Source organism: Streptomyces sp. NPDC052225 (assembly GCF_040679615.1).
Taxonomy (GTDB): Bacteria; Actinomycetota; Actinomycetes; order Streptomycetales; family Streptomycetaceae; genus Streptomyces.
Map to the genome: position 1 here is coordinate 1 of NZ_JBFAVD010000025.1, position 113,256 is coordinate 113,256.

A 113,256-nucleotide genomic window follows, 5' to 3' on the forward strand; every position below is an offset into this window, starting at 1 on the left:
GGGCCGCCCAGCGGCACCAGGACCGCGGTGCGCCGGAACTCGCCCATCAGGGCGGCGAACTCCCGCCTGCGCGCCGCCACTTCAGGATCCTCGGCGCCGGGGGAGGGGGCGGCGGTCTCCGGTGCCACCGGTGACTCGGCGGGCGGAGCCGGACGGTCGGCGGACGGCGCTGGTGGCTCGGCGGGTGGAGCGCCACGGTCGGCGGGCGACTCCTGTGCCCCGCTCATCTCCGCGTACTCCGCGAGACGCGACCTCGGTATCTGCTGCGGCTCTCGCGCCGCACCCCCGTGCTCAGCCATGCCCCCCATCATCACCAAGGGGCATTGCGAACTGCAACGCCCCTACGTCACACCCCTGTCACAGGTCACGGCAGGTGCGCGGGTCAGTCGCCGAGGCTTTCGGCCCGCTGGGCGAGGGCCTTGTTCATCGCCCGGAACTGCGGCAGCGTCTCGGACTTCAGGTAGCCCTGGGCGAACGGGACGGCGACGCCGGTGAAGGACTCGCTCTGGGTGAGGCGGACGCGGTCGGGGCCGACGCGTTCGACGACGAAGCGGTGCCGGCCGTCCGCGATCCAGCCCGGGCCCATCTTCCCCAGCCAGCGCAACTCCTTGCCGGGGGTCGCCTCCTGGACCCGGGGGGTGAACGGGGAGCCGCCCTCGTCGTCGTGCAGGACGACGTGCAGCCGCGCGCCCTCGACGAGGCGGCCGTCCGACGACGTCACGCGGGCCGAGGTCATGAACGGGTTCCACTCGTCGTAGGCGGCGAAGTCCGTCAGGACCCGCCAGACCTCGTCGGGGGTGGCGCGGATCTCGACCGAGGCGGTGAGCCGGGTCTCGTGCTGGTTGGACCAGGCCGTGTATCCGGCGAGGAGAAGGGCCGTCGCGGCCAGTGCCGCGCGCAGGCGGGGGCGTCGGCGGCGCCGGGCCGGGGCGGCCTGCGCTGTCGTGTCGGCGGCCGGCTGGGTGTGCGTCTCGGTGTGTGTCATCGGGCCCTTCTTCCGCTTCGTGGGGGGCGAACGTTCGGCGGGACACGTGCCGGTGGTCAGGAGGCGACGCCGTCCAGGGCGCCGGTGACGAGCCGCTCGACATAGGCCGCGTCCAGGGGGTGGCCGGTGACGAGCAGGCGGTAGTAGAGCGCGCCCGCGAGCTGGTCGAACAGCACCTCCGGGTCGGCTTCGGCCCGCAACTCGCCGCTCTCGCGGGCCTGTTGGAGGAGGGCGAGGACCAGGGCGTTGCGGCGCGCGAACATGGCGTGGACGGCGGCGGCGACGTCCGCGTGGCGCGCGGCGGCCGCGACGACCTCCGCGACGAGGCCCGCGGACGTCTCGCCCGCCGACGTGGGGCGGCCGACTCGCCGCATCCGGTCGAGCCCGCCGGCGATGGCGTTCAGGTAGCCGATGAGGTCCGCGCGGACGTCGCCGCTGTACGTGACCGGCACGGCGTCCTGGATGCGTGCGACCACCGCGACGATCAGGTGGTCCTTGGTGGGCCACCGCCGGTACAGCGTGGTCTTCGCGACGCCCGCCCGGGTGGCGACCTCGTCGACGGAGAACCGGTCGTACCCGCGCTCCAGGAGCAATTCGCCGGCGGCGTCCAGGATGCGTGCGTCCGCGCTCTCGCTGCGCGGGCGGCCGCGCCGGGTCGAAGTGTCCATCTCGCGCTCCCTGCCGTCGAGCTCCTCGACCGGCTCGGCCGGCTCGGTCCGCTCGATCTGTTTTCGATACGGGTGTTTCGTAAATCGAGCATAGACGGCATCCTCGATTTACGCAACGGTCGTATCGAAAAGGCGGGAAGGGGCCCGGCACGCGTCGCCCGCGCCCGGTGACCACCCCTCAGGTCCGGGCGGCCCGCGCCTCCAGGACCTGTAGCGCCAGCTTGCCCCAGCGGACGTTCTCCCGCTCGAACTCCATGCCGCGGAGCAGGGTGAGGTAGGGGCCCACGGACTCCGTCTCCGCCAGATACGTCTCCTGCGTACGGCCGTCCAGGAGCTTGGCCCGCAGCCGCTCGTACCGCGCCAGCTTGGCCCCGGCCTGCTCGATACGGACCCCGATCGCCTCGCGGACGGCGTCGAGGTCACCGGCGTCCACGCTCTGCACCTTGACGAGGAGCTCGTCACGGATCGCCGTAGGCCGGCCGGGCGGCTCGGCGGTGTAGGCGCGCACCGCCGCGCGGCCCGTCTCGGTGAGGCGGAACAGGCGCTTGTCCGGGCGGCGTTCCTGGCGCACGACCCGGGCGCTGACGAGGCCGTCGGCCGCCATCCGGTCCAGCTCGCGGTAGAGCTGCTGGGGCGTGGCCGTCCAGAAGTTGGCGACCGAGGCGTCGAAGCTCTTCGCCAGGTCGTACCCGGACGCCTCGCCCTCCAGGAGCGCGGCCATCACCGCGTGCCGCAACGCCATCAGCCGGTCTCCGTCACTTCGCGCCCGCCTCGCCCGCCTCGCGCGCGATCCGGTCGAACTGGGCGCCCATCGCCTCGGAGAGCGCCTGCGCCGCGGAGAGCGGACGGACCATGACGGTGAACTCGTCGATCTTCCCCTCGTCGTCCACGTGGAGGAAGTCGCAGCCCTGGATGCGCTTGCCGGAGACCGTCGCGTTGAAGACGAGGGCGTGGTCGCGGCCGTCAGGGTTCGCGATCTCGCGCTCGTACGTGAAGTCCTCGAAGACCCGCATCACGCCGCGCAGGACGGCGGCGGTGATCGCCTTGCCCGGATACGGCTTGAACGCGATCGGGCTGGTGAAGACGACGTTCTCGGCGAGCAGCGCCTCTATGGCGGCCTCGTCGCGTGCCTCGACGGCCTTGCGGAACGCGTGCATGGGAGCCCCTCTCTGCGACCGGTACTCAACTTTTTGAATAGGTGCGTCGGAGAGTACCGCGCGCCCCGCGTCACAACCAGCCGTTGCGCTGGGCCTGCAACGCCAGCTGGAAACGGTTCGCGGCGCCGAGTCGCGTCATCAGGATCTGCAGGCGGCGGAAGAGCGTGCGGCGGCTGATGCCCAGTTCGCGGGCGATCGCGTCGTCACCGGCGCCGCCCGCGAGCAGCCACAGCAGACGACGGTCGGTGGGCGCCAGCGGGCCCGGCAGGGTCGTGCTGCCGTGGAACGGCAGGGCGCTGCGCCACGACAGCTCGAACAGCGCGATGAGCGCGGAGAGCAGACCGCTCGGCTGCACGACCAGCGTGGTGTGGTGCACATCGGCCTCCTCGATCGCGAGCGACACGAGCGCGTACGCATCGTCGATGATCATGAGCTTGACCGGCACGGACGGCAGGACCCGGGCCTGTTCACCGGCGTTGATGACCGGCTCGATGGCCTCCTTCAGGCGGCCCGGATGTTCCAGCGACTCGCGCGAGTACACGACGCGCTGCGTCACCCCGCGGGCGAGCGTGGCCAGCGCGTCGTCCGTGGCCTCGGGCAGCGGCAGATACGGCGGTGACTCCAGCTGCCGGATCTGCTCCCGGGCGCTCGCCCACGCCTGGCGCGCCCGCGGGCCGAGTGCGTCGCCGGTGATCACCTCCACCGGGTGCCCGTCGAGCGCGTCGAGCCGCCTGCGCCGGAACGACTCGAAGGCGCCGCCCACCGCGAGCCGCGACGCCTCGACCTCCGCCGCCCGCTGCCGCACGAGCAGGTCGAGGGCCGCGGTCGGCGGAACCGGGGCGACCGGCGCGCCGTCCTGCCCCGCGGGCCCGACGAGCCCCGCGTCGACGAGCGCGTCATAGGCCGCGGTCAGCTCCGTGCCGGTGAGACCGGATGCCGCCGCGATCTCGCCGAGCGGGGCGGGAGCCAGCTCCAGGAGCGTGCGGTAGACCTGGGCTGCCGCGTCGTCGAGGCCGAGAAGCCGCAGCGCGGAGCCGATTTTCGCGTTCGTCATGAGGCCCATTGTCGACCGCTTCGCGCACCGTCGCGTGGCCGATCTGTGCCACTGGCGCTGATGGGCGTTCGGCGTGCCGGGTGCGGGATAACTTCCCGGCTACGTCGAAGGACCAGCGTCCAGAAGGATCAGCGTCCAGAAGAACCAGCGTCCAGAAGAACCAGAGAAAGGTGTACGCCGTGGCGGAAGGCCGGAAGAACGGGCTCTACTCGGGGATCTCCGAGGAGCTGTCCACCCTGATGCGCTCGGGCTGGGCCGACACCGAGCGGCACGACCTCGCCCCGAGCGAGCAGGCCCCGTACGCCGCCGCGCGCCGCGCCGCCCTCTCCGCGCGCTTCCCTGGCGAGCGCCTCGTCATCCCCTCCGGGAACCTCAAGGTCCGCTCGAACGACGACACGTACCCCTTCCGCGCCTACTCCGGCTACGTCCACATGTCCGGCGACCAGGCCCGCGACGGCGCCGTCGTCCTCGAACCCCGCGCGGACGGCGGCCACGACGCGTACTGCTACCAGCTGCCCCGCGACAGCCGCGACGACAACGAGTTCTGGACCGGCCCGACGGCCGAACTGTGGATGGGCCGGCGCCGCTCCCTCGCCGAGTCGGAGCGGGTGCTCGGACTGCCCTGCCGCGACGTGCGCACCGCCGCCGAGGACCTGGCCGCGTCCAGCGTTCCGACCCGTGTCGTGCGCGGCGTCGACCCTGCCCTGGAGGCCGCCGTCACCACCGACGCCGAGCGGGACGCCGAACTCGAGGAGGCGCTCAGCGATCTGCGCGCCGTGAAGGACGCCTGGGAGATCGGCGAGCTGCGCAAGGCCGTCGATGCCACGGTGCGCGGATTCACCGATGTCGTGGGGGAGCTGTCGAAGGCGGTCGCCTCGTCCGAGCGGTGGATCGAGGGAACCTTCTTCCGCCGCGCGCGCCTGGAGGGCAACGCCGTCGGCTACGGCACCATCTGCGCCGCCGGCGACCACGCCACGATCATGCACTGGACGGACAACGACGGCCCCGTCCGCCCCGGCGACCTGCTCCTGCTCGACGCCGGTGTCGAGGCGCGCTCCCTCTACACCGCCGACGTCACCCGCACCCTGCCGATCGACGGCACGTTCACGCCCGTGCAGCGCACCGTCTACGACGCCGTGTACGCGGCCCAGGAGGCGGGCTTCGCCGCCGTCAAGCCGGGCGCCGCGTACCGCGACTTCCACGAGGCGTGCCAGCGCCACCTCGCGGCCCAGCTGGTCGAGTGGGGCTTCATCGAGGGCCCGGCCGAGCGCGCGTACGAGCTCGGACTCCAGCGCCGCTTCACGATGGCGGGCACCGGGCACATGCTCGGCCTCGACGTGCACGACTGCGCCCAGGCCCGCACCGAGGAGTACGTCGACGCCGTCCTGGAGCCGGGCATGGTGCTCACCGTCGAGCCCGGCCTGTACTTCCAGCGCGACGACCTGACGGTCCCCGAGGAGTGGCGCGGCATCGGCGTGCGCATCGAGGACGACCTGCTCGTCACCGCCGACGGGCACGAGAACCTCTCCGGCGGCCTGCCCCGATCGGCGGACGAGGTCGAGGCCTGGATGGGCCGGCACGCGGGCTGACCCCGCGCCGGCTCGCCCGGCCGGCCGCCTCTGGCGTCAGCCGCCGTGCAGCGTGTGGCGGGGCGGGCGTCCGTACGCCTCGCGGTAGAGCGTCGCGAAGCGGCCGGGCTGGTAGAAGCCCCACCGGGCCGCGACCGTCGTGACCGTGTCCCCGGCCGACGGGTCGGCGGCCAGCAGGTCGCGGTGCGCGTGGGACAGCCGGACACGGCGCAGATGGGCCAGCGGCGTCGTGTCCAGGTGGCGGCGGAACGCGTACTGCACGGCGCGGACGGTGACATGGGCCGCCGCCGCGATGTCCGCGACGGTGAGCGGCTCGCGGGCATGGTCGTCGATGTACGCGAGCGCGCGCCGCAGCGTCGCCGAGTGCGCGTCGTTCCTGTCGGTCGCGGTGGGCGACATCAGCGCGGTGTTCGGGAACGCGGCCAGCACGCTCGCCGCGAGGTGCTGCGCCGCAGTCGCCGTCACCAACGGCTGCCCGGCCAGCTCGGGTTCGGCCAGCACGTGGTCGCGTACGTGCGTGATGGTGTGCCGCAGCTGCCGGGCCGCGGCGGCCGACGTGGGTCGGTGTCCGGTGAGCCGGACCGGACCGCCCTTCGCGTCCGGAGCGGTGGCGGCGACCCGGGTGAGCAGGTCGGGGTCGAGCATCGTGATGTTGTACCGGGCGGCGCAGATCCGTCCCTGGTAAGGGAGTTCGGGCGGCGCGAAGGACACCACGTCCCCGGGGCCGAAGGCGTCCTCCACGTCACCGAAGCCGTGGTCCTCGATCGTGCCCTCGTACACGACGCACAGGCAGATCCTGCCCAGCGGTGTGACGTCGTAGCGCATGTCGAAGTCGAGGTCGAGTTCGTCGACGCTGACCCCCGGCATCGTGGTGCGGTCGATCCGCGCCCGGCTGGTACCCGGCGTCCCGTTCCCGATGCGCATGGCCGCGTAGGCCCTGCTGAGGAAGTCCTCCGTGACGGCCAGGTCACTGCTGTCGAAGTGCAGGTTCTCCACGTTCTGTACGGATCCCATGGTCGGCACCCCCATTTCGTATTCCGTACAGCGCCTACCCGATCTCTTCGTTCTCAGTGTCGTGTCCGCCGTTCCCGCCGGGTGAGATGGGGCGCGAACGGCAAGCGGAAGGGGCGGCCTGGATGGTGGACGGCGGCGGGCCGCACGGACGGATCGGCGTGTTGCAGGACGAGGTGCGGCAACTGCATCGCGCCATCGCCTCGCACGCCATCGTCGACCAGGCGATCGGTGTGGTGCTCGTGCTCGGCGGCCTCGCCCCCGAGCAGGGCTGGGACGTCCTGAAAGAGGTGTCGCAGCACACCAACACGAAGCTGCGGGAGATCGCCGGGCAAGTGGTGGCGTGGACCTCCGGCGGGCAGCTCGACAGCGAGGTACGGCACGCCCTGGACGTCGCGCTGGCCCGGGCCAGGACGACCACGCACGCCTGACCGCGGCGGCACGTCAGTCCAACGGGAGCCGCATCAGCGTCAGATCGAGCCACCGCCCGAACTTCGTGCCGACCTCGCGCACCGTGCCCGCGTGCTCGAAGCCGTGCCGCTCGTGCAGCCGGATCGATGCCGTGTTCCCCGCCTCGATCCCGGCGATCATCACGTGCAGACCGGCCGCCCGAGCGGAGTCGATCAGCGTGGTGAGCAGGGCGGAGCCGATGCCCGCGCCGTGGTGGCCCTCGGTGACGTACACCGAGTTCTCGACCGTGTGCCGAAAGCCCGAGTACGCCTTCCACGGGCCGTACACGCCGAACCCCACGACCGCGCCGTCGCGCTCGGCCACGAACGCGGAGCCCCGCGACAGATGCGCGCCGAGCCAGGCCGCGCCCTCGTCGCGGGTCTGCGGGGAGTCGGTCCACAGCGCCGTGCCGTGCTCGATCGCGTGGTTGCGGATGCCGAGGACGGCGTCCAGGTCGCTGGACAGCGCCGGGCGGACGGTCACCGCCCGCACCCCGGTCTCGTATATTGGATTCATGTCCAACATCATAGATCCCCTGGTGGAGCGGATCGGGGCGCGTATCCGCGCCGAGCGCGACCTGCGCCGCTGGACGCTGGCCGAGCTGGCCGAGGCGTCGGGGGTCTCCAGGGCGATGATCCACCGGATCGAGCGGGGCGAGAGCAATCCGACCGCGGTCGTGCTCGGCAAGCTGTCCGCCGCGTTCCGGCTGAGCGTGGCGACGCTGCTCGACCCGGAGGCCGAGGCGCCCGTGGAGCGGGTGCGGCGCGCGGACGCGGCGCCGCTGTGGCGCGACCCGGGGACGGGGTACGCGCGGCGGCAGGTGTCGGGGCCGGGATTCCCCGCCGAGGTCGCCGAGATCCGGCTGCCGCCCGGCGCCGAAGTCCCGTACCCCGCCGCCGCGTTCGCCTTCCACCGGCAGCTCGTCTGGGTCATCGAGGGGCATCTCACCTTCCGCGAGGGCGAGGTGCCGCACGAACTCGACGCGGGTGACACGGTGGAGTTGGGGCCGCCCGTGCCCTGCGTCTTCATCAACGCCACGGACCGGGAATGCCGTTACGCCGTCGTCCTCGTGCGCGGCGAAGCGCCGTGAGCCTGCCGCGCGGTGGCGTCGCCCTGCTCGCCTGCACCGCCGGGATCGCGCTCGCCAACAACTACGCGATCCAGCCCGCCCTCGCCGACGTCGCCCGCGACACCGGGACGCGGGCGGCCGCGATCGGGCTGGTCACGACGGCCGCGCTGGCCGGCTGCATCGCCGGGTTCGCGCTGCTGCTTCCGCTCGCCGACCGGGCCGCACCGCGCCGCCTCGTGACCGGGCAGCTCGCCCTGCTCGCAAGTGGCCTGATCCTGGCGGCAGTTGCTCCCGGCCTCGGGGTGCTGCTCGTCGCGTACGTCGTCATCGGAGCAGGCGCGAGCGTCAGCGCGATGGCCTCGACGATCGCCGGGCGCGGTGTGCCGGGGGAGCGGCGGGGGGCGGCCGTCGCGCTCGTCGCCGCCGGGATGTCCGCCGGGATCCTGCTCAGCCGCCTCGTCGGCGGCGCCCTCGCGCAGGCGCTCGGCTGGCGCGAGATGCTGCTCGTCTTCGCCGGGCTCGTCCTGGCGTGCGCCGCGGGGGCGTGGCTGCGGCTGCCCCGGGAGCGGCCCGCGCCCACGGGCGGCTACCTCGCCACCCTCGCGGCGGCGCCCGGCCTGCTGCGCCGCCACCGCGCCCTGCGCCGCGCCGTCGTCCACGGCAGCCTCTGGTACTTCGCGTTCAGCCTCGTCTGGGTCGCCCTCACCGTCCGCCTCGCCCAGCCGCCGTACGGGCTCGACGCCGCCGCGATCGGGCTCTACAGCCTCGCCGGGGCGCTGGGATTCGCCGCGTTGCCGGTGGCGGGGCGGCTCGGGGACCGGTTCGGGACGCGCGCCGTGATCGGCGGGAGCATGGGCGCCGCCGCCGTCGGGGCCGCGCTGCTGTGCACGGGCCTGGACCTGCCGGTCGTGACCGCCGCCGGGCTCGCCCTCGTCGACGCGGGCTGCTTCACCGCGCAGGCCGCCAACCAGGCCCGCATCCTCGCCGTCGACCCGGCCCGCGGCGGCAGCCTCAGCGGCGTCTACCTGCTCCTGTACTTCCTCGCGGGCGTCGTGGGCTCCGCCCTCGCGGCCCCGCTGCTCACCCTGGGCGACTGGGCCGCCGCGTCCTGGACGGTGTGCGGGGCGCTGGTCCTCGCGGGGGTCCTCGCGGTGCGGCGGGACGCGGCCGCTACCGGAGCCGCCGCGCGACCGGCGCCCAGGTCCGTCTGACAGGTGCCCGTCCGACCGTCTCCGTCCGACCGTCTCCGTCCGACCGTCGCCGTCCGACAGTCTCCGCCTGAGGGTGTCCGGCTGACAGTGTCCGTCTTACGGGTCCCGGGAACGACCGAGCGGCCGGGGCAGGGCCCCGGCCGCTCGGTCCGCCTTCCGGCTGCGATCAGTCCCGCTCGGACCCACGCGCCTTGCGCTCCGCCTCCTCGGCGTGCTTCTTCTTGATCCGGACGTTCTCCTTGCGGACGTCCGCCTGCGTGGCCCGCTCCTTCTGCAGCCACTCCGGGTTCTCGTCCCTGAGCTCTTCGATCTGCTGCGTGGTGAGCGCCTCGGTGACCCCGCCACGGGCCAGGCCCGCGATCGAGATGCCGAGCCGCGCCGCGACGACGGGCCGCGGGTGCGGGCCGTTGGCGCGCAGGTCGGCGAGCCACTGCGGCGGCTCCGCCTCCAGTGCGGCCAGCTCGGCGCGCGAGACGACGCCCTCCCGGAACTCGGCGGGGGTGGCCTCGAGGTACACACCCAGCTTCTTCGCCGCGGTGGCGGGCTTCATGGTCTGGGTGTTCGCTTGCGACTTCATAACCCCCAGGGTATCCAGCGCGGCGACGCCCGCTGACCACGGCGGGTAGCCTTGCCGCGTGACAGGCACGGAAGAAACCCCCGCTCAGGGCTCTGGTCCCACGTTTCGGCTCGCGTACGTTCCCGGGGCGACGCCCGCCAAGTGGGTGCGGATCTGGAACGAGCGCCTGCGCGACGTCCCGCTGGCCCTCGTCCCGGTGGCCGCCTCCGAGGTCGCCGACGTCCTGCGCGCCGGGGACGCGGACGCCGGTCTGGTGCGCCTGCCCGTCGACCGTACGTACTTCAGCGCGATCCCCCTCTACACCGAGACGACCGTCGTGGTCGTCCCCAAGGACCACGTCGTGGCCGCGGTCGAGGAGGTCGCCCTCGCGGACCTCGCCGACGAGATCGTGCAGCATCCGCTGGACGACGTACTGGAGTGGGACGGCGCGTTGCCCGGACAGCCGGCCTTCGAGCGGCCCGCCACCACCGCCGACGCGATCGAGCTGGTCGCCGCGGGCGTGGGTGTGCTGATCGTGCCGCAGTCCCTGGCCCGGCTGCACCACCGCCGCGACCTCACGTACCGGACGGTCACGGACGCGCCGGGGTCGGACGTCGCCCTCGCCTGGCCCGAGGAGCGCACCACCGACCAGGTCGAGGACTTCATCGGCATCGTGCGCGGCCGCACCGTGAACAGCTCGCGCGGCCGTACCACGACCCCGCCGAAGCAGGAGAAGAAGCCCGCCAAGAAGCCCGCGGCCCGCAAGCCCGCCGCCAAGGGCACGGGCCGCCCCAAGCCGGGCGCCCGGGGGCAGGGCGGCAAGCCCCAGCCCGGCGGCAAGCGCGGAAAGCCGCGCAAGCGGTCCTAGGAGCCGGCCCCGGCCCGCAGCCCGTCCATCACCAGGTCGAGCAGGCGGCCCGAGCGGGACTGCCAGTCGCTGTGCGGGTCGATCAGCCACAGGCCCGCGATGGCCAGCATGAAGTCGTCGGGCGTGACGCCGGGGCGGATCGTGCCCGCCTTCTCGTTGGCCGTCAGCAGGAGCGTGACCGCCTCGGTGAGCGGGCCGTGGGCGAGGCTCTTCATCGTGCCGCGTGCCGTCGTCGCCTCGCGCAGCGCGTCCGCGAGGCCCGCCTTCGCCATCGCGTACTGGGCGAGACGGTCCATCCAGTCGCGCAGGGCCACCTCGGGCGGGCGCGTGCACAGCAACTGCTGCGCGGTGTCGGCGACTTGCTGTACCTCGTACCGGTACACCTCCAGGACAAGCGCCTCCCGGCTCGGGAAGTTGCGGTAGAACGTGCCTTGTCCGACACACGCCTTCCGGGCGATCAGGCTCAGCGGCGCGTCCGCGGAGCGGGTCAGCTCGGCGAGGGCCACCTCGAGGATGCGCTCGCGGTTGCGCTGTGCGTCCGAGCGCAGTGCGGCCTGCTTCTTCTGGTGCGACACGCGTCCTCCTCCGGCCGTGGCGCGTAAACGTCCTTGCTGAGCGGACAGTTGTCCGTTACGTTCGGGAGCCTGGACCGGACAGTTGTCCATTTGGGGTGCGCCCCCACTTTAGCGGCGTGCCCGCTCCCTCCTACGTACAGCGCTGATTCTCCACGCACCAGATACGTGAAAGAAGGCTGCTCATGGCCCCAGCGGGGATCCCGACCTCCAGCGCCATCACCCTGCACATCAACGGAGAGAAGTACACGCTGCCCGTCGACCACCGCACCACGCTGCTCGACGCCCTGCGCGAGCGGCTCGATCTGACCGGCACGAAGAAGGGGTGCGACCAGGGGCAGTGCGGCGCCTGCACCGTGCTCATCGACGGGCGCCGGGCCGTGTCCTGTCTCCAGCTCGCGGTCGCCGCCGAGGGCCGTGAGGTCACCACCATCGAGGGCGTCGCCCGGGACGGGCAGCTGCACCCGGTGCAGGAGGCCTTCGTGGAGCTCGACGGGTTCCAGTGCGGCTACTGCACACCGGGGCAGATCTGCTCCGCGCTCGCCGTCATCGAGGAGCACGCGGCGGGCTGGCCGAGCGCCGCCACCGAGGACGTCAGTCCGGAGGCGGGGCCGCCCCCGCTGACCCCGGAGGAGATCAGGGAACGGATGAGCGGCAACCTGTGCCGCTGCGGTGCCTACACGTCGATCGTGCGGGCCGTCGCCCAGGCCGCGGCCCAGGCGGGCCAGGACGTGAAGGAGCCGGTGGCGTGAGGGAGTTCGGATACGAGCGGGCGGCCGACGTGAGCGGCGCCGTGGCGGTGCTCGGCGCCGACCCCGAGGCCCGGTTCCTCGGCGGCGGCACCAATCTCGTCGACCTGATGAAGTCCGGCATCGAGCGCCCCGCGCTCCTCGTCGACGTACGCGAACTGCCCCTCGACCGCGTCGAGTCGACCGAGGACGGCGGGCTGCGGATCGGGGCCACCGTCACCAACAGCGACCTGGCGGCCCACCCCGAGGTGCGGCGCCGCTACCCGGCGCTGACCCAGGCCGTCCTCGCCGGCGCCTCCGGGCAGCTGCGCAACATGGCCACCGTCGGCGGAAATCTGCTCCAGCGCACTCGCTGCGGCTACTTCACCGACGTGAGCAAGCCGTGCAACAAGCGGGAGCCGGGCTCCGGCTGCCCCGCCGTCACCGGTGAGCACCGCAACGCCGCGATCCTCGGCGCGAGCGAGCACTGTGTGGCCGTGCACCCCTCCGACATGGGTGTCGCGCTCGCCGCGTTCGACGCGGTCGTCCAGTACGAGACCGTCGACGGCCCCGGGGAGCTGGCCCTCGCGGACTTCTACCGTCCCGTCGGTGACACGCCGCACCTGGAGACCGCGCTGCCGGCCGGTGCGCTGATCACGTCCGTGACGCTGCCGCCCGCGCCGGTCGCCGCCCGCTCCCGCTACCGCAAGGTCCGCGAGCGTGCCTCGTACGCCTTCGCGATCGGCTCCGTGGCCGCCGCCCTCGACGTCGAGGACGGTGTCGTACGGGATGTGCGGCTCGCCTTCGGGGCCGTCGCGTCCCACCCGTGGCGGGCCCGCGCGGCCGAAGCGGCGCTGCTCGGCAAGCCCGCCGACGGTGAGGCGTTCGCGGCCGCCGCCGACGCCGAACTCGCGGCCGCCGCACCGCTCACCCAGAACGCGTACAAGGTGCCGCTGCTGCGCAATCTCGTCGTGGCGATGCTCACCGAACTCAGTGAGGAGGCCGGGCGATGACCACCACCACGGCGAAGGCGGACGCGGTCGGCGTCGCGCACACCCGGATCGAGGGCCGCGAGAAGGTCACCGGCGCCGCCCGCTACGCGAGCGAGATCCCCTTCACGGGCCTCGCGCACGGCTGGCTCGTCCTGTCGACCGTGGCGCGCGGCCGGATCCGCGAGATCGACGACGAGGCCGTCCTCGCCCTGCCGGGCGTGCTCGCCGTCCTGCACCACCAGAACGCGCCACGGGTCACCATCGACTTCTTCGGCGCGCTCGGCCAGCCCGACCCGATCGTCGCGGTCTTCCAGGACGACCGGGTGCCGCACGCGGGCTGGCCCGTCGCGCTCGTCGTCGCCGAGACGCCCGAGCAGGCCCGCGAGGCCGCCGAGGCGCTCGTCGTCACGTACGAGCGCGAACCGCACGACATCGCCTTCCGCGCGGACCACCCCGGCACCTACACGCCGCAGGAGTCCGCCGCCGAGAAGGGTGACCTGGAGGCCGAACTCGCCGCGTCCGCCGTCGTGCTGGACGCTTCCTACACGACGCCCGAGCAGCATCACAGCGCCATGGAACCCCACGCGGTGACCGTGCGCTGGGACAGCGGGCGCCTGGAGCTCTTCGACTCCAACCAGGGCAGCAAGTGGATCGCCGACGACCTCGCGCGGATGTTCTCGCTCGACGAGAGCGCGGTGCACGTACGCTCCGAGCACGTCGGCGGCGCGTTCGGCTCCAAGGGGCTGCGCTCGCACCACGTGGCCGCCGTGATGGCCGCGACCCAGCTCCAGCGGCCCGTACGCGTCGCGCTGACCCGACGTCAGGTCTTCGCGATCACCGGCTACCGCAGCCCCACCGCCCAGCGCGTGCGGCTCGGCGCCGACCCCGACGGGCGGCTGCGCGCCCTTTCGCACGAGAACCAGTCCCTCACGTCGAACCTGCGCGAGTTCGTCGAGGGCAGCGCCGGGTACGCCCGCTCGATGTACGACGCCGTCGCGCACCACACCGTGAACCGGGTCGTGCCCGTCGACGTCGGCACTCCGACGTGGATGCGCGCGCCCGGCGAGGCGCCCGGCTCGTACGCCGTGGAGTCGGCGCTCGACGAGATCGCCGAGAAGCTCGGCATGGACCCGATCGCGCTGCGCCTGCGCAACGAACCGGCCGTCGGACCGGTGTCCGGGCTGCCGTTCGCCAGCCGCAACCTGATCGGCTGCCTGGAGGACGGCGCCCGCCGCTTCGGCTGGGCCGAGCGCGACCCGCGCCCGCGCGTGCGCCGCGACGGCCGCTGGCTGCTCGGCACCGGGGTCGCCGCCGCCACCTTCCCCTCCGGCGTCGCGCCCACCACGGCGTCCGCCACCGCCGAACCCGACGGCACGTTCACCGTCAAGGTCACCGCCGCCGACGTCGGCACCGGCGCCCGCACGGCGCTCACCCTCGTCGCCGCCGACGCCCTCGACGTGGCGCCCGACCGGGTCCATGTCCGCATCGCCGACAGCGACTTCGGGCCCGCCTGGGTCGCCGGCGGCTCCATGGGCACCCGCTCCTGGGGCTGGGCCGTCATGTCCGCCGCGCGCGAACTGCGGGAGCAACTGGCGCTGCTCGGCGGGGAGATCCCGGCCGAAGGCGTCACCGCGCGCACGGACACCACCGCGCTCATGGCGACGCTCGCGCAGAAGGAGCGGTACGCGTACGGAGCCCAGTTCGCCGAGGTCGCCGTCGACGTGGCCACCGGCGAGGTACGCGTGCGGCGCATGCTCGGCGTCTTCGCGGCCGGCCGCATCGTCAACCCGCTCACCGCGCGCAGCCAGTTGATCGGCGGCATGACGTGGGGCATCTCCATGGCCCTGCACGAGGAGGCCGTGCGCGACGAGGCGTCCGGCGGGCACGTCGGCGCGGACTTCGCCGGCTACCACGTCGCCGCGCACGCCGACGTCCCCGCCGTCGAGGCGCACTGGGTCGACGACCCCGACCCGGACGACCCCGTCGGCATCAAGGGCGTCGGCGAGATCGGCATCGTCGGCACGGCCGCCGCCATCGGCAACGCGGTGTGGCACGCGACCGGCGTCCGCCACCGCGACCTGCCGATCAGGCCCGACCGGGTGCTGCTCGCGGAGGCCCGGCGCGCCGAGCGGACCGAGCGGGATGCTTGACCTCGCCGCCGAACTGGGTGAATGGGCCGCGCAGGGCCGGGAGTTCGCCGTCGCCACCGTCGTCTCGGTGAGCGGCAGCGCACCCCGCCCGCCCGGCGCGGCCCTCGCCGTCGACACCGAGGGGACGGTCATCGGCTCCGTCTCCGGTGGCTGTGTCGAGGGCGCCGTCTACGACCTGTGCGTCGAGTCGCTGGGTGACGGGCGGGTGCGCAGGGAGCGGTTCGGGTACAGCGACGACGACGCGTTCGCCGTGGGCCTGACCTGCGGCGGCGTCGTCGAGGTGCACGTCGTGCCGGTGCGCGTCGGCTCCGCCGTCCGTACGGTGGTGGAGGCGGCGCTCGCTGTCGCGGCGCGCGGCGAACCGGTCGCCCTCGCCCGCGTCCTCGACGGGCCCGGTCAACTCGCCGACGGCGGAGGCTTGTTGCTGGTCCGCCCCGACGGTGCGCACGAGGGCGCTCTCGGCTCGGCCGACGACGCCGGGCTCGCCGCGCAGGCCCGCGCCCTGCTCGACCTCGGGCGGACCGGGGTGTGCGCGGTGCCGGAGAGTTCGGCGCGGTGCGGCGGCGACGTCGAGCTGTTCGTCGAGTCGAGCGTGCCGCCCGCGCGGATGATCGTGTTCGGCGCGGTCGACTTCGCGGGCGCGCTCGTCCGGGTCGGCAAACTCCTCGGGTTCCACGTGACGTTGTGCGACGCGCGGGGTGTCTTCGCGACGCGCGAACGGTTCCCCGAGGCGGACGAGGTGGTCGTCGAGTGGCCCGACCGCTATCTGCGCGAGACGGCGACGGACGAGCGGACGGTGCTGTGCGTTCTGACGCATGACGCCAAGTTCGACGTGCCGCTGTTGGAGGTGGCGCTGCGGTTGCCCGTCGCGTATGTGGGGGCGATGGGGTCGCGGCGCACGCACGACGACCGGTTGCTCAAGCTGCGCCAAGCGGGGCTGGGGGAGCGGGAGTTGGCTCGGCTGAGGTCTCCCATCGGCCTCGACCTGGGTGGCCGCACCCCGGAGGAGACGGCGATTTCCATCGGGGCGGAGATCGTGGCGGCCCGGCGAGGCGGCACCGGCACCCCACTGCAGGGCTCTTCGGGGCCGATCCATCGGTCCCTTTAAGCCCCTGCGGTGCGTGAGCAGGGGCCTGGGCACATCAAGCCCCTGCGGCGATTGAGCAGCGGGGTCTGGGGCAGAGCCCCAGGCCTCGGCGCCGTTGCCGGTTGCGATTCGGATCGCGGGTGCCGCGCCGTCGTGGCTGGTCGCGCAGTTCCCCGCGCCCCCAAGGGAGCTGTAGCTAAAGCCCGTCACGGGGTACCGACTCGTTCCAGGTCCGCGAGAACACCCGGCGATCGGACTCGTACGCGTCCAGCGTCGCGTTCACGTAGAACATCGACGCGTCACACGTCAGCTCCGTCCGCGTACGCACCCGCACATCCCACCCCTCCCGACTGAACCCCATCGTCCACGTCGAGACCCCCGACGCCGACGTGAAGTCGTCCGCCGTCGACTCGTACCGCTCATGCGCCCGGCAGCTGACATCCACGTCCGCGGCGTCGAAGTGGATCGTGCCGCGGTCCTTGACGATGTCGAGGGCTGCGCCGTAGTCGACCAGGTCGCGGGTGACCTGCCAGCGCTGCTCGGGCGGGGTCACCTGCCGGGTGGTGAGCGGCGCCGTGCCCTCCGGCGCGGCGAACGGCGCCGGGTCGTCGGGTTCCGTCGCCGGACGCACCGGCAGCACCAGCCGGCACCCCTCCTCGTGGGCGGTGAGCAGTGTCGGGTGCGGCGGGGGCCAGGCCAACGGCCAGTACGACGTGGAGAGGGACAGCCGCACCCGGTGGCCGGGCGGGAACGCCTGCGCGACCCCGTTGAGGTGGAGCACCGCGCGGTAGCGGCGGCCCGGTTCCAGGAGCGCGGGCTCACCCGTGCCGTCGCGCCGGGTCAGGTTCAGGACGCCGTACGTGACCCGCGTGGCACTGCCGTCGGGCGCCACGTCGGACAGGCGCGCGGCGACCGTCGCCACCGGCTGGTCGGCGCTGACCTCCAGCTCGACGCGGGGCGCGCCCAGGATCTCCAGGCGCTCGGGCAGCGGCTGCGTCTCGTAGACCAGGGAGCCGCCGTCCTCCTCGCGCTGGTCGTAGGGCAGGTCGGGCGGCGCGTTGTACGACGCCCACTTGCCGCCGAACTGGCCGACGGACAAAGGGGATCGCAGCGTCGGAGCGGACGTCTCCCGCTCCGTGTCGCCCGGCGCGGTGAGGTGGCGGTCGCCGAGCCGGTAAGGCACCTCCTCGACGTGCGGCGACGGCCACGACGGCTCACCGACCCAGCGGCCCGGGCGCTCCTCGTACGACGTGGACGGCGGGACGCTCTCCTGCACCCAGGCGCGCAGCATCGGCCCGTCCATCGCCCCGTTGTCGGCGCCCTTGAGCCAGTGGTCCCACCAGCGCACCACCTCCTGGAGGTAGCCGATGGCGGGGCCGGGCTCGCCCAGGTGCGGGTACTTGTGCGACCACGGGCCGATCAGGCCCTTGCGCGGACCGTCGAGGTGCGCGAGGAGGCGGGTCACCGCGTTCGAGTAGCCGTCGGCCCAGCCGCTGGACGCGAGGACCGGGCACCGTACGGACGTGTAGTCCTCGCAGACCGACGCGTGCCGCCAGTACCCGTCACGGCGCTGGTGGCGCAGCCAGTTGAGGACCCACGGCTCGGCCGCGTCGAGCCGCTCCTGCCACATGTCGCGCCAGCGGCCGCCCACCACGGCCGGGTCCGGCGGGCAGGTGGCGTACGCGAACATCGTGCCGGCCTCGGCGAGGCTGTCGGAGAGCAGCGCGCCGCCCATGTAGTGCATGTCGTCCGCGTAACGGTCGTCCGTGAACGAGGAGATGACGATCGCGCGCAGGCTCGGCGGCTGCCGGGCCGCGACCTGGAGCGCGGCGAACGCGCCCCACGAGATACCCATCATCCCGGTCGTCCCGTCGCACCAGGGCTGCGCGGCCAGCCATGCGAGGACCTCCTCGGCGTCGGCCTGTTCGCGCTCCAGGTACTCGTCGGTGAGGACGCCCTCGGAGTCGCCGGTGCCGCGCAGGTCGACGCGGACGCACGCGTAACCGTGCCCGGCGATGTACGGGTGGTGGATCGAGTCCCGCACCGAGCTCAAGTCCCTTTTGCGGTACGGGATGTACTCCAGGATCGCGGGGACGGGGGCGTCGTCCGAGGAGACCGGGCGCCAGATCCGGGCGGACAGCCGGACGCCGTCCGACATCGGGATCCGTACGTGGTCCTCTTCCTTGGTGGCGTGGGGGAGATGGTCGACGTAGTGCATGAGCGCTCTCAAGAAGGGTTGTTCGGTTCGTCCGGGGTGTCGAAGCCGAGGCGCAGCGCGGCGACGCAGCGGTCGTACTTCTCGCGCAGCTCCTCCTCGCTGTCGCCGCCGGTGAAGATGTGCGCCACCTCGTAGCTGTAGCTGTCCTGTTGGCCGATGTCGGACAGCCGCTGCGCCTCGTGCGGGACGACGTCGATGCGCACGCCGGGGATCTCCCGCTCGATCCGGGCGATCTCGTGCGGCGGCGGCACCTCGTGCACGACGCCGTCGGTGAACCAGCGGTAGTACCACTTGGCGGCGAGCGCGTACTTGCCCTGCCGGTGCGGCAGTGTCGGGTCGTCGCCGAGGGCGAGGGCGAGCATGCAGTGGTGGTTGGGCACGCCGTCGACGTACTCGAACAGCTCGGCGTGCGACTGGGAGTGGCGCGGGTTGATCTCCAGGATCGCGGTGGTGTCGGTGGCCGGGTCGTGGAAGAACTCGATGCTGAACGTCGCCTCCGACCAGCCCAGGTGCGTCATCACCCGCCCGGCCACGTCCCGCAGCCGCTGCTGCACCTGCTCGGGCAGTGCCGAGGGGTACTGGTGGCGCAGAAAGCTGGTGGAATCCGGGTAGTTGATCGAGTCGAGGACGCCGTACACCGTCGCCTCGCCGTCGTGGACGTATCCCTCGACGGCGACCTGTACGCCGTTGAGCGTCTCCTCCGCGAGGCACACCTGGCCGCCGACGCCGTCCATCTCCGGGGGCAGGTCGAGCTGTTCGAGGATGTACTCGAAGGGGCGGCCGACCCGGTGGATGCCCTTGCCGATCTCCTCGACGGCCGTCCGGAACTCCGCCATGTCCTCGACTCCGTAGGCGAGTTCGGAGGAGTACGACAGGGCGGGCTTGAGCCACATCGGGAAGCGCAGGCCCTCCGGCGGGCGCGGGTCGTCGGCGTCCAGATCGACGCGGCCGAACCGCGGATGCTCGGTGACGACCTCTTCCTGGACAAGCCGACTCCAGTACTTGTGCTCGCACTTGACGACCGACTCCAGGCTCGTGGCCGGCGTGCCGTACTCCTTCGCGAGGATCGCCACCATCGTGCTCACCGGGAAGTCCCAGTATCCGACGATCGCGTCCACGGGCTCCTCGAAGGCGTCGAGCACGGCGCGCGCCCGGTCGAGCAGTTCGGGCACGCGCACCTCGCCCTCCTGCAACTCCTCGATCGTGAGGAGCTGGTGGAAGACCAGGTCGCGGGCGCCGGCCGCTGCGCGCAGCGTCGGCAGGTTGGCCTCGTCGAGGCCGAGCACGAAGACGTTCTGGGGGCGATTGCTCACGGACGGCTCCAGAGGGGGAGGGGTCGGTGGTCGGTCGCGGCTGGGTACCCAGCCGCGACCTGGGCACACGTGGCGGCCGGCTACTCGCCGGGTTCGGCCAGGCCCTGACGGCGGCGCAGGCCCGGCGGCCACTTGCGGGTGTCGCGGGGTTCCACGTAGGGCTCCTCGCCCTCGGGGAGACCACCGCTGATGGCGCGCTGGCGGGCCAGCTCGGCGTCGAACTCCAGGCCCAGCAGGATCGCGAGGTTCGACAGCCACAGCCAGATCAGGAAGATGATGACGCCCGCGAGTGCGCCGTACGTCTTGTTGTACGAGGCGAAGTTGGCGACGTAGAGCGCGAAACCGCCCGACGCGACCAGCCAGAGCAGGACCGCGAGCAGACTGCCGGGGCTCAGCCAACGGAAGCCGGGGCCACGGACGTTGGGGGCGCGCCAGAACAGCAGCGCCACCATCAGGACGACCAGGATGAGGAGCACCGGCCACTTCGCGATGTTCCACGTCGTGACCGCCGCGTCGCCCACCCCGATCGCGTCACCGGCCCGCTCCGCCAGCGGCCCGGTGAACACGACGATCGTCGCGCTCACCGCGAGCAGCACCATCAGCGTGACGGTCAACGCGAGCCGCAGCGGCGTCAGTTTCCACACCGGCCGCCCCTCCGGGGTGTCGTACACGGCGTTCGCGGTGCGGATGAACGCGGCGACGTACCCCGACGCCGACCACACGGCCGCCACCAGGCTCACCGCCGCGACGACCCCGCTGGTGCCGCCGCTGTCCTGCAACTGCCGCACCGAGTCGTCGAGCAGGTCACGGACCGGGCCCGGCGTGAGCTGCCTGAGGTTGTCCAGGACCTTGTGCGTCGCCGTCTCCCCGGCGACGCCGAGCAGCGAGACCAGGACGAGCAGCGCCGGGAACAGCGACAGGACGCCGTAGTAGGTGAGGGCCGCGGCGCGGTCGGGCAGGTCGTCGTCGAGGAACTCCTTGCCGGTGCGGCGCAGCACCGCGAGCCAGGAGCGCGCGGGCAGATCGGTCGGGTCGTCGGGCTCGGCGGAGGTGTCCGGCTCGGCGGCGGTGCCCGGTGCGGTGGTGTTGTCCGGCGCGTCGGGGCGCCCGGGATCGTCCGTGTCACTCGCCATGGGCCTGCTCCTGCGCCTCCTCGTTGGGCGTGACGGCGTCGCCGCTCTCCCCGCGCCGGCGGTCCTTCTCCGCACGGTGGCGCGGGTCCGTCTGGGACTCCTCGAACTCCTCCAGGACGCTCTCCGTCGCTGTCCGGGCCGAGTCCGCCCCGGCGCCTGTGCCTGAGCCCGTGCCGGTTGCGCTGTCGTGCTGACGCTTCTCGTGAGTCATGACGCTCCCTCAAGTACGGGTTGCGGGTGGGGGGTTGAGCGTGGTTCAGATGTCGCGCTGCTGGAGCGGGCGGACGGCGGGACCCTCGATGACCCGGCCGTCCGGGTCGAACCGGGAGCCGTGGCACGGGCACTCCCAGGCCCGCTCCGCCGCGTTGAACGCGACCAGGCAGCCCAGGTGGGTGCAGCGCGCGGACACGGCGTGCAGCTTGCCGTCGCCGTCGCGGTACACGGCGGTGCGCCCCTCCGGCGTGCGCAGCACCGCCCCGGTGTCCGGGGGCAGCCGGTCGGCGGAGTCGACGTCCGGGGACCGCAGCCGGTCGCCGACGAAGTGGGCGGCGACATCGGCCTGTTGCTTGAGCAGGCTCGGCGCCTCGCGCAGCAGCGGCCGCACCCGGCGCGGGTCGTACAGCTCCGCCCAGGCGGGCTTCTCGCGGCCCGTGATGAGCGCGGTGAGCAGCGAGCCCGCCACGATGCCGCCGCTCAGACCCCAGCCGCCGAACCCGGTGGCGACGTACGTGTGCCGGGCTCCCGGGTGCAGGGGTCCGACGAGCGGCACCGTGTCGGAGGGGAACGCGTCCTGCGTCGCCCAGCGGTAGCGCGGCTCGGCGCCGGGGAAGTGCTTCTCGACCCAGCCGGTGAGCCGCTCGAAGCGGCGCTGCGTGTCACCGGTGCCGGGCGTGAACTTCTCCCCGGTGGCGATGAGCAGCCGCTGCCCGTCCTTGTACGGGGCGGTGCGCACCGACCGTGTGCGGTCCTCGGGCGTGAGGTACATGCCGTGCGGATCGCGGTCCGCGTCGATCGGCGCCGCCACCACCAGCTCACGGCGGGGTGCGAGCCGCGCGAACAGCAGGGCCCGGTCGAAGACGGGGTAGTGCGTGGCGACGACCACGTCTCGGGCGCTCACCACGGCCCCGTCCTCGGTCGTCACCCGGCACGCGCCGTCCTCCTCATCGAGGTCCGTGACCCTGGTCTCTTCGTGCAGCAGGGCGCCGCGCGCGTGCAGGTCGTCGGCGAGCCCGAGCAGGTACTTGCGCGGATGGAACTGCGCCTGCCCGGTGACCCGCACCGCCCCCGAGACCTCGAAGGGCAGGCCGGTCGAGGTGACGAACGACGCCGCGAGCCCGGCGTCGCGCGCCGCCTCGGCCTCGGCCCGCACGGCGGACAGGTAGCGGTCGCCGGTCGCGTACGTATAGGCGTCGGCGCGCTCCAACTCGCAGTCCACGCCGAGGAGTTCGGAGATCTCCCAGGCGTGCTCGACCGCCTCGGTCTGCGAGCGGGCGTACAGGCGGGCGGCCTCCGCGCCCCGGGTGCGCCGCAGTGTGTCGTAGACGAGCGTGTGCAGCACGGACAGCTTGGCCGACGTGTGGCCGGTGACGCCCTCGGCGATCCGTCCCGCTTCCAGGACCGCCACGCTCAGCCCCGCGCGGGTCAGCTCCCACGCGGTGCTCAGCCCGGCGATGCCCGCGCCGATGACGGCGACGTCGACGCTCACGTCCCGCTCCAGCGGCGGGTGGCGGCGGCCGGGCGCGGACTCGATCCAGTACGAGTCGGTGGCGTATACGTTCTCGCTCATGTCCGCCGGGTCCCCCCGAACGTGCTGCTCACGCGTCTTTTACGGGGATGCGCCCGATGCCTCGTACAAGGATCCGGAACCGGCCGCGGCGTGATCCGTGGCCGTCGCCAGGTCGTCGAGCAGGCGGGTGGTCGCCGCCGTCAGCTCGCCGAGCGCGGCCGAGGGACCGTGATCGGGGTCGCTGAGCAGTGCCGCGAGCGTGCGGGCCGCCTCGCGGGCCTCGTCGAGCGCCTGCACCGCCTGCTCGGTGGCCCCGGGGTCCTCGGCGTCCCGCGCGCCGCCGCCGCTGCGGTCCGCGTCGGCCGCGCAGGCCCGTCCGGCCGACCGCAGCAGCGAGGCCAGGGCCGCGAGCGACCGGTCCGTCGGAGCCGCGAAGGGGGAGCGCTCCGAAGCGCTCTCGGCGAGCGAGCGCAGCGCCGTCGCCAGATGGTCGGCGACCCGCGCCCAGGCGAGGTCGCCCGGCGGCGGGGCAGGCGGCCGGCGGCGCAGGCGGCGGCCCGGGTTGAACCGCAGCCCTTCCTCGGCGCGCCGCCGGGCCGCGCGCAACTCGGCCACCGTCGAGCCGAGCCGCAGCGCCCGCGCGTGCCACTCCTCCGCGTCCGCCGCCCCGTACCCGGCGTCGATCCCGTCCGCGACGTCCCGCAACAGCTCCGCGCAGTCGGCGGGCGCCCGCGCGCGCAGCCGGGACACGTCGGCGGTGTGCACCGGGGGCAGCACGAACGCGTTCACGAGGACGCCGACGACCGCGCCGAGCAGCGTCTCCAGGAGCCGGTGCAGGATCTCCACGGGCGCGTAACTGCCGTAGGCGAGGACGAACAGGGCGGCCGTCGGCGCGTACCAGCCCTGGTCGCCGAAGCGCCCGTACGAGCCGAGCAGCACCGTGACCGGCAGCGCGATGGCGAGGGCTCCCATCAGGTTCCCGGTCAGCGCCGCCGACGCCGCCGCGACCAGGGTGGCGGCCGCGACGACCACGAACTGCTGCACCGCCGACCGTACCGAGCGGTACACCGTGGTCTGCACGAGCACCACCGCGGTCCACGGCGCGAGCAGCGCCATGGGCGCCTCCCACCACCAGCCGGCCAGCGCCCACGCGAGGAGAGCCGCGCCCGCCGCCTTGAGGGCCTGTACGGCCGTGGCCCGTTCCGGCCCGGCTCGCGTGACGGCGCGGCGCGCGGAACGGGCGATGTCCCGTATCTCCTGGACCGGGGCCGCGAGCCCCCGGATACGCGGCATGATGCGGGCCTCCCGGGTCGACGGGGCTGATGGCTTACAGGGTCCTGGGTTCATGGGTCCACGACCGGCGATGATCGTGACCGAGCCGGGTTCCCCGACCGCCCGCGGTTGAAACAGTGCAGGTCGGGAGTGGTGCGGGCGGAGCCGGGTACTCGGCGGCCATGCGTATCGACCAGGCCGCGGCCGCGGCCACGAAGGAGCGGGAACCGGCCCTGCCGACCGCGCGGGGGCCGATCTCCGCGGCCGTCGTCGCCGCACTGCGGGACGCGGCCCACCCCCTGCCCGAGCCGGCCACGATCTCCTGCGCCGACCCCTTCGGCGACGACGTCCAGCTCGCTCTGTACGTCTGCTACGAACTCCACTACCGCGGCTTCGCCGACGTCCCCGCCGAACGCGAATGGGACCCGGAGATCCTCCGCGTACGAGGCGAGCTGGAGTGGCCGTTCCTGCGAGAGCTGCGCACCCGCGCCACCCGCCACGCCCACGCCCGCGACGCCCTCGACGAGCTGCTGGCGGAACCGGCGGACGGCGACGGCATCAGCCACTTCCTGCGCGATCGCGGGGAGCTGTGGCAGCTGCGCGAGTACGCCGCCCACCGCTCGCTCTACCACCTCAAGGAAGCCGACCCGCACGCCTGGGTGCTGCCGCGACTGCGCGGCCGGGCCAAGGCGGGGATGGCCGCCATCGAGTTCGACGAGTTCGGCGGCGGACGCGCCGACCGGGTGCACGCCCGCCTCTTCGCCGACCTCATGGCCGACCTGGACCTCGACACCACCTATGGCCACTACCTGGACGCCGGCTCGGCCGAGGCGCTCGCCCTGGTCAACCTGATGTCCCTGTTCGGCCTGCACCGCTCGCTGCGCGGCGCGCTCGTCGGGCACTTCGCCGCCGTCGAGATCACCTCGTCCCCGGGTTCGCGGCGGCTTGCGCAGGCGCTGCGCCGCGTGGGGGCGGGTGAGCGGGCCGTCTTCTTCTACGACGAACACGTGGAGGCCGACGCCGTGCACGAACAGGTCGTGCGGCACGAGGTCGTCGACGGCCTCCTCGACCAGGAACCCGCCCTCGACGGCGACGTCGCGTTCGGCGCCGACGCCACGGGCTGGCTGGAGGACCGGTTCGCAGAGCGGCTGCGGGCGGCCTGGGACGCGGGGGAGTCGTCCCTGCGGACGGGGGACCTCACGGGAGACGCGACATGACCACTCCGCTGCTCACCCTGCCCGGCGTCTACGCCCCGCAGCACGACACGCACCTGCTCGCCGCCGAACTGGACCGCGAACCGTCGCTGGCCGGCGCCGACGTGCTCGACATCGGGACCGGGTCCGGCGCGGTCGCACTCGCCGCCGCCGAACGGGGCGCGCGCGTCACCGCCGTCGACATCTCCTGGCGGGCCGTGCTCACCGCCCGCCTGAACGCCCGCCTGTCCCGGCTGCCGCTGCGCGTCCTGCGCGGCGACCTGTTCACCCCCGTCGCGGGCCGCACCTTCGACCTCGTCCTCGCCAACCCGCCCTACGTGCCCGCCCCCTCGGCCCGCCTCCCGCACCGCGGACCGGCCCGCGCCTGGGACGCGGGCCGCGACGGACGTCTCGTCCTCGACCGGATCTGCCACGGCGCCCCGGACCTGCTGCGCCCCGGCGGCACGCTGCTCCTCGTGCACTCGGCGCTGAGCGCCCCCGACCGCACCCTCGACCTGCTCCGGGGGCACGGCCTGCACGCCTCGCTGGTGCGGCGCCGCTGGGTCCCGTTCGGGCCCGTGCTCACCGGACGCCACGCATGGCTCCTGGAACAGCAGCTGCTCGCCCCGGAGCAGACGAGGGAAGGGCTGGTGGTCATCCGTGCCGAACGAACCGACTGAGCCGGACGCACCGGCGGCCCCGGAGCGACCTGACCGCGGCGCCACACGCATCACGGCCCGACGCGACAACGGGCCCCTCCTCGTGGAGGGCCCCGTGGAGATCACCCTCGACGACGGCACCACCGTGACCTCCGACCGCTTCCTCGTCGCCGTCTGCACCTGCCGCCGCAGCCGCCGCTACCCGTGGTGCGACGCCAGCCACCGCCGGGTACGGCGCACGGAGTGACGACGGACCGCCCGTGACGCCCACGGGACAGGGGGCATGAACAGGCCCGACGCCGGTACTCGCCCGGCATGGATCACACCGCCGCCCCCGTTCTCGAAGCCCTGGACTCCTACCGCTCGCACGGCCGCCTCGCCTTCACGCCGCCCGGCCACAAACAGGCCAGGGGCGCCGACGAACAGGCCAGAAGGGTGCTGGGGGACGCCGTCTTCCACTCCGACGTCCTCGCCTCCGGCGGCCTCGACGACCGCCGCACCCGCGGGCACATCCTGGAGCGCGCCGAGGAGCTGATGGCCGACGCGGTCCACGCCGACCACACGTTCTTCACCACGTGCGGCAGCTCGCTGTCCGTGAAGGCCGCGATGCTGGCCGTCGCCGGACCTCATCAGCAGCTCCTCATCGGCCGCGACGCCCACAAGTCCGTCGTCAGCGGTCTGATCCTGTGCGGCATCGACCCCGTCTGGGTCGACCCGCAGTGGGACGCCGAGCGCGGCCTCGCGCACCCGCCGTCCGCGGAGGCGTACGAGGAGGCCTTCGAGCGGCATCCCCGGGCGCGCGGCGCGCTGGTCACCAGCCCGACGCCGTACGGCACCGCCGCCGATCTCGCCGCCCTCGCCGACGTCTGCCACGCGCGCGGCCTCCCGCTCATCGTCGACGAGGCGTGGGGCGCCCACCTGCCGTTCCACCCCGACCTGCCGGCCTGGGCGATGGACGCGGGCGCCGACGTCTGCGTGACCAGCATCCACAAGATGGGCAGCGGCCTGGAACAGGGCTCGGTGTTCCATCTGCGCGGCGACCTCATCGACCCGGCGACCCTCACCTCCCGCGCCGACCTGCTCGGCACCACCAGCCCGTCCGTCCTCATCTACGCCGGACTCGACGGCTGGCGCCGCCAGATGAAGCTCAACGGTCACCAACTCCTCGACGACGCCCTGCGGTTGGCGTACGACACCCGCAAGGCGATCGAGAAGATCCCCGGCCTGAGCGTGTACGGCACCGAGGAACTCACCGGCCCCGGGCGGGCCGCGGCCCTCGACCCGCTGCCGATCACCATCGACGTCAGCGACCTCGGCACCACCGGCTACCGCGTCGCCGACTGGCTCCGTGCACGCCGCTCCCTCGACGTGCACATCGCCGACCACCGCAGGGTCGCCGCCCAGCTCACCTACGCCGACTCCGCGGCGACGGCGGCCGCCCTCGTCGACGGCCTGCGGGACGTCGCCGCCCACCGCGACGAACTGCGCGACGCCCCCACGGTGGCCGTCCCCAAGCCCTCCGAACTCCGCCTGGAACAAGCCCTGTTGCCCCGCGACGCCTACTTCGGCCCCGTGGCGCAGATCCCCCTCGAACAGGCGCCGGGCCGGATCGCGGCGGAGATGGCCACCCCGTACCCGCCGGGCATCCCGGCGGTCCTCCCGGGAGAACGGATCAACGAACCCGTGGTGGAGTACCTGCGCACCGGGATCGCGGCGGGCATGAACATCCCGGACACGGCGGACACGTCACTGCGGACGATCCGGGTCGTGGCCGAGGACCACGGAGACTGACCCGGACCAAGGGGCCCGCCTAGCGGGCGAAGTTGGCCGCGATCCGCTGCCGGATGTACTCGGCCGCCGTGATCGGCGGATAGCGGCGTTGCGGCCCCTCGATCACCGCGTCACGGTCGGCCTGGGCGAAGAAGGCGATGCTGTAGCGGGCCGAGCGGTCGTCCTGCGGGCCCGGCGACTTCACCCGGTGGAAGTTCGACGGCAGCCGGTCGTCGCTCCACCGCGTCAGCATGTCCCCGATGTTGCAGGTGATGACGGCATCGGCCGGCTCCACCGGCGTCCACTCCTGCGCCTCGGCCTCCTTGCCCGGGCACACCTGCAACCCGCCCTGCCCGTCGCGCTGGAACAGCAGCGTCAGACAGTCGAAGTCGGTGTGCGCGCCGGCCCGCCAGACGTCCGCGGGGATCACCGCGTCGTCCGGCACCGCGAAGTAGTGCAGCATCCGCAGCGTCGACTGGTACTCGGGGCGCGCCGGGTCGTGGGCGGCCGCGAAGAACCCCTGCTCCATGCCCAGCTTCGTTGCGAAGCAGTCCAGTACGCGCATCGCGAGGTCCCGGCAGCGCGCCTCGAAGGCGAGGGTGCGCTCACGGAAGCCGGGCAGCACGTCGTCCGGCCACAGGCCGCCCATGTGCGGCCGGGTGACCTGGTACGACTCCTTCTGGTCCGGCGTGCCGACCGAGGGGCGGACCTGGGTCATGGACTCCCAGCCCGAGTTGAGGCCCTTCTTGAGGGCGTGCCGCGCCTTGGTCTCCTCCGGCAGCGCGAAGAAGCGGGCCGCGTCCGCGAACGCCCCGTCCACGAAGGGGAGTTCGATGCCGTGGTTCACCAGCTGGAAGAAGCCGATGTCGGTCGCGGCCGCCCACAGCTCCTCGGTGATCTCGGCGGTTCGGTGCTCGAAGTCGGTGAGGTCGATCCGGCGGATCTCCCGGGCGGAGGTCTCCGTCCCGGCCCCGCCCATGCGGGTCTCCTTGTCCAGCTCGGCCAGTTCGTACGTGGTGTCGGTCATCGCGGCTGTCGCTCCTCGAAGCGCCTCGTGGGTCCTGTGGGATGCAGTCACCGCCCCTGCGATCCCCACCGCGGACGCTCAGAGGTCCGCGGGCACGGTCACGGCGGACCCTCCTGCGGGCCCGGCGCCGTGGGCTGGCGCGGGCCCCGGAGACCACCGGGACCCGCACGCGATGCGCTCAGCCTGCCCGGCGTGTGTTACCGCCGGGGATCACCGTGTTACGCGGCCGTAAAGCCGAGGCCGGCCGCCAACTCCTTCGAGGGCAGGCGCACATGCTCGCCGTCGCGCACCAGGACCTCCCCGCCGACCATGACCGCCGCGACCGTCCGGCTGCCCGCGCACGTCAGCAGCGTCGCCCCCGGATCCCGTACCGGAAGCACCGCGTAGTCCCGCTCGAAGCGGTGCAGGACCAGGTCCGCCTGCATGCCGACCTGGACGCCGGCCGGGCGTTCCTCCAGGCCGAGCACCCGGTTGGCGCCGTTCGCGGCGAGCGCGAACATCTCAGGGAAGCCGAACAGGTCGGCCTTGCGGTGCGCCGCCCGCTGGAGGTACGCGCCGATGCGCAGCGCCTCCAGGATGTCCTGCGTGTCGTTGCTGGCGGCGCCGTCGACCCCGAGCCCGACCCGGAGCCCCGCCGCCAGCATCTGCGGCACCGGGGCGATGCCGCTGCCGAGCCGCATGTTGCTGAGCGGGTTGTAGGAGACGCCGACGCCGTGCCGGGCGAGCGTGGCCTGCCCCGCCGCGTCCAGCTCGACGCAGTGCACGGCGAGCAGCCGCTCCCACAGGAACCCGGCCTGCTCCAGATACGCGACCGCGCCCACCCCGGCGTGCTCGCGGCACATGGTGTCGTCCGTCGCCGTCTCCAACAGGTGCAGGGATACGGGGAGTTCGCGTTCGTCGGCGTACGCGCGCACCTGCGCCATGCCCGCCGGGGTCAGGCAGCGCGGGTTCGGCACGGCGAGGCCCAGGGAGACCCGGCTGCCGTGCGCGGCGGCGATCAGGTCGTCGGTGTGGGAGAGGGCCTCGTCGACCGGCTGCATCAGGCGCGGGTCGAACCCCCACCGTCGGCTGCCGTCGGCCCGGTCGGCGACCCCCCGGGCGAGGACCGCGCGTACACCGCTGTCGCGCAGCGCCCGCAGCACCGCGTCGTGCACCTCGGTCGAGGGGTGCGGCCACATGTGCTCGACGAGCGTGGTGGTGCCGCTGCGCAGCGCCTCCGCCGCGGCGGCCGCCGCCGTCGCGTACGCGCGCTCGGGGGTGAGCAGCGCCGCCTCGTCGCCGACGGCGCTCAGCCACGCGAGCAGCGGCAGCCCTTCGCCGATGCCGCGCAGGCCCGCCTGGAAGAGATGGGTGTGCGTGTTGACGAGCCCGGGAGTGAGATGCCCGCCGGAACCGTCCACCACCTGCTCTCCGTAAGGGAGTTCACCGTGCGGTACCAGAGCGCCGACGCGCCCGCCGGCCAGATGGACGTCCACTCCCTCGCGCCACACGCCGTCGCTGTAGACGGTGACATCGGTGATCGTGTCGACGGTCATGCGACCACGTCCTCTCGTGCGCGGCGCGGCGCCGTGTGGTGGAACAGCAGGTTCAGGGAGAACGCGACGATGCCGGTGACGGCGATGCCGCTGTCCAGGACCGTGCGCGCGTAGGAGGGCAGCGGCGCGTAGAAGTCCGGCGCGCCGACCGGGATCATGCCGAGCCCGAAGGCGAGCGCGACGGTCAGCAGGTTGCGGGCGTCGGTGAGATCCGCGCGGGCCAGGATCCGCAGGCCGACCGCGCCGACCATCCCGAACATCACCAGGGACACCCCGCCGAGCACCGGACCCGGCACCGCGGCGACGGCCGCGCCGAGCACCGGCACGAAGGCGAGGACGACCATCAACACCCCGGACAGGGCCACGACATGGCGGCTGCGCACCCGCGTCACACTGACCAGGCCGACCGACTGCCCGAACGTCACGATGGGGAACGAGGCGAGCGCCCCGGACACTACGGTCGCCGCGCCGTCCGCGCGCAGCGCCCGTACGACGGTCGGCGCATCGTCGCCCCGGCCGACGATCTGTCCGACGGCGAGGGTGTCGCCCACCGACTCCACCATGTTCACCAACTGCACGACGAGCATCGCGACGATCGCCGGGACGACGAACGTGGGCGCCCCGAACGCGGTCGGGTCCGGCGCCGTCACCGCCTTCGCCTCCGTGACCCCCGAGCCGTCGAACAGGCCCAGGGGCAGGGCGAGTACGGTGCCCACGGCCATCGCCACGAGCACCGAGAAACGGGCGATCGCGGGCGGCGCGAGACGCTCCACGAGCACGACGAGCAGCACCGTCGCCGCTGCCAGTGCGAGCCCGCGCCCGCCGCTGCCGCCCTCCCCGCCGGTCACGAGGCCGGCCGCCGACGGCACGAGCGAGAACCCGATCACGGCGATCACGGTCCCCGTCACCAGCGGCGGGAACAGGTGCAGCCATCGCCCGAACCACGGCGCGACCGCCACCGTCACCAGGCCGGAGACGATCGTCGCCCCGAACACGGCGGCGAGCCCGTGCTCCGCGCCGATCAGGATCGCGGGCGTGATCGCGGTGAACGTCGACCCCATGACGATCGGAAGCCGCGCCCCGAACCACTTGAACCCCATCGACTGAAGCACCGTCGCAAGCCCGCTCACCAGCAGGTTCGCGATGATCAGCAGCCGGATGCGGTCCTCGGGCAGATGCAGCGCGGTGCCCACGAGCAGCGGCATGGTGGCCATGCCGGCGTAGGCGACGAGCAGGTGTTGCAGACTCAGCGGCACCAGGCGGCGCAGCGGCGGGCGTACGTCGACCGGGTGCGGGTCCGGCGCGGGCGCGACGGCATGCGTGACGACAGCCATCGTTCCTCCCTGAAAGCTCGGCGGAAGACGGCTGGTTAGCGCCGGACACCGAGGACCGCCCCGCGCACACCGGCCGTTGCAGCCATGACCGGTGTGTGGGTGACCGTAGGGAGGGGGTGTTTCGAGCGCGTTGCGCGCAGGAAACCGTCAGAGCCGAGCCGAGCCGCGCGGGGCGGGGCCCGTTGCCGAGGCCGCTCCGGTCGACCGGGCCGGTCGGCGGGCGGACCATGGATCTATGAACGGCACACGCGTAACCGCAGCGGCCCGCCTCTCGGCTGTCGCCGTGATGAGCGCAGGCCTCCTCGCCACGGGCGCGGGCCTGTCAGCGGCGTCGGACGAGCCGGGTGCCTGGGGAGACACGATGCGGTGGAAGGACGGTCTGTCCGCCACCGTCTCCAAACCGGCGAAGTTCACGCCCACCGCGTACGCGGTGGGTCATGAGGCCGGTCACCAAGGGGTGAAGTGGCGGATCAAGGTGCACAACGGCACCGATGAACCGTTCCAGGCGAGTCTCATGTCGGTCTATGTGAAGGCGGGTGACGACGGCGATTCCTGCGAGGAGATCTTCGACGGGACCTTGGGCAGCGGCATCAGCGGCAGCGTGTCGCCTGGATCGTCCGGCACCGCCGAGTTCGCCTTCGACGTCCCACGCGGCGGGCTCGGCAAGGTCGATCTCGAGGTGGTGCCCGGGTTCGACTACGCGGGGCTGCACTGGGTCGGCAAGGTGCCGTAGGGGTGCCGCCCCGCGGTCGGCAGGGGGCTACTTCTTCAGTGTCTGGTTGAAGCGCAGCATGTTGCCCGACGGGTCGCGGAACGCGCAGTCGCGGACGCCGTAGGGCTGGTCCATGGGCTCCTGGAGGACTTCGCCGCCCGCGCCGCTGATCCGCTCGAACGCGGCGTCCACGTCGTCCGTGGTGAAGATGACGCCCCGCAGCAGGCCCTTCGCCATCAGCTCGGCCATGGTCCGGCGGTCGGAGTCCGACGCGTTCGGGTCGGCGAGCGGGGGTTCAAGGACGATGTTCACGTCGGGCTGCTCGGGCGAGCCGACCGTCACCCAGCGCATGCCCTCGAAGCCGACGTCGTTGCGGACCTCGAAGCCGAGCACGTCGCGGTAGAAGGCCAGCGCCTTGTCGTGGTCGTCGACGGCGATGAAGCATGTGGAAAGGTTGATGTCCATGCCGCCCACGCTACGGGCGGGCGGCACCCCGCGCTTCTCAGTTCCTGACCGGCCGCGTATGGATTTTCGCGATGCACGCGGGGATCGGCGCCCCGTCGGCGTGGTCGCGGGCCCGGTAGGCGCTCGGGCTCTCCCCGACGAGTTCGGTGAAACGCGAACTGAACGACCCCAGGGACGTACAGCCGACCGCGAAACAGACCTCCGTCACCGACAGGTCGCCGCGGCGCAGCAACGCCTTCGCGCGCTCGATGCGGCGCGTCATCAGATACGCGTACGGGGTCTCGCCGTACGCGGCGCGGAAGCTGCGGTGGAAGTGGCCCGGTGACATCAGGGCGTCCCGCGCGAGGGCGGGTACGTCGAGCGGTTCGGCGTACTCGCGGTCCATGCGGTCGCGGGCCCGCCGCAGCCGCACGAGATCGTCGAGGTCCTGCCGCTTCTCCTGACCGGTCACCCCTCCACGATCCCATACGCCGCCGCGCATCGATCAGGATTCGAGAAGCCCCGGGCCGGGCGCCCTGCCTAGCGTGAAAGCCATGGACACCAACGACAGCAACGTCAGCGACCTCACGATCCACTGGACCTTCCTCCCGCACGACGACCCGGAGGCCTCCCTCGCCTTCTACCGCGACATCCTCGGCTTCGAGATCCGCAAGGACGTCGGCTCCGGCGCGATGCGCTGGATCACCGTCGGCCCGGCCGGACAGCCGCAGACGTCGATCGTCCTGGAGCCGCCGGCCCTGGACCCGGGCATCACCGAGGACGAGCGCCGCACCATCGTCGAGATGATGGCCAAGGGCAGCTACGCCCGGCTCGTCCTCGCCACCGCCGACCTCGACGCCACGTACGCCCGGATCGAGGCGGCCGGCGCCGACGTCGTGCAGAAGCCGGCCGAGCAGCCGTACGGCATCCGCGACTGCGCCTTCCGCGACCCCGCCGGAAACCTGATCCGGATCAACCAGGCGGCCTGACGCCGCCCCGCGCGGGCCGGCCGGGACGATCCCGCCGTGCCCGCGCCGCCGCGCCGCAACCCGGCGATACTGCTCCGTGAGCCCGCCGCGCCCGACAGATGGAGACGAGACCAGCATGGCCAAGAGGACGACCCGGACCTCGACCGAGCCGCACGCCGCCGACAGTCACGACATGATCAGCGTGCACGGCGCGCGCGAGAACAACCTCAAAGACGTCAGCATCGAGATCCCCAAGCGACGCCTGACCGTCTTCACCGGGGTCTCCGGATCGGGCAAGAGCTCGCTGGTCTTCGACACGATCGCCGCCGAGTCGCAGCGCCTGATCAACGAGACGTACAGCGCCTTCGTGCAGGGCTTCATGCCGACGCTCGCGCGCCCCGAGGTCGACGTCCTCGACGGCCTGACCACCGCGATCACCGTCGACCAGCAGCGGATGGGCGCCGACCCGCGCTCCACCGTCGGCACCGCCACCGACGCCAACGCGATGCTGCGGATCCTCTTCAGCCGCCTCGGCAAGCCGTACATCGGGCCGCCCAGCGCCTTCGCCTTCAACGTCGCATCGGTCAGCGGCGCCGGCGCGATCACCGTCGACCGCGGGGACGGCAGGACGCGCGCCGAGAAGCGGACCTTCAGCCGCACCGGCGGCATGTGCCCGCGGTGCGAGGGCCGCGGATCGGTCACCGACTTCGACCTGACGCAGCTCTACGACGACAGCAAGTCGCTCAGCGAGGGCGCGCTGACCGTCCCCGGCTACAGCGTCGACGGCTGGTACGGGCGGATCTTCCGCGGCTGCGGCTTCTTCGACCCGGACAAGCCGATCCGCAAGTTCACCAAGCGCGAGCTCCAGGCGCTCCTCTACAAGGAGCCCACCAAGATCAAGGTCGAGGGCGTCAACCTCACCTACGAAGGCCTGATCCCCAAGATCCAGAAGTCGATGCTCGCCAAGGACGTCGACGCGTTGCAGCCTCATGTGCGCGCCTTCGTGGAGCGCGTCGTCACCTTCACCACCTGCCCCGACTGCGAGGGCACCCGGCTGAGCGAGGGCGCCCGCTCGTCGAAGATCAAGAAGATCAGCATCGCCGACGCCTGCGCCATGCAGATCAGTGATCTCGCCGAGTGGGTGCGCGGCATCAAGGAGCCCTCGCTCGGGCCGCTCCTGGAGAACCTCGTCGACACCCTCGACTCGTTCGTCGAGATCGGGCTCGGCTATCTGTCTTTGGAGCGCCCCTCGGGCACCCTGTCCGGCGGCGAGGCGCAGCGGGTCAAGATGATCCGCCACCTCGGGTCCTCCCTCACCGACGTCACGTACGTCTTCGACGAGCCGACGACCGGGCTGCACCCGCATGACATCCAGCGCATGAACAACCTCCTGCTGCGCCTGCGCGACAAAGGCAACACGGTCCTCGTCGTCGAGCACAAGCCGGAGACCATCGCCATCGCCGACCACGTGGTCGACCTCGGTCCCGGCGCGGGCACGGGCGGCGGTTCCGTCTGTTTCGAGGGGACCGTGGAGGGGCTGCGCAAGAGCGGCACCGTCACCGGCCGCCACTTCGACGACCGTGCCTCCCTCAAGGACAGCGTGCGTACGTCGTCGGAGGCGCTGGAGATCCGCGGCGCGTCCACGCACAACCTGCGCGGCGTCGACGTCGACATCCCGCTCGGCGTGCTCTGCGTCGTCACCGGTGTCGCGGGCTCCGGCAAGAGCTCGCTCGTGCACGGGTCGATCCCGGCGGGCGCCGACGTCGTCTCCGTCGACCAGGGCGCGATCCGCGGCTCGCGGCGCAGCAACCCGGCCACGTACACCGGTCTGCTCGACCCGATCCGCAAGGCGTTCGCCAAGGCCAACGGCGTCAAGCCCGCCCTGTTCAGCGCCAACTCCGAGGGCGCCTGCCCCACCTGCAAGGGCGCCGGCGTCGTCTACACGGACCTCGGCATGATGGCCGGCACGTCCACGACCTGCGAGGACTGCGAGGGCAAGCGGTTCGACGCGTCGGTGCTCGAGTACCGCTTCGGCGGCCGGGACATCAGCGAGGTCCTCGCGATGTCGGTGGCGGAGGCCGAGGAGTTCTTCGGGGAGGGCGAGGCCCGCACCCCGGCCGCGCACAAGATCCTGGAGCGGCTCGCCGACGTCGGCCTCGGCTACCTCACCCTCGGCCAGCCCCTGACGACCCTCTCCGGCGGGGAGCGTCAGCGTCTCAAGCTGGCCACGCACATGGGCGAGAAGGGCGGCGTCTACGTCCTCGACGAGCCGACCGCGGGGCTCCATCTCGCCGATGTGGAGCAGCTGTTGGGGCTCCTCGACCGGCTCGTGGACGCCGGGAAGTCGGTCATCGTGGTCGAGCACCACCAGGCCGTGATGGCCCACGCCGACTGGATCATCGACCTCGGTCCGGGCGCCGGGCACGACGGCGGGCAGATCGTCTTCGAGGGCACCCCGGCCGATCTCGTCGCCGACCGGTCGACCCTCACGGGGCAGCACCTGGCCGAGTACGTCGGGGCGTGAGCCGCCGGTGAACGGGCCGGCTCACACCGGAAGGAGCCGGCCCACCAGCGCGCTCAACTGCCGTGCGTTGCGGCACTCGTACATCTCGACGACGTCCCCGTACAGGCCCGCCGCCGAGTCGCCGGTGTCCCACTGGGCCCGCGACTCCGGGTTCAGCCAGTGGACGCGGCGGGCCTGGCGGGCGATGCGGCGCAGGGCCGGCAGGTTCGGGTCCTGCTGGTTGTTGCGGGCGTCGCCGAGGACGAACACCGTGGTGCGCGGGCCGACCGCGGCCTCGTAGCGCTCCACGAACTCGCCGAGCGCCGTGCCGTAGTCGCTGCTGCCGTGCCAGCCGGTGAGCGTCGCCTCCTCGGTGATCCGGGCGCCGAGGCCCTCCGGGTCGGCGGTGCCCCGGGCGATGAGGTCGGTGACCTCGTCGATCCGGTTGACGAAGGCGAAGACGCGGACCTTGCTGAACTGGTCGTGCAGCGCCTGGACGAGCAGCATCGTGAAGTTCGCGAACCCCGCCACGGAGCCCGACACGTCGCAGAGCAGGACGAGTTCGGGGCGGGCCGGGCGGCGCCTGCGCAGCACCGGGCGCATCGGGACGCCGCCCGTCGACAGCGAGCCGCGCAGCGTGCGGCGCAGGTCGATCTGCCCGCGCGCGGCGCGGCGCCTGCGGGCCGCGAGCCGCGTCGCGAGTTTGCGGGCCAGAGGGTGAACTGTCCTGCGCAGCTCGGCCAGTTGCTCCTTGCCCGCGTACAGGAACAGGGTGCGGTCCGGGGTCTGGACGGGCATCCGGCGGGCGATCTCGTCGCGGTCGCGTGCCTCCGCGACCCGGCGCCGCGCTTCGGCGCGCACCTGCGCGCGGAACTCCTCGATGCGCCGCCGGATCTCGTCGGCCTCGATGCGGTCGGTGAACTCACCGGACCGGCCGCCGCCCGCCCGGATGCCGGACATGATCTGAGCGAGGAGCGTCTGCGGGCGCAGCCGGTCGAGGGTCTGCTGCGACGACCAGCCGTTGGCGTCGTAGCCGCCGAGCCCGTCGACCGCCTCCGCCGCCAACCGGGCCATCGCGGCACGGTCGTTGGCGGCGAGCGCATCGGCGAGGCGCTCGCGCAGGTCGTCGCGGTCGAAGCCGCCCTGGCGGGCGTCGGGCGCTCCGATGCCGCGCGGGAAGTACAGGTCGAAGACCGGGTCGAAGACGGGACGCTGGCCCTGGTCGTGCAGGAGCGCGGCGGCCAGCCCCTCGCGCAGGTGCTCGCGGTGGTCGAGGCCGAGAGCGGCGACCGCCTGCGCGGCGTCGACGCTCTCGCCCGTGCCGATCCGGATGCCGTGCGTGCGCAGCGCCCGCACCAGGGACGTGACCCGGTCCGCGACCGAAGGGCCGCTCACACGGCGTCCAGATCGAGCTTGGCCGCCGCCTTGTTCACGTCCTCCTGGTGCTTGAGGACGACGCCGAGCGACGCCCGTACGACCTCTTCGTCGAGCCGGTCCGCGCCGAGTGCGAGGAGGGTGCGTGCCCAGTCGACGGTCTCCGCCACCGAAGGGGCCTTGCGCAGGTCCATCGCGCGCAGCGCGCCCACGACCCGGACCAGGGACTGCGCGAGCACCGCGTCGAGCTCCGGGACCTTCAGCGAGACGATCCGCCGCTCCAACTCCTCGTCGGGGAAGTCGATATGGAGGAACAGGCAGCGGCGGCGCAGCGCCTCCGACAGCTCACGGCTCGCGTTCGACGTCAGTACGACGAACGGGCGGCGCGTGGCCTCGATCGTGCCCAGCTCCGGCACCGTCACCTGGAAGTCGGAGAGCACTTCGAGCAGCAGCCCCTCCACCTCCACGTCGGCCTTGTCCATCTCGTCGATGAGCAGGACCTTCGCGTCGTCGCCGCGGATCGCCTCCAGGAGCGGCCGCGTCAGCAGGAACTCCTCGCTGAAGATGTCCGTGCGCGTCTGGTCCCACGTCTCGTCGCGGCCCGCCGTGATGCGAAGGAGCTGCTTGGCGTGGTTCCACTCGTACAGGGCGCGGCTCTCGTCGACGCCCTCGTAGCACTGGAGGCGGATCAGGCGCGCGTCGCTGATCGCGGCGACGGCCTTCGCCAGCTCCGTCTTGCCGACGCCGGCCGGGCCCTCGACGAGCAGCGGCTTGCCGAGCCGGGCCGCCAGGAAGACGGTGGTCGCCACCGCGGGCGAGGCCAGATAGCCGGTGCCGGCCAGGCGTGCGGTGACATCGTCCACGGAAGTGAACAACAGGGCCTCCAGCTCGGTGCGTTGCGGACGCTCCAGCTGATCAGCCCGACCGGGCCGCCAGCAAGGGCCGCGCGCCGTTCATGGCGAACGTCACGTCCCACGGAAAAGCGCGACTGGCTGCTGAGTCTCGTACGAGGACCCACTTGCGCGCCCTCCGTATCCTGGCCGCATGAGGCGCACATCCTTTGCCGACTGGCCCTGCTCCATCGCCCGCACCATGGACCTCCTGGGCGACTGGTGGACCCCGCTCGTGCTGCGCGAGGCGTTCTACGGGATCACCCGCTTCGACGTCTTCCAGCAGGAGCTCGGCATCGCCCGCACCACCCTCGCGGAGCGGCTGCGGCGGCTCGTCGAGGCCGGTCTCATGGAGAAGCGCGCCTACGAGACGGCCCCCGTGCGCCATGACTACGTCCTCACCGAGAAGGGCCGCGACTTCTTCGGCGTGCTCGCCGCGATGAACGCGTGGGGCAACCGCTGGCTCTCCGGCGAGGAGGGCGCACCCGTCGTCTTCGAGCACGACCGCTGCGGCCACGAGAGCGAGGCCGCGGTCGTCTGCGGCGCGTGCGGCGAGCCGATGACGGCGGACGACACCCACGCGCGCAGGGGGCCCGGCTATCCGCCGCGGCTCGCCGAACGCCCCGACATCCGGGAGCGGTTCACCCGCTGACACGACGAGCACCGGGCCGGGGAACCTCTTGACGCAGTGAGTCCATCTACGAAACTCTCAAGGTCACAGCCTATTCGGAGAGAGGTGGACCACGATGGAGTGGACCGGCGCGCGATACGCGGATGCCCCGACCGTCGAGGTGCGGCGCCGCATCGAGGCACCGCCGCGGCGGGTCTGGGAGCTGGTGTCGGACATCGACCTCATGCCCCGGCTCAGCGACGAACTGTGCGCGGTCGCGTGGGCGGACGAGACGCGCGGCGTGGGCGCGCGGTTCGTCGGACGCAGCGAGCACCCCTCGTTCGGTACGTGGGAGACCACCTCGTACGTCATCGCGTGCGAGCCGCCCCGCGAGTTCGCCTGGGCCGTCGGGGAGCCCGAACTCCCCAGCGCCGTCTGGCGGTTCACCCTGACCGAGGAGGAAGACGGGGCGACCGGGCTGACGCAGTGGATGCGGCTCGGCCCCGGCCGCTCCGGACTCTCGTACGCCATCGACCGCATGCCGGAGAAGGAGCAGAAGATCGTGTACGTACGGCTGCGCGAGTTCGAGCGGAACATGGGCGCGACGCTCGACGCCCTGAAGGCCCTTGCCGAAGGGGAGGCGCGCTGATGCGCACGTCGACGACGATCGAGGCGTCCGGCGGGAACTGGCGGGAGACGGTCGACTTCGTGACCGAGGCGGAGAAGCTCGGCCTGGACATCTGCTGGGTCGCCGAGGCCTGGGGCTCCGAAGCGCCGTCCGCACTCGGCTACTTGGCGGCGTGCACGGACCGGATGTTGCTCGGTTCCGGGATCATCCAGCTCGCCACCCGTACCCCGGCCGCCATCGCGCGCGCCGCCATCACCCTGTCGAACCTCTCCGAGGGCCGCTTCCTGCTCGGCCTCGGCCCGTCGGGGCCGCAGGTGATCGAGGGGCTGCACGGGGTTCCGTTCGCACGGCCGCTGGCGCGGATGCGGGAGACCGTGGAGATCGTGCGCATGGCAGTGGCCGGTGAAAAACTCGCCTATGAGGGGCGGGAGTTCACGATTCCCCTGCCCGGAGGCGAGGCGCGGCCGATGCGCCTTTCGATGCGCGCCGAGCATGAACTCCCCATCTATCTGGCCACGTTGTCGCCGAAGATGCTGCGGCTGACCGGTGAAGTGGCCGATGGGTGGCTCGGGACGAGTTTCGTGCCGGAGGGGGCGCAGGACGCGTACTTCGCCCACCTGGACGCGGGACTTGCCGCCGTCGGCCGGACCCGGGCCGACCTCGACATCTGCCAGGGCGCCGAGGTGAACTTCGCCGAGGACGAGGACGCGCTGCGGGAGATCGTCGCGAGCCGCAAGAAGGAACTCGCGTTCAGCCTCGGCGGAATGGGCTCCGCGTCGACGAACTTCTACAACCAGGCCTACAGCAGGCAGGGGTGGGCCGACGTCGCCGCGGCGGTCCGCGAGCGGTGGCAGGGCGGCGACCGGGACGGGGCGGCCGCCCTGGTCACCGACGAGATGGTGCTGGCGACGACGCTCATCGGGACGGAGACGATGGTGCGGGAGCGGTTGACGGTGTGGCGGGACGCGGGGGTGGACACGGTGCGGCTCTATCCCGCGGGGGAGACGGTCGGGGAGCGGCTGGAGACGTTGGGGCGGGCCATTGAGATGGTGCGGGGGGTTTGAGCCGGGGGCCCGCGCCGTGGGGGTTGCTCGCTGTGTGCCGGGTGGCTCCTTGGCTGTGGTTGCTCGCGCAGTTCCCCGCGCCCCTAGGGGGCTGTGCTGCTCGCCAGGCGCAAGGGGCGGGCGGGGAGTTCATGGGTTCTTCCGTGCCACCAGTCCGTGTCGCCCTCTATGCGGCGCAGCAGGATTCCCTCGCGGATCGCCCAGGGGCAGACCGTCAGTTCGCGGATGCCCATGAGCTTCATCGCCGTGTGGCCGACCAGGGCCCCCGCCAGGGACTGGGACGCCCGGGGCGCGGAGATGCCGGGGAGTTCGGCGCGGCGGTCCGCGGGCAGCGCCGCCAGCTCCGTCATCGCCGTGCGCAGCGCTTTGCGGGTCAACTGCCGTGGCACGAACGGGCCGTGGCGCCCCGGAGCCGCCCCGCACAGCCGGGCCAGCTGCGTGAACGTACGGGAGGTGGCCGCCGCCGTCAGCGGGCCCTCCCAGCGGATCCGGGCCGCCACGTCCCTGAGCTGGTGGCGGACATGGCGGCGCAGCGCCCTGAGGTGGTCCTCGGTGGGCGGCTCGAACTCGGGCAGGTGCTCACGGGTCAGCCGGGCCGCGCCGAGCGGCAGCGAGATCGCGAACTCCGGCATCCTGCCCCGCCCGAAGGCCACTTCGAGCGAGCCGCCGCCGATGTCCAGGACGCCCAGCGGCCCCGCCCGCCAGCCCATCCAGCGGCGCGCGGCGAGGAACGTCAGCTCGGCCTCCACCTCGCCGGGCAGGATCCGCAGTCGTACGCCCGTGCTCTCCTCGACGGCATCCAGGACCTCGTCCCGGTTCGGCGCGTCCCGCACGATGGCCGTGGCGAAGGCGAACGGCTCGTCGCTGCCCCACCGTTCGGCCTCCGCGAACGCCGCCGTGACCGCGTCCGCGATCCGCTCCACGGCGCGCGGACCCAGTCTCCGGTCCCCGTCGACCTCCTCGGCGAGCCGCAAGCGGCGCTTGGCCGTGTGCACCGGCAGCGGAGCACCGTCCCGTGCGTCCGCTATCGCGAGCCGTACCGTGTTCGACCCGACATCCACCACACTGATTCGCATGATCGTTCGAGTACCCGGATGAACGGCTGTCAAAGCATCGGTGAATTGCCGGCGAACGCCGAAATGATCCAACTCCGGGACTGGGCGGGGTCGATGACCGCGTCGATCTCCAGGGCCGCCGCCGCGTTCACCGCCCTCCCGTGCTCGTACATCTCGGCGACCCGCGCCTCGAACGCCCGCTCCCGCTCGGCTGGATCGGCGATGGCCGCCAGCTCGCGACGGTAGCCGAGCCGCACCGCGCCTTCCAGGCCCATGCCGCCGAACTCGCCGCTCGGCCACGCCGCCGTCGCCAGGGGTGCCCGCGTCGAACCGCCCATCATGGCCATCGCGCCGAGCCCGTACGCCTTGCGCAGCACGAGGCAGACCAGCGGCACGGACAGCCCGGCGCCCGCGATGAAGAGCTCCGCGAACTGCCGTACGGTGGCGGTGCGTTCGGCCTCCGGGCCGACCATGAACCCCGGGGTGTCGCAGAGCGAGACGACCGGCAGGCCGAACGCTTCGCAGCGGCGCAGGAAGCGGGCGGCCTTGTCGGCGGCGTCCCGGTCCACTGCGCCGCCCAGGTGCCCCGGGTTGTTGGCGATCAGGCCCATCGGCCGGCCCTCGATCCGGATGAGTGCCGTGACGATGCCGACGCCGAAGCCGCGCCGCAGTTCGAGGACGGAACCCGTGTCGGCGAGCCCGTCGATCGCGGTCCGCACGTCATAGGCGCGCCGCCGGTTCTCGGGCACCGCATGCCGCAGCAGCCGCTGGTCCGGCGCCTCCCAACTCCCTCGCTCTCCTTGGAAGTACGAGAGGTAGGCGCGGGCCGCGCGCACCGCCTCCGCCTCGTCCGCGACCGGCAGGTCCACGACACCGTTCGGCACCTGGACCGACAGCGGGCCGATGTCCTCGGGCCGGTGCACGCCGAGGCCGCCGCCCTCGATCATCGCGGGGCCGCCCATACCGATGCTCGCCTCGGGCGTCGCGATCACCACGTCGCAGCAGCCGAGCAGCGCCGCGTTCCCGGCGAAGCAGCGGCCCGACGCGATGCCGACGAGCGGCACTCTGCCGCTGAGCCGCGCCATCTGATGGAACGTCATCACGTTCAGGCCCGCGACGGAGGTGGTGTCCGTGTCGCCGGGCCGCCCGCCGCCGCCCTCCGCGAAAAGGACGACGGGCAGTCCGCGCCGCTCGGCCAGATGCAGCATCCGGTCCGTCTTGCGGTGGTTGTTGAGGCCCTGCGTCCCGGCCAGGACCGTGTAGTCGTACGACATCGCGACCGCGGGCGAGCCGTTGATCCGGCCCGTGCCGGTGACCATGCCGTCGGCGGGCGTCGAGCGGATCAGGTCGTCGAGGGTGCGCCGCTGCCGCTGGGCGGCCACGGCGAGGGCCCCGAACTCGGTGAACGTCCCGGGGTCGCACAGGTCGTCGATGTTCTCGCGGGCCGTGCGGCGCCCCGCCGCGTGCCGCTTGGCGACGGCCTCGGGCCGGTTCTCGTCGAGCCCGAACGCGTGCCGGGCCACCACCTGTGCGAGATCGTCCCGCACGGCGTCCGGGTCGAGACGCTCTACCGTCACGCTGTGCGCCGGTCCTTCGTCGGTCACGTCGAGGAACGCCAACTCGGCGCCCTCCGCGACCGTTTCACCGACACGGGTGCGCACCTCCCGTACGACGCCGGGCTGCTCAGCGCGCACGACGTGCTCCATCTTCATCGCTTCCAGGACCAGCAGCGTGGCCCCCGCGGCGACGGTCCTGCCCGGCTCCGTCTCGACGGCGACGACCGTGCCGCTCATGGGTGCGGTCACGATGCCGGGGGAGGCCTGCGGCGCCGGCTCCTCGGCCGGGGTCAGCTCGGCCAGATGGCGCCGCACGAAGCCGGTGTCGATGCCGCCCGCCGTGAAGCCGGGGTGGTCAAGTGCCGCACGGAGCAAGGGGATTCCGGTGCGCACGCCCTCCACCGTGAACTCGTCGAGCGCCCGCCGGGCCCGCGCGCAGGCCGCCGGGAAGCCGGGGGCGTGCGCGACGACCTTCGCCAGCAGCGAGTCGTAGCGCGTGCCGACCTCGGTGCCGGCCCGCGCCGCCGTGTCCACCCGGACGCCCGGCCCGGCCGGCAGATCGAACCGGGTGATGCGCCCCGCCGACGGGCGTACCGTCCCGTCGGCCCCCGTGACCTCCGCGTTCACCCGCACCTGCACCGCGACACCGCGCGGCGCGGGCGGCGGCCCCGCAAGACCCAGATCGGCGAGCGACTCACCCGCCGCGATCCGCAGCTGCGCTGCGACGAGGTCGACGCCCGTCACCTCCTCCGTCACCGTGTGCTCCACCTGGAGCCGCGGATTGGCCTCGATGAACACGAACTCCCCGTCCCTGACGAGGAACTCGACCGTGCCGAGCCCCGTGTATCCGGCAGTGCGGGCCAGTCGCAGCGCACTGCCGACGAGCGCGTCCCGCACGGCCGGGTCGAGGCCGGGCGCCGGGGCGATCTCGATCAGCTTCTGATGGCGGCGCTGCGCACTGCAGTCCCGCTCCCACAGATGCCCGACCTCCCCGCGGCCGTCCGCGACGATCTGCACCTCGATGTGGCGGGCCCCCTCCCACAGCCGCTCCACATACAACTCGGGCCGCCCGAAACCCTGTTGAGCCTCGGACCCGCACCGCTCCCACGCGTCGTCCAGCTCCGCGGCGGTGCGCACCACGCGCATCCCCCGGCCACCGCCCCCGCCCACCGCCTTCACCATCACCGGACCGCCCGCGAGGAACGCCCGCGCCTCGTCCAGGCCACTCCCGCCCTCGGTGCCCGGCAGCACCGGCACCCCGCACTCCACGGCGAGCGCACGGGCCCGCGCCTTGTCGCCGAAGAGCGCGAGCACCTCCGGCGATGGACCGACGAAGACGACGCCCGCGTCGGCGCACCGCCGCGCCAGGTCCGCCGACTCGCTCAGGAAGCCGTATCCCGGGTGCAGGAACGCGCACCCGGTCCTGCGCGCCGCCGCGACCAGGGCCTGCGCGTCGAGATACCCGCCGGGCGCCAAGGGGACGCGCTCGTCGGCCAGTTGGAGATGGCCGTCGTCGCCAGGCTCGTGCACCGCCACCGTGCGCAGCCCCAGCTCGGCGGCGGCGCGCAGTACCCGTACGGCGATCTCCCCGCGATGGGCGACGAGTACGGCGGCGGATCCCATGAGCCCTCCGGAAGTCGTGATGAACGGGTCCCGCCACCTTCATTGACACTGACGTCAACGTCAATACTCTGGCGCTGTGGCACGCAGACAGCAGACCCGACAGGAGTGGGCGACCCGCACGGCTCGCGACCGCACCGACGCACCCGCCCGCGGACGGCTGCTCGACGCGGCCGAAGAAGTCTTCGGCAGGCTCGGCCACGGGCCGACGACCATCGCCGACATCACCGCACGGGCCGAGATCTCCCGGGCCGGCTTCTACGTGTACTTCGCGTCGAAGGACGAGGTGTTCCGGGTCCTCGCGGCGCGCGTACGGGACGCGTTCCTCGCCGCGCAGGACGTGCCCGGCATCGACACGGACGACGTGGCCGCGGTCACCGAAGCCTCCACCGGCGCGTTCATCGCCGCCTACGCCCGCCACCTGCCGCTGCTCACCCTCGTCGAACAACAGGCCCGCACCGACGACGAGGTGCGCGCCCTGTGGGAGGAGATCCGCGAGCGGCCGGTCCGCCGCGCCGCCCGCTACGTGCGCCGCGTCGCGGCCGAGGGCCGGGCCCGCCCCGTCGTCGACCCGCTCACGCTGTCCCGCGCCGTCGGCGGCATGAGCGTGGAGTTCGCCCGCCTCGTCGCCGAGCACCCGGACACGTACGACACGGCCGTCCGCGACGTCAGCGCCATGTACCGCCACCTTCTCGGCCTCGGGCACACACCCGAACGCCGGGACACCGACACCGACGCCGGCGGGGCCGTGCTCAGCCCACCGGACAGATCAGGAGGACGGAGCTGACCGCTCGAGCCAGTCGCACGCGGCCCGCGCCGTGAACTCCTCCTGACCGCCCTTGAACAGCAGGTCCGCCGTGGTGAACGCCGGATCGTCCGCCTGCGCCGCGACATACGGCAGCGCGATGCAGCGCATGCCCGCCGCGTGCGCCGCGGCGGCACCGGGCGCCGCGTCCTCCAGGACCACGCAGTGCGACGCCGGACGGCCCAGGCGCCGCGCCGCCTCCAGGAACACGTCGGGGGCGGGCTTGCCGTGGTCGACCTCGTCCGCGGACACGTACAGCGGCAGCTTCGCCAGGAGGCCGGTGCCGGTGAGGATCGCCTCGATGGCCTCGGGCGACGACCCCGACGCGACGATCATCGGCACCCCGGCGGCATGCAGGTGGTCGACGAAGAGGCCCATCTGCGGGAACACGTGGGTGTCGGCGCGCGCGATGTCGAGATAGCGGGTGTTGAGGTCGTCGAGGAGCTCCGTGTCGGGCGCCCCGATGCCGTACCGCCGCTTCCACAGCCTGATCGTCTCCAGGGTGGAGATCCCGACGTACGCCTCGTTGTCGGCCCAGGTGTAGTCGGTGACGCCGTAGCGGGCGAGGGTGCCCAGGGTCGCCTTGTAGTAGTTGGGCTCGCTGTCGACGAGGGTGCCGTCGAGATCGAAGACGACCGCGGTGTCGCCGAAGTGAGGGGAGTGGTCGCTCATGCCTTCCAGCATGCAGGAACCGAAGCCCCGACGATCACTTGCGGTCCGCGGCCGCCGCCCGGCCGATCGCCTCGACCAGCGGCAGCAGCCGGTGCGGCACCCGCTCACGCAGCCCCACCTCGGTACGGGTACGGACCACGCCCGGTACCCGGTTCAGCTGCTGGATGACGTCCTCCAGGTGTCCGGCGTCGCGGGCCGCCACCCGGGCGAGGAGGTCGCCGCCGCCGGTGATGGAGTGCGCCTCGATGATCTCGGGGACCCCCGCGAGAGCGTCCCCCACGTCCTCCAGGTGGCCCTGGGTCACCTCGATGTGCACGAACGCGAGGACCGGGTGGCCGAGCGCGGCGGGGGACAGGGAAGGGGCGACGCCCGTGATCACCCCGTCGCGCTCCAGGCGGTCGAGCCGTGCCTGGAGGGTGCCGCGGGCGACGCCGAGGATACGGGCATACTCGCGGACGCTGGTGCGCGGCTGCTCCAGGAGGAGTCGCAGGATACGGGTGTCGAGCTGGTCCACGGCCATGTCCGTCGGCCCCTTTCTCCGTCGGCCCGCCGTCGCGGAGCGGTGATCACGGTGACTGTACCAATGGCTCAGTGGGCCCGGCCTGTCGTGGCGGCCGCGGTCAGGATGGGGGCGAGTTGCGCGGCCAGAGTGGCGGCATTCGGGTCGACGCTGCCGTCGAAGAGCGCCGAGCCGACCGTGAAGGCGTCCGCGCCGGCGGCGGCGAGCGCCTCGATCTGCGCCGGGCCGGTGATGCTGCCCGCGACGACGAGCCGCCCGGGCGTCGCCGCGCGCGCCGCGCGGACCAGGGAGAGGGGGTCGTCGCCGGTGGTGCGGTAGGCGAGCAGATCGACACCGGCGCAGCCCGCGGCCTCAGCCCGGCGGCAGTCGGCGGCGATCCGTTCGGGCGTGCCGTCGAGGCGGGTGGGGTGCCCCACCGGGACGCCGACGAAGGGGAGGTAGTCGATGTCCGACGCGGCGAGCAGCGGCAGCGTCTCCTCGACCCAGGTGCCGCCCATCAGGCGGTCCACGCCGAGATCGACCGCCGCGCGCGCGGAGTCGAGCGCCGCGTCGCGGCTCGTGCTCACCACCTCCAGGTAGCTGATGGCTCCCACGTCACGTATGCGGGAGGTCAGGTGGTGCAGTGTCCTGTGGTCGGCGCCGATGTCCTTGAAGCCGATGTGCCGGATGCCGGAGTCCGCGACGGCGTCGAGGGCCCGCAGGCAGTCCGAGACGGTGCGGTCGGCGCGGGTGAGCATGAGGATGAAGTCCATGTCCGTGGTGTTCCTGCCGTCAGAGGCCTTGGAGGCCTTCGGAGGGGGCGGTGAGGGCGTCGGCGTGCCGCAGCGCCGTGAGCAGGCTCGTGTGGTCGGCCACGCCGCGGCCCGCGAGGTCGAACGCCGTGCCGTGGTCGACGCTCGTGCGCACGAACGGCAGCCCGACGGTGATGTTCACGCCGCGCTCCAGGCCGAGGTACTTGACCGGAATGAGCCCCTGGTCGTGGTACTGCGCGACGACCGCGTCGAACTCCCCGGCACGGGCCCGCATGAACACGGTGTCGGCCGGCCACGGCCCGCTCGCGTCGATGCCCTCGGCGCGGGCCGCCCGCACGGCGGGGGCGATGACGTCCAGGTCCTCGCGGCCGAACAGCCCGTTCTCGCCCGCGTGCGGATTGAGCCCGGCGACGGCGACCCGGGGCGCGGCGGTTCCCGTACGGCACAGCGTGCGGTGCGTGAGCCGGACGACGTCGAGCACGCGCTCCGTGGTGATCGCGTCCAGCGCCGACCGCAGCGACTGATGCACCGTCACCAGGACGACGCGCAGCTCGTCGTTGGCCATCATCATCGCGTAGTCGGTGGTGCCGGACAGCTCGGCGAGGATCTCCGTGTGACCGGGATGCCCGATCCCCGCGAGGCGCAGCGCCTCCTTGTTGACGGGGGCGGTGACCAGCGCACGGACCTCGCCGGCGAGGGCCAGTTCGACACCGCGCCGGATGTACGCGTACGAGGCCGCACCGGCACGGGCGTCCAACTCTCCCCAGGGCAGCGGTGGTTCGAGGCACGTCTCGGGTATCACGTCGACGTCCTCGGGCAGGCGGACGCCGGTCGTCGCGGCAGCGCGGGCGAGGGCCGCCGGATCGCCGATGACGACGACGGGCACCGTCCGCGCGGGATCGGCGCAGGCCTTCACCACGATCTCGGGTCCGATGCCCGCCGGGTCGCCCATGGTGAGCGCGAGGGGCTTCACGCGGCACCGTCCAGCGGGGCGGCCGTCAGGGCGCGGCACAGGCGCACCAGCGTCCCGTCGTCGCCGAAACCACCCGCCTTGATCAGCAGCGGGAGGCGGCGCGCACCGGTCAACAGACCCTGGGCGACGCCGGGTTCGGGCTCGGCGAGCAGATCGAAGCCGTCGGCGCCGAGCACGGAGAGGACGGCCGCCGCGGTCTCGCCCCCAGTGAGGACGAGGGCGTCCGCCGTCCCGTCGATCACGTGGGCGCGGACCTGCTCGGCGACCTCCGGAAGCAGCCCGCGCGGGTCGCGCCGGTCCTCCGGGGTGTGCACCACGCGGACGTGCGGTGCGGCCCCACGCAGTTCGGCGAGCTGGCGGCGGGACGCCGGGTTCGCGCTGCCGACGACGACCAACGGTGTCGTGACAGCCGTATCAGGTAGGGGAGTTGATCGATCCCGGGACGCCCACCGGCGGGCCAGCGCCGCCGCGAGGCCGGGCGAACCCACCCACAGGACGTCGGCGGGGTGCGGCACCGACGCCACCAGCCGGTCCAGGTCGGCGTCGCTCACGGCATCGCACACGAACATGCCGCCCGCCTCCAGGTCGGGGACATCGCCCCGCCCCACGAGCACCGCCTCCGGCAGTACGTCTGCCAGCCGCGACGAGCCCACCGGGTGCACCGGATCGCGGCCGAACGCGCTCGCGTGGACCGGGACCTCATCCACGTACTGGACACCGTCGACGGTGCTGCGGCCCCCGGCTGGGAAGGCGGGCGCGACGACGACGGTGCGTCTGCCGGAGCCGCGCCACGCCGCCCGCGTCTCGGCGGCGAGATGTCCGCGCAGCGTGGAGTCCACCGTCTTCGCCAGGACGTCGGCGTCGCGCAGCAGCCGGGCGGCGCGCTCCGTGCGGGCCGCCGCGTCCGCCGCGCGGGCGGTACGGGTGGCGAGGTCGACGGCGAGCACGCCGACCGGGTCCGGGGGCGGCGCGGCCGGGAGCGCCACCAGGACGCGCGCCGCGCCGAACGGCGCCGCGCCGTCCCCCGCGCTCGTCAGGTCGTCGGCCAAGATCGCGACACGCACCAGGGAAGCCCTTCGGGGTGGAGGTTCGGGGACGGGCTCATCGTGGCGCCGCCGGGACCGGCAGGACAAGCGACCGTTTCGCACGGGACCTGTGAGTGCAGCTCACAGATGAGGCAGCGACGGGCCTGATGGGCCCGGGGGCCCCGTGACTACAGTTCACCCATGCCCCGTCCCGACCTGCCCCCGCTGAGCACGTTGCAGCCCTTCGAGGCGACCGTCCGGCACGGCAGCATGACCGCCGCCGCCCGGGAACTCCACGTCACGCACGGCGCCGTCAGCCGACAGGTCCGCACCCTCGAACGGGCCCTGGGCGCCGACCTGTTCGTCCGCGGCAGCCGCGCGCTCACGCCCACCCCGCAGGCCCTGCGTCTCGCCGCCGCCGTCCGCGACGCGCTCGACCGGATCGAGGACGCCGCCCGCGCGATCGCCCGGCGCCCGGCCGCGGGACCGCTCACGCTCTCCTGCGAGCCGACGCTCCTGATGCGCTGGCTCATCCCGCGCCTGCCCGGCCTCGCCCGCACCGCCCCCGACCTCACGCTGCACCTGTCGGCGGCGGGCGGGCCCGTGCACTTCGAGCGGGACGGCATCGACGTGGCGATCCGCCGCGACGACTTCCCCTTCCCGGCGGGGACGTACAGCGCCCGCCTGTTCGCCGAGCACGTCGGGCCCGTGCACCGCCCCGGCGGCGCCGACGTGCTGCTGCACACCGCGACCCGGCCCGGCGCGTGGGACGACTGGCGGGCCAGGACCGGCGAGCCGCACCCGGCCGCGGCCGAACAGACCCTGGAACACTTCTCGTTGACCCTCCAGGCCGCCGGCGCCGGAGTCGGCACGGCCATCGGCCCGTACGCCCTCGTCCACGACGACCTGGAGCGCGGCACGCTCGCCGCCCCGTACGGCTTCGTGCCCGACGGGACCGGCTACCACCTGCTCGCCCGGCGGCCCGTGGAGAGCGACCCGCGGACCGCGGCGCTGTACGCGTGGCTGCGCACCCAGACCGCGGAGCCCGGGGACTGACCGCCGCGAGGACGGGCGCTCAGGCGTCGAGGCCGACGAAGCGGCCGTCGTGATGGACCGGCGGGCCCGCGTCCGCGACCCGCCCGGCCCGCACCACGAGCCCGATGACCAGGGCATGGTCGCCGACCGGGCGCCGGCTGACCGGCGTCAGGACGCACCGCGCCAGGGCCCCGTCAGGGGCGGGCAGGCCGCGCGGGTCCCGGTGCCAGGACGTCCCGGGACCGAACCGCGCCGGGACCGAACCGCGCCGGGGCGGGACCCGCGAAGACCCGGGCCACCTCCTCCGGGCCCGCCGCCAGGAGCTGCACCATCACCCAGGTCGCGTCCCGGACCGCACCGAACGCCGCCGCGCCCGCCCTCCGGGCGAACTACGGGGGGTTCAAAGACAGGCTCTCAGCCGCGCGCCGCGCCCCCCGCGCCCACGACCCCGGGGCCCGACGCCGTCGAGCCGCGCACCACGAGCTCCGGCATGAAGACGAACTCCGTGTGCGGGGCCGGCGTGCCGCCGATCTCCTCGAGGACCGCGCGGACCGCCGCCTGGCCCATGGCCTGCACGGGCTTGCGTACCGTGGTCAGCGGCGGATCGGTGAACGCGATCAGCGGGGAGTCGTCGAAACCCACCACCGAGATGTCGTCCGGTACTTCGAGGCCGCGCTGCCGGGCCGCGCGGATCGCACCGAGCGCCATCATGTCGCTGGCGCAGACGATCGCCGTACACCCGCGGTCCATCAGGTCGGACGCGGCGGCCTGCCCGCCCTCCAGGGTGTAGAGCGAGTGCTGGACGAGGTCGCGCTCGATCTCGTCCGGAGTGAGGCCGAACCGGTCCTGCATCGTGCGCACGAACCCCTCGATCTTCCGCTGCACCGGCACGAAACGCCGCGGGCCGACCGCCAGACCGATGCGGCTGTGCCCGAGCGCGGCCAGGTGCGTGACGGCGAGCTGCATCGCGGCCCGGTCGTCGGGCGAGATGAACGGCGCCTGCACCTTCGGCGAGAACCCGTCGACGAGCACGAACGGCACGCCCTGGGCCCGCAGTTGCTCGTAGCGCTGGGCGTCGGCGGTGGTGTCGGCGTGCAGCCCGGACACGTAGATGATGCCGGTGACGCCCCGGTCGACGAGCATCTCGGTCAGCTCGTCCTCGGTGGAGCCGCCCGGGGTCTGGGTCGCCAGGACCGGCGTGTACCCCTGTCGCGTCAGCGCCTGCCCGATGATCTGGGCGAGCGCGGGGAAGATCGGGTTCTCCAGCTCCGGGGTGATCAGGCCGACCAGGCCCTCGCTGCGCTGGCGCAGCCGCACCGGACGCTCGTAGCCGAGGACGTCGAGCGCGGCGAGCACCGACTGCCGGGTCGCCGCGGCGACGCCGGGCTTGCCGTTCAGGACCCGGCTGACCGTCGCCTCGCTCACCCCCGCCTGGGCGGCGATGTCGGCCAGGCGCGCGGTCACGGGTGGGGACTGTGCCGGGCGCCGGGCGGCCTGGGCGGGCAGCTGCGTCATCGCACTCCTCGGGAGAACGGATCGGTGGAGGCGGCGAACCGCTCGACTTGAAGGCCTCGCCCGCAAGGGCAAGGCTCCCGATGATCCCCCGTGCGACCGGCCCGTGGCAAGAGCTTGCAGGGCCCTTGCATGGGCGCCAAACAGCTACATAATCGGGCATAACTGCACAGTTTGAGCGGCCGGTTGCGGGTCACGAAGCGGTAACTCACCGCCGTTCCTGCAAATTTTTTCAGCAAGGTCTTTCGCGCAGCTTGCCGCGCTGTTACGTTCACGTCGCCCGGCGGCCGCAACGGTGCAGTCGGCAAGTCGGCCAGAGGTGCGGACGGGACCGCTCCTCGCCCACTCACGGGCTTTCACCCTCTAGGAGATCTCATGCGGCGTGGCATAGCGGCCACCGCGGTGGTGGCGTCCCTCGCACTTGCGGCGACGGCCTGCGGCGGTAGCGACGACGACAGTGGCAAGGCGTCGGGCCCGGTCACCATCACATGGTGGGACACGTCGAACGCCACCAACGAACAGCCCACGTACGAGGCGTTGGTCAAGGACTTCGAGAAGGCCAACCCGGACATCAAGGTCAAGTACGTCAACGTGCCCTTCGGCGAGGCACAGAACAAGTTCGACACGGCGGCCGGCGCCAGCGGCGCCCCGGACGTGCTGCGCGCCGAGGTCGGCTGGACCCCCGCGTTCGCGAAGAAGAGCTACCTGCTGCCGCTCGACGGCACCGAGGCCCTCGCGGAGAAGGACAAGTTCAAGCCGAACCTGATCAAGCAGGCCCAGTACGAGGGCAAGACCTACGGCGTCCCGCTGCTCACGGACACCCTCGGCCTCGTCTACAACAAGGCCCTCTTCAAGAAGGCCGGCATCACCGAGGCGCCCACCACCTGGGACGAGCTGAAGAAGGACGCCGCCACCATCAAGGCGAAGACCGGCGTCGACGGCTACTGGGGCTCCGAGAAGGGCTACTACTTCCAGCCGTTCCTGCTCGGCGAGGGCACCGACACGATCGACGCCGCGAGCAAGAAGATCACCTTGACCTCGCCCGAGGGCAAGAAGGCCGGCAAGACCTGGCTGAGCACCTTCAACGGCAAGGGCCTGCACAAGGCGGACGTCACCGCCGACTCGTACGCCCACCGCCAGGACGCCTTCGTCAACGGCAAGGTCGCGATGACGATCGAGGGTCCCTGGGAGGTCACGAACTTCTACAAGGGCTCCGCGTTCAAGGACGACAAGTCGAACCTCGGCGTCGCCACCGTCCCGGCCGGCTCCTCCGGCAAGGCGGGCGCCCCGACCGGCGGTCACAACCTGTCCGTCTACGCGGGCTCGGACAAGGCCCACCAGGCGGCGTCCCTGAAGTTCGTCAAGTGGATGACGTCGGCGAAGACGCAGACCGCGATCGCGCTGAAGAACTCCACGCTGCCCACGCGTGACGACGCCTACACCGCCGAGGTCACCAAGGACCCGGGTCTGGCCGGCTACCAGAAGGTGCTCGCCGCCGCGAGCCCCCGCCAGGAGCTGCCCGAGTACAGCTCGCTGTGGGGCCCGCTCGACACCGAGCTGCCGAAGGCCGCCGGCGGCAAGGAGGGTGTCGACAAGGCGCTGTCCGACGTGGTGACGCAGTACGGCAAGCTCCTGCCCGACGGCTTCACCAAGTAATCCCCTGATCAGGTGCCGCGGTCCCACCCAACAGCCCGCCCCGCGCGTGGGACCGCGGCACCCGTTGACCCGTACCACCCGAGGCTTCCCCCAGCCGCAGCCCAGAAGGTGTTCCCCCATGACTGTCGCCGTCGAGCGTCCGGCCGCCTCCAGCGGAGGTGACCGCGGCCGACGTCCGGGCCTCACAGCCCGGCTCAAGAACGGTTACCAGAAGCACTGGTACGCCTACGCCATGATCGCTCCGGTGGTGATCGTGCTGGGGCTGATCGTCCTCTACCCCCTGGTCCGCGGCTTCTATCTGACGCTCACCGACGCCAACAGCCTCAACTCGGCCCGCACCATCGGCGTCAACCACATCGACGCCACCTACAAGTTCATCGGTCTCGACAACTACGCCGACATCCTGTGGGGCCCGACGTCGTACGACCGCTTCTGGTCGCACTTCATCTGGACGATCGTGTGGACGGCGTCCTGCGTCACCCTGCACTACGTCCTCGGGCTCGGCCTCGCGCTGCTGCTCAACCAGAAGGGGCTGCGCGGCCGCACCTTCTACCGCCTCATGCTGATCCTGCCGTGGGCGGTGCCGACCTTCGTCACCGTCTTCGCCTGGCGGTTCATGCTCGCCGACGGCGGCGTCATCAACACGACGCTCGACGCCCTCAGCCTGCCCTCGCCCGCCTGGCTGGAGGACCCGCACTTCCAGCAGCTCGCCGCCATCCTGGTCAACACGTGGTGCGGTGTGCCGTTCATGATGGTCTCGCTCCTCGGCGGCCTCCAGTCCATCGACTCCACGCTCTACGAGGCCGCGGAGATGGACGGCGCGACCCCCTGGCAGCAGTTCCGCAACGTGACCCTGCCGAGCCTGAGGTCGGTCAGCTCGACGGTCGTCCTGCTCGGCGTCATCTGGACGTTCAACCAGTTCGCGATCATCTTCCTGCTGTTCGGGAACACCGCGCCGGACGCGCAGATCCTCGTCACCTGGGCCTACTACCTCGGCTTCGGTCAGACGCCGCGCGACTTCGCGCAGTCCGCCACGTACGGCGTCCTGCTCCTGTCCCTCCTCATCGTGTTCACCTCCGTCTACCGCCGCTGGCTGAACCGCAATGACGTATCAGTCGCCATCTGACGCCTCAGGAGCAGCCACCGTCATGACCACGAGTACCGAACCCCTCGCCACGACCACCGTCAAGGACCTGACCGAGACGCCGCCGCGCGTGAACGCACCGCGCCGCGGCCGGCGCAGCACCAAGGCGTCGGTCGCCAGCCACACCGTGCTGATCGTCGCGAGCTTCGTCGCCCTGTTCCCGATCGTCTGGCTGATCTTCCTGTCGCTCGGCCCGAACAAGGACGACTACCTGCACCCGTCGCGGATCCTCGACACCGCGACGCTGAGCAACTACACGCACGTCCTCCAGCACACCAACTTCCTGAAGTGGCTGGGCAACACGCTCATCGTGTCGCTCGGCACCACCGTCATCGGTGTGCTCGTCGCCGCCACCAGCGGCTACGCCGTGTCGCGGATGAAGTTCCCCGGCTACAAGAAGTTCATGTGGATCCTGCTGGTCACGCAGATGTTCCCCGTCGCGGTCCTCATGGTCCCGATGTACGTGATCCTCTCGGACCTCGGCCTCATCGACACCTACGCCGGCCTGATCATCGTCTATCTGACGACCGCCGTGCCGTACTGCGCCTGGCTGATGAAGGGGTACTTCGACACGATCCCGGTGGAGATCGACGAGGCGGGCCGGGTCGACGGCCTGTCCCCGTTCGGCACGTTCTTCCGGCTGATCCTGCCCCTGGCCCGTCCGGGACTCGCCGTCGCCGCGTTCTACACCATGATCACGGCGTGGAGCGAGGTGGCGTTCGCCAACACGTTCCTGCTCGACGACCAGAAGTACACCCTCGCCGTCGGTCTTCAGACGTTCGTCAGTCAGTACGACGCGCAGCGTCAGTACATGGCCGCCACGGCCGTGCTGATCGCCGTTCCGATCTCCTTGGTGTTCTATCTGGTCCAGAAGAATCTGGTCACCGGCCTCACGGCGGGTGGCACCAAGGGCTGAACCGCCCGCTGTCGACCACCAGTTGTCCAGCCCCTCCCGTCTCCCAAGGACACCATGAGCCAGCACTCCACGGACGAGTCCCCGGCGCTTGCCACCACCCGTGAAGCCACCGACTGGTGGCGCGACGCGGTCATCTACCAGGTCTATCCGCGCAGCTTCGCCGACAGCAACGGCGACGGCACCGGTGACCTCGAAGGCATCCGCCGCCGGCTGCCGCACCTGCGCGACCTCGGTGTCGACGCCGTGTGGCTGAGCCCCTTCTACGCGTCCCCGCAGGCCGACGGCGGCTACGACGTCGCCGACTACCGTGCCGTCGACCCGATGTACGGCACGCTCCTCGACGCCGACGCGGTGATCCGCGACGCGCACGCGCTCGGCCTGCGCATCATCGTCGACCTCGTGCCCAACCACTCCTCGGACCAGCACGAGTGGTTCAAGCGCGCCGTCGCCGACGGTCCTGGATCGCCCCTGCGGGAGCGGTACCACTTCCGTCCCGGCAAGGGGGAGAACGGCGAACTGCCGCCCAACGACTGGGAGTCCATCTTCGGCGGACCCGCCTGGACCCGGCTCCCGGACGGCGAGTGGTACCTGCACCTCTTCGCGCCCGAACAGCCCGACCTCAACTGGGAGCACCCGGCCGTCGCCGACGAGTTCCGCTCCATCCTGCGGTTCTGGCTCGACATGGGCGTCGACGGTTTCCGCATCGACGTCGCGCACGGCCTCGTCAAGGCGGAGGGCCTGCCGGACCTCGGCGGCGCCGACCAGCTGAAGCTGCTCGGAAACGATGTCATGCCCTTCTTCGACCAGGACGGCGTGCACGAGATCTACCGCTCGTGGCGCCTGATCCTCGACGAGTACGACGGCGAGCGCGTGTTCGTCGCGGAAGCCTGGACGCCGACGGTGCAGCGCACCGCGAACTACGTCCGCCCCGACGAGCTGCACCAGGCCTTCAACTTCCAGTACCTGGGCGCCCCGTGGGAGGCGACCGAGCTGCACCAGATCATCGACAGCTCGCTCGACGCCATGCGCCCCGTCGGCGCCCCCGCCACCTGGGTCCTGTCCAACCACGACGTCACCCGGCACGCCACCCGCTACGCCAACCCGCCGGGCGGCACCCAGATCCGCACCGCGGGCGACCGCGAACTCGGTCTGCGCCGCGCCCGCGCCGCCACCCTCCTGATGCTCGCCCTGCCCGGCTCGGCGTACATCTACCAGGGCGAGGAGCTGGGCCTCCCGGACGTCACGGACCTGCCGGACGAGGTGCGCCAGGACCCCTCGTTCTTCCGCGCGCAGGGCCAGGACGGCTTCCGCGACGGCTGCCGCGTGCCGATCCCGTGGACCCGTACGGGCTCCTCGTACGGCTTCGGCGACGGCGGCAGCTGGCTGCCGCAGCCCGCGACGTGGGGCGAGCTGAGCGTCGAGGCGCAGACCGGCGACCCCGACTCGACCCTGGAGCTGTACCGGGCCGCGCTCGCCACCCGCCGCGCACACGCCGGTCTCGGCGCCGGCGACAGCGTGAAGTGGCACGACGAGGTCCCGGCCGGGCTGCTCTCCTTCGAGCGCCCCGGCTTCGCCTGCACCGTCAACACGACGGGCGCGCCGGTGCGGATCCCCGCGCCCGGCACGGTACTGCTCTCCTCGGCCCCGGTGACGGTCGAGGACGGCCACATCGACCTGCCGGCCGACACCACCGTCTGGTGGGAGACGCCGTAAGGCAGCATGAATGAGGGGGCCGGTGCGGATGCACCGGCCCCCTTCTTCTATGGGGTGCGAGGGGCTACTTCCAGGTGTCGGTCGCCTTGTAGCCGGCGCCCGACCCCGTCGTGTAGGAGCGGTTGTCACCGGACTCCCACGTCACGTTCCCCGACGCGTCCTTCTTGATGTACTTGTACGTGAAGGACGTGCCCTTGGGGACGATGACCGACGTCCCCCAGGAGGGGTACGCGGCCGACGACAGCGGGATCGCGTTGACCGGGTCCCAGGAGCCGAGCGAGGGCAGCGAGCCGACGACGTACACGTTCGTGCCGGTGGTGGTCGTGGCGTTCACGGTGAAGGTGACGTCCGTGGCGCTCGCGTCCGCCACGTTCCACGAGTTGTTCACCGCGGCGGACGAGGTGCCGGTCGTGAGCGTCCGGTTGGCGTTGGACTCCCAGGTGACGTTCCCCGCGGCGTCCTTCTTCAGGTACTTGTACGCGATGGACGACGACGCCGGGACGGCGATGTCCTTCTTCCAGACCGGGTAGTCGGCGGAGGACAGCTTCACCGCGTTCGCCGTGTTCCAGGAGCCGAGCGCGGCCACCGAGCCGACGACATAGACGTCGGTGCCGGAGGGCGTCGAGGCGTACTCGTCGAAGGAGGCCGTGACGGTGTCGCCGGTGTGCGAACCGCCGCCGTCACCACCGCAGTTGACGGTGCACGTGTACGCACCGTCGTAGAAGGCCACCGCGCCCTTCGCGGGGACGGTCAGCGCGGCCTTGCCGCCGGAGACGGTGACGGTGGTGGCGCCGCCGTCGATGACGTTCTTGTACGTGCCGTCGGCGAGCCCGGTGGTGTACGTGTGGGTGTTCGCGGACGACGAGTTGTTGATCGCGACGAAGCCGCCGCTGCCCCGGCCGAAGCCGATCACGTTGGAGGCGGGGGACTGCCAGTTGGTGACGTCGGCGCCGGCGACCGCGTTGTGCCAGGCGATCATCCCGGAGACGGCCGCGTCGCGGTCCAGACAGGTCCAGCCGCCGGCGCAGTTCGTGTCGCTGACGAAACCGGAGCTGTTCGGCGGCGCCTCGTCGCTCTGGCTGAAGTTCCAGGCCGCGTAGACCGAGGGGCGGCCGTATCCGCGGGCCAGCTGGAAGACGTTGGCGAGGACCGCCGTCGCGCCGTCCTTGTAGCTGAGCGAGTAGCCGTTGCGCTCGGTGTCGTGGTTGGTCACGAACGTGTTGGAGTTCGCCTCGTTCGCCAGGCCCCAACTGCTGCCGAACGACGACAGGTTGGCGATGTCGCCGCCGCCGAACTGGGACTTCATCGCGGCGGCGTACGTGAAGTCGAGGACGTCGCCGTTGCCGTAGTAGTCGCTGGTGGCCGGAGGGTTGCCCGGATAGACCTCCTGCGTGATGTACGGGGCGTCGCCCGCCGTCGTGGTGTGCAGCGCGCCCACGATGGCGTTCATGTCGGCGGTCTCGATGTGCTTGGCGGCGTCCACGCGGAAGCCGTCGACGCCCAGGTCGATCTGCTTGTTGAGGAAGCCGGCGATCTTCGCGCGGACCCCCGGCTCGGAGGTGTCCAGGTCGGGCATGCCGAGCAGCTCGCAGTGCTGCACCTCGTACTGGCTGGACCAGTTGGCGATGGTCTTCGTGCAGTCGTCGCTGTCGCCGGGGTCGTAGTCCGGGGTGTCGTACTTGTTGCTGATGGTGGTGCCCGCGTAGCCGGTGCCGGTCTGGGCGGCCGTGTGGTTGATGACGGCGTCCGTGTAGACCTCGATGCCCGCCGCGTGGCAGGTGTCGATCATCGACTTGAAGTCGCTCGCGCTGCCGAACCGGCTGTTCAGGCTGTACGAGTACGGCTGGTAGACGTCCCACCAGTAGTAGTTGGCCTGCTTGAGGGACTCCTCGGGCGGGGCGACCTGGACGGCGCCGTAGCCGGCCGGGTCGAGGGTGTCGGTGCACTCCTTGGCGACCGACTTCCAGTTCCACGACCAGAGGTTGGCGATGACGTCGCCGTTCTTGACGCCGGTGTCGGCGGCGGCCGCGGTCGCCGCCGGGGCGGGCAGCGCGACGAGTCCGCCGACGGCCAGGGCGCCGGCGGCGAGGGCGGTGGCGGCGCGGTGCCTTCGCGTGGGCGGTCGTGTGGGGGATGGGCGCATGTGCGGCTCCTGAAAGGTCTTGATGTGGGGGTTCCGGCAGGTTTCGCCGGGCCACGGCGCGGGCCGGAACGCAAGTAACGCGTCGTGAGCGTGGGGTAGTTGAGAAGGTCACGTCAATGGGTTGGTTGAAAGTTCTTGCTGTGAGTTGCAGAACTCTTGCAGCAAAGATCCTGCAAGCGATACGGTCACGCGGCGGACCGGAGCCGCCTCCCCGCGCACCCGGATCCGCGCCCTCGTACCCCCGTCGCGTCGCCGTAGCGCCGCCCTCGTACCGCCACCGCAAGAGCCCTGAGTCCGCGAGGAGTTCACGCCTTGAGCCGCACCCCGAGCCGCATATCTCACAGACGGGCCGCCGCGTACACCGCGGCGGCCGCGCTCCTCGTGACGCTCGCCCAGCCTTTGGCCGCCCGAGCGGCGGCCCCGCCCTCCCCGCCGTCCGACACGAAGCTGGCCGCCGCGCCCGCCCGTCACGACCTCACGCGCGAGCAGTACTACTTCGTCCTGCCCGACCGGTTCGCCAACGGCGACCCGTCCAACGACCGGGGCGGCCTGACCGGTTCACGCCTCGCGACCGGCTACGACCCCACCGACAAGGGCTTCTACCAGGGCGGCGACCTCAAGGGCCTCACCCGGCGGCTCGACTACATCAAGGACCTCGGCACCACCGCGATCTGGCTGGCGCCGATCTTCAAGAACAAGCCGGTGCAGGGCGAGGGGAAGGACGCCTCGGCCGGCTACCACGGCTACTGGATCACCGACTTCACGCAGGTCGACCCGCACTTCGGCACGAACGCGGACCTGAAGAACCTCATCGCCGAGGCCCACCGCAAGGGCATGAAGGTCTTCTTCGACGTCATCACCAACCACACGGCCGACACCGTCGACTACGCGGAGAAGAAGTACGGCTACCGCTCCAAGGGCGCGTACCCGTACCTCGACACCGAGGGCCGCCCCTTCGACGACGCGAAGTCGATGGGGAAGGTCGACGAGGACTCCTTCCCGTACACGCCGAAGAAGCCCGCCGAGAACGCCGCGATGGTCCCCTCCTGGCTCAACGACCCGACGATGTACCACAACCGGGGCGACTCCACCTGGGAGGGCGAGTCGGCCACGTACGGCGACTTCAACGGCCTCGACGACCTGTGGACCGAGCGTCCCGAGGTCGTCAAGGGCATGGAGGACATCTACGAGAAGTGGGTGCGGGACTTCGCCGTCGACGGTTTCCGCATCGACACGACGAAACACGTCGACCTGGACTTCTGGACGCAGTGGGCGACGGCGCTCGACAAGTACGCCGCCGCGCACGGCCGCAAGGACTTCTTCATGTTCGGCGAGGTCTACTCCGCCGACACCGACGTCACCTCCCCGTACGTCACCCAGGGCCGCCTCGACGCGACCCTCGACTTCCCCTTCCAGGATGCGGCCCGCGCCTACGCCTCCCAGGGGGCGAGCGCGGAGAAGCTCGCCAAGGTCTTCGCCGACGACTACAAGTACGCCACCGACAAGGCCAACGCCTACGAGCAGGTGACGTTCCTCGGCAACCACGACATGGGCCGCATCGGCACCTTCCTCAAGGCCGACAACCCCAAGGCGTCCGACGCCGAACTCCTCCGGCGCGACAGGCTCGCCAACGAGCTGATGTTCCTCTCGCGCGGCAACCCCGTCGTCTACTACGGCGACGAACAGGGCTTCACCGGCGCCGGCGGCGACAAGGACGCCCGCCAGACCCTGTTCGCCTCCAAGGTCGCCGACTACCTCGACGACGACGAGATCGGCACCGACCGCACCCACGCCGACGACGCGTACGACACCACGCACCCGCTCTTCAGGACGATCGCCGCGCTCGCGAAGCTCCGCAAGGACAACCCGGCGCTGACCGACGGCACGCAGAAGGAGCTGTACGCGAAGGACTCGGTGTACGCGTTCTCGCGTACCGGTGTCTCGGGTGCGGACGCCGGCCGCGAGTACGTCGTCGCCGTGAACAACGCGGCCGAGGCGAAGGCGGTCGAGCTGCCCGTCGAGTCCGCGACCTTCCGTGCCCTGTACGGGGGTTCGGGCACGGAGACGGCGACGGGCGGCACGGTGAAGGTCACCGTGCCCGCCCTGTCGTCGCTGGTCCTGCGCGCCGAGGACAAGCTGCCCGCGCCGGCCGCGAAGCCCACGCTGTCCCTGAAGGCGCCGGACGCCGGAGCCACCGGCACGGTCACCCTGGCGGCCGACCCGGGCGACACCGCCTCCGCCCGCGTCGTCTTCGCCGCTCAGGTCGGCGACGGAAAGTGGCGCACCCTCGGCTCCGTCGACCACGCCCCGTACCGCATCACGCAGAAGCTGGCCGACACGGTCGCGGCCGGAACCGCCTTGCGGTACAAGGCAGTTGTGGTGGACCGCGCCGGACGCACGGCGAGCGCCCTCGCCTCGACGACGGCGGGGAAGGCGCCCGCGCCCGAGAAGCCGACGGCCGTCGACCGCGACTACGCCGTCGTCCACTACAAGCGCACCGACGGCGACTACGACGGCTGGTCCCTCAAGTCCGGTGACGCCACTGGTGTGTTCAGCGGGCGCGACGCCTACGGTGCCTTCGCCTGGGTCAAGGTTCCCGACGGCGCGAGCTCGGTGACGTACACGATCGGGAAGTCCGGCACGGCCGACGGCGCGCAGCGCACCATCGACCTCGGCAGGACAGGAGAGGTCTGGGTCGAGCAGGGCAAGGACGCCCAGGCGACCACCAAGCCCGACGGGGTGTATCCGCCGCAGGACGAGAAGAAGGCGATCGTCCACGTCCACCGCGCCGACGGCGACTACGACGGCTGGGGTCTGCACACCTGGACCGGTGCCGCGACGCCCACCGACTGGTCGAAGCCGCTCCAGCCGACCGGCAAGGACGCGTACGGCCTGATCTTCGAGGTGCCCCTCGCGGACGGCGCGACGTCACTGAGCTACATCGTCCACAAGGGCGACGAGAAGGACATCGCCACCGACCGCTCCCTCGACTTCGCCACGTACGGCAAGGAGGTGTGGCTGAACTCCGGCGACACGAACTACCTGCTCCCGTCGGTCGGTTCGGGCACGGACCTGGACCTGTCGAAGGCCCAGGCACAGTGGATCGACGCCGACACCGTCGTGTGGAAGGTGGCCGCCACCGCCGCCACCAGCCAGCAGCTCGTCTACGCGCCCAAGGGCGGCATCAGCGTCGAGGACGGCGCACTGAGCAGCGAGGGCCACTGGCTGCGGCTCAGCCCGTCGTCGCTCACCGACGCACAGAAGGCCACGTACCCGCACCTGAAGGACTATCCGGCGTTCACCGTCGACCCGCGCGACCGTGACCGGGTGCGCGAGGCCCTCAGCGGCCAGCTGATCGCGACGCAGCGCGCGGCGAACGGCGCACTCCTCGCGGCCACCGGCGTCCAAGTCCCGGGCGTGCTCGACGACGTGTACGGCAGCGCCGCCGCGAAGGCATCCCTCGGACCGGTCTTCAAGGACGGCAAGGTCACCCTCTCCGTCTGGGCGCCCACCGCCCAGGGCGTGAAGCTGGAACTGGACGGCAAGAACGTCGCCATGCGCCGCGACGGAGCGAGCGGCGTGTGGTCCGCCACCGGCCCGGCGGCGGCCTGGCGCGGCAAGGAGTACCGGTACGCCGTGACCGTGTGGGCGCCCAGCGTCCAGAAGCTCGTCACGAACAAGGTCACCGACCCCTACTCCGTGGCCCTCACCGCGAACTCGGAGCGCAGCCTCGTCGCCGACCTCGACGACAAGTCCCTCGCCCCCAAAGGCTGGTCGAGCCTGACCAAGCCGAAGGCCGTCGCGATGAAGGACGCGCAGATCCAGGAACTGCACATCCGCGACTACTCCGTCGGCGACACGACGGTCCCGGCCGAGGACCGCGGCAGCTACCTCGCCTTCACCGACTCCGGCAGCGACGGCTCCAAGCACCTGCGCGAGCTGGCGAAGTCCGGCACGTCGTACGTGCACCTGCTGCCGGCCTTCGACATCGCCACCATCCCCGAGAAGAAGTCCGAACAGGCCACCCCCGACTGCGACTTGACGGCCTACGCCGCCGACAGCGACAAGCAGCAGGAGTGCGTCACCAAGACGGCCGCGAAGGACGCCTACAACTGGGGCTACGACCCCTACCACTACACGGTGCCCGAGGGCTCGTACGCGAGCGACCCGGACGGCACCGACCGCACCGTCGAGTTCCGCAAGATGGTCAAGTCCCTCAACGGTGACGGCCTGCGCGTCGTCATGGACGTCGTCTACAACCACACGGCGGCCAGCGGCCAGGACAAGACGTCCGTGCTCGACCGGATCGTGCCCGGCTACTACCAGCGGCTCCTCGCCGACGGCACCGTGGCCAACTCCACCTGCTGCTCCAACACCGCGCCCGAGAACACCATGATGGGCAAGCTCATCGTGGACTCCGTCGTCACCTGGGCGAAGGAGTACAAGGTCGACGGGTTCCGCTTCGACCTGATGGGCCACCACCCGAAGGCCAACATCCTCGCCGTCCGCAAGGCCCTCGACGCCCTCACGGTGGAGAAGGACGGCGTCGACGGCAAGAAGATCATCCTCTACGGCGAGGGCTGGAACTTCGGCGAGGTCGCCGACGACGCCCGCTTCGTCCAGGCCACGCAGAAGAACATGGCCGGCACGGGCATCGCCACCTTCTCCGACCGGGCCCGTGACGCGGTGCGCGGCGGGGGACCCTTCGACGAGGACCCGGGCGTCCAGGGCTTCGCGAGCGGCCTCTACACCGACCCCAACGCGTCCAAGGCGAACGGCACGTCGGCCGAGCAGAAGGCGCGGCTCCTGCACTACCAGGACCTCATCAAGGTCGGCCTGTCGGGCAACCTCGCCGCGTACGAGTTCACCGGCTCCGACGGCAAGAACGTGAAGGGGTCCCAGGTCGACTACAACGGCGCGCCCGCCGGGTACGCGGACGCACCGGGCGACGCCCTCGCCTACGCCGACGCGCACGACAACGAGTCCCTGTACGACGCGCTGACGTACAAACTGCCCGCCGGTACGTCCTCGTCCGACCGGGCCCGCATGCAGGTCCTCGCCATGGCCACCGCCTCGCTCTCGCAGGGCCCGGCCCTGTCGCAGGCGGGCAGCGACCTGCTCCGCTCGAAGTCGCTCGACCGCAACTCCTTCGACAGCGGCGACTGGTTCAACGCGATCCACTGGAACTGCACGGCGGGCAACGGCTTCGGCCGCGGTCTGCCCCCGGCCGCCGACAACAAGGCCAAGTGGCCTTACGCGCAGCCCCTGTTGGCCTCGGTCAAGGTGCCCGGCTGCGCGGACATCAACGGCGCGTCCGCCGCGTACCAGGACCTCCTGAGGATCCGCACGGCCGAGCCGGCCTTCCACCTGTCCTCGGCGGCGGAGGTCCAGAAGGCGCTGTCCTTCCCGCTCTCCGGCGCGGAGGAGACCCCGGGCGTCATCACGATGCGCCTCGGCGACCTGGTGATCGTCTTCAACGCGACACCGAAGACGCAGAAGCAGACGGTGGCGGACGCCGCGGGCCACGCCTACCGGCTGCACCCGGTGCAGGCCGCTGGCTCCGACCAGGCCGTCAAGTCGGCTTCGTACACGAAGAGTTCGGGCACCTTCGAGGTGCCGGGTCGCACGGTGGCGGTGTTCACCAGCAAGTAGCGGGTACGACCGCGCCCCCTGTCCCGCGCGCCGGCGGGACAGGGGGCACGCTCATGTCGTCGCTCGGTCGGGAAGCCCCGCCACGAGGATCTTGACGTCGCCCCCGTTCTCGCGGTCCATGGCGTAGAAGGCGACCTGGCCCCTGTTGTTGAGGCCGATGCCCTGGGTCGGCACCCGCCGGTGTCGGATCTCCGCCATGGCGGGAACCGGACACTCGCATTCCTCATGGCTGACCCCTGCCGCTAGCCCTTGAGCAGCTCCAGCGGGAACGCGCGCGCCATCGCCGCCATCCCCGCGTCGTTCGGGTGCAGATGGTCGCCGCTGTCGTACGCCGCGAGCAGCCGGCCCGGCTGCTGCGGGTCACGGGTCGCCGCGTCGAAGTCGACGACGCCGTCGTACGCGCCGCCCGTGCGGATCCACCGGTTCACCGCCTGCCGGGCCGCCTCGCGCTCGGGGGTGTGGAAGCCCAGCGTGTCGCCCTCGAACGGCAGGATCGTGGCGCCGTAGATCTTCAGGCCGCGCTCGTGCGCGCGCCGGATCAACTGCTCGTACCCGGCGATGAGTTCCGGCGCCGTGACCTCCTCCGACGCGGGTGCCGTCGTGCCCGGGTGGCCCAGGTCGTTGACGCCGAGCAGGACCACGGCCGCGCGCACGCCCGGCTGGCTCACCACGTCCCGGTCGAACCGCTTCAGACCGCTCTCGCCGAAGTACGCGGCGTACGACTCGGCGGGGGAGCCCGCGGGCGGGTTCGGATCGCGCAGCAGCCGGTTGCCGCCGATCCCCGCGTTCAGGACTCCGATGCCGGCCGACTCGTCGTCGCTGCGCAGGCGTTCGGCGAGCAGATCGGGCCAGCGGTGGTTCGCGTCGGTCTGCGTGACGGAGCCGTCAGTGATGGAGTCGCCGAGCGTCACGAGCGCCGAAGTGGCCGTATCCGCACGGCGGTTGACGGCCACGCCCGACAGGAAACGCCAACTCGTCGTCGTGGCCGTGGGGGTGAGGTCCGGCTTGCCCGCGACATTGCCCGCCGCGACGTAGTTGTGCTGGAACGCCGAGGAGTGGACCGTGTCGGCCGCCGTGCGGCGCGGCAGGTACAGGCTGATGGCGAGGGTGTCGCCGGGCCGGGTGGGCAGGGCGACGGGGTCGCTCCAGCGGCGCGCGCCCGCCGCGAGCGTCGTCGACGTCCGCCCGCCGAACCGCAGCTCCCGGTCGGTGGCGGGATCGACGGCCGCGCCGCCGTCCGCGGCCCGGCGCGCGACATGCGCGGCCCCGATGACCAGGGGAGTCGTGCCGAACTCGTTCGTGAAGCGGACGCGCAGGGTGCGCCCGGCGACGCTGGTGCGCACGATCTGGCGGAGTGTCTGGTCCTCGTACGTCGTCGTGTCGCTGGCGGGCGCGGCCGTGGGCGCGGCCGCCCATGTGCCGGTCCACCCGTCGGGCGCGCTGTGCGCGGAGGGCGCCAGGCAGAGCCCGGCGAGCAGCCCCGCGAGGGGGACGGTCAGGCGGGCGAAGGTGCGTCTGAGCATCGGCGTCGTCCTTCCGTGGTGGAGGTGTGACGGCGCGACGGAAGGTACGGGCGGGGACGGGGCGCGTCAATGGGGCGTCGGACAGGCCCTAGCGCAGGGGGAGTTCCGAGCCGCTCTTCCTGCTCGCCGAGGGGGCGATCGTCACCGCGGGAATCACCGGCGACCCGGGCTGGGCCGCCGTCGCGCGTGAGGCGGCACAGGCGCTGATGGCGGCCGATACCCAAGGAGCCGACGGGTCTACGAGGTGACCTGGTCCGCGTGCGCCTGCGGCCCCAGCAGCTCCGCGAGGCCCCGCCGGGTGGCGGCCACGACGACCCGGTCCGTCGCGCGCAGCACATAGCCGGGGTGCAACTGCCAGATCAGGGCGGGCGGCGCGGCCGGGGCGTCCTCCGCGCGGGAGGCCGCCAGGTCCGGACGGCGCTCGCCCGGCGCCGTCGAGTCGAGGGCCAGCACCCGCCACTTGCTGGGCCGGAACGCGTCGGCGACCGTGTGCCCCTCCAACTGCGGGTGCCCGGCCACGTCCAGCGCGGCGAACAGCAGCACCTTGCGCTCCACCGGGATCGCCCCCAGGATCTGCCGCCCCATCATCGCCCCGGCGAACGCGGGCGCGGCCATCGAGGAAACGCTGCGGCTGCGGGTCAGGGCCAGCGGGTGCGCGGCGCGCAGGGTGCGGTAGACGGCGGTCGCGAACGCGTCGTCGTACAGGCGCAGCGACACCCGTAGATCAGGCTTCACCGAGCGCGCGTACAGGGCGGCCTCGAGGTTGGTGGTGTCGTGGCTGGTGAGGGCGAGCAGGGCGTGCGCCCGCCGGACCTTGGCGGCCTCAAGGACCCCCTCGTCGCGTACGTCACCGAGGATGGTCGGCACGCGCAGCCGGCGGGCCAGCGGAATGCCGCGGGCCTCGGGGTTCTCCTCCACGCACACCACCGGGATGCCCATCTCGTGCAGTCGGGCCAGGACGCGGGTGCCGACCTTCCCGAGGCCGAGCAGGACGACGTGCCCGGACAGGCCGCGCGGCGGACGGCGCAGCGCGGACGCCGAGCGGAACGTGCCGAGCGCTTCCAGTGCCGCGGCGAGCAGCACTGGCAGGAGCAGCAACCCGGCGAGCCCGGTGAGGAGCTGGAGGACCTGGCGGGACGCCGGCTGCCCGATCGCCGGGTCATCGATGGCGAACAGGTCGAGCAGCGTGACGTATCCGGCGCGCAGCGGATGCCAGTCCGTGGTCGCCCACGTGGCGAGGGCCAGGCCGAGGACCACGGTGACCAGGCCCGCGAGCGACCACCGCAGACGGCGCGAGAACAGTGAGCCGAGCGGCAGGCCGCGCCCCGCGAGGGAGCGTGAAGGACGGCTGTGCACGGCATGCGTGACGGTCTCCAGGACGACCGTGCCGCGCCCGGCGGCCGCCGCGACGGTGCGGTCGTCCGGCAGCAGCAGCGGCGCGTCCTGCCCCGAGGCGTCCGAACCCTCCGCTCCCGCCGGGTCGTTGGTGGTCGCCGAGAGAATGGCGAGCGTGCACAGGCCCGGGTCGGCGACCTCGCCGCGGCCCGGGGGCGGCCGCTCCGCCGCGCGCAGCAGCAGCCCGTCCGCCTGGACGACCTTGCTGGTGCCCGCCACGGCGGTCGCGGCGAGCGCGGGCGCCGCCGTGTCCGCGTCGGACAGCACGGTGGTGGACGTGTCCAGGGCGTCGAGGTCGAGCCCCGGGCTGGCCACCGCGGCGGCCTGGTCGAGCAGTTCCGCCAGATGCTGGCCGAGCCTGCGGTCGTAGAGCCGGATCACCAGGCGCAGCCGGGGGTTGAGGCGGCGGGCGGCGAGCGCGGCACGGATGTTGGTCTCGTCGTCGTCGTGCACGAGGGCCAGCGCGTCGGCCCGCGCGACGCCCGCCTCCGTGAGCGTCTCCTCGTCGAGGATCGGCGCCTCGAGGACGCGCGGGGCCTGCCCGGCGAGCGAGTCGGCCGGGCTGGGCGGGGTCCGGTTCATCGCCGCCTGAACGCGGCTGAGGAGCGCCGCGGCCCGCATCCGGCCGCCGCCGCCCGGCTCGGGGGCGGACGCCGACGGCGCGGACGGGACGACGATCGTGACCTGGGTGCGGTACAGCTCGCGCAGTTCGGCCGCGAGCCGCTCGGCCAGCGCGTCGTCACCACAGACGATCATGTGGCCGGGCAGGGCGGCGGGGCGGGGAGCCTGGTGGGGAAGTGGCACGTGGGCCATGGTGCGCGATGCCCTCGTGCGGCGTCCATCTCCCCGCCCGTACGGGCTACTTGGATGCCCGTCGCTCTCAGCCCGCCCCCAGCGCCTGGCTGACCGCGTCGGCGGCCTCCACGACCTCGCGGGCCAGCGCGCCGCGCGCCTCGTCGCCGACGGCGGTGCCGAGGACGGACATCGGCCCCCACAGGGAGACCGCCGCGACGATGGCGCCGGAGGCGTCGCGGACCGGAGCGGCGAGCGACGCACGGCCGAGCGCCCGCTCCTCGGCCTCCACCGCGTATCCCGACCTGCGGACGGCGACGATCTCCTCGTCGAGCATGTCGTGGCTGACGGTGGTGAACTCCGTATGGGCCTCCAGGGGTTCGGTGAGCAGCCTGCGCCGCTCCTTGGGGGAGAGGGCCGCCAGCAGGCACTTGCCGATCCCGGTGGCGTGCAGCGGGGCGGTGTGTCCCGCCTGGCTGTGCGACTTGGGGGCGCGGGCGCCCTCGAAGTTGCACAGGAACATCAGGACGTCACCGCGCCGCACGGCCACGTTCGCACCAAGCCCGGTGCGGGCGGCGAGGTCCTGGAGGACGGTGCGGGCGGCGCGGTGCACGGGGTGCCGGTTGACGGCGGTGGCGGCCAGCGGCAGGGTGCCGAGGCTGAGCCGGTAGAGGTTGCTGACCGGGTCGCGTTCGACCAGGTCGAGTCGTTCGAGGGTGGCGAGCAGCCGGGAGGTGGTGGAGGAGCCGAGCCCGGTCAGGTCGGCGATGTCCGAGACCCGGAGCTCGGCCCGTCCCGAGTCGAGCGCGCGCAGCACCGAGACGGCCCGCTCCACGCTCTGGTTCGTGCCGGCCCCGCGGTCACCGCCGGGCGAGGGATCAGCGCTTGACAAGGTCGGCGACCTCCTTGCCCGCCTGCTTCATCGCGTCCTTCGGCGACGCCTTGCCGACCAGCGCGGCCTGCACCTGCTTGGCCACCGCCTCCTCGATCTGCGCGTTCTGCGCGAAGCGCCAGAAGGGGCTGCCGGTCGCCGTCTTGGTGATCTTCTCGGTCCACTCGGTGGTGAACGTGTCCTTGGCGACCGTCGGATCCGCGAGCCCGGCCTTGGTGGACGGCGGGAGCGCCAGGTCGGCGAAGTACTGGGACGTGGTCTTCCGGTCGGAGGTGGTGTGCAGCGCGAACCGGGTCGCCGCGTCCTGCCCCTTGCCCTTGACGACGGCGATCACGCCGCCCCACAGCAGGGCGCGCGGGTCGTCACCGGCGCGCAGCACCGGGCGCGGCACCGGCTGCATCGCGTCGGCGAGGGTCTTGTCCTTGGACTGCGCGGACGTCACGCCCTTGCCGATGATCGCGTCGTCGTAGAAGGCGGCCTTGCCCTGACTGAACAGGGCCCGCGCGTCGAAACGGTCCACGTCCGCGGCGATCAGCTTCGCGTCGTGCAGCTTCTTGTACCAGGTGAGCGCGTCGACGGACGCGTCGTCGCCGATCGTCACCTTGTCGCCGTCCACGAGGGTGCAGCCAAAGGTCTGCATCCACGGGAAGATGTCCTTGAGCTGGGCGACCTTGGTGGCCGCGGCGTAGGGCACGATCCCGCCGCCGAGCCCCTTCAGCTCGCGCAGCGTGGCCTCGAACTCCTCGATGGTGGTGGGGTGTTCCTTGATGCCGGCCTTCTTGAGGAGTTTGGCGTTGGCTATCAGACCGATCGAGCCGGTGTTCCACGGCAGCCCGTACTGCGTGTCCTCGAACTTGCCGCTGTTCAGCGCCACATCGGTGTAGCCGCCCTTGCCGGCCACGGAGCCCAGGTCGGCGAGCTTGCCCATCTGCGCGATCGTGCCGAGCCAGGCCATGTCGAGGTGCACCGCGCCGGTGGTCTCGCCGCCGCCCAGCTTGAGCGTGATCTGGCTCAGGTACTCGTTGTACGGGTACGAGACCGTGCGGATCTTCGACTTCTCGGCGCTCTCCCAGGCCGCGATGATCTTCTCGATGGCGGGCTTGGCCGTCGCCTCGTTCAGGGACCACGAGTTGAAGTCGAAGTTCTTGGACTTCGTGTCGCCGCCGCCGGACGTGGTGCTGCCGCCGGACGGCGCGCAGGCACCCAGCGCTCCGGCGCCGGCCACGCCGAGCGCGCCGATGCCGAACATCCGAAGGGCGTTGCGCCGGCTCATGCCTGAGGTGGTCATCGTGACTCCAGTGAGAGAAGAAAGAGGTTCGAGAAAGACGGACAAGGGAGAGGGGGGAGGGGATCAGCTCTTGACCGAGCCGGCGGTCATCCCGCCGACGAGGTAGCGCTGGAGGAACATGAAGGCGACGACGACCGGGATCGACACGACGAGCGAGGCCGCCATCAACTCGGGCCACGCGGTCTGGAATTCACCGATGTACGTGGAGACGAGGCCGGGCGGCAGCGTCTGCTTCTCCTTGTCGGCGAGCGTCAGCGCGAAGATGAAGTCGTTCCATCCCCGGACGAAGGCGAAGAGTCCGGCGGCGATCATGCCGGGGGCGGCGAGCGGCGCCACGATCGAGTGCAGCGTCCGCCACCGCGAGGCACCGTCGATGGAGGCGGCCTCCAGCAGGGCGTCCGGGATCGTGTCGAAGATCCCCTTCAGCATCCAGACGCACAGCGGCATCGTGAAGGTGGTGAAGGAGAGCACCAGCGCGGTGTACGTGTTCAGCAGGCCGAAGCTGGAGAACACCGTGTAGAGCGTCACCAGGAGCAGCGCCTGCGGGAACATCTGGGACGCGAGCACCAGGTGCATCAGCGAACGGCGGCCGCGGTAGCGGAACTTGGAGAACGAGTAGCCCATGTACGTGGCGACGACGACGCTGAGCACCGCGGTGATCGTCGCCACGATCATCGAGTTGACCAGGTACTTGAGCAGCTGGTCGTTCTCGGCGAGAGCGGAGAAGTTGTGCAGGGTGAGCTCGGTGGGGATCAGCTTCGGCGGGAACTGGAAGGCCTGGTCCGTGGTGCTCAGGGCCGTGACGAGGAGCCAGTACACCGGCAGCATCCCGAAGGCGCCGATCACCAGGACCGCCGACCAGGCGGCGATCCGCGAGCGCAGCAGGTCCTTGCGGATCCGGCGCCGCGTGGAGCCGCCGGTGCGCGCGGCCCGCTTCAGCGGCTCCGTGGCGGAGAGGGGGGACGTGGTCGTGGTGGTCATCGGGCGTCGTCGCCCTTCCGCTCGGTGATCCTGAGGTAGACGGCGACGAGGACGAGCAGCAGCAGCATCCACAGGCCGCCCAGGGCCGTCGCCCGGCCGAGGTCGAAGCCCTTGAAGGCGGACTGGTACACGGCGGTCGCGAAGGTCTCCGTGGCGCCCGCCGGGCCGCCGCCGGTGAGGACGTAGATCGTGTCGAAGTGCTGGAAGTTCCAGATGAACTCCAGGAGCAGCACGATCGAGGCGACGCCGCGGACCTGCGGCCAGGTGACGGCGACGAAGCGGCGTATCGCACCGGCGCCGTCCATCGAGGCCGCCTCGTGCAGTTCCTTCGGCACGGTCTGGAGGCCGGCCAGGAGCATCACCATCATCCAGGGGAAGCTGGCCCAGGTCTTGGTGATGATCACGGCGAGCATGGCGGTGCCGGGCTGCCCGAGCCAGGTGATGGACTCGTCGATGATCCCGGTGTCCATGAGGATCCCGTTCAGCACGCCGTAGTTGGCGTTGAAGATCCACATCCAGAGGAACGAGACGACGACGCCCGGGATGACCCAGGGGAACAGGAACAGTCCGCGCAGGAAGCCGCTGCCCTTGAGACCCGTGTTCAGCGCGAGGGCCAGCGCGAAACCGATCACGAACGGCACGATCGTCGCGCCGACGGTGAAGACCAGCGTCTGCTTGAGGATCGTCAGGAAGTCGCCGTCCAGCCAGTACGTGAAGTTGTCCAGGCCGACGAACTCCCGCCCCGGCAGCCGGAGATCCTGCTTGAAGAAGCCGGTGACCAGCGCCGACACCAGCGGGTAGACGATGATCGCCGCGAACAGGGCGAGGCCCGGCGCGGTGAGGAGCAGCGCGAAGGCGCCGTTGGACAGACGCCCGCCGTGCCGCGCGCGTTGACGCGCGGCGGGCTCGGGAGGTGCGGCGGTACTCAATGCTCTGTCCCTTCGGTGAAACTGAGTTGCGGCATGCGGGATCGTTGTCCATATTCCGCAACAGCGTCAACCCTCTTGCGCGGTGTATCTGCACTTCTTCTCCAGGAACGCACGAGGATCGCGCCGTTCTGGGACTCGATCCCGCATGATGCACGGCAGGTTCACGGGCCTGGAAGGCCGCTGTGAACTGGGTGGGGCTGGGAGGCCGGGGGTTGGGGGCGGGCAGGGTGTCGTGTGGCTCGCCCGGGACGCGTCGGTGAACCCGCCGCGGGGGCGCGTCCTCGACGCCGACCGGCCAGGCCGTCACCCGTGCATCGTCAGCGAGTTCGTGCCGGCCGGCCCGCGCTCCAGCGGCACGGGGCCACGGGGGCCGCTGTCGTCCGCGCCCACGCTCTCCTGCGCAGAGACCCGGCGCGGCGCCCCGTAGGGCCGCGCCGGCCCGCGGTGCAACGGCTCGGGCGACCACCGGAAGGGAGCACGCTGGGCGCGACGTACCTGACGCTTGGTCAAGAAGCGCAGATCGTAAGGGAGTTCCGTACAAAGGGCGGTGCGTTCCAGCGCGACCGGGTCGTCGAGGCCGACCTCGCGGACGTGGGCCTGAAGGTGGCCACCCGCCAGGGGTTCAACCCGTCGATGGACCGCATCCCGGCCGGGCCGGGCCGGATCAGGATCGACCTCGCCGCCTTCCACGCGGGGGGTTCGACCGGTTCACGGCGAAGCGGCCGGGGAAGGGCGGTTGTCGGCGGCCCACGAGGTGAGGATGCGCAGGGCGTCATGGGCGTCGCTGCCGGGTTCCGCGGTCAGCACCATCAGGCGCTGACCGGAGCCGTCCGGGCTGGCCCAGGTGTCGCAGTCGAGGGTGAGGTCGCCCACGACAGGGTGACGGTAGTGCTTCGTGCCGTACCCGGCGGTGATGACGCGGTGTTCGGCCCACCAGGTGCGGAAGTCGGCGTCCTGGACCGACAACTCGCCCACGAGACGCGCGAGTTCGGGGTCGTCCGGTTCGGCCGCGGCCTCCATGCGCAGGGCGGCCACCGCGTCGCGGGCGTCGTGCTTCCATTCGCGGTGCAGGGCCCGCATCGCCGGATCGGTGAACAGCAGACGTACGTAGTTGCGCCGGTCGGCCGGGACCGCCGCGAAATCGGTGTACAGGGCGGTCGCGGCCGGGTTCCACGCCAGCACGTCCAGACGTCTGCCGAGGGCGAGCGCCGGGGTGTGCGCGAGCTGGTCGAGCAGGCGGCGCACGGCCGGGCGGACCCGCTGGGCCGAGCGGCGGCGCGGCCGGGCGTCGCCGCGGCCGGCCAGCTCGTACGCGTACCGGGTCTGATCCTCGTCCAGGCGCAGGGCGCGCGCGAGCGTGGCGAGCACCGGGGCCGAGGCACGCACTCGGCCCTGCTCGAGGCGCGTGTAGTAGTCCACGCTGATCGCGGCGAGCGCGGCGACCTCTTCCCGGCGCAGTCCCGCGACCTTGCGAGGTGAGCCCGTGTCGGGCAGGCCGCACTCGCGCGGAGTCAGCTGCGCCCGACGCGCCTTGAGGAAGGCCCCGAGGTGGGGATGGGAATCCGACGTCATGCCGATCAGTGTGGCGCGGATGTTCCGGCGGTGTCACACGTGTGAGGGGGAAGGTTCTTTCCCAGGCAGAAACCTGTCTCTTTTCCCGGGCTTGAGGTGCGGCGAAGGTGGACGTGTTCCCACCACCGATCCACCGCTGCTCCACCGAGGAGAACTCTCATGAACAGGACCGATGTCACCTTCCCCAGCGCCGGCATCCAGATCGCCGCACACCTCTACCTGCCTGAAGGAGCCACCGGGGCAGGGCCTCGGCCCGCACTGGTCGTGGGGCACCCCGGCACCGCCGTGAAGGAGCAGACCTCAGGCACGTATGCGCGGCTGATGGCGGAGCGCGGCTTCGTGACGCTGGCGTTCGACGCCGCGTACCAGGGCGAGTCCGGCGGTCTGCCGCGCGGCCTCGAAGACCCCGCGCAGCGGGTGGAGGACTTCAAGGCGGCCGTCTCCTACCTGACGACGCTGGACACGGTCGACCCGGACCGGATCGGGCTGCTCGGCATCTGCGCCTCCGGCAGCTACTCCCTCGCCGCCACCGGCACGGACCCGCGCGTCAGGGCCGTGGCCACCGTGTCGACCGCCGAGCCCGCCCGCCAGTTCCGGCGCGGCGCCGACGGCGCCCAGGACCCGGCCGTCTTCCGTACGTTGCTGCGCGCGGCGGCCGACGCTCGCACCGCAGCCGCGCGGGGCGAGGACCCCGGGGCGCTGACGATGTTCCCCGACACCGCCGAACAGGCCGCCGCACTCGGCGGCGAACACGCGGTCGAGGGCTTCGCGTACTACTGCACGCCGCGCGGCCGGCACGAGCGCTCCGCGAAGTCCCTGGCCTGGGAGAGCATCGACCGCATGGCGCTCCACGACGCCTTCCTCGCGATCCCGCTGATCGGCGACCGCCCCGTCCTCCAGGTCATCGGCGAACGGGCCGTCACCTCGTGGATGGCCGTCGAGGCGCACCAGCGGACCACCGGGCCCGCGGAGATCCACTGGATCGAGGGAGCCAGTCACGTCGACCTCTACGACAAGAAGCAGTACGTCGACGCGGCGGTCGAGAGGCTCACGGACTTCTTCACCGAAGGGCTGGACGCGGACCTCTCGTCATGCTGACCGGGCTACCGCTCTGCCGGTCGGTCCGACCGCCGGCTCACGGCCAGCAGGGCGATGTCGTCCTCGGGGTCGACGCTGTAGTGGCGCAGTAACGCGTCACGCAGCGCGTGCGGGGAGCAGGGGACCTGCCCGGCGCGCCGGCGGAGGTCCTCCATCGAGTCGGCGAGGTCGACACGGGGACGTTCGATCAGCCCGTCGGTGATCATCAGCAGTACCTGGTGCGGGTCGAGCCGCGCGGTCGTGGCCGGCTTGTGCGACAGGCCCAGGCCCAGCAGAGGGCCGTGGACGGGCAGGTAGTGCGCCGGTGCGTCGGCCGGGACGATCAGCGGTGGCAGGTGCCCCGCATTGGCGATCTCCATCACGCCGGAGCGCGGATCGAGGACGATCAGGCACATCGTCGCCGTGACGTCGCTGTGGAAGTGGAGCAGGAGCCGGTCCATCAACTGCAGGATGTGATGCGGTTCGTGGCCCTCGAGCGCGTAGGCGCGCAGGACGTGCCGGAGCTCGACCATCACGGTCGCCGCGGCCAGGGAGTGCCCGGCCACGTCGCCCACGGCCAGCAGCACGCCGCGCTCGACGGCGAAGGCCGCGTAGAAGTCGCCGCCGAGCTGCGAGTGTTTCATCGCGGGCAGGTAGCCGACGGCCAGGTCGATGTCCCTGAGCGTGGCCAGCTTGTGAGCGCGGGGCAAGAACGCCTGCTGGAGGTCGAGAGCGAACCGGCGCTCGTCACGGGCCTCCTGCGCCTGCCGTCCGGCCGCCAGCACCATGTGGACCGTGGCAAGCAGTTCCTCCGGCGCGACGGGTGAGGCGAGGTAGGCGCTGGCTCCCCCTTGAAGGCCCCGGACGCGGTCGTGCGCCTCGTTCGCCTCCGCGGAGATGTGCACCACCTGGATGCGGGCGAGCGCGGGATCCGCGGCCATCTGCCGGGCCAGCTCGAACCCGCTCACCGTGGGGAGCCGTACGTCGATGATCGCCACGTCCGGCAACGGCTCCGCGCCCCGCAGCACGGCCAACGCCTCGGCGCTCGTGGCAGCCTCCAGCACATGGTGGCCGGCGCGGCGCAGCACGCTGCCGACGGCGAACCGGTTCGGCTCGTGGTCGTCGACGACCAGGACGGTGGAGTGTGTGCCCGCACGGGGCGCCTCATCGCTCACGCGCGGAACCTACGACCCCGCACCGGACCTGCACAAGGTGCCCATGCCTCGTGTGGGTGAGGCTGCTCCCGAACCGCACGGCCACGTGCTCACGGGGTCTGGCGCAGGGTGGTGGAGGGCGGGCGCCCGTACGCGGTGCGGTACTGGGTGGCGAAGCGTCCCAGGTGGGAGAAACCCCAGCGCATGGCTACCGCGGTGACGGTGATCCCGGTACCGGGCAGCGCTGCCTGCAAGTCCTGGTGGGCGCCCGCCAGGCGTACCCGGCGCAGGTATTCCAGCGGGGTGACGTCGAGGTGTTTGCGGAACGCGTATTGCAGTGCTCGGGGTGTGACGCGCACGGCCGCGGCGATGTCCGTGAGGCCGATGTCGGTGTGGGCGTGCTCATCGACGAAGGCCCGTGCCCGGGTGACGGTGAGGGGTGTGGCGTCCCGGGTGTCGGCCGGCAGCGGTGCGCGGTCGGTGAGGTTGTTGGGGAAGACCTGGAGGGCCAGGGCGGCCAGGTGCCGGGCCAGGGTCCCCATGACCAGCGGGTTCTCCAGGGCGGGGGACGCGCACACGGCGCGCGTGTAGGCCCGGGCGGATTCCCACAACGCCGCGTTCTGGGGGTCGGCGGCGACGAGTTCGGTGAAACGTAAGCGGTCGGTCGTGCCCGGGGCGACGGCGGCGGCGGCCTCGGCGAGCAGCTGGGGGGACAGGTTGACGGTGGCCGCGTCGAACTGGTCCGTGCGCGCCGCGTAGGGGCGCTCCGGCGCGTTGGCCAGCCACACGTCGCCCGCGGTGAACGTGCCCTGATGCCGGCCGCAGGTCCGCTCCACCGCGCCGCGCAGGGTCGTGATGACCACCAGGGGCCCGAGCGCGTCGTTGGTGAAGTTTAGGCGGGCCGGGAGACGTACCTCGTCGTAGGACATCCCGGCGGCAGCCGCATGCCGCACATGGAAGGAGCCCGCACCCTCGCGGGTTCCGCCCATGCGCAGACCTGGCCCGTACACGCCGCGCAGGGCCTCCGCCGCCGCGTCGCCCGCGGCAGCCCGCACCTCGGCGCGCTCGACCTTCTGCTCCACGGAAACCACCCCTCGTTTCGCTCAAGGACCCAGGAACCGGCCGGCCTGCGGGAACACGCTTCGTTCGAGGGACTGCCTTCCCACGGCGGGCGCGACATAGTCGTCAGCAGGCGGCTCCCCGAGGCGCGATGCTGCCGAAGCGACCCGGCCCCCGTCGTTTCGGAGCGAACTCGGCAGGAGCCGCACGGCAGGACCGGCAGGGCGCCTGCCCTCGCACTCCGTTCGGGAGCGCGTCCGGGCGCGGGAGTTCAGCCCGGCGCGCACCGCGAACGGAGGGCCGGAGCTGCGTGGTCGGCGATGCGGCTCCGGCTGTTCGCGGTCCGCGAGCCGGGCCGTGCTCGGGATCGGGCTCGCCGTCGCGCTGTGCGGGGCGGTGGGGCATCCGGGGGGGGCATCGCCATGGACCGTGTCGGATGACCTGCGGGAGCGAATCGAACCGCTTCTGCGCCCTGGGGCAAGGTGACGCAGCGGTGGTGGCAGCAGTACGAGCGGTACCGGCAGATCCAGGACGACGAAGTGGTCCTCTACGACGCCTCCAGCAACAGCGTCCGCTTCACGAAGAACGCCGACGGCACGTACGCGACGCCCAAGGGTTACTCGAAGAGCCTCACGAAGAACGCGGACGGCACGTACACGGTCAACAGTTGGAAGTCGTCCTCGAAGGACACGTACGACGCGAACGGCACGCTGACCAAGGTCACCGACCGCAACCAGGGCACCATCACGGTCACCCAGCACGACGAGGGCAGCGAGCACAAGGGTTTCAAGCTGACCGAGACCCGTTCCGGCCGCTGGGTCGACCTGTACAAGACGGACGCCTCGCAGTGGCAGGCCAAGGACCACACCGGCCGCACCGCCGTCTTCAACCTGGATGCGGCCGGGAATCTGCACACCACGACGGACGCCGAGGGCAAGACCACCACCTTCGACCACGACTCCTCGCGCCGCCTCACCAAGATCACGACGGCGGAGGGGCGGGTCACCGCGTTCACCTACGACGACGCGAACCGGGTCACCTCGATGCTGCGGGCCACTGACTTCAACGGCTCCGTCCACACCGGCCCGACCTGGACCTACGCCTACGACACGTCGTCTGCGACGGTGGCCGGGACGACGAAGGTCACCGACCCCGAGCAGCACGCGACCTCGTACAAGCACGACGCGGACGGGCAGGTCACCGACGTCACCGACGCGCTGGGCCGGTCCCGCTCGACGAAGTTCGACGCGAACCACAACATCGACACGGCCACGGATGCCATGGGCACTGGCACGAGCGCCGGGAACGTCACCGACTACGGGTTCACCACCCGCAACAACCTGGCCACGATCAAGTCGCCGACCGGCGGGCAGTCGGTGACGAACTGGCAGACCATCGCCGGCGGTGACGTCCCCAAGGACTCCACGAACGCCGACGGCGAGAAGACGTCCTTCACGTACGACACGGCGGGCAACACCAAGTCGGTGGCGCAGACCGGCACGGGCGGCGGCAACGTCTCCTACACCTACAACCCCGCCACCCCCACCTGCGGCGGCTTCGAAGGCCAGCGGTGCACCCAGAAGACGACCATGTCGTCGACGAAGACCGTCACCACGTCCTTCGCCTACGACGGTGAGGGCAACCTGACGACGGTCACGCCACCGTCCCCGGTGGGCAAGACCACCTACACCTACGACGAGTTGGGCCGCACCGAGACCCTCACCGACGGACGGGGCATCAAGAAGGTCTTCACCTACGACAACCTGGACCGCATCAAGACGGTCTCCACGACGAACGACACCGTCCGGTACGCGTATGACGGCGACGGCAACCTGCGCCAGCGCGACGACTCCACCGGCACGGTGACATACGAGTTCGACCCCTTGCAGCGCGAGACGATCCGCACCCTGCAGGACGGCTCCCAGACCCTGCTGGCCTACACCCCGGCGGGCAACGTCGACTACTACCAGGACCCGTCCGGGACCATCGACTACACCTTCAACGAGGTCAACACCCTTTCCTCGCTGAAGGATCAGCAGGGCCGCGTCACGACGTACGAGTACAACCGCAACGACAAGCGGACGGTCACCAAGTACCCGGGCGGTACCGTCCAGACGGTCGGCCTGGACAACTCGATGCGCCCCAAGACGATCAAGACCACTAGTGCCAAGGGCACGCTGGTCGACCTCGCCTACACCTACGGCTACGGTACGAGCGCCGCCACCGACGGCGACAAGATCCGCACCAGGACCGACAACGCCGCGGGCACGAAGACGACCTACACCTACGACGGCGCCGGCCGCTTCTTCTACGCCGAGGAGAACAAGGGCACCACCCTCAACGAGGCCTGGCAGTACTGCTACGACCTCGCCGGCAACCTCACCAGCCAGGGCGTCACCCAAGGCTGCCCCCGCGGCACCACCTACACCATCAACGACGCCCAGCAGATCACCGCGAAGAACGGCTCGAGCACGAACTGGTCCTACGACCAGGTCGGCAACGAGACCGCCGGCGCCTCGACCCCCGAGGGCACCCGCACCGGCGAGAAATGGTCGGATCACAGCCAGCTCACCGCCCTGACCGTCGGTGGCACCACGTACACGGGCCAGTACGGCTCCACCGACCAGAGCGAGAGCATCCGCCTCGGCACCACCTACTTCCACAACGGCCCCATCGGCCTGTCCGCAACCACAACTGGTGGCGTGGACACGGGATTTGTCCGCGAACCCGGGGGGCACCCTGAATTCCATGTCCCGCAGCGGAAAGGCGTACTACTACCTCACCGACGCCATCGGCTCCGTCATCGGCGTGACCGACGAATCCGGCGCGAAGGTGAACACGTACGCCTACAGCCCCCGCGGCGTCACCCGAAGCACCGGCAACGAAACCATCACCCAGCCCTACCGGTTCGCCGGCGGCTACCAGGACGCCACCGGCCTCTACCACTACGCAGCCCGCTACTACGACCCCAACATCGGCCGCTTCACCCAACCCGACCCCTCCGGCCAGGAACAGAACCCCTACCTCTACGCGGCCGGCGACCCCGTCAACAAGATCGATCCCACCGGGCTTTCCGTATTCGGTGACATCGGCAAGATATTCGAGGCGAAGGACTACGGCGAGCTTGGCGCTTCCCTGATACAGGGTGATTTCAAGGAGGCGGCGGCAACGGGTATCGGCATCTGGGCTGGGGCCGTCACACAGGTCGCCTGCGAAGCTGGGCTGGCCGCGCTCTCCGTCCCCACTGGAGGAGTTGCAGGGCTGGCGGGGCAGGGCTTGTGCTTCGGCGCCTCGTACTACGTGGGGAACTGGGCCAAGGACCGGGCGGGTCAGTACCTATAGGAATGAGGGCACAAAGAAATGACGGAGGACCTTTTTCTTCCTCTTGCCAGAGGTGGCGTGACGGGACCGCAGTTGCCTACATGGCTCCTGATAGTAATCATCGTCGGACTGATTTCTCTGGGCCTCTACGGAATATCGCGAAAGCGTAAGGGCCGCTAAATCAGGTAGCTGACGCGCGGGCAGCCGCCTACCTCATCGGTGGCGGCTGCTCGGACGACTCCTTCATGGACTTCAAAGCCGGCCTCATCGCCCTGGGGTGACGGTGTCGGCCGAGTTGGTCCGTTGGCTCTGTGCCAGCTGAGTGATGACGGTGTCGACTGTGCCATTGGTTCAGGATGTTTGGCCTGTGTTGAACCGTCGGCAGGTGTGATGGTGCAATCGGTGTGTCGATGGCGCTGCGGATCCGCAAAGGGTCTCCGCGGCGCCTTTCTCATGTCGTGGCGCATCCAGGTGCGAAAGGGGCGGGGCAACTTGCTGAAGAGGGCGTTCGTGGCGCCGGATCCGGGACGGATGCGGCTGCGTTTCGCGAGCCGGGCCGTGCTCGGGATCGGGCTCGCTGTCGCGCTGTGCGGGGCGGTGGGGCATTCGCTGGTGGCGGCGATCACCGGTGGCTTGGCTGCGCTGCTCGCTCTCTTCACGGTGACCGACGCGACGGTGCGCGGGCAGGCGGTCACGACCGCGCTGCTTCCGGTCGTCGGGCTTCCGGTGCTCGCGCTCGCGGCCGGCCTGCACGAGGTGCCGGTGGCGCGTGACGTGGCCTTCCTCGCGGTGGTCGGGGGCGGCGTGTACGCCCGCCGGTTCGGGCCGCGCGGCCACTCCCTCGGGGTGTTCGCGTTCATGATGTTCTTCGCCACCCAGTTCCTGCACGCCACTCCCGGCCAGCTCCCCGAGCTGTACGCGGCCGTCATCCTGTCGCTCGCCACCGCCGCCACCGTGCGGTTCGGGGTGTGGTGCTACGAGCGGCGGCTGCCCGGGCCGGTTCCCGTCGTTGCGCCCACTGGTGGCACGGGGCTCGCGCGGATCACGACGCGGCAGGCCGTGCAGGCGACCGTGGGGGCGGGGTTCGCGCTCGCGGTCGGGCAGGTGCTGTCGGATCAGCGGTGGTACTGGGCCGTGGGCGCCACGTGGTGGGTGTTCGTCGCGACGACCTCACGAGGCGAGACCGTGGTGCGCGGGTTCCGGCGGTTCCTCGGGACCGTGCTCGGCATCGTGCTCGGCTTCGCCGTGGCCGTGCCCCTGCACCATGAGCCGGTCGCCGCCGCGGTGATCGTCGCGGTCAGTGTCTTCGGGATCTTCTACACCGCGCACGTCTCGTACACGTGGATGATGCTCGCCGTCACCGTCATGGCGAGCATGCTGTACGGGCTTCTCGGCGTCCTCGACCCGGCGCTGCTCGCCCTGCGCGTCAGCGAGACCGCGGTCGGCGCGCTCGGTGCCGTACTCGCCGTTCTGCTGGTCCTGCCGGTGACCACGCACTCGGTGACCGACGCCTGGGTCGAGCGGGCGCTGCGCTGCGTGCACGCGTGCACGGCGGACGCCGCCGCCCGGCTCGCCGGGTCGCCCGCCGCGGACCCGGGCCCGCGCGTCGCGGAGCTGGAGGCGATCCTCGGTCGCGTGCGGCTGTCGCTGAGCCCTCTCGTGCACCCGCTCAGCCCGATGAAGGCCCGCAAGGGACGCGCCCGGCAGGTGCTGGCGCTGCTCGACGACTGCGCCCGTGAGGTGCGCGGCCTCGCCTCCGTGGCCGCCGACCCGGAGGCCTCGCACGACGCGCGGCTCGCCGCCGCCTGCTGGCGGGTGGAGGCCGCCGTCGAGGCGCTCACCGCGCCCGCTCCCTATCCGCGCCGTGTCGACTCCGCGCCGCAGGCCGCTGAGTCCGAACCGGTCCTCGCCCATCTGCACGCCCTGGAGCAGGCCCTCGTCGAGCTCGCCGTCCCGCTGCGCGGCGCACGCCTGGGCGCGTGAGACCGGGCGCGGTCAAACAGGTGTGCGCCCTCATGTAGTTCCGCGCGCTCCCCGGAGGGCCGTGACCGGCCGCCCGCCGGTGCCGACTTGTGGTTGTCTCGCATCGGCGTGGACAGCCCGGCCCCGATCGAGGCACGTGCCCCGGGGGCGTACAGGGCGGATCAGAGTGCCCGAGGGGTGACCCCGCGCCATTGGACGCCAGGGCACGGCCGCGCGGGAGCGAGCCGGTGCCACCGTCGAGCCGTTGGGGGCACCCCATGCGTAGCGACCTGCGCCGGACCGGGAACCACGAGGTGGAGGGCTGGCTCGCCGCCGCCCGGGGCGGGGGTGCCCGGCACGACCGCTGCCCGGTGACCGCGCCCGACGCCCCACGGAACCCGCGCGGGATGCGGGCCGCGCCGCCGCCGAGTTCATCGCCCAGCACCACGCGGAGGAGCGGCTCGGCGACCCGGGCCGCCGCCTCGCCGAAGTCGCCGCCGAGTTCGCGGCCACCGGCACCTACACGCACACCCCGCAGGAACTCGTCTTCGGCGCCCGCGTCGCCTGGCGCAACTCCAACCGCTGCATAGGCCGCCTGTACTGGCGCTCCCTGCGCGTGCGCGATCTGCGCCACCTCACGACGGCGGAGCAGATTGCCGCCGCCTGCGCCGACCACCTGCGCGAGGCCGCTCCCGGCGGCCGCATCCGCCCCCTGATCACCGTCTTCGGCCCGGACGCCCCGGGCCGCCCCGGACCGCGCATCTGGAACGAGCAGCTCATCCGCTACGCCGGATACGTGCGCCGCGACGGGCAGGTCGTCGGCGATCCGCGCGGGGCGGGTCTGACCGCGTACGCCCGCGAGCTCGGCTGGAGCGGTGGCGCCGGCACCCCCTTCGACGTGCTGCCGCTGATCGTGCAGGCCGTCCCGCACACGAAGCCGCGCTGCTTCGAGCTGCCGCCGGACGCGGTCCTCGAAGTCCCGCTCCACCACCCGGAGTTCGACTGGTGGCCCGATCTCGGCCTGCGCTGGCACGCCGTTCCCGCCCTCGCCAACATGTGCCTGGAGATCGGCGGCGTCTGCTACGGCGCCGCCCCCTTCAACGGCTGGTACATGGGCACCGAGATCGGCGCCCGCAACCTCGCCGACACCGACCGCTACAACCTGCTGCCCCACCTCGCCCGGCGCCTCGGCCTCGACACCAGCAGCGACCGCTCGCTGTGGAAGGACCGCGCCCTGATCGAGCTCAACCGGTCCGTGCTGCACTCCTTCGACCTGGCCGGCGTCACCGTCACCGACCACCACACCGAATCCCGCCGCTTCCTCGCCCACCTCGACCGCGAGGAGTCCCGCGGGCGCGCCGTCGGCGCCGACTGGTCGTGGATCGTGCCGCCGATCTCCGGCTCGGCGACCCCGGTCTTCCACCGCACGTACGACGACGTCCAGCACACCCCGTCGTACGTGCACCACCCCGACGCCCATGCTCGCGCCCGCGGGGAGCAGCCGACGGCGGCGCGGCGCCGGACGCCCTGGCCCGATCTGGTCTAGACCCACTGCTACCGTCGGCCGCACGGGCACCGGGCCCGTACGCCGAAAGGGGAAGCAGTGAGCGGCAGACAGGCAGGGCGGGCCCACATCGGATCGTTCACGGCGGCGGGGGGCCGCGGGATCGTCACGGCGGACCTCGACGCCAGGGACGGCAGCCTCACGGTGCTCGGCTCGACGGACGCGCTGCCCGACCCCTCGTACCTGGCGGTCGCGGACGGCCTGCTCTACGCGGTCAGCGAGACGCCCGACGGGGCGGTCGCCGCGTTCCGTACGGACACCGTGCCGCCGGCCCTGACCGCACCGCCGGTTTTGGTGGACGGCGCGGGACCCACGCACGTCTCCGTCTGGAACGGGCACGTCCTGACCGCCAACTACGGCTCCGGCAGCGTCACCGCGCTGCCCTTGCGCCCCGACGGCACCCCGGACGGGGCGGGGCGCGACGTGCTGCGGCACACCGGATCGGGACCGCACCCGCAGCGCCAGCAGGCGCCGCACGCGCACCAGATCGTGCCGGACCCGAGCGGACGCTGGGCGCTCGGCGTCGACCTGGGGACCGACTCGGTCCGGATCTGCGCCCTCACCGACGGCCGCCTCACCCTGCACCGCGAGGCCCCGCTGCGCCCCGGCTCGGGCCCCCGCCACCTGGCGTTCCACCCGTCGGGCGGATACGCGTACGTCCTGAACGAGCTCTCACCCACCCTGACGGTCTGCCGCTGGGACGCCGAGGACGGCACCCTCAAGCCGCTCACGGAGACCCCGATCCTGGCCGGGACGCCGCGCGGCGACGCCTACCCCTCCGAGGTCGTCGTGGCCCCCGACGGCCGGCACCTGTGGGCGGCGACCCGCGGCGAGGACGTCATCTCGGTGCTCTCCCTCGACCCCACGGGCGAGACGCCGACCCTGACGACGACCGTCCCGTGCGGCGGCAACTGGCCCCGCGACCTGGCCCTCGACCCCTCGGGCCGCTTCCTGTACGCGGCGAACGAGCGCTCCGGCGATGTCACGTGGTTCACCGTCGAACCCGGCACCGGCGTACCGGTACGCGGCGGTTCGGTACGGGTACCGGCGGCGTCCTGCGTCGTCTTCGACGCCTGAGCCCGGCCCTGTCAAGCCCGTCCGGCGGGTGAGGACAAGCCTGAAGGGCGACGATCGAGCCCGCAGGGCGAGCCGAACGGAACACCGGGAAGAAACGACGAGAGGCCCGAGGCAACAGCCCCGGGCCTCACGTACGTGCTGCTCAACTGCCAGAGGCGACCGGCTGAGGCGTGATGCCCAGCGCCGTCGTGTACTTGGCCAGCGCCAGCTTCCCCATCGCCGGGTACGCCCCCAGCGGCTCCGCGGCAGCGCACCCCGCGTCCTTGGCGGCGGCCTCGAGCACGCTCGGGTCCAGCTCGGGCCCGATCAGGTACGGCGCGAGCGCCAGCTGCTGCGAGCCGGAGCCGCGCAGCTGCTCGGCGATGGCCGTGACGGCGCCCTCCTCGTCGAGCGCGGCGGCCATCACCGGCACGGCGAGGCGCGCGGCGAGCAGCATGCCGGTGATCCCGGCGGCCTGCACCGCCTCCTCACCGCCGACGGTGACGAGGATGATCCCGTCCGCGGCGGTGGCCACGGTGAACAGGCGGGCGCGGTCGGCGCGGGCGAGCCCGGCCTCCGACAGGCGCACGTGCAGGCCCTCGGCGAGCAGCGGGTGCGGGCCGAGGACGTCCGTCAGCTCGGCGGCGACGCGGCTGTCGGAGATGCCCTGCCGGATCTGCCGGATCTGCGCGTTGTCGGGCCCCGCGAGCAGCGGCACGACGACGGCGACCGGGCCCTCGGGCTCCTTGGCCTCGACACCGGCGGCAAGCGCCTGCTCGTAGCGGGCGGTGCGCTCCTTCGCGGCGTGCGCGAGCACGGACGCGAGGGAGGGGAATTCGGCGGACACCGGGAAGTCGGTGACCTCTCCGTCCACAAAAGCGACCCGCGCGTCCAGGCCGGGCAGCTCGGAACGGGCGATGCTCACGACCTCGTCGGCGAGCATGCGCGTGGCGGCGCTGGGCGTACCGGGCACCGCGAGAACGAGAGACGGCGCGCCCTCGGGGGCGGCCACGGGTTCCGGGCGACGGTGGCGTCCGGGCTGGCGGGGTCGCGGCATTCGTACGGGCAGGCCGGAAGCAGGCCCAGTGGGGGAGCTCATGGCGCCGCATGCTACTGGCTCGACCGGCTCCCTTGTTCGGTCAGGGGGCAGCTGAGCGGTATCCGTCCTTGATTGTCCGTTCAGTTACGGATGCTTCAAGTGTCCAGGTCCGCAGGGGTGTGCGTGGTCTGCGGTACGTAGAGGAGACGCCCGTCGACCGGAAGGTGGAGCGAGTCCGAGGCGAGCGCTCCGGCGATCACCAGGGCCCCGTGCAGCGGGTCGCCCGCGGTGCTCACCACGGTGGCGTGCGGAAGTTGCCCGGCGAGTTCGGTGCGCAGCGGGCCGAGGAGCGGCTCGCCCGTCTTGAACAGGCCGCCGGTGAGGGCGACTTCACCGCCGTGCGGCGGGCAGACGGCGGCGGCCGCCTCGGCGATGTGCCGGGCGGCGTCGCGCAGGATGCCCGCGGCGACCGGGTCGTCGGCGGCGCAGCGCGCCACGTCCGGTGCGAACGAGGCGAGCGCGGCCGGCCGGTCGGTGCGCGGGTAGATGCGTCCCGGCAGGTCACCGGCGGGCCCGAACCGTTCCTCGGCGGCCGTGAGCAGTGCCTTGCTGCCGCCGCGCCGTCCGTCGTGGGCGCGCATCGCGGCGTCGAGCCCGGCCCGCCCGATCCAGGCGCCGCCGCCGCTGTCGCCGAGGAGGTGCCCCCAGCCGTCGGCCCGTCGCCAGCCGTCCAGGTCGGTGCCGAGCGCGATCATGCCGGTGCCCGCGGCGACGACCGCGCCGGGCCGCTGCCCGAGCGCGCCCGCGTACGCGGTGACGGCGTCCCCGGCCAACGCGAGCCGCCCGACGCCCAGTTCACGCGCGAGCGCGCCCGGCAGCTCGGCCCGCAGTCCGTCGCCGAGGGTGGCCATTCCCGCGGCGCCCACGACGACGGCGGACAGTGCGGGACCGTCGGTCGCGGCCAGCAACTCCCGCGCCATCGGCAGGAGTTGCTCCAGCAGATGACCGGCGTCGATCCCGGCCGCCGAGGTCCGTACGGGTTCCCGGGAGACGGCCGTGGCGGCGCGCGCGAGGTCGGCGGTGTCGGCGAGCCCGACCCGCAGCCCCGAGCCCCCCGAGTCCACGCCGAGGACGCGGCTCACGGCAGCCGCCAGTCGATGGGCTGCGCGCCTTGTCGTACGAGGAGGTCGTTGGCCCGGCTGAAGGGGCGCGAGCCGAAGAAGCCCCGGTCCGCCGACATCGGCGAGGGGTGCGGCGACTCGATCGACGGGTGGTCGCCGAGCATCGGCCGCAGGTTGCGGGCGTCGCGGCCCCACAGGATGGACACGAGCGGCCCGCCGCGCGCGGCCAGCGCGCGGATCGCCTGCTCGGTGATCGGCTCCCACCCCTTGTCGCGGTGCTTGCCGGGGCTGCGCGGGGCCGTGGTGAGCGCCCTGTTCAGCAGCAGCACGCCCTGTTTCGTCCACGGGGTGAGGTCCCCGTTCGACGGCTGCGGGAGGCCGAGGTCGGAGCCGAGTTCCCGGTAGATGTTGATCAGGCTGCCGGGCAGCGGACGGACGTCGGGTGCCACCGAGAACGACAGGCCGACCGCGTGCCCCGGAGTCGGGTACGGGTCCTGTCCGACGATGAGCACCCGCACGTCGTCGAAGGGCTGCTGGAACGCGCGCAGCACGTTCGCCCCCGACGGGAGGTAGGTGCGGCCCGCGGCGATCTCCGCGCGCAGGAAGTCCCCCATCGCGGCGATCTGCCCGGCCACGGGTTCCAGGGCCTTCGCCCAGCCCGCTTCGACGATTTCATGCAAAGGTCGTGGTGCCACGGCGTCACCCTACTGCCGTACACGCGCGGGACTTCAACCGGTGGTCGCCCGCGCTCGTCAGGGCACCTCCAGGCAGCGCAGTCCAGCAGACGCCGGGGCGCACGCGCGGGCGCTCCCGGGCCAAGGTCGCCGCCCGTGACAGCTGCCCGCGCGTACCGCCGGGCCGCCGTGACCGCTGCGACAAGACCCTCGACCGCGTCGAACGCCACCGCGCCGCCCAACGGGCCGGAGTGCACGCGCGACCACCTTCGAAGGGAGGATCTCGCCGATGTCCTCGCGGCGGCGGGTGCGGCGCCGGGACCCGAAACTGCGCCCCTGGCAGCCGAGTTGCTCGCCTCCTTCGGCGCCCTGCTGGCCCGCGCCCAGGGCGCGGGTGCCGTCCGCGACGACGTGCACGCGGCCGATGCGCAGGCCATCGTCGCGGCAGCGCTGACGGCCGGGCGTCGACGTGGTCCGCGGAGAAGCGGCGGTGCCGGCAGGCGAGGCTCGCAGAGATCGTCCTCGACTGCCTTCGCCTGCACGGCAGTTGAGCGCTACGGGTGCTGCCTGTGCCGCCCTCCCGTCACCCGACCACCGCCGCGCGCACGCACAGCACGTCCGGCAGATGGGACGCCAACTGCCGCCAGGTGTCGCCGTCGTCGGCCGACGCGTACACCTCGCCGTTGCGGTTGCCGAAGTAGACGCCCGCCGGGTCCGCGTCGTCCGTGCACAGGGCGTCGCGCAGGACCGTGCCGTAGTGGTCGCCCTGCGGCAGGCCCTTCGTGAGGGGCTCCCAGCTCTTGCCCGCGTCCTGGGTGCGGAAGACGCGGCAGCGGTGGTCGGCGGGGACCCGGTCCGCGTCCGCGTTGATCGGGAAGACGTAGGCCGTGTCGCCGCGGTGCGGGTGCGCCGCCGCGGCGAAGCCGAACGTCGACGGCAGGCCCTCGCCGATGTCGGTCCAGCGGCCGCCGCCGTCGTCACTGCGGTACACGCCCCAGTGGTTCTGGAGGTAGAGGCGGTCGGGGTCGGCGGCGTCCCGGGCCACCTTGTGCACGCACTGGCCGAACTCCGGGTCGGGGTCGGGCAGGAACACCGCCGACACCCCGGAGTTCGCGGGGGCCCAGCTCGCGCCGCCGTCCGACGAGCGGAACACGCCCGCCGTCGACACCGCCACCGTCAGCGACCGGGGGTCGCGCGCGTCGGTCAGGATCGTGTGCAGGCCCTCCCCGCCGCCGCCCGGCACCCACTGGGACCGCGTCGGGTGTTCCCACAGCGGGCGGCACAGCTCGAAGGTCTCGCCACGGTCCTCGGAGCGGTACAGCGCGGCCGGCTCCGTGCCCGCGTACACCACGTCCGGTTCGGCTGCCGCCGGGTGCAGCTGCCACACCCTCTCCAGCGAAGTCCCGGTGTCCTTGGGGAACTTGACGGCCGGCGAGGACGGCTCCGTCCACGTACGGCCCAGGTCGTCCGAGTGGAAGACGGACGGGCCCCAGTGTGCGCTGTCCCCGCCCACGAGCAGCCGTGGCGTGTCGCCTCGGGTGTCGATGGCCACCGAGTACACGGCCTGCGCGTTGAAGTACGGACTCTCATCGAACTCGAACGTCCCGGTCCCCGAGGACGCGCCACCGCGCCTGCGGCCCAGGAACAGTCCCTTGCGTGTGCCCACCGCCAGCAGCACATCAGCCATGCCGAACACCTCCGAAACATCGTTGTCTCTCCAGGTACCGGCCAGTCTGCACCCCGCCACTGACAATGGCCGTCGCACCGGCATCGCCCCAGGTCACACGGTCTGTCCCGACGTGCGGGCGCCCGCAGGCGCGCAGCACGAACCCGCGCAGCCCGCCGGGCTCCAGGTCCTACCACCGCCCGCGCGCCCAGCGCTCCGCGAGCGCGCCCGCGTCCCGCGCCGAGATCCCGATCCGGTGCCCCGCGGCAGCCGCGCGGACAGCGGCGTCGTGACCACTCACGCCCCGCCTGGCGCGAGCGGCCGCCGCCCCGGGCCGCGACCGTCGCCTTGCGCCGCAGGAGCGCGTACACGAGGCGCATCCACACGCCATCGAAGGAAGCGGCCGGCAGCGCGGAGACGGCCGCCCCGTCCTCGAAGTCCACGGAGACGGCCGCCCCGTACTCGAAGTCCGCCCGGTGCGGGTCAACGGCAGGCCGAGCACTTCGTACCGGTACCGCACCGTCGCCACCGACGCCTCTGTCCAGTCGACCGCGGTCGTCGCGCAACCGAGCCCCGCCAGTTCCGCCGCCCAACCCCCGAGCCCGCAGCCGACATCCAGCGCCCGCCGCGTCGGCACCGCAACAGACCGGCGCAGAAGACAAGTGAGCCGCGACGGGCGACGCCATGGAGGCCGTGCCGACGCGCACATAGAGTGCCGCCCGTGACCGCATCCCACGCCACCCCAGTGACCGGCCGCCGCCTGCGCATCGGCATCGGAGGCATCGGCATCGAGTCGTCCACGTTCTGCCCGCACCGCACCACAGCCGCCGACTTCCGGCAGACCCGCGGCGGCGAACTCCTCGACCGCTACACGTGGACGAAGGCCGACGAGGGCGTCGAGTGGGTGCCGCTGCTGCACGCGGTCGCCCTGCCCGGCGGACCGGTGGAAGCGGAGTCGTACCTGACGCTGAAGGACGAACTCGTCACCCTCACAAGGGAGTCGGGTCCGCTCGACGGACTCGTGTACGACATTCACGGCGCCATGAGCGTCGTCGGACTCACCGACGCCGAGGCCGATCTGACGGAGGCGGTGCGTGCCGCGCTCGACCACGTCGGCAGCCCGGACGGCGCCCGGCCGCTGATCTCCGCCGCGATGGACCTGCACGGCAACGTCTCGCGCCGCTTCGCCGCCCCGGTCGACCTGCTCACCGCCCACCGGCTCGCCCCGCACGAGGACGCCTGGCAGACCCGCGAGCGCGCCGCCCGCAACCTCGTGCGCTGCCTGCGCGAGGGGCTGCGCCCGCACCGCGCCTGGGTGCAGATCCCGGTCCTGCTGCCCGGCGAGAAGACCAGCACCCGGCTCGAACCCGCGCGCTCCGTGTACGCCTCCCTTGCCGACATCGAGAAGAAGGACGGCATCCTCGACGCGGCGCTCTGGGTCGGCTACGCGTGGGCCGACGAGCCGCGCTGCACGGCGGCCGCCGTCGTCACCGGAGCCGACGCCGAACTGGCCCTAGAGGAAGCCGAGTTGCTCGCCCGCCGCTACTGGGGCGCCCGCAAGGACTTTGCCTTCGTCGGCCCGACCGGCACCGCGGACGCGTGCATCGAGCAGGCCGTCGCGTCGGACCGACGCCCGTTCCTGATCAGCGACTCGGGCGACAACCCGACCGCGGGCGGCGCCGGCGACCTCGCGTACATGCTCGGCAGGCTCCTCGCGCACGACGCCATCCGTGCGGGCCGGGTCACCGCCCTCCATCCGGGCATCACCGACCCGGCCGCCGTCGCCGCCTGCGCCGAGGCCGGGGTGGGCGCGCAGGTGACCCTGTCCGTCGGCGGCAAGGTCGACCCGCACCACGGCGGACCGTACGAACTCACGGGCGTGGTCGAGGCGTTGGGCGTCGGCACCGACCGCGTCCCGGAGGCGGCCGTCCGCGTGGGCGGCCTCACCGTCCTCCTGGTCGCGCGCCGCACCCCGTTCCACACCCTGGCCGACTTCCTGGGCCCGGCCGACGGCGGCATCGGCGTCGACCCGCGCACCTACGACCTCGTCGTCGTCAAAATCGGCTACCTGGAACCGGAGTTGTACGACCTGGCCGCCGACTGGCTCCTCGCGCTCACCCCCGGCGGCGTCGACCAGGACCTCGTACGCCTGGGACACCACAAGGTGCGACGCCCCCTGTACCCGTTCGACGAGGACGCGTACGAGTCGGGAGCCGGGCCGGATCTCCGGCCCGTGCTGCTGTAGCCGCGGTTCGGCGACGCCGCCCGACGGTCAGGCCGCCGCCAGCCACAGGTCGGGCCCGAACACCTCGTAGTGGATGTCCGCCGGCGCGACCCCCTTGGCCAGCAACTGCTCGCGCACGGCGCGCATGAAGGGCAGCGGACCGCAGAGGTAGGCGTGTGTGCCGGGGGCCACCGGGAGGTCCGTCAGGTCGGCCAGGCCGGTGTGGTGGCCGGTGCCCGCCTGGCGCTCGTACCAGAAGTGCGCGGCGGCGTCGGGGAGTTTGGCGGTGAGTGCCTCGTGGGCGGTGCGCAGCGCGTGGGTCGCGGGGGAGCGGTCGGCGTGCACGACCGTGACGGGGCCCTCGTGCCGCTGTGCCACCAGGTCCTCCAGCATGGCGAGGACCGGGGTGCAGCCGATGCCCGCGGAGGCGAGCAGCAGCGGCGCCCCGTCGGTCGCCAGAACCAGATCGCCGTACGGGGCCGAGACGCGCAGCCGGTCGCCCTCGCGCAGGTGCGTGTGCAGGTGGTGCGAGACCTCGCCGTCGGGCGTGGCGGCGGTGCCGGGCACCCGCTTCACCGCGATCGAGCGGGTCGCCGCGGAGGGCGCCCCGGTCAGGCTGTACTGGCGTATCTGCCGTGCCCCGTCGGCGAGTTGGACCTGCACGGACACGTACTGGCCCGCCTTGAACGCGGGGGCGGGCGCGCCGTCGGCCGGGCGCAGCAGGAAGGAGGCGACGTCGGCGGTCTCCTCGGCGCGCGAGACGACCTCCCACTCGCGCCACACGTCGCCCTCGGCCACGCCCTGCCCGGCGTAAAGGCGCGCCTCGATGGCGATGAGGGCGTTCGCCATCAGCCAGTACACCTCGTCCCAGGCGGCCGCCACCTCCGGCGTGACCGCGTCGCCGAGGACCTCGGCGATGGCTTCGAACAGGTGCTGGTGCACGACCGGGTACTGGTCGGCGCGCACCCCGAGCGAGGCGTGCTTGTGCGCGATGCGGTCGAGCATCACGTCCGGCCGGTCGTCCGGGTGGTCCACCAGGTACCCGGCGAACGCCGCGATGGAGCCCGCGAGCGCCTGCCGCTGGCTGCCGGCCGCCTGGTTCCCGCGGTTGAACAGGTCGCGCAGCAGCTCCGGGTGGGCGGCGAAGAGCTTTTCGTAGAACAGCCCGGTGATGTCCTCGATGGCGGCTCCGACGGCGGGGAGCGTGGCACGGACGACGGTGGCGGACTGGGCGGTGAGCATCAGCAGGACTCCTTCGAGGATGGACGCTGCGTCGACGTGATCGACTTAATATGCATCTGAGACTCGTATTTAACGGTGCGGGTGAGGACCCGGCCGCACCATGGTGGCGGGGTCAGCCCGTGGGGGGCGAGGGCGAAAGGGTCACGAGCAGGGGACCGGTCGGCGCCTTGACAAGGTCGGTGAGGGTGAGCGGGTCGAGCGAGGCGAAGAACGCCTCCTGCGCCTCCCGCAGCGCCCCGCGCAACCTGCATGCCGCGCGCAGCGGGCACGGTGTCGCGCCCTCGCACTCGACGACGTCCCCCGGGCCTTCGAGTTCCCGCACGAGCCCCCCGACGGAGGCCGCCCGCCCGGCCGCGGTGAGCGCGAGCCCGCCGCCCCGGCCGCGCCGCGCCTCGATCAGGCCCATGTGCTGCAGCTTCGCGACCACCTTCGCGGTGTGCGTGTACGGCACCTCCATGGCACCCGCGACCTCGCGCGTGGTGGGCAGTTCGCCCTCCTCGACCGCGAGGCGCATGAGCACCCGCAGGGCCAGATCCGTGAATCGCGTCAGCCGCATGAGCGCACGCTACAAATCTGGTATCTGAAATGCAAATTAGGGGTGGTGTCGGTGAGGCGTGCGGAAGTCATTGACGCGGAAGCGCTTCGACCCTACGTTCCCGTCCGAAGTCGCGACCATCGTTCGAAATCACGGACGACGTCGCGCACAACATCACGGACAACTGTCCCGAAGGAGAGCCGCGTGAGCCGCCGCACCCCCCTCCGCACCCGCCGCCCCCGTCGCACCAGAACCGCGCTCCTCGCCCTGCCGGCCGCCGCCCTGCTGGCCCTGATCCCGTCGACCGCGTCCGCGTATCCGAACCCCGGCACGGTCACCGGCGCCACCGTCGTCCACGACCCCACCATGATCCGCACCTCCGGTGGCCGCTATCTCCTCTACGCGACCGGCGGCGGCCTCGGCTACCGCACCTCCACCGACCGGATCGCGTTCAGCGCCGGCAGCGACGCCTTCACCACGAAGCCGTCGTGGTGGTCGTCGTACGCGAGCGAGGCGTGGGCGCCCGACATCTCGTACCACGGCGGCAAGTACCTGATGTACTACGCCGTCTCGACCTTCGGCTCCAACAAGTCCGCGATAGGCGTTGCCGGTTCGGCCACCGGCCTGCCCGGCTCCTGGAGCGACTACGGCGTCGTCTACACGTCCACCACGTCCAGCGACTACAACGCCATCGACCCGAACCTCTTCGTCGACGACGACGGCAAGTGGTGGCTGTCGTTCGGGAGTTGGTGGACCGGCATCAAGATGATCCAGATCGACCCGTCGACCGGCAAACAGCTCTCGTCGAACACGACGCGCTACTCGCTGGCGTCCCGCCCGACCGGCACCAAGGCCGTCGAGGCCCCGTACATCGTCAAGCGCAACGGCTCCTACTACCTCTTCGCCTCGTACGACACCTGCTGCGCGGGCACCAGTTCCACGTACAAGGTCAAGGTCGGCCGGGCCACGAGCATCACCGGCCCGTACTACGACAAGAGCGGCGTCGCCATGACGAACAACGGCGGCACCCCGGTCCTGGAGTCGCACGGCAGCGTCATCGGCCCCGGCGGGCAGTCCATCATGAACGACACCGACGGCGACCTGATCGTCTACCACTACTACGACGGCAACGACAACGGCACCCCGAAGCTCGGGATCAACCTGCTGAACTGGAGCTCCGGATGGCCCGTCGCCTACTGAGCGCGTGACGGAGCCGGGCGGCCCCCAACGTGTGAGGGCCGCCCGGCGCCGGAACCGTTCCTCCGCCGCGCTCTGCGCCTCAAGGCGCACTTTCTCCTCGCCGCGTTCCTCGACGCGTCGGGGTCGTGGCAGCGCTGCGCCGAGCAACTCCACGTCCACGTCAACACGTTGCGCTACGGCTCCGGCGCGTCGAACAGCTCACCGGACACAGCCTCGCGACCCTCCGCGACCGCACCGACTTCTGCCGGCGCTCGGCATCGACCGACACGTCGGCGTGGTGCGCCCGCCCAACTGGGCGGCATGGTCCACGAGATGGGCGACGCGCCCCTCAGTCGGCCCGCAGGGCGCGCCCCTGTTTCTCCAGCTCCGCCGCGAGCACGCGCACCGCCTTGGGCCCCACACCGTGCAGCGCGAGCAACTCGGCCTCGGTGCGCGTGGCGACGAGGTCGAGCGTGGCGAGGCCGGCGCCCAGCAAGGCGCGCGTGGCGGGTCTGCCGATGCCCGCCGGGAGGTCGGCGGGTGAACCGGACTCGGCGGTGGCCGGCGACCGGGTGAGCCGCTGGGGTGCGCGGCTCGCCCAGGACGCACGGACGAGAGCGTTCAGATCCTTGCCGTTCACCGCGGCCAGCGGCACCCGGAAGCCGATCGGCGTGTCGCCGCGCAGCACCGGCTCGCCGTCGGGGTGCGTGGTCACGGCGGCCCCCACCTCGTCCGGCGGAAGCCGGAGCTGAACATCCCCGTCCTTGGTGACGGACGCGAACGCCTTCCCGCGTACGGAGAAGGAGACCATGCCGAAATGCGTCCCCTCCTCGACCTCGGGAAGGGCGAGCGCGGCCTTGCGCAGCTGGGTCAGTGTGGTCATGCGCCCAGTCTGGCAGCGGGGTCCGACAACCGGAGTCGAGTCCTCCGGTCCGTCGTCACACCGAGCGGTGGTACTGGTCCGGCACGTGCACGTCCGCGCCGAGCTCGCGGGCCGCGTGCCGGGCGAAGGACGGGTCGCGCAGGAGTTCGCGCCCGAGCAGGACCGCGTCCGCCTCGCCGTTGGCGATGATCTTCTCGGCCTGCTCGACGTCGGTGATCAGGCCGACCGCGGCGGCCGGGACCCCCGCCTCGCCCCGCACGCGCGCGGCGAACGGCACCTGGTAACCGGGGCCGACCGGGATGCGCACGCCCGACGCGTTGCCGCCGGTGGAGACGTCGATCAGGTCCACGCCGTGGGCCTGGAGCTCGGTGGCGAACCGCACGGTGTCGTCGGCGGTCCAGCCCGCCTCGTCCTCCAGCCAGTCCGTGGCGGAGATCCGGAAGAACAGCGGCAGCTCCTCGGGCCACACGGCGCGCACCGCGTCGACGACCTCCAGGGCGAACCGGGTGCGGTTCTCGTACGAGCCGCCGTACTCGTCGTCCCGCTTGTTGCTGTGCGGGGAGAGGAACTGCCCGATGAGGTACCCGTGCGCGCCATGGATCTCGGCGACCTCGAACCCGGCGTCGAGGGCGCGCCGCGCGCCGTCCGCGAACTGCCGGACGATCTCCTTGATGCCGTCGACGGTCAGCTCGGTCGGCACCGGGTGCTTCTCGTCGAACGCGATCGCGCTGGGTGCGACGGCCTGCCAGCCGTGGGCGTCGGCGCCGACCGGGGCGCCGCCCTTCCAGGGACGGTCGGTGGAGGCCTTGCGGCCCGCGTGTCCGAGCTGGATCCCGGCGATCGTGCCCTGCGACTTCAGGAACGACGTGATCCTGCGGAACGCCTCCACCTGTACGTCGTTCCAGATGCCGAGGTCGTACGGGGAGATGCGGCCCTCGGGCGAGACCCCCGTCGCCTCGACGATGATCAGGCCCGTGCCGCCGGCCGCGCGGGCGCCGTAGTGCTGGAAGTGCCAGTCGTTCGGGGCGCCGGTGAGCGGGCCCTCGGGGGCCGCGCTGTACTGGCACATCGGCGGCATCCAGACGCGGTTCGCGGCGGTGAGGGACCGGAGGGTGTAGGGCTCGAACAGCGCGCTCACGGCGGACTCCATTCGGTACGGCTCGGCATCGCCCGGGGCCGGTGCGGCCCGGACGCTCGCTTCGTACGATAGGCATCGTAGTACGGCAGCTGTCAAACTACGATGGGTCTCGTACAATGAGCCGTGAAGGCCGGGGCACAGCCGTGACGTCCGGGACACAAGGGGAGCCGCCATGACGACCGCAGCACCGCACAGCACCGGAAGCCGCGCCCTGGAACACCCGGCCCGCGAGGAGATCCGCCTCGAAGCGGTGCTGCACGCGCTCTCCGACCCGATGCGGCTCGCGGTCGTCCGGGAGATCGCCGGGGCGCGCACCGCCGAACTGTCCTGTTCGCAGATCGACCTGCCCGTCACCAAGTCCACCACCACGCACCACTTCCGGGTGCTGCGGGAGAGCGGGGTGATCGAGCAGGTCTACCGCGGTACGGCCAAGATGAACGGGCTGCGCAGGGCCGACCTAGACGCGCTGTTCCCCGGCCTTCTCGACAGCGTTCTCGACGCGGCTGCCCGGCAGGCCGACCGGCTCGGCGGCTGACCCCTCGGGTGAACTCCCCTTCTGGGGAAGGTGGTTGAAGAGCAGGTTCAGGGTGATCGCGGTGAGGCAGCCCGCGCTGATCCCGCTGTCCATGATGGTCTGGAACCAGTCGGGGAACTGCGTGTAGATGTCGGGTACGCCGACCGGCAGCACGCCGATCGCGACCGACACGGCGACGATCGTCAGGTTGTGGTTGCCCTGGAAGTCGACCTTGGCGAGGGTGCGCAGACCGCTCGCCGCGACCGTCCCGAACATCACGAGTCCCGCGCCACCGAGCACCGGCGCCGGGATCGCGGCGACGACCGCGCCGAGCTTCGGCAGCAGGCCGAGCAGTACGAGGATGCCGCCGGCCGTGGCGACGACCCAGCGGGAGCGGACCCGCGTCATGCCGACGAGTCCCACGTTCTGCGCGAACGCGGTGTAGGGGAACGTGTTGAACACGCCGCCGAGCAGCGTCGAGAAACCGTCGGCGCGCAGGCCGTCGCCGAGCGCGCGCGGCGTCACCGGACGCTCGGTGATCTCGCCGACCGCGATGAAATCGCCGGTCGTCTCGGTCATCGAGACCAGCGCCACCACCAGCATCGACACGATCGCCGCGCCGTGGAACTCGGGCGCGCCGAAGTGGAACGGCGTGCTGATGCCCACCCAGTCCGCGTCGCCGACCCCGCCGAAGTCCGTGAAGCCGGTCGGTATCGCCACCGCCATGCCGACGACGATGCCGACGAGCACCGCGATCCGGCTCAGGAACGCGGGCGCGAACCGCTGCACCGCGAGCACCACCACCAGGACGAACGCGGCGAGCCCGATGTTCTTCGGCTCACCGAAGTCCTTCGAGCCGGCGCCGCCCGCGACCCAGTTGCCCGCCACCGGCAGCAGCGAGACGCCGATGACGAGGATCACCGTGCCGGTCACCAGCGGCGGGAAGAACCGCAGCAGCCGTCCGAAGACCGGCGCGAGCAGCATCATGGCGAGCCCTGCGACGATCACCGCCCCGTAGATCGCGGGCAGCCCGCCGCCCGTCGTCCCGATGAGCACCATCGGCGACACGGCCGCGAACGTACAGCCCTGCACGATCGGCAGCCGGATCCCGAAGCGCCACACGCCCACACATTGGATGAGCGTCGCGATCCCGCACACCAGCAGATCGGCGGTGATGAGATACGCGAGATCGGCGGGCGACAGCTTCATCGCCCCGCCCACGATCAGCGGCACGGCGACCGCGCCCGCATACATCGCAAGGACGTGCTGCAACCCGAACGCCGCCAACTGGCGTGCGGGCGGGACCTGATCCACGGGGTGTGTCATGCGTGCTCCAAGGCCTGGAAAGTCACGGGGACGTGAGGGAGGCGGCAGCACGAGACCGTAATCCGCTTAAACGGTTTGTTGATTTCGCGTGTGTTGCCGGGATGTGTCGCCCTCGCCGGTGGTCTACGAGGCCCCGGCCGCGGCCAACAACCCGGCCCAGTCAGGGATCTTGACCGACCCGCGCCCCAGCGTCCGCCCCAGCTCCGCCTCGGCCCGCTCGATCGCCCGCCACCCGTCCCACGCCACGGGCCGCACCCCGGCGGCGAGCAGCCCGGCGAGCGGATCACCCGCCAACTCCTTGTGTACGAGGGCGGGGGCGTCGTCGAGCAGGGAGGTCACCGTCTCCTTGGCGCAGGGCCGGTTGGTGCCGATCACACCGGTCGGGCCGCGCTTGATCCACCCCGCGACGTACTCCCCGGGCGACACCGTGCCGTCGCGCAGCACCCGCCCCGCCGTGTGCGGCACGGTCCCCGTGGCAGCGTCGAACGGCAGCCCCTCAAGGGGCACTCCGCGGTATCCGACCGAACGGAGCACCAGTTCCGCCGCGATCTCCCGGTACGTCTGCGTGCCGATCACGCCGCCGTGCCCGTCGGGCCGCGTCCGCTCGAACCGGACCCCGGCCACCCGCCCCGCACCCTCGACGATCTCGACCGGGCGCAGGAAGAACCGCAGATGGATCCGGCGCTCGGCGTCCGGCGCCGGTTCGGCGGCCCACGCACGCAGCACCTCCACGTTCCGGCGGGCCGCGGCGGGCAGCGCCGACGGATCGACGTACGCCGGGTCGAGCGCCAACTCGGCCTCGTCGACGACGACTTGGACCCCGGGGAGCGAGCCGAGCTCGCGCAGTTCCTTGGTGGTGAAGCGGGCCTGCGAGGGCCCGCGCCGCCCGACCATGTACACGTCCCGCACCCGGCTGGCGGCGAGGGTCCCGAGCGCGGCCTGCGGGATGTCGGTGGGCGCGAGCTCGGCGGCGCCGCGGGCCAGCATCCGCGTCACGTCCACCGCCACGTTCCCCACGCCGATGGTGACGGCCGTGCGCACATCGCGTACGAAACCGTCGTCACGCGCGTCCGGATGCGCGCTGTACCAGGCGACGAAGTCGGTCGCCGACCAGCTGCCGGGCAGGTCCTCGCCGGGCACCCCGAGCCGGCGGTCGGCAGCGGCGCCCACGCAGTAGACGACCGCGTGGTAGAGGCCGAGCAGTGTCGCGGGCGGCAGCGCGGGGCCGATGCCGACGCCGCCGAGGAAGCGCACCCGCTCGTCCTCGAGCACGGCGCGCAGATTGTTCTGGAGCGACTTGATCTTCTCGTGGTCGGGCGCGACGCCGTAGCGCACCAGGCCGTACGGGCACGGCAGCCGGTCGAGCACATCGACCCGGACGTCCGGGACGCGGACCTGCTGCACGAGGCTCTGGGCGGTGTAGACCCCGCTCGGCCCCGAACCGACGACGGCGATGTGCGGCACGGGCGGCTCCTTCCGCTGATGCTGCAGGGCGGTCTGCTCTCAGCATGGCACCGCGAGGTGCGGCGGGGGAGTGGTCGTCTGCGCGCCCTCAGCGACCAAGTGTGATCACAGGGTTACCGTTCATCTGTGCTGGAGAGTTCATTCTTTGATGCTTTCGATCAATATCGACCGAACAGTTCCGTCTCTGAGTGGCCGCAGGGGGAGATCCACGGGCACGATCCGGCCGCGGGGGAGTCGGAACAGGGCTGGGGCACCGAGCCGCGAGGGGAGTCCCCGCCACCGTGGTGCCACATCCGGCTCACCTTCGGCGACGGCGCGCATGTGGACATGCTGGCCGTGGTCGCGGACGGCCGGGGCTGCATCGATGACGGGCGCGCGCAGCCGCCGCTCACCCCCGGCGAGTTCGCCGTGCTCGGGGAGGGGGCCGGGGGTCCGGCAGGGGACGACTGCCGGGTCGTCGACGGGCAGCAGGCCGGCACCCGGGCCGACGTGGAGCCCCGCGGCGCCTGCGAGGCGGCGGCCGCGCAGCCGGTGGGCCGCCGTGCCCGCCCGGCCCGGCCGCGCGGCGTGGAAGGACGGCGCGTCGTCGCCGAGATCTATCGCGGCGCGCAGCAGGAGGGCCGCGACCCCGTCCTCGCCGTCATGTGCGCGACCGGCCACAGCCGCCGCAAGTCGCTGCGGCTGATCGCGGCGGCGCGGGACGCGGGCTTCCTGGCGCCGCGTCACAACCGGCGATGAGAGGTCCCGTACGACCGGTCGTGAGAAGTCCCGTACGACTGGAGACCGCAGTCCCCGTCAGGACATCTCCCGCATCCGGCTGATCTCGGAGGTCTGCTGCGCGATCACGTCGTCGGCCATCTCCTCGACCTGCACGTCGTTCCCGTCGCTCTTGACCTCGGTCGCCATGGTCACCGCCCCCTGGTGGTGCGTGATCATCAGCTTCAGGAACAGGGCGTCGAAAGCCTTCCCGCGGGCGGCCCGCAACTTCTTCAGCTGCGCCTCGGTCGCCATCCCCGGCATCGCCTCGTGCCCGGCGTGCCCCGACGCCGCCTCCTCGCGGCCGTGGCGCTTCAGCCAGCCGCGCATCGTCTCGATCTCCGGCGCCTGCGCCGCGGAGATGCGCTCCGCGAGCCGCTTGACCCGGGTCGACTCGGCCTGTTCCGGGGCGAGTTCGGTCATCACCAGCGCCTGCTCGTGATGCTGGATCATCATCTGGGCGTACGTGACGTCCGCCGAGTTGGGGCCCTCGTCGGCGTTCCGCTTCTGCGCGTCCTTCGCCGACAGCGTCTCGGCCGCCTCTCCCGGCTTGCCCGGGGCGATCACCGAAGGCCCGCTCGACGCAGGCGAGTTGGCGTCGTCGGAGCCCCCTGAGTCGCACCCGGACAGCCCCAGCGCCGCCGCCACGATCAGCGCGGCAACAGCAACTTTCATGACGATCGCGTTGCCATCTATTGATCTGTGCATGAGGAAGACGATACTCGGGGGATCCGTGAACCGTTCACGTATGTACGACGTCACCGTCAACCAGGGAGACAACAGTGACCCTGTTGCAGAACTCCGCCCGAACGCGTCGCAGACGCCTGGGAGTTGCCGCCGCCGCGGCCGGACTGCTCGGCGCGCTGCTCGCCGCGGGACCCGTGTCGGCGACCCCCGACCCGGGCGACAGGTCCGCGGCGCCCAAGAGCGTCTCGCGGAGCACCGAGGCCGAGGCAGAGGCGGCGATCGCCGCCGGTGAGATACCCGGCCAGGACGAGATCGTCCACTCGGCCAACATCGAGCACCTCACCAACATCCCCAAGGACGCGCTCCCCGGCCTCAACACGGACCTCGCGTTCCAGGGCAAGTACGCCTTCGCCGGCAACTACGACGGCTTCCGCATCTTCGACCTGAGCGACCCGAAGGCCCCGAAGACCGTCGCCCAGGTCCTGTGCCCGGGCTCCCAGAACGACATCTCGGTCTCCGGGAACCTGCTGTTCCTGTCCACGGACAGCTCCCGCAGCGACAACTCGTGTTCCTCCACCACCCAGCCGGCGACCGAGAAGTCGTCCTGGGAGGGCATGAAGGTCTTCGACATCAGCGACAAGACGAACCCGAAGTACGTCGCCGCCGTCGAGACCGCCTGCGGCTCGCACACGCACACCCTGGTGCCGAAGAAGAGCAACGTCTACATCTACGTCTCCTCGTACTCGCCGAGCGCGACGTTCCCCGACTGCCAGCCGCCGCACGACGGCATCTCCGTCATCAAGGTGCCGCGCAACGCGCCCGAGAAGGCCGCGGTCGTCAACTTCCCCGTCCTGTTCCCCGGTGAGGGCCCGGACGGCGGCGGCAACCCGGGCGCGCCCACCAACCCGGGCGTCTCCAAGACCACCGGCTGCCACGACCTCACGGTCCTGCCCTCCAAGGACCTGGCGGCGGGCGCCTGCATGGGCGACGGCATCCTGTTCTCCATCGCGGACCCGGAGAACCCGAAGGTCATCGACCGGGTCCAGGACAACGTGAACTTCGCGTTCTGGCACTCGGCGACCTTCAACCAGAAGGCGAACAAGGTCGTCTTCACCGACGAGCTCGGCGGCGGCGGCGCGGCCACCTGCAACGAGGCCATCGGCCCGCACCGTGGCGCCGACGGCATCTACGACATCGTCGGCAAGGGCGACAAGCGCAAGCTCGTCTTCAAGAGCTACTTCAAGATCCCGCGCCACCAGGCCGACACCGAGAACTGCGTCGCGCACAACGGCTCGCTCATCCCGGTCAAGGGCAAGGACATCATGGTCCAGGCCTGGTACCAGGGCGGCGTCTCGGTCTGGGACTTCACCGACTCCACCCGCCCCAAGGAGATCGGCTACTTCGAGCGCGGCCCGCTGTCCACCGACACCATCAGGACCGGCGGCTCCTGGTCGGCGTACTACTACAACGGTTTCATCTACTCGAACGACATCGCCAAGGGCTTCGACGTCCTGAAGCTCAGCGACCCGCGCACGGACCCGGCCAAGAAGATCCACCTGGGCGAGCTGAACGTCCAGACGCAGCCGGACTACTTCGGCTGACCGTCGTCCGCGTTCGGGGCCAGCGGTTCGAAGTAGCGTGAGAAATCGGCCGCACGGCCGTGTTCGGGGCTCTCGTCGGGCGGGGCGTCATCGGCGTCGCCGCCCGGCGGGAAGCCCTGTTCCCATCCCAGGCCGTACCGCCGGAACAGCTCGGCCCGCATGACCCGCAGCGGCATCGGGGCGCCCGGCACGAGCATCGCGAAGACGCCGCCCATGAGCACGGCGCGCAGCATCGGATAGTCCGTGTCGACGTCCATCGTCCCGTGCCGTACGACCGTGTCCCGCAACAGCGCCGCGAGCCGCTGCTGCTCGGCGCACTGCACGAACCCTTCCGCCTGCAGGATCCCCGCCATGTGCGTCCGCATGAGCACGGGCTGGTCGCGGGCGAGCCCGAGGATCGCGTCGATCGCCCGCGCGAGCCGCTCGTCCCCGTCGCTCTCCGCGGGCCGCGGCTCCCGCTCCAGGGCCTCCTGGAGCGTCCGGTTCATCAGCCGGTGCACCGCGGACTGGAGCAACTGCCGCTTGCCGGGGAAGTAGTACGAGACCAGCCCCCGTGCCGACCCCGCCCGGTCCGCGATGTCCCCGAGGGTCGTCGCGTCGTACCCGCGCTCCCCGACGAGTTCCAACGTCGCCTGCAGAAGCCGTTCGCGGGAACGTCGGCGCAACTCCTCATTGACCGATGCGCTGCGGGGGGACATTCTTGACTCCTGCGTTGACTGGCTCGCAGCCAACTATACTCAGCGCGTCCAGGCCACCGGCCCCTCGGGGCGAGGTGCGCTTGGTCAGGCCGGCCGTATCGGGCGACGCGGGGGATCGTCCGATACGGCCGCCCCACGACCGGCCCCCGGACGGTGTCGGCGCCGCCCGGGGGCCGGTGCTTTTTCCGGCGTGCGGTCGCTCGGCACGTTCCGGGAGGGAGAAGACACGGGCGCCCCCGTGGCCCAGGATCGCTCCACGATGACCCACTACGACACGTACGGCACCGCCACCCACACCCCGAGCGAGCTGATCCGCCTCGTCACCAGCCGCATCGCGGTCTTCACCGAGCGAGACAGCTTCTACCGCGGCGTCCATCACCGCGCCGAGGCGCGTACGGGCGCATCGAGATCCAGCCGAACGAGGTCCCCGGGGACGACGGCGAGGACGAGCTCTACGCCGAGGAACATCCGGCGGTCCGGGTCCTCCTGCTCACCAGCACCCCGGCCCCGGACCGGTCCCTCCACGCCCGCCTGGCCGCCATCCCGGGTCTCGCCCACCTGAGCCACGAATCCTGGTGAGCCACGGCCCCTGCATGCGGCCCCCTGCATACGGCCCCGGGACATGGCCCCTGAATCTCGGCGCGCGCCCGCCCCGGAGCCTTCATAGAGTGGGCGTGTGACACGCAAGGCCTACCCCGGACATCTCGTCACCGTCTCCTTCGACGGGGCGCGGTGTCTGCACGCCGCCGCCTGCGTACGAGGGCTGCCGCAGGTCTTCGACACCGAGCGGCGGCCCTGGATCCAGCCCGACGCGGCGCCGGCCGACGAGGTCGCGGAGGTCGTGCGGCGCTGTCCCTCCGGCGCCCTGCGCTACGAACTCGTCGACGGGACAGTGGAGTTGCCGCCGGCCGCCACGTCCATCGAGCGCACGCCGGACGGGCGCCTCGTGATGCGCGGTGACCTGCGCATCCGCTGGACGGACGGCGAGAGTGAGGGCGACGGCGGAGGCGAGGCCGTCGAGGTCCGGGCCACCCTGTGCGGCTGCGGCCGGAGCGGGAACCAGCCCTACTGCGACCACGCGGGACCCTGCGGAGCCGCCTGACCCGGACCGGCCCTCACACCAGGTCGAGCACAGGCCGCAGCGCGTCGGGCCGCTCCTCCGCCGGCAGATGGTCCACGAAGTGCACCGCGCAGCCGATCGCCGCCGCCCCCGCGTCCGCGCGCCGGTCGTCCCCGACCATCAGGACGTCACCCGGCGCCGCACCGAGCGCCTCGCACGCGGTCGCGAACAGCCGCGCGTCCGGCTTGGTCACGCCGTGCCGGTACGACATCACGTACGTGTCGACGTAACGGTCGAGACCGTGAGCGACGAAGACCGGCCGCAGGTCCCAGCCGATGTTGCTCACGACCCCCACGAGGATGCCCCGCTCCCGCAGGCCTGCCAGGACGTCGGGCGCGTCGGGGTACGGGCGCCAGGCCGCCGGGTCCATGTGGCGGTCGTACAGGGCGTCGTAGAGCCGCTCGTCCGGCAGCGGCACGGTGCGCGCCAGGCCGGTGTACGCGGCGCGGTGCCGTGACGCGTCCACGTCGCGCACCGCGATGAGTTCCGTGAGGTGCTCCGGTACGACGACATGGTCCGTGGTGCCGCCGGGCAACGCTCCCGCCTCGTGCAGCCCCCGCGCCGCGCGCGTGAACTCCTCGTCGGACAGCGTCAGTTCACTGGCGTCGAGGACCGCGCGCAGCCACGACTCAGTCGACTCGATGCGGAAGAGCGTCCCGGAGAAGTCGAAGAGCACCGCTTTGATCGTCATACCGTCGATCCTGCGCGGCGCCCAACTCGCTGGTCAAGGGCGCTCGTAGGGGCCACGCCACTTCTCGTACGCGGTGGTGGACTCGGCCACGAGCAGCGCCCCGAGCAGCCAGCCGCCCAGCACGTCCGAGGGCCAGTGCACGCCCAGCCACAGCCGGGTCAGGCCGACGCCGAGCACCGAGACGGCCGATACCGCCAGCGCCGTACGCCACAGGACGGGCCCCGCCCCGGCGCGCCGCAGCAGCCACAGGACCAGGCCGCACACGACGGCCGCCGTCATCGCGTGCCCCGAGGGGAACGCCGCGTAGTGCGCCGAGTCCACCGGATCGGGCCACGTGGGCCGCGGCCGGTCGACCGCCGCCTTGAGGCCCTGCTGCACCAGCGAGCCGACCAGGCACGTCGCCGCCACCCACCCCGCGAGCACCCAGGCCCGCAGCCGCCACACGAGACCCACGACGATCAGCGAGATCAGCAGCCTCATGGTCCAGGGATCCCACACCCAGTCGGTGAGGATGCGGCTGGCGTGCGTGACGCCCGGTTCGTCGACGGCCCCCCGGTGGAGGGTGCGTACGACGTCGGAGTCCACCTCCATCAGCGGACTCCAGCGGACCGCCACGAGGACGGTCAGGAGGACGCAGGGGAGCGCGAGCGCCGCCGTCAGGGTGGTGCCGGGGCGCCGGCTGGGGCGGGTCGGGGTGTCGAGCCGTGCCGGGTGCATGGGAAAGATCCTCGCCCATCGGCCGGGGAGCGGGCCAGCAGGGCGTCGTCGCGGTGGATGGTGCTAGCCGAGTGCCCGCAATCCGGGAACGAACGTCACCAGAAGCGGGACGAGTGGAACCAGCGCCGCGGCCGCCGTCAGACGCAGCCGGCGCGCCGGGGTCAGCCGCGAAGGGGGAGCGAGCAACCGGTCCACGCGGTGCGGCAGATGTGCCTGCGGCGTGGGGCACGGGCCGCCGAACACACCGCGGTCCTCGTTCAGCTCGACCAGGGCCAGTGCGATGGTCAGCCGCCCGAAACGGCGCGACGCCACATCGTCCGCCGCCAGTTCGACCAGGTGGTGCATCTCGTCGCGGAACGCGGCGAACACCGGGACCTGCGGGAACCCGCTCGCCAGCGCGCCCGAGCAGTGCAGCAGCCAGTCGTGCCGCCAGCGCGCGTGCCCCATCTCGTGCGCGAGGACGGCATCGAGCTGACGGCCTTTCAGCCGACGCAACGCGGCCGTGGTGATGACGAGTTGAGGAGTCGCCCCGGGCAGCCACCACGCGTCGGGCCGCTCGCCCTCCAGGACCACGAGCCGATCCGATCCGGGCTCCTCGCCGGGCAACAGCGGTGAACGGACCAGGAGTTCGGCCCGCCGCCACCGGCGCCGCGTCCGCGACCTGAGCACCTCGCGCACCAGCATCGCCCCCGTCCACACCCCGCCGAGCGCGAGCGCCACGGCCACGGCCGCCGCCCAACCTCCGGTGGCGCGCAGGGCGTACGCGTCCACCACGGCATGCGGCGCGGGCGCGAACAGATGCCCGCGCACGGCCTGCCAGGCTGCCGCCGCGCTGAGCGTCATCGACAGGGCGCAGCACATGAGCACGGCCGCCACGACGCACTGCCACACCCACAGCGCGACGATCGGCTCCCGCTCGGGCCAGTCCGCCCGCGCGAGCAGGCGCGGGGCGACGACAGCGAGAAGGGTGCCGAGCAGCAACAGTGCTACGGGGACCGTCATGGCCGTCACCCTATGAGTCGCCTGCTACCCGGCGGTATGGCCCAGCCCCCCAAGTGACGCACGCCACGGTTTCCCGGTCCGCCCCGCATGCCCTTCGGCACACCGGGAACCCGTCGACCCGTACACGCACCAGCGAAAGAGGTGAGTGCCATGAGCGACCCCGGCAACACCGACTTCTACCACCGTTCCCCCGGCGCGAAGCTACCGGAGGACCGCCCCCGCGGCGGCGGCCCCACCCGCCCCGTCAAACACCGCGGCCCCCTCGCCACGGCAGCCCTCATCGCCGTGGTCGTCCTGGTGATCCTGGTCGGGATCGCGCTGTTCCCGTGAGATCGCGCCCTGATCTGCCGTGCCGGTCCCAGCCATGGCGCGGCACAACACCTCGTCCGGCGTCGTCCGCTCACATCGTGAGCAGCATCGCCACCATCCCGATCCCCATCGAGAGCCGGCACGCCCGCGCCAGCTCCGGGCGGTCGCCCCACCCCGGGGCCGGCACGCCGCCCCCGCCCGCCGGCTGCGCGACGGGTACGAGTCGCGCGCCCGACCACAGCACGTACCCGGCGAAGTAGACGAGCAGCAGTCCGGTCAGCAGGGGAGCGCCCGAGGGGGCGCCGTGGTGGGTGTGGGTCGCGGGGCGGGCCGCCATCGCCACCGCCATGTAGGCCATCGCGAACGTCCCCGCCAGATGGTGCAGGTGATGCGCCCCGGCCCGTGACGCCCACAGGGCGCGGAGCGCGGAGGCGCCGAACACCACGGCGTACAGCAGCCAGGCCCAGCGCGGTGGCGTGACGACCGCCGCCGGGACCGCCATCAGCGCCATGCCGAACCCCATCAGCGCCTCGGCGCCCGCCGTGCGGCGCTGTTCCTCGACGCCGCTGCGCATCCGCAGCAGGCAGTACGCGCCGGTCGCCGCGCAGAGCGCGACGAGCAGCCAGGCGGCCGACATCGGTCCGTGCACCGGGTCCCCCTTGTCGTCGGCTCCGGTCTCCGTACCCGGTCTAGATGCCCGGGCGCGCGGGGGCGTAAGGCGGCGCAGGGGAGCACGGGCGGTCGCGTGGGGGCGGTGAGCAGCCTCAGGGGGCGGTGCGGCAAGGCAGTGTTTTACGAGTAAAACACCTGCTAAGGTTTTTGTATGAGCAGCACACCCCCGTCCCCCCGTGCCCTGTCCGTGCCTCGTCTCCCGCTCGCCGGAGTGCTGCGTCCGAACAAGCCCGTCGACATCTGGTTCAAGCCCGCCACCAGCGCCGTCGTCGCGACCGGGATCCCGAACCTCACGCTGCTCGCCCTCGGCCGGCTCGACCTCGTGATGTACACGATGGCCGGCAGCCTGTGCGCCCTGTACGGACACAACCTGCCCTACGCCGCTCGCGCCCGCGCCCTGGCCTGGGTGGTGCTCGGCATGTTCGCGAGCGTCGCCGTCGCGCTCGTCGGCGCCTCGCTCACCTCGTCCGCCGGCGTGCTCGTCACGATCGGAGCGGTGCTCGCCGCCGCGCAGAAGGCGCTGTGCGACGCCACGCGCATCGGACCGCCGGGACATCTGATCTTCACGTTCATCAGCTCCGCCACCCTGTTCGCGCCGCAGACCCTCGGGCAGGTACCGGGGCACCTCGCGCTGCTGCTCGGCGCAGGCGCCCTCGCCTGGCTCGTGGGCATGGCCCCCGCGCTCGTCCGCCCCCACGGCCCTGAGCGCCGCGCCACCGCCCGCGCGCTGAACGCCGCCGCCGCGTACACCGAGCGGCCCGACCACGCCCCCGCCCGCGGAGCCGCCGCGGCCGCCGTGCACGCCGCCTGGCAGTCGCTGCTCGCCACCGGCGCCCGCACCCAGGCCCGCCGGGCCCTGGAGCGCCTCGTCGTACGCGCCGAGGTAGCCATCGCCGCGCCGGGCGACACCGACGCCGCACAGCTGCGCGCCTGGGCCACGGGGCTGCGCGGCTCCGGCGCCGTCCCGCGCCCCGAGCGGATCGCCGGTATGGACGACGAGCTGCTCGGCATCGAGGCCGAACTCGCCGACGGCGCACCGTCGTTGTGGCGCCGGATCGGCCCGGGTTCACCGCTGCTGCCCATCGCCCTGCGCACGTTCATCGGCTGCGCCCTCGCGGGACACGTCTCCCTCGCCCTCGGTATCGGCAAGCCGTACTGGGCCCTGGTCACCGCCGCCTCGCTGTACCAGGCCAACGTGACGCTGACCTGGAGCCGCGGCGTGCAGCGCGTCGTCGGCAACCTCGCGGGCGTGCTCGTCTTCGCCGCCGTCGCCCCGGTGGCCCACCTCAACCAGGCCGCCCTGGTCCTGTTCTGCCTCGCCTTCAACTTCGGGGCCGAGGCGCTCATCACCCGCAACTACTGGCTCGGCAGCCTCTGCGTCACGCCGATGGCGCTGCTCGTCACCGAGTTCGCCCGGTTCCAGGAGCCCGGCGAGCTGATCACCGACCGTGTGGTGGACACCCTGGTCGGCGCCGTCGTCGGCGTGGTCGCCGCCGTCGCCGTGACGAACCGCCGGGCGGGTGACCAGATCGAGCGGTCCCTGGAGCGGGTGGACGCCGCCCGGGCCGCCGCCGAGCGCACCCTCGCCCTGGCTGCCCCCGGCCACGCCGCCCTGGAGACGACCCGCCGCACCCTCGCCGCCGCCCTCGTGGAGCTGCGCGCCGCCGCCGACACCGCCGCCGGAGAATGGTGGCAGCGCGCCCTGCCCGAGGACCGGGTGGTCACCGCCGAGCAGGCCGGACACCGTACCCTCGCTGCGACGGTACGGCGCCAGGCGTCCGGCTCCGTCGACGAGAGTGCGGGCGAGCCGAGCGCCGCCCGCGGGTAGCGGTCGAGGAAGGTCCGGGCAGGCAGGCATGAGCACGCAGCGAGACACGGCACGGGCGGCAGCGCGGCCGCACGACACCGTGTCGTCCGTCGTCCAGCAGTGGAAGGCCGTCCACCCTGGCATCGACACAGGGCCGATGGAGATCATCGGCCGGATCAACCGGTGCGCCGCCCTGCTCCAGCAGGCGGAGGACGCCCCGCTGCGCCACGCGGGCCTGACCCGCTCCGAGTTCGACCTGCTCGGCACGCTGCGGCGCACCGGACGCGAGCTGACCCCCGGGGACCTCGCCCGCGAGACGTTCGCCTCCGGCGCGGCCGTCACCAAGCGCCTGAAGCAGTTGGAGGCCCGCGGCCTGGTCGTGCGCCGCGGGGACACCCGCGACCGGCGCGTCTCCCACCTGAGCCTCACCGACGAGGGCCGCTCCCTGGTCGACGAGATCCTGCCGCGGCAGCTCGCGTACGAGTCGACGGTCCTCGCGGGCCTGGACGGTGGCCGGGACACCGAACTCAGCGCGCTGCTCGGCGAGTTGCTGTCCCAGCTCGAAGGCCGCCTGGGCGGTCCGCGGGCGTGAGCCCCGCGAAAGCCGGCCGTACTACCCCTGGTTCAGCGGCAGTTCGGGCTTCTCGGGTGCCATCGACCGCCCCGCGACCTCCGCGCTGACCACCTTCTGGATCTCTTCCGGTGACAGATAGGCGTCCGTCATCTCGAAGTCCTTGAGGGTGGCCGGCCGGTGCCGCTGGAACCCGGTGCGCACGAAGTCGTCGCCCGCGACCGCGTTGAGCCCCCAGTTCGCCGCGGTACGGAACCGGGCCGTCAGCGTGCGCAGCGCCCCCAGGTGGTAGCCGCGCGCGACGATCTGCGCCGGGAGCCCGGTCAGCTGCACGCCCATCGGCTTCGACACGGCCTGGATGCCGCCCAGGTCGACGACGAGGCCGAGGTCCTTGTGGCGGTACGGGGCGAGCGGCGTGCCGCGCACCGCCGCGAGGACGTTGCGGGCCGCGGCCCAGCCCTGCCGCATCGCGTGCTGGGCGGTCGGCGGGCAGATCGCGTCGCCGCCCTTGGCGACGTCGGGGACGGCCGCCGCATCACCGAGCGCGAACACACCGTCGAGGCCGGGCACGGTCAGCTCCGGAGTGACGACGAGCCTGCCCCGGTTGGTCTCCGCGCCGAGCGTCGCGATCAGCGGACTCGGCGCGACACCGGCCGTCCAGATCAGCGTGTGGCAGGGCAGTTCCCGGCCGTCGGTCAGCGTCACGGTGTCCTCGGTGACCTTGGCGACGGACACCCCGAGCGACACGTTCAGGCCGCGGCGTTGCAGGATCGCCATCGCCTTGTCGCCGAGCCGATCGCCGAGTTCCGGCATCAACTTCGGTGCCACGTCGACGAGATGCCACTTGATGTCGCGCGGATCGAGCCCCGGGTACCGCTTCACCGCGGCGGTCGTCAGACGCTGGAGATACGCGGCCGTCTCCGTCCCCGCGTACCCGCCGCCGACGACCACGAACTGCAGCCGTGCCTCCCGCTCGGCCGGGTCCGAGCTGGCCGCCGCCAGGTCCAGCTGGGAGATCACGTGGTCCCGGATCCAGGCGGCCTCGGCGAGCGTCTTCACGCCGACCGCGTACTGGTCGACACCCGGGATGTCGAACTGCCGGGTGACACTGCCCGGCGTCAGCACGAGGTGGTCGTAGCGCTCGACGGTCGTCTCGCCGTTGATCTTCCGTACGACGACGGCCTTCGCCTTCGGGTCCACGCCGACGGCGCCGCCCGGGATGATCGAGGTCCGCCGCAGCATCCGGCGCAGCGGCACGGCCACGGACTGCGGCGTGAGGACGCCGGACGCGACGTGGGGGAGCAGCGGCAGATACAGCTGGTGGTCCATCGGTGAGATCAGCTTGAGGACCGCCTCGCCGGGCTTCAGCTCCTTCTCCAGCTTGTGGGCACACTCCATCCCGGCGAACCCACCGCCCACGATCAGGATCCTGGGCACGGTCGAGGTACGGGGGGTGTTCGTGTTCCGGGGAGTGGTCATCTCGGATCTCTCCTGGGCTGGACGGTGTGCGGACAGGCGAGGAGCGTTGCCGGTCATAGGTATCCGAATCGGCGCCGCCGAATCCCGTCACTCAGCGCCATCCTCCGGCGTACGGGACGAAGCCGCACGTCAGCGTGGTCCGCCAGGTCGACTTTTCAAGATATCGACATTCCTAGATCCCGGGCCGGTACCGGATCGGATGGCGCTCCGGCACCTCCACGAGGACGATCCGGCAGCCGTCCGGGTCCGCGATCCACATCTCGACGAGCCCCCACGGCTCCGCGACCGGCTCCCGCAGCACCCGCAC

General features: G+C 72.2%; 100 protein-coding genes and 6 pseudogenes (1 of these 106 only partly in view). 44 read left to right on the plus strand and 62 right to left on the minus strand.

What is annotated here, in order from left to right:
• The 6 genes and pseudogenes from AB0L37_RS29690 to AB0L37_RS29715 all read right to left on the minus strand — a co-directional run.
• Window positions 1-299: pseudogene (locus AB0L37_RS29690) on the minus strand (hypothetical protein); the annotation flags it as partial.
• 83 nt (window positions 300-382) lie between these two features.
• Window positions 383-985, minus strand: a complete 603-nt coding sequence (locus AB0L37_RS29695) for an SRPBCC domain-containing protein (RefSeq protein WP_365512034.1) — start codon at window positions 983-985, stop codon at window positions 383-385.
• A 56-nt stretch (window positions 986-1,041) separates the two neighbouring features.
• Window positions 1,042-1,653: a TetR/AcrR family transcriptional regulator gene (locus AB0L37_RS29700; protein ID WP_365512037.1), complete on the minus strand. Its 612-nt coding sequence runs from the start codon at window positions 1,651-1,653 to the stop codon at window positions 1,042-1,044.
• Window positions 1,654-1,831: 178 nt separating this feature from the next.
• Window positions 1,832-2,395 carry a PadR family transcriptional regulator gene (locus AB0L37_RS29705; protein ID WP_365512040.1) on the minus strand — a complete coding sequence of 188 codons (564 nt, stop codon included), beginning with the start codon at window positions 2,393-2,395 and terminating at the stop codon, window positions 1,832-1,834.
• A 13-nt stretch (window positions 2,396-2,408) separates the two neighbouring features.
• On the minus strand, window positions 2,409-2,810 hold the full coding sequence (locus tag AB0L37_RS29710) for a nuclear transport factor 2 family protein (RefSeq protein ID WP_365512043.1): 402 nt from the start codon (window positions 2,808-2,810) through the stop codon (window positions 2,409-2,411).
• A gap of 70 nt (window positions 2,811-2,880) precedes the next feature.
• Complete coding sequence (locus tag AB0L37_RS29715; protein WP_365512045.1) at window positions 2,881-3,864, minus strand: LuxR family transcriptional regulator; 984 nt, start codon at window positions 3,862-3,864, stop codon at window positions 2,881-2,883.
• A 179-nt stretch (window positions 3,865-4,043) separates the two neighbouring features.
• Here AB0L37_RS29715 and AB0L37_RS29720 point away from each other — a divergent pair, with 179 nt between their 5' ends.
• Window positions 4,044-5,453: an aminopeptidase P family protein gene (locus tag AB0L37_RS29720; protein ID WP_365512047.1), complete on the plus strand. Its 1,410-nt coding sequence runs from the start codon at window positions 4,044-4,046 to the stop codon at window positions 5,451-5,453.
• A 36-nt stretch (window positions 5,454-5,489) separates the two neighbouring features.
• Here AB0L37_RS29720 and AB0L37_RS29725 read toward each other — a convergent pair whose 3' ends face one another.
• Window positions 5,490-6,449, minus strand: coding sequence for a helix-turn-helix transcriptional regulator (locus AB0L37_RS29725; protein ID WP_365512344.1), 960 nt, complete (start codon window positions 6,447-6,449; stop codon window positions 5,490-5,492).
• A gap of 140 nt (window positions 6,450-6,589) precedes the next feature.
• Between AB0L37_RS29725 and AB0L37_RS29730 the strand changes: the two genes are divergently transcribed.
• The gene (locus tag AB0L37_RS29730; protein WP_365512049.1) at window positions 6,590-6,895 is read left to right on the plus strand and encodes an ANTAR domain-containing protein; all 306 of its coding nucleotides are present in this window, start codon (window positions 6,590-6,592) and stop codon (window positions 6,893-6,895) included.
• A 13-nt stretch (window positions 6,896-6,908) separates the two neighbouring features.
• On the opposite strand, the gene AB0L37_RS29735 is transcribed toward AB0L37_RS29730, so the two are convergent.
• Window positions 6,909-7,430, minus strand: coding sequence for an N-acetyltransferase family protein (locus tag AB0L37_RS29735; RefSeq protein ID WP_365512051.1), 522 nt, complete (start codon window positions 7,428-7,430; stop codon window positions 6,909-6,911).
• On the opposite strand from AB0L37_RS29735, the gene AB0L37_RS29740 reads away from it, so the two are divergent.
• Both AB0L37_RS29740 and AB0L37_RS29745 read left to right on the plus strand, forming a co-directional pair.
• A complete protein-coding gene (locus AB0L37_RS29740; protein ID WP_365512054.1) occupies window positions 7,429-8,004 on the plus strand; it encodes an XRE family transcriptional regulator in 576 nt (191 codons plus the stop codon). The two genes, AB0L37_RS29735 and AB0L37_RS29740, sit on opposite strands and share 2 nt — an antisense overlap.
• Window positions 8,001-9,194 (plus strand): MFS transporter, encoded by a 1,194-nt coding sequence (locus AB0L37_RS29745; protein ID WP_365512056.1) that lies wholly within the window; start codon window positions 8,001-8,003, stop codon window positions 9,192-9,194. The genes AB0L37_RS29740 and AB0L37_RS29745 overlap by 4 nt, the downstream gene beginning before the upstream one ends.
• 166 nt (window positions 9,195-9,360) lie before the next feature.
• Here AB0L37_RS29745 and AB0L37_RS29750 read toward each other — a convergent pair whose 3' ends face one another.
• Complete coding sequence (locus AB0L37_RS29750; protein ID WP_365512058.1) at window positions 9,361-9,771, minus strand: DUF5997 family protein; 411 nt, start codon at window positions 9,769-9,771, stop codon at window positions 9,361-9,363.
• 58 nt (window positions 9,772-9,829) lie between these two features.
• On the opposite strand from AB0L37_RS29750, the gene AB0L37_RS29755 reads away from it, so the two are divergent.
• A complete protein-coding gene (locus AB0L37_RS29755; protein ID WP_365512061.1) occupies window positions 9,830-10,618 on the plus strand; it encodes a LysR substrate-binding domain-containing protein in 789 nt (262 codons plus the stop codon).
• On the opposite strand, the gene AB0L37_RS29760 is transcribed toward AB0L37_RS29755, so the two are convergent.
• Window positions 10,615-11,193: a TetR/AcrR family transcriptional regulator gene (locus AB0L37_RS29760; protein WP_365512063.1), complete on the minus strand. Its 579-nt coding sequence runs from the start codon at window positions 11,191-11,193 to the stop codon at window positions 10,615-10,617. The two genes, AB0L37_RS29755 and AB0L37_RS29760, sit on opposite strands and share 4 nt — an antisense overlap.
• A 182-nt stretch (window positions 11,194-11,375) precedes the next feature.
• On the opposite strand from AB0L37_RS29760, the gene AB0L37_RS29765 reads away from it, so the two are divergent.
• The 4 genes from AB0L37_RS29765 to AB0L37_RS29780 are packed head-to-tail and all read left to right on the plus strand — an operon-like array spanning window position 11,376 to window position 16,168.
• Window positions 11,376-11,942, plus strand: a complete 567-nt coding sequence (locus AB0L37_RS29765; protein WP_365512066.1) for a 2Fe-2S iron-sulfur cluster-binding protein — start codon at window positions 11,376-11,378, stop codon at window positions 11,940-11,942.
• Window positions 11,939-12,931: a xanthine dehydrogenase family protein subunit M gene (locus AB0L37_RS29770; RefSeq protein WP_365512069.1), complete on the plus strand. Its 993-nt coding sequence runs from the start codon at window positions 11,939-11,941 to the stop codon at window positions 12,929-12,931. Before AB0L37_RS29765 ends, AB0L37_RS29770 begins: the two co-directional genes overlap by 4 nt.
• Entirely contained in the window at window positions 12,928-15,060 is a 2,133-nt protein-coding gene (locus AB0L37_RS29775; RefSeq protein ID WP_365512073.1) for a xanthine dehydrogenase family protein molybdopterin-binding subunit, read from the plus strand. The genes AB0L37_RS29770 and AB0L37_RS29775 overlap by 4 nt, the downstream gene beginning before the upstream one ends.
• Entirely contained in the window at window positions 15,053-16,168 is a 1,116-nt protein-coding gene (locus AB0L37_RS29780; RefSeq protein ID WP_365512076.1) for an XdhC/CoxI family protein, read from the plus strand. The genes AB0L37_RS29775 and AB0L37_RS29780 overlap by 8 nt, the downstream gene beginning before the upstream one ends.
• A gap of 175 nt (window positions 16,169-16,343) precedes the next feature.
• On the opposite strand, the gene AB0L37_RS29785 is transcribed toward AB0L37_RS29780, so the two are convergent.
• From AB0L37_RS29785 to AB0L37_RS29810, 6 genes are all read right to left on the minus strand, one after another.
• Window positions 16,344-18,365, minus strand: a complete 2,022-nt coding sequence (locus AB0L37_RS29785) for a CocE/NonD family hydrolase (protein WP_365512079.1) — start codon at window positions 18,363-18,365, stop codon at window positions 16,344-16,346.
• 8 nt (window positions 18,366-18,373) lie between these two features.
• Window positions 18,374-19,678: an ATP-grasp domain-containing protein gene (locus AB0L37_RS29790; protein ID WP_365512082.1), complete on the minus strand. Its 1,305-nt coding sequence runs from the start codon at window positions 19,676-19,678 to the stop codon at window positions 18,374-18,376.
• A gap of 80 nt (window positions 19,679-19,758) precedes the next feature.
• Window positions 19,759-20,811 carry a YihY/virulence factor BrkB family protein gene (locus tag AB0L37_RS29795; protein ID WP_365512084.1) on the minus strand — a complete coding sequence of 351 codons (1,053 nt, stop codon included), beginning with the start codon at window positions 20,809-20,811 and terminating at the stop codon, window positions 19,759-19,761.
• A complete protein-coding gene (locus AB0L37_RS29800) occupies window positions 20,801-21,022 on the minus strand; it encodes a hypothetical protein (RefSeq protein WP_365512087.1) in 222 nt (73 codons plus the stop codon). Before AB0L37_RS29800 ends, AB0L37_RS29795 begins: the two co-directional genes overlap by 11 nt.
• A gap of 45 nt (window positions 21,023-21,067) precedes the next feature.
• Complete coding sequence (locus tag AB0L37_RS29805) at window positions 21,068-22,597, minus strand: FAD-dependent oxidoreductase (RefSeq protein WP_365512090.1); 1,530 nt, start codon at window positions 22,595-22,597, stop codon at window positions 21,068-21,070.
• Between the two features lie 39 nt (window positions 22,598-22,636).
• Complete coding sequence (locus AB0L37_RS29810; protein ID WP_365512093.1) at window positions 22,637-23,830, minus strand: aromatic acid exporter family protein; 1,194 nt, start codon at window positions 23,828-23,830, stop codon at window positions 22,637-22,639.
• 161 nt (window positions 23,831-23,991) lie between these two features.
• On the opposite strand from AB0L37_RS29810, the gene AB0L37_RS29815 reads away from it, so the two are divergent.
• The 4 genes from AB0L37_RS29815 (at window position 23,992) to AB0L37_RS29830 (ending at window position 27,452) form a co-directional block, all read left to right on the plus strand.
• Window positions 23,992-25,026 (plus strand): iron-containing redox enzyme family protein, encoded by a 1,035-nt coding sequence (locus AB0L37_RS29815; RefSeq protein ID WP_365512096.1) that lies wholly within the window; start codon window positions 23,992-23,994, stop codon window positions 25,024-25,026.
• A complete protein-coding gene (locus AB0L37_RS29820; RefSeq protein WP_365512099.1) occupies window positions 25,023-25,682 on the plus strand; it encodes a HemK2/MTQ2 family protein methyltransferase in 660 nt (219 codons plus the stop codon). Before AB0L37_RS29815 ends, AB0L37_RS29820 begins: the two co-directional genes overlap by 4 nt.
• The gene (locus AB0L37_RS29825; protein WP_365512102.1) at window positions 25,663-25,908 is read left to right on the plus strand and encodes a CDGSH iron-sulfur domain-containing protein; all 246 of its coding nucleotides are present in this window, start codon (window positions 25,663-25,665) and stop codon (window positions 25,906-25,908) included. Before AB0L37_RS29820 ends, AB0L37_RS29825 begins: the two co-directional genes overlap by 20 nt.
• Window positions 25,909-25,976: 68 nt before the next feature.
• A complete protein-coding gene (locus AB0L37_RS29830; protein WP_365512105.1) occupies window positions 25,977-27,452 on the plus strand; it encodes an aminotransferase class I/II-fold pyridoxal phosphate-dependent enzyme in 1,476 nt (491 codons plus the stop codon).
• Between the two features lie 19 nt (window positions 27,453-27,471).
• On the opposite strand, the gene AB0L37_RS29835 is transcribed toward AB0L37_RS29830, so the two are convergent.
• The 3 genes from AB0L37_RS29835 to AB0L37_RS29845 all read right to left on the minus strand — a co-directional run bounded on the left by AB0L37_RS29835 (window position 27,472) and on the right by AB0L37_RS29845 (window position 31,327).
• Window positions 27,472-28,458: a 2OG-Fe(II) oxygenase family protein gene (locus AB0L37_RS29835; protein WP_365512108.1), complete on the minus strand. Its 987-nt coding sequence runs from the start codon at window positions 28,456-28,458 to the stop codon at window positions 27,472-27,474.
• A gap of 218 nt (window positions 28,459-28,676) precedes the next feature.
• Complete coding sequence (locus AB0L37_RS29840) at window positions 28,677-29,993, minus strand: amidohydrolase family protein (RefSeq protein WP_365512111.1); 1,317 nt, start codon at window positions 29,991-29,993, stop codon at window positions 28,677-28,679.
• On the minus strand, window positions 29,990-31,327 hold the full coding sequence (locus AB0L37_RS29845; RefSeq protein WP_365512114.1) for a nucleobase:cation symporter-2 family protein: 1,338 nt from the start codon (window positions 31,325-31,327) through the stop codon (window positions 29,990-29,992). Before AB0L37_RS29845 ends, AB0L37_RS29840 begins: the two co-directional genes overlap by 4 nt.
• Window positions 31,328-31,562: 235 nt before the next feature.
• On the opposite strand from AB0L37_RS29845, the gene AB0L37_RS29850 reads away from it, so the two are divergent.
• The gene (locus AB0L37_RS29850; RefSeq protein ID WP_365512117.1) at window positions 31,563-32,060 is read left to right on the plus strand and encodes a hypothetical protein; all 498 of its coding nucleotides are present in this window, start codon (window positions 31,563-31,565) and stop codon (window positions 32,058-32,060) included.
• A gap of 27 nt (window positions 32,061-32,087) precedes the next feature.
• Here AB0L37_RS29850 and AB0L37_RS29855 read toward each other — a convergent pair whose 3' ends face one another.
• A complete protein-coding gene (locus tag AB0L37_RS29855) occupies window positions 32,088-32,504 on the minus strand; it encodes a VOC family protein (RefSeq protein WP_365512120.1) in 417 nt (138 codons plus the stop codon).
• Between the two features lie 37 nt (window positions 32,505-32,541).
• Window positions 32,542-32,889, minus strand: a complete 348-nt coding sequence (locus tag AB0L37_RS29860; RefSeq protein ID WP_365512347.1) for a helix-turn-helix transcriptional regulator — start codon at window positions 32,887-32,889, stop codon at window positions 32,542-32,544.
• A 148-nt stretch (window positions 32,890-33,037) separates the two neighbouring features.
• On the opposite strand from AB0L37_RS29860, the gene AB0L37_RS29865 reads away from it, so the two are divergent.
• Window positions 33,038-33,472: a VOC family protein gene (locus AB0L37_RS29865; protein WP_365512123.1), complete on the plus strand. Its 435-nt coding sequence runs from the start codon at window positions 33,038-33,040 to the stop codon at window positions 33,470-33,472.
• 115 nt (window positions 33,473-33,587) lie between these two features.
• On the plus strand, window positions 33,588-35,975 hold the full coding sequence (locus AB0L37_RS29870) for an excinuclease ABC subunit UvrA (protein WP_365512126.1): 2,388 nt from the start codon (window positions 33,588-33,590) through the stop codon (window positions 35,973-35,975).
• Between the two features lie 21 nt (window positions 35,976-35,996).
• Here the strand turns inward: AB0L37_RS29870 and AB0L37_RS29875 are convergent, their stop codons facing one another.
• Together AB0L37_RS29875 and AB0L37_RS29880 are read right to left on the minus strand one after the other, a co-directional pair.
• A complete protein-coding gene (locus AB0L37_RS29875) occupies window positions 35,997-37,349 on the minus strand; it encodes a VWA domain-containing protein (protein ID WP_365512129.1) in 1,353 nt (450 codons plus the stop codon).
• Entirely contained in the window at window positions 37,346-38,206 is an 861-nt protein-coding gene (locus AB0L37_RS29880; RefSeq protein WP_365512350.1) for a MoxR family ATPase, read from the minus strand. The genes AB0L37_RS29875 and AB0L37_RS29880 overlap by 4 nt, the downstream gene beginning before the upstream one ends.
• Before the next feature lie 166 nt (window positions 38,207-38,372).
• Between AB0L37_RS29880 and AB0L37_RS29885 the strand changes: the two genes are divergently transcribed.
• The 3 genes from AB0L37_RS29885 (at window position 38,373) to AB0L37_RS29895 (ending at window position 40,520) form a co-directional block, all read left to right on the plus strand.
• Window positions 38,373-38,870 (plus strand): helix-turn-helix domain-containing protein, encoded by a 498-nt coding sequence (locus tag AB0L37_RS29885; protein WP_365512131.1) that lies wholly within the window; start codon window positions 38,373-38,375, stop codon window positions 38,868-38,870.
• A gap of 94 nt (window positions 38,871-38,964) precedes the next feature.
• Complete coding sequence (locus AB0L37_RS29890) at window positions 38,965-39,477, plus strand: SRPBCC family protein (RefSeq protein WP_365512133.1); 513 nt, start codon at window positions 38,965-38,967, stop codon at window positions 39,475-39,477.
• Window positions 39,477-40,520 (plus strand): LLM class flavin-dependent oxidoreductase, encoded by a 1,044-nt coding sequence (locus AB0L37_RS29895; RefSeq protein WP_365512136.1) that lies wholly within the window; start codon window positions 39,477-39,479, stop codon window positions 40,518-40,520. Before AB0L37_RS29890 ends, AB0L37_RS29895 begins: the two co-directional genes overlap by 1 nt.
• A gap of 83 nt (window positions 40,521-40,603) precedes the next feature.
• Here AB0L37_RS29895 and AB0L37_RS29900 read toward each other — a convergent pair whose 3' ends face one another.
• Together AB0L37_RS29900 and AB0L37_RS29905 are read right to left on the minus strand one after the other, a co-directional pair.
• Complete coding sequence (locus AB0L37_RS29900) at window positions 40,604-41,596, minus strand: Ppx/GppA family phosphatase (RefSeq protein ID WP_365512139.1); 993 nt, start codon at window positions 41,594-41,596, stop codon at window positions 40,604-40,606.
• A gap of 29 nt (window positions 41,597-41,625) precedes the next feature.
• Window positions 41,626-44,754, minus strand: coding sequence for a carboxyl transferase domain-containing protein (locus AB0L37_RS29905; protein ID WP_365512142.1), 3,129 nt, complete (start codon window positions 44,752-44,754; stop codon window positions 41,626-41,628).
• A gap of 76 nt (window positions 44,755-44,830) precedes the next feature.
• Here AB0L37_RS29905 and AB0L37_RS29910 point away from each other — a divergent pair, with 76 nt between their 5' ends.
• Complete coding sequence (locus AB0L37_RS29910; protein WP_365512145.1) at window positions 44,831-45,538, plus strand: helix-turn-helix domain-containing protein; 708 nt, start codon at window positions 44,831-44,833, stop codon at window positions 45,536-45,538.
• On the opposite strand, the gene AB0L37_RS29915 is transcribed toward AB0L37_RS29910, so the two are convergent.
• From AB0L37_RS29915 to AB0L37_RS29935, 5 genes are all read right to left on the minus strand, one after another.
• Window positions 45,521-46,228: an HAD family phosphatase gene (locus tag AB0L37_RS29915; protein WP_365512148.1), complete on the minus strand. Its 708-nt coding sequence runs from the start codon at window positions 46,226-46,228 to the stop codon at window positions 45,521-45,523. The genes AB0L37_RS29910 and AB0L37_RS29915 overlap by 18 nt on opposite strands.
• Window positions 46,229-46,262: 34 nt before the next feature.
• Complete coding sequence (locus AB0L37_RS29920) at window positions 46,263-46,748, minus strand: Lrp/AsnC family transcriptional regulator (protein ID WP_365512151.1); 486 nt, start codon at window positions 46,746-46,748, stop codon at window positions 46,263-46,265.
• A gap of 68 nt (window positions 46,749-46,816) precedes the next feature.
• The gene (locus tag AB0L37_RS29925) at window positions 46,817-47,500 is read right to left on the minus strand and encodes a hypothetical protein (RefSeq protein ID WP_365512154.1); all 684 of its coding nucleotides are present in this window, start codon (window positions 47,498-47,500) and stop codon (window positions 46,817-46,819) included.
• A gap of 19 nt (window positions 47,501-47,519) precedes the next feature.
• Window positions 47,520-48,473 (minus strand): 4-hydroxythreonine-4-phosphate dehydrogenase PdxA, encoded by a 954-nt coding sequence (gene pdxA / locus AB0L37_RS29930; RefSeq protein WP_365512157.1) that lies wholly within the window; start codon window positions 48,471-48,473, stop codon window positions 47,520-47,522.
• On the minus strand, window positions 48,470-49,537 hold the full coding sequence (locus AB0L37_RS29935; protein WP_365512160.1) for a four-carbon acid sugar kinase family protein: 1,068 nt from the start codon (window positions 49,535-49,537) through the stop codon (window positions 48,470-48,472). The genes pdxA and AB0L37_RS29935 overlap by 4 nt, the downstream gene beginning before the upstream one ends.
• Before the next feature lie 162 nt (window positions 49,538-49,699).
• Here AB0L37_RS29935 and AB0L37_RS29940 point away from each other — a divergent pair, with 162 nt between their 5' ends.
• The gene (locus AB0L37_RS29940; RefSeq protein WP_365512164.1) at window positions 49,700-50,554 is read left to right on the plus strand and encodes a LysR family transcriptional regulator; all 855 of its coding nucleotides are present in this window, start codon (window positions 49,700-49,702) and stop codon (window positions 50,552-50,554) included.
• Between the two features lie 19 nt (window positions 50,555-50,573).
• Here the strand turns inward: AB0L37_RS29940 and AB0L37_RS29945 are convergent.
• Both AB0L37_RS29945 and AB0L37_RS29950 read right to left on the minus strand, forming a co-directional pair.
• Window positions 50,574-50,768 (minus strand): annotated as a pseudogene (locus AB0L37_RS29945) (flavin reductase); the annotation flags it as partial.
• A gap of 179 nt (window positions 50,769-50,947) precedes the next feature.
• Window positions 50,948-51,997, minus strand: coding sequence for a LacI family DNA-binding transcriptional regulator (locus AB0L37_RS29950; RefSeq protein ID WP_365512353.1), 1,050 nt, complete (start codon window positions 51,995-51,997; stop codon window positions 50,948-50,950).
• A gap of 423 nt (window positions 51,998-52,420) precedes the next feature.
• Here AB0L37_RS29950 and AB0L37_RS29955 point away from each other — a divergent pair, with 423 nt between their 5' ends.
• The 4 genes from AB0L37_RS29955 (at window position 52,421) to AB0L37_RS29970 (ending at window position 57,474) form a co-directional block, all read left to right on the plus strand.
• On the plus strand, window positions 52,421-53,701 hold the full coding sequence (locus AB0L37_RS29955) for an extracellular solute-binding protein (RefSeq protein ID WP_365512167.1): 1,281 nt from the start codon (window positions 52,421-52,423) through the stop codon (window positions 53,699-53,701).
• Between the two features lie 118 nt (window positions 53,702-53,819).
• Entirely contained in the window at window positions 53,820-54,827 is a 1,008-nt protein-coding gene (locus AB0L37_RS29960; protein ID WP_365512170.1) for a sugar ABC transporter permease, read from the plus strand.
• Window positions 54,828-54,849: 22 nt separating this feature from the next.
• Window positions 54,850-55,761, plus strand: coding sequence for a carbohydrate ABC transporter permease (locus tag AB0L37_RS29965; protein WP_365512173.1), 912 nt, complete (start codon window positions 54,850-54,852; stop codon window positions 55,759-55,761).
• A 54-nt stretch (window positions 55,762-55,815) separates the two neighbouring features.
• Window positions 55,816-57,474 (plus strand): glycoside hydrolase family 13 protein, encoded by a 1,659-nt coding sequence (locus tag AB0L37_RS29970; protein ID WP_365512176.1) that lies wholly within the window; start codon window positions 55,816-55,818, stop codon window positions 57,472-57,474.
• 64 nt (window positions 57,475-57,538) lie between these two features.
• Here AB0L37_RS29970 and AB0L37_RS29975 read toward each other — a convergent pair whose 3' ends face one another.
• Complete coding sequence (locus tag AB0L37_RS29975) at window positions 57,539-59,617, minus strand: carbohydrate-binding module family 20 domain-containing protein (protein WP_365512179.1); 2,079 nt, start codon at window positions 59,615-59,617, stop codon at window positions 57,539-57,541.
• A 381-nt stretch (window positions 59,618-59,998) separates the two neighbouring features.
• Here AB0L37_RS29975 and pulA point away from each other — a divergent pair, with 381 nt between their 5' ends.
• Window positions 59,999-65,269 carry a pullulanase-type alpha-1,6-glucosidase gene (pulA, locus tag AB0L37_RS29980; protein ID WP_365512356.1) on the plus strand — a complete coding sequence of 1,757 codons (5,271 nt, stop codon included), beginning with the start codon at window positions 59,999-60,001 and terminating at the stop codon, window positions 65,267-65,269.
• 51 nt (window positions 65,270-65,320) lie between these two features.
• On the opposite strand, the gene AB0L37_RS29985 is transcribed toward pulA, so the two are convergent.
• From AB0L37_RS29985 to AB0L37_RS30020, 8 genes are all read right to left on the minus strand, one after another.
• Window positions 65,321-65,467 (minus strand): hypothetical protein, encoded by a 147-nt coding sequence (locus AB0L37_RS29985; RefSeq protein WP_365512182.1) that lies wholly within the window; start codon window positions 65,465-65,467, stop codon window positions 65,321-65,323.
• A gap of 44 nt (window positions 65,468-65,511) precedes the next feature.
• On the minus strand, window positions 65,512-66,792 hold the full coding sequence (locus AB0L37_RS29990; RefSeq protein WP_365512185.1) for an SGNH/GDSL hydrolase family protein: 1,281 nt from the start codon (window positions 66,790-66,792) through the stop codon (window positions 65,512-65,514).
• 237 nt (window positions 66,793-67,029) lie between these two features.
• Window positions 67,030-68,943: an NAD-binding protein gene (locus AB0L37_RS29995; protein WP_365512359.1), complete on the minus strand. Its 1,914-nt coding sequence runs from the start codon at window positions 68,941-68,943 to the stop codon at window positions 67,030-67,032.
• A gap of 124 nt (window positions 68,944-69,067) precedes the next feature.
• A complete protein-coding gene (locus AB0L37_RS30000) occupies window positions 69,068-69,871 on the minus strand; it encodes an IclR family transcriptional regulator (RefSeq protein ID WP_365512188.1) in 804 nt (267 codons plus the stop codon).
• Window positions 69,858-71,159, minus strand: a complete 1,302-nt coding sequence (locus AB0L37_RS30005) for an extracellular solute-binding protein (protein WP_365512191.1) — start codon at window positions 71,157-71,159, stop codon at window positions 69,858-69,860. The genes AB0L37_RS30000 and AB0L37_RS30005 overlap by 14 nt, the downstream gene beginning before the upstream one ends.
• Window positions 71,160-71,222: 63 nt before the next feature.
• Entirely contained in the window at window positions 71,223-72,140 is a 918-nt protein-coding gene (locus AB0L37_RS30010; protein WP_365512193.1) for a carbohydrate ABC transporter permease, read from the minus strand.
• Window positions 72,137-73,069, minus strand: coding sequence for a sugar ABC transporter permease (locus tag AB0L37_RS30015; protein WP_365512196.1), 933 nt, complete (start codon window positions 73,067-73,069; stop codon window positions 72,137-72,139). Before AB0L37_RS30015 ends, AB0L37_RS30010 begins: the two co-directional genes overlap by 4 nt.
• 708 nt (window positions 73,070-73,777) lie before the next feature.
• The gene (locus AB0L37_RS30020) at window positions 73,778-74,641 is read right to left on the minus strand and encodes a helix-turn-helix domain-containing protein (protein WP_365512199.1); all 864 of its coding nucleotides are present in this window, start codon (window positions 74,639-74,641) and stop codon (window positions 73,778-73,780) included.
• 159 nt (window positions 74,642-74,800) lie between these two features.
• On the opposite strand from AB0L37_RS30020, the gene AB0L37_RS30025 reads away from it, so the two are divergent.
• A complete protein-coding gene (locus AB0L37_RS30025; protein WP_365512201.1) occupies window positions 74,801-75,739 on the plus strand; it encodes an alpha/beta hydrolase in 939 nt (312 codons plus the stop codon).
• Between the two features lie 5 nt (window positions 75,740-75,744).
• Here AB0L37_RS30025 and AB0L37_RS30030 read toward each other — a convergent pair whose 3' ends face one another.
• On the minus strand, window positions 75,745-76,893 hold the full coding sequence (locus tag AB0L37_RS30030; RefSeq protein ID WP_365512204.1) for a fused response regulator/phosphatase: 1,149 nt from the start codon (window positions 76,891-76,893) through the stop codon (window positions 75,745-75,747).
• 89 nt (window positions 76,894-76,982) lie between these two features.
• The gene (locus AB0L37_RS30035; protein ID WP_365512207.1) at window positions 76,983-77,954 is read right to left on the minus strand and encodes a helix-turn-helix transcriptional regulator; all 972 of its coding nucleotides are present in this window, start codon (window positions 77,952-77,954) and stop codon (window positions 76,983-76,985) included.
• Window positions 77,955-78,251: 297 nt separating this feature from the next.
• Here AB0L37_RS30035 and AB0L37_RS30040 point away from each other — a divergent pair.
• From AB0L37_RS30040 to AB0L37_RS30065, 6 genes and pseudogenes are all read left to right on the plus strand, one after another.
• Window positions 78,252-81,273, plus strand: a pseudogene (locus AB0L37_RS30040) (RHS repeat-associated core domain-containing protein).
• An 18-nt stretch (window positions 81,274-81,291) separates the two neighbouring features.
• A complete protein-coding gene (locus tag AB0L37_RS30045; protein WP_365512210.1) occupies window positions 81,292-81,432 on the plus strand; it encodes an LPXTG cell wall anchor domain-containing protein in 141 nt (46 codons plus the stop codon).
• Window positions 81,433-81,461: 29 nt separating this feature from the next.
• Window positions 81,462-81,533, plus strand: a pseudogene (locus AB0L37_RS30050) (DUF4240 domain-containing protein); the annotation flags it as partial.
• A 211-nt stretch (window positions 81,534-81,744) separates the two neighbouring features.
• Complete coding sequence (locus tag AB0L37_RS30055; protein ID WP_365512213.1) at window positions 81,745-83,235, plus strand: FUSC family protein; 1,491 nt, start codon at window positions 81,745-81,747, stop codon at window positions 83,233-83,235.
• 412 nt (window positions 83,236-83,647) lie between these two features.
• Window positions 83,648-84,760 carry a nitric oxide synthase oxygenase gene (locus AB0L37_RS30060; RefSeq protein ID WP_365512362.1) on the plus strand — a complete coding sequence of 371 codons (1,113 nt, stop codon included), beginning with the start codon at window positions 83,648-83,650 and terminating at the stop codon, window positions 84,758-84,760.
• Window positions 84,761-84,817: 57 nt separating this feature from the next.
• Window positions 84,818-85,855 carry a lactonase family protein gene (locus AB0L37_RS30065; RefSeq protein WP_365512216.1) on the plus strand — a complete coding sequence of 346 codons (1,038 nt, stop codon included), beginning with the start codon at window positions 84,818-84,820 and terminating at the stop codon, window positions 85,853-85,855.
• A 142-nt stretch (window positions 85,856-85,997) separates the two neighbouring features.
• Here the strand turns inward: AB0L37_RS30065 and AB0L37_RS30070 are convergent, their stop codons facing one another.
• The 3 genes from AB0L37_RS30070 to AB0L37_RS30080 form a co-directional block, all read right to left on the minus strand.
• Window positions 85,998-86,933, minus strand: coding sequence for a hypothetical protein (locus AB0L37_RS30070; protein WP_365512219.1), 936 nt, complete (start codon window positions 86,931-86,933; stop codon window positions 85,998-86,000).
• Between the two features lie 95 nt (window positions 86,934-87,028).
• Complete coding sequence (locus tag AB0L37_RS30075; RefSeq protein WP_365512222.1) at window positions 87,029-88,015, minus strand: BadF/BadG/BcrA/BcrD ATPase family protein; 987 nt, start codon at window positions 88,013-88,015, stop codon at window positions 87,029-87,031.
• Window positions 88,012-88,689 (minus strand): uracil-DNA glycosylase, encoded by a 678-nt coding sequence (locus AB0L37_RS30080; protein WP_365512225.1) that lies wholly within the window; start codon window positions 88,687-88,689, stop codon window positions 88,012-88,014. Before AB0L37_RS30080 ends, AB0L37_RS30075 begins: the two co-directional genes overlap by 4 nt.
• On the opposite strand from AB0L37_RS30080, the pseudogene AB0L37_RS30085 reads away from it, so the two are divergent.
• Window positions 88,669-89,067: pseudogene (locus tag AB0L37_RS30085) on the plus strand (hypothetical protein); the annotation flags it as partial. The gene AB0L37_RS30080 and the pseudogene AB0L37_RS30085 sit on opposite strands and share 21 nt — an antisense overlap.
• A gap of 184 nt (window positions 89,068-89,251) precedes the next feature.
• On the opposite strand, the gene AB0L37_RS30090 reads toward AB0L37_RS30085, so the two are convergent.
• Window positions 89,252-90,355, minus strand: coding sequence for an exo-alpha-sialidase (locus tag AB0L37_RS30090; RefSeq protein ID WP_365512228.1), 1,104 nt, complete (start codon window positions 90,353-90,355; stop codon window positions 89,252-89,254).
• A gap of 700 nt (window positions 90,356-91,055) precedes the next feature.
• On the opposite strand from AB0L37_RS30090, the gene AB0L37_RS30095 reads away from it, so the two are divergent.
• Window positions 91,056-92,579 (plus strand): M81 family metallopeptidase, encoded by a 1,524-nt coding sequence (locus AB0L37_RS30095; RefSeq protein WP_365512231.1) that lies wholly within the window; start codon window positions 91,056-91,058, stop codon window positions 92,577-92,579.
• A 27-nt stretch (window positions 92,580-92,606) separates the two neighbouring features.
• On the opposite strand, the gene AB0L37_RS30100 is transcribed toward AB0L37_RS30095, so the two are convergent.
• Window positions 92,607-93,800 (minus strand): globin domain-containing protein, encoded by a 1,194-nt coding sequence (locus AB0L37_RS30100; protein ID WP_365512234.1) that lies wholly within the window; start codon window positions 93,798-93,800, stop codon window positions 92,607-92,609.
• Between the two features lie 112 nt (window positions 93,801-93,912).
• Entirely contained in the window at window positions 93,913-94,356 is a 444-nt protein-coding gene (locus tag AB0L37_RS30105) for an Rrf2 family transcriptional regulator (RefSeq protein WP_365512237.1), read from the minus strand.
• Window positions 94,357-94,539: 183 nt separating this feature from the next.
• Between AB0L37_RS30105 and AB0L37_RS30110 the strand changes: the two genes are divergently transcribed.
• Window positions 94,540-95,535, plus strand: a complete 996-nt coding sequence (locus AB0L37_RS30110; RefSeq protein ID WP_365512238.1) for an arabinan endo-1,5-alpha-L-arabinosidase — start codon at window positions 94,540-94,542, stop codon at window positions 95,533-95,535.
• A gap of 96 nt (window positions 95,536-95,631) precedes the next feature.
• Window positions 95,632-95,777: pseudogene (locus tag AB0L37_RS30115) on the plus strand (helix-turn-helix domain-containing protein); the annotation flags it as partial.
• Between the two features lie 86 nt (window positions 95,778-95,863).
• Here AB0L37_RS30115 and AB0L37_RS30120 read toward each other — a convergent pair.
• Window positions 95,864-96,397, minus strand: a complete 534-nt coding sequence (locus tag AB0L37_RS30120) for an MmcQ/YjbR family DNA-binding protein (RefSeq protein ID WP_365512241.1) — start codon at window positions 96,395-96,397, stop codon at window positions 95,864-95,866.
• Window positions 96,398-96,452: 55 nt separating this feature from the next.
• A complete protein-coding gene (locus AB0L37_RS30125; RefSeq protein WP_365512244.1) occupies window positions 96,453-97,535 on the minus strand; it encodes an NADH:flavin oxidoreductase/NADH oxidase in 1,083 nt (360 codons plus the stop codon).
• Between the two features lie 172 nt (window positions 97,536-97,707).
• Between AB0L37_RS30125 and AB0L37_RS30130 the strand changes: the two genes are divergently transcribed.
• Window positions 97,708-98,070, plus strand: coding sequence for a helix-turn-helix transcriptional regulator (locus tag AB0L37_RS30130; RefSeq protein WP_365512247.1), 363 nt, complete (start codon window positions 97,708-97,710; stop codon window positions 98,068-98,070).
• On the opposite strand, the gene AB0L37_RS30135 is transcribed toward AB0L37_RS30130, so the two are convergent.
• Together AB0L37_RS30135 and AB0L37_RS30140 are read right to left on the minus strand one after the other, a co-directional pair.
• Window positions 97,993-99,375, minus strand: coding sequence for a nucleobase:cation symporter-2 family protein (locus AB0L37_RS30135; RefSeq protein ID WP_365512250.1), 1,383 nt, complete (start codon window positions 99,373-99,375; stop codon window positions 97,993-97,995). The two genes, AB0L37_RS30130 and AB0L37_RS30135, sit on opposite strands and share 78 nt — an antisense overlap.
• A 123-nt stretch (window positions 99,376-99,498) precedes the next feature.
• Window positions 99,499-100,839, minus strand: coding sequence for an NADP oxidoreductase (locus AB0L37_RS30140; RefSeq protein ID WP_365512253.1), 1,341 nt, complete (start codon window positions 100,837-100,839; stop codon window positions 99,499-99,501).
• Between the two features lie 126 nt (window positions 100,840-100,965).
• Here AB0L37_RS30140 and AB0L37_RS30145 point away from each other — a divergent pair, with 126 nt between their 5' ends.
• Window positions 100,966-101,577, plus strand: a complete 612-nt coding sequence (locus AB0L37_RS30145) for a DUF6214 family protein (RefSeq protein WP_365512256.1) — start codon at window positions 100,966-100,968, stop codon at window positions 101,575-101,577.
• 57 nt (window positions 101,578-101,634) lie between these two features.
• Here AB0L37_RS30145 and AB0L37_RS30150 read toward each other — a convergent pair whose 3' ends face one another.
• A complete protein-coding gene (locus tag AB0L37_RS30150) occupies window positions 101,635-102,303 on the minus strand; it encodes a DUF305 domain-containing protein (RefSeq protein WP_365512259.1) in 669 nt (222 codons plus the stop codon).
• 74 nt (window positions 102,304-102,377) lie between these two features.
• On the opposite strand from AB0L37_RS30150, the gene AB0L37_RS30155 reads away from it, so the two are divergent.
• Entirely contained in the window at window positions 102,378-103,883 is a 1,506-nt protein-coding gene (locus AB0L37_RS30155; protein WP_365512262.1) for a hypothetical protein, read from the plus strand.
• Here AB0L37_RS30155 and AB0L37_RS30160 read toward each other — a convergent pair.
• Window positions 103,871-104,581, minus strand: coding sequence for a helix-turn-helix domain-containing protein (locus tag AB0L37_RS30160; RefSeq protein WP_365512265.1), 711 nt, complete (start codon window positions 104,579-104,581; stop codon window positions 103,871-103,873). The two genes, AB0L37_RS30155 and AB0L37_RS30160, sit on opposite strands and share 13 nt — an antisense overlap.
• A gap of 375 nt (window positions 104,582-104,956) precedes the next feature.
• Entirely contained in the window at window positions 104,957-105,139 is a 183-nt protein-coding gene (locus tag AB0L37_RS30165) for a hypothetical protein (protein WP_365512268.1), read from the minus strand.
• Between the two features lie 118 nt (window positions 105,140-105,257).
• Between AB0L37_RS30165 and AB0L37_RS30170 the strand changes: the two genes are divergently transcribed.
• Window positions 105,258-105,683, plus strand: coding sequence for a (4Fe-4S)-binding protein (locus tag AB0L37_RS30170; protein WP_365512271.1), 426 nt, complete (start codon window positions 105,258-105,260; stop codon window positions 105,681-105,683).
• 13 nt (window positions 105,684-105,696) lie between these two features.
• Here AB0L37_RS30170 and AB0L37_RS30175 read toward each other — a convergent pair whose 3' ends face one another.
• The 3 genes from AB0L37_RS30175 to AB0L37_RS30185 form a co-directional block, all read right to left on the minus strand.
• The gene (locus AB0L37_RS30175) at window positions 105,697-106,392 is read right to left on the minus strand and encodes an HAD-IA family hydrolase (protein ID WP_365512274.1); all 696 of its coding nucleotides are present in this window, start codon (window positions 106,390-106,392) and stop codon (window positions 105,697-105,699) included.
• Window positions 106,393-106,425: 33 nt separating this feature from the next.
• Window positions 106,426-107,109, minus strand: coding sequence for a phosphatase PAP2 family protein (locus AB0L37_RS30180; RefSeq protein WP_365512277.1), 684 nt, complete (start codon window positions 107,107-107,109; stop codon window positions 106,426-106,428).
• A gap of 63 nt (window positions 107,110-107,172) precedes the next feature.
• Window positions 107,173-108,111, minus strand: coding sequence for a M56 family metallopeptidase (locus AB0L37_RS30185; RefSeq protein ID WP_365512279.1), 939 nt, complete (start codon window positions 108,109-108,111; stop codon window positions 107,173-107,175).
• A gap of 150 nt (window positions 108,112-108,261) precedes the next feature.
• Here AB0L37_RS30185 and AB0L37_RS30190 point away from each other — a divergent pair, with 150 nt between their 5' ends.
• Window positions 108,262-108,441 (plus strand): hypothetical protein, encoded by a 180-nt coding sequence (locus AB0L37_RS30190; RefSeq protein WP_365512282.1) that lies wholly within the window; start codon window positions 108,262-108,264, stop codon window positions 108,439-108,441.
• 70 nt (window positions 108,442-108,511) lie between these two features.
• On the opposite strand, the gene AB0L37_RS30195 is transcribed toward AB0L37_RS30190, so the two are convergent.
• Entirely contained in the window at window positions 108,512-109,069 is a 558-nt protein-coding gene (locus tag AB0L37_RS30195) for a DUF5134 domain-containing protein (RefSeq protein ID WP_365512284.1), read from the minus strand.
• A 174-nt stretch (window positions 109,070-109,243) separates the two neighbouring features.
• Here AB0L37_RS30195 and AB0L37_RS30200 point away from each other — a divergent pair, with 174 nt between their 5' ends.
• Window positions 109,244-110,920, plus strand: a complete 1,677-nt coding sequence (locus tag AB0L37_RS30200; protein WP_365512287.1) for an FUSC family protein — start codon at window positions 109,244-109,246, stop codon at window positions 110,918-110,920.
• Between the two features lie 28 nt (window positions 110,921-110,948).
• Complete coding sequence (locus AB0L37_RS30205) at window positions 110,949-111,491, plus strand: MarR family transcriptional regulator (RefSeq protein WP_365512290.1); 543 nt, start codon at window positions 110,949-110,951, stop codon at window positions 111,489-111,491.
• Window positions 111,492-111,512: 21 nt separating this feature from the next.
• Here the strand turns inward: AB0L37_RS30205 and AB0L37_RS30210 are convergent, their stop codons facing one another.
• A complete protein-coding gene (locus AB0L37_RS30210) occupies window positions 111,513-112,949 on the minus strand; it encodes an NAD(P)/FAD-dependent oxidoreductase (RefSeq protein WP_365512293.1) in 1,437 nt (478 codons plus the stop codon).
• Between the two features lie 172 nt (window positions 112,950-113,121).
• A protein-coding gene (locus AB0L37_RS30215) for a VOC family protein (RefSeq protein WP_365512296.1) crosses the window boundary here: on the minus strand, window positions 113,122-113,256 show its final stretch. The gene runs 258 nt beyond the window's last position; the window shows 135 of its 393 coding nt (coding positions 259-393); its start codon lies off the right edge, out of view; it ends in the stop codon at window positions 113,122-113,124.

Excerpts from the sequence above, each read along its gene's own strand:
- AB0L37_RS30045 (WP_365512210.1), top strand. The coding sequence starts at position 81,292 with ATGACGGAGGACCTTTTTCTTCCTCTTGCCAGAGGTGGCGTGACGGGA.
- AB0L37_RS30100 (WP_365512234.1), bottom strand. The coding sequence starts at position 93,800 with ATGCTCACCGCCCAGTCCGCCACCGTCGTCCGTGCCACGCTCCCCGCC.
- AB0L37_RS29955 (WP_365512167.1), top strand. The coding sequence starts at position 52,421 with ATGCGGCGTGGCATAGCGGCCACCGCGGTGGTGGCGTCCCTCGCACTT.
- AB0L37_RS29840 (WP_365512111.1), bottom strand. The coding sequence starts at position 29,993 with ATGACCGTCGACACGATCACCGATGTCACCGTCTACAGCGACGGCGTG.
- AB0L37_RS30005 (WP_365512191.1), bottom strand. The coding sequence starts at position 71,159 with ATGACCACCTCAGGCATGAGCCGGCGCAACGCCCTTCGGATGTTCGGC.
- AB0L37_RS30210 (WP_365512293.1), bottom strand. The coding sequence starts at position 112,949 with ATGACCACTCCCCGGAACACGAACACCCCCCGTACCTCGACCGTGCCC.
- AB0L37_RS29710 (WP_365512043.1), bottom strand. The coding sequence starts at position 2,810 with ATGCACGCGTTCCGCAAGGCCGTCGAGGCACGCGACGAGGCCGCCATA.
- AB0L37_RS30070 (WP_365512219.1), bottom strand. The coding sequence starts at position 86,933 with ATGAGCTCCCCCACTGGGCCTGCTTCCGGCCTGCCCGTACGAATGCCG.
- AB0L37_RS29940 (WP_365512164.1), top strand. The coding sequence starts at position 49,700 with ATGCCCCGTCCCGACCTGCCCCCGCTGAGCACGTTGCAGCCCTTCGAG.
- AB0L37_RS29730 (WP_365512049.1), top strand. The coding sequence starts at position 6,590 with ATGGTGGACGGCGGCGGGCCGCACGGACGGATCGGCGTGTTGCAGGAC.
- AB0L37_RS29830 (WP_365512105.1), top strand. The coding sequence starts at position 25,977 with ATGGATCACACCGCCGCCCCCGTTCTCGAAGCCCTGGACTCCTACCGC.
- AB0L37_RS29900 (WP_365512139.1), bottom strand. The coding sequence starts at position 41,596 with ATGCGAATCAGTGTGGTGGATGTCGGGTCGAACACGGTACGGCTCGCG.
- AB0L37_RS29890 (WP_365512133.1), top strand. The coding sequence starts at position 38,965 with ATGGAGTGGACCGGCGCGCGATACGCGGATGCCCCGACCGTCGAGGTG.
- AB0L37_RS29815 (WP_365512096.1), top strand. The coding sequence starts at position 23,992 with ATGCGTATCGACCAGGCCGCGGCCGCGGCCACGAAGGAGCGGGAACCG.
- AB0L37_RS29750 (WP_365512058.1), bottom strand. The coding sequence starts at position 9,771 with ATGAAGTCGCAAGCGAACACCCAGACCATGAAGCCCGCCACCGCGGCG.
- AB0L37_RS29715 (WP_365512045.1), bottom strand. The coding sequence starts at position 3,864 with ATGACGAACGCGAAAATCGGCTCCGCGCTGCGGCTTCTCGGCCTCGAC.
- AB0L37_RS30025 (WP_365512201.1), top strand. The coding sequence starts at position 74,801 with ATGAACAGGACCGATGTCACCTTCCCCAGCGCCGGCATCCAGATCGCC.
- AB0L37_RS29845 (WP_365512114.1), bottom strand. The coding sequence starts at position 31,327 with ATGGCTGTCGTCACGCATGCCGTCGCGCCCGCGCCGGACCCGCACCCG.
- AB0L37_RS30180 (WP_365512277.1), bottom strand. The coding sequence starts at position 107,109 with ATGCACCCGGCACGGCTCGACACCCCGACCCGCCCCAGCCGGCGCCCC.
- AB0L37_RS30120 (WP_365512241.1), bottom strand. The coding sequence starts at position 96,397 with ATGACCACACTGACCCAGCTGCGCAAGGCCGCGCTCGCCCTTCCCGAG.
- AB0L37_RS30105 (WP_365512237.1), bottom strand. The coding sequence starts at position 94,356 with ATGCGGCTGACGCGATTCACGGATCTGGCCCTGCGGGTGCTCATGCGC.
- AB0L37_RS29780 (WP_365512076.1), top strand. The coding sequence starts at position 15,053 with ATGCTTGACCTCGCCGCCGAACTGGGTGAATGGGCCGCGCAGGGCCGG.
- AB0L37_RS29810 (WP_365512093.1), bottom strand. The coding sequence starts at position 23,830 with ATGCCGCGTATCCGGGGGCTCGCGGCCCCGGTCCAGGAGATACGGGAC.
- AB0L37_RS29985 (WP_365512182.1), bottom strand. The coding sequence starts at position 65,467 with ATGGCGGAGATCCGACACCGGCGGGTGCCGACCCAGGGCATCGGCCTC.
- AB0L37_RS29990 (WP_365512185.1), bottom strand. The coding sequence starts at position 66,792 with ATGCTCAGACGCACCTTCGCCCGCCTGACCGTCCCCCTCGCGGGGCTG.
- AB0L37_RS29975 (WP_365512179.1), bottom strand. The coding sequence starts at position 59,617 with ATGCGCCCATCCCCCACACGACCGCCCACGCGAAGGCACCGCGCCGCC.
- AB0L37_RS29895 (WP_365512136.1), top strand. The coding sequence starts at position 39,477 with ATGCGCACGTCGACGACGATCGAGGCGTCCGGCGGGAACTGGCGGGAG.
- AB0L37_RS30020 (WP_365512199.1), bottom strand. The coding sequence starts at position 74,641 with ATGACGTCGGATTCCCATCCCCACCTCGGGGCCTTCCTCAAGGCGCGT.
- AB0L37_RS29850 (WP_365512117.1), top strand. The coding sequence starts at position 31,563 with ATGAACGGCACACGCGTAACCGCAGCGGCCCGCCTCTCGGCTGTCGCC.
- AB0L37_RS30090 (WP_365512228.1), bottom strand. The coding sequence starts at position 90,355 with ATGGCTGATGTGCTGCTGGCGGTGGGCACACGCAAGGGACTGTTCCTG.
- AB0L37_RS30175 (WP_365512274.1), bottom strand. The coding sequence starts at position 106,392 with ATGACGATCAAAGCGGTGCTCTTCGACTTCTCCGGGACGCTCTTCCGC.
- AB0L37_RS30160 (WP_365512265.1), bottom strand. The coding sequence starts at position 104,581 with ATGTCCCCCCGCAGCGCATCGGTCAATGAGGAGTTGCGCCGACGTTCC.
- AB0L37_RS29740 (WP_365512054.1), top strand. The coding sequence starts at position 7,429 with ATGTCCAACATCATAGATCCCCTGGTGGAGCGGATCGGGGCGCGTATC.
- AB0L37_RS29785 (WP_365512079.1), bottom strand. The coding sequence starts at position 18,365 with ATGCACTACGTCGACCATCTCCCCCACGCCACCAAGGAAGAGGACCAC.
- AB0L37_RS29765 (WP_365512066.1), top strand. The coding sequence starts at position 11,376 with ATGGCCCCAGCGGGGATCCCGACCTCCAGCGCCATCACCCTGCACATC.
- AB0L37_RS29855 (WP_365512120.1), bottom strand. The coding sequence starts at position 32,504 with ATGGACATCAACCTTTCCACATGCTTCATCGCCGTCGACGACCACGAC.
- AB0L37_RS30200 (WP_365512287.1), top strand. The coding sequence starts at position 109,244 with ATGAGCAGCACACCCCCGTCCCCCCGTGCCCTGTCCGTGCCTCGTCTC.
- AB0L37_RS29905 (WP_365512142.1), bottom strand. The coding sequence starts at position 44,754 with ATGGGATCCGCCGCCGTACTCGTCGCCCATCGCGGGGAGATCGCCGTA.
- AB0L37_RS29795 (WP_365512084.1), bottom strand. The coding sequence starts at position 20,811 with ATGGCGAGTGACACGGACGATCCCGGGCGCCCCGACGCGCCGGACAAC.
- AB0L37_RS29920 (WP_365512151.1), bottom strand. The coding sequence starts at position 46,748 with ATGGCCGTGGACCAGCTCGACACCCGTATCCTGCGACTCCTCCTGGAG.
- AB0L37_RS29835 (WP_365512108.1), bottom strand. The coding sequence starts at position 28,458 with ATGACCGACACCACGTACGAACTGGCCGAGCTGGACAAGGAGACCCGC.
- AB0L37_RS30185 (WP_365512279.1), bottom strand. The coding sequence starts at position 108,111 with ATGACGGTCCCCGTAGCACTGTTGCTGCTCGGCACCCTTCTCGCTGTC.
- AB0L37_RS30190 (WP_365512282.1), top strand. The coding sequence starts at position 108,262 with ATGAGCGACCCCGGCAACACCGACTTCTACCACCGTTCCCCCGGCGCG.
- AB0L37_RS30150 (WP_365512259.1), bottom strand. The coding sequence starts at position 102,303 with ATGCACAGATCAATAGATGGCAACGCGATCGTCATGAAAGTTGCTGTT.
- AB0L37_RS29925 (WP_365512154.1), bottom strand. The coding sequence starts at position 47,500 with ATGGACTTCATCCTCATGCTCACCCGCGCCGACCGCACCGTCTCGGAC.
- AB0L37_RS30010 (WP_365512193.1), bottom strand. The coding sequence starts at position 72,140 with ATGACCACCACGACCACGTCCCCCCTCTCCGCCACGGAGCCGCTGAAG.
- AB0L37_RS29820 (WP_365512099.1), top strand. The coding sequence starts at position 25,023 with ATGACCACTCCGCTGCTCACCCTGCCCGGCGTCTACGCCCCGCAGCAC.
- AB0L37_RS29705 (WP_365512040.1), bottom strand. The coding sequence starts at position 2,395 with ATGGCGTTGCGGCACGCGGTGATGGCCGCGCTCCTGGAGGGCGAGGCG.
- AB0L37_RS29865 (WP_365512123.1), top strand. The coding sequence starts at position 33,038 with ATGGACACCAACGACAGCAACGTCAGCGACCTCACGATCCACTGGACC.
- AB0L37_RS29960 (WP_365512170.1), top strand. The coding sequence starts at position 53,820 with ATGACTGTCGCCGTCGAGCGTCCGGCCGCCTCCAGCGGAGGTGACCGC.
- AB0L37_RS29775 (WP_365512073.1), top strand. The coding sequence starts at position 12,928 with ATGACCACCACCACGGCGAAGGCGGACGCGGTCGGCGTCGCGCACACC.
- AB0L37_RS30135 (WP_365512250.1), bottom strand. The coding sequence starts at position 99,375 with ATGACACACCCCGTGGATCAGGTCCCGCCCGCACGCCAGTTGGCGGCG.
- AB0L37_RS30205 (WP_365512290.1), top strand. The coding sequence starts at position 110,949 with ATGAGCACGCAGCGAGACACGGCACGGGCGGCAGCGCGGCCGCACGAC.
- AB0L37_RS29915 (WP_365512148.1), bottom strand. The coding sequence starts at position 46,228 with ATGAGCGACCACTCCCCTCACTTCGGCGACACCGCGGTCGTCTTCGAT.
- AB0L37_RS29870 (WP_365512126.1), top strand. The coding sequence starts at position 33,588 with ATGGCCAAGAGGACGACCCGGACCTCGACCGAGCCGCACGCCGCCGAC.
- AB0L37_RS29885 (WP_365512131.1), top strand. The coding sequence starts at position 38,373 with ATGAGGCGCACATCCTTTGCCGACTGGCCCTGCTCCATCGCCCGCACC.
- AB0L37_RS29965 (WP_365512173.1), top strand. The coding sequence starts at position 54,850 with ATGACCACGAGTACCGAACCCCTCGCCACGACCACCGTCAAGGACCTG.
- AB0L37_RS29735 (WP_365512051.1), bottom strand. The coding sequence starts at position 7,430 with ATGAATCCAATATACGAGACCGGGGTGCGGGCGGTGACCGTCCGCCCG.
- AB0L37_RS29695 (WP_365512034.1), bottom strand. The coding sequence starts at position 985 with ATGACACACACCGAGACGCACACCCAGCCGGCCGCCGACACGACAGCG.
- AB0L37_RS29860 (WP_365512347.1), bottom strand. The coding sequence starts at position 32,889 with ATGGACCGCGAGTACGCCGAACCGCTCGACGTACCCGCCCTCGCGCGG.
- AB0L37_RS29970 (WP_365512176.1), top strand. The coding sequence starts at position 55,816 with ATGAGCCAGCACTCCACGGACGAGTCCCCGGCGCTTGCCACCACCCGT.
- AB0L37_RS29800 (WP_365512087.1), bottom strand. The coding sequence starts at position 21,022 with ATGACTCACGAGAAGCGTCAGCACGACAGCGCAACCGGCACGGGCTCA.
- AB0L37_RS29995 (WP_365512359.1), bottom strand. The coding sequence starts at position 68,943 with ATGATCGTCTGTGGTGACGACGCGCTGGCCGAGCGGCTCGCGGCCGAA.
- AB0L37_RS29700 (WP_365512037.1), bottom strand. The coding sequence starts at position 1,653 with ATGGACACTTCGACCCGGCGCGGCCGCCCGCGCAGCGAGAGCGCGGAC.
- AB0L37_RS29805 (WP_365512090.1), bottom strand. The coding sequence starts at position 22,597 with ATGAGCGAGAACGTATACGCCACCGACTCGTACTGGATCGAGTCCGCG.
- AB0L37_RS30130 (WP_365512247.1), top strand. The coding sequence starts at position 97,708 with ATGACGACCGCAGCACCGCACAGCACCGGAAGCCGCGCCCTGGAACAC.